The 115,343-nt window shown below is 28.6% G+C and carries 120 protein-coding genes and 2 other annotated features (2 of these 122 cut by a window edge); of the genes, 12 read left to right on the top strand and 108 right to left on the bottom strand.

Annotated elements, in window-relative coordinates:
* From spoIIIAF to dapF, 20 genes are all read right to left on the bottom strand, one after another.
* On the bottom strand, window positions 1–428 hold the 5' portion of the coding sequence (gene spoIIIAF / locus L3B98_RS06395) for a stage III sporulation protein AF (protein WP_238915998.1). The gene continues 172 nt to the left of window position 1, outside the view; the window shows 428 of its 600 coding nt (coding positions 1–428); the start codon lies at window positions 426–428; its stop codon lies beyond the left edge, outside the window.
* A 3-nt stretch (window positions 429–431) separates the two neighbouring features.
* The gene (spoIIIAE, locus tag L3B98_RS06390; RefSeq protein WP_238915997.1) at window positions 432–1,691 is read right to left on the bottom strand and encodes a stage III sporulation protein AE; all 1,260 of its coding nucleotides are present in this window, start codon (window positions 1,689–1,691) and stop codon (window positions 432–434) included.
* Window positions 1,692–1,700: 9 nt separating this feature from the next.
* Entirely contained in the window at window positions 1,701–2,084 is a 384-nt protein-coding gene (gene spoIIIAD / locus L3B98_RS06385; RefSeq protein ID WP_015392821.1) for a stage III sporulation protein AD, read from the bottom strand.
* An 11-nt stretch (window positions 2,085–2,095) separates the two neighbouring features.
* Window positions 2,096–2,293, bottom strand: coding sequence for a stage III sporulation protein AC (gene spoIIIAC / locus L3B98_RS06380; RefSeq protein WP_015392820.1), 198 nt, complete (start codon window positions 2,291–2,293; stop codon window positions 2,096–2,098).
* A gap of 15 nt (window positions 2,294–2,308) precedes the next feature.
* The gene (gene spoIIIAB / locus L3B98_RS06375; protein ID WP_238915996.1) at window positions 2,309–2,827 is read right to left on the bottom strand and encodes a stage III sporulation protein SpoIIIAB; all 519 of its coding nucleotides are present in this window, start codon (window positions 2,825–2,827) and stop codon (window positions 2,309–2,311) included.
* Window positions 2,815–3,765, bottom strand: a complete 951-nt coding sequence (gene spoIIIAA, locus L3B98_RS06370) for a stage III sporulation protein AA (RefSeq protein ID WP_042314685.1) — start codon at window positions 3,763–3,765, stop codon at window positions 2,815–2,817. The genes spoIIIAB and spoIIIAA overlap by 13 nt, the downstream gene beginning before the upstream one ends.
* A 140-nt stretch (window positions 3,766–3,905) precedes the next feature.
* Window positions 3,906–4,274 (bottom strand): CD1247 N-terminal domain-containing protein, encoded by a 369-nt coding sequence (locus tag L3B98_RS06365; protein WP_015392817.1) that lies wholly within the window; start codon window positions 4,272–4,274, stop codon window positions 3,906–3,908.
* A 176-nt stretch (window positions 4,275–4,450) separates the two neighbouring features.
* Window positions 4,451–5,008, bottom strand: coding sequence for an elongation factor P (gene efp, locus L3B98_RS06360; protein ID WP_015392816.1), 558 nt, complete (start codon window positions 5,006–5,008; stop codon window positions 4,451–4,453).
* Between the two features lie 167 nt (window positions 5,009–5,175).
* A complete protein-coding gene (locus L3B98_RS06355; protein ID WP_015392815.1) occupies window positions 5,176–5,547 on the bottom strand; it encodes a hypothetical protein in 372 nt (123 codons plus the stop codon).
* Complete coding sequence (locus L3B98_RS06350; protein ID WP_238915995.1) at window positions 5,540–5,953, bottom strand: hypothetical protein; 414 nt, start codon at window positions 5,951–5,953, stop codon at window positions 5,540–5,542. Before L3B98_RS06350 ends, L3B98_RS06355 begins: the two co-directional genes overlap by 8 nt.
* Window positions 5,904–6,569 carry a hypothetical protein gene (locus L3B98_RS06345; protein ID WP_238915994.1) on the bottom strand — a complete coding sequence of 222 codons (666 nt, stop codon included), beginning with the start codon at window positions 6,567–6,569 and terminating at the stop codon, window positions 5,904–5,906. Before L3B98_RS06345 ends, L3B98_RS06350 begins: the two co-directional genes overlap by 50 nt.
* A 378-nt stretch (window positions 6,570–6,947) precedes the next feature.
* On the bottom strand, window positions 6,948–7,373 hold the full coding sequence (locus L3B98_RS06340; RefSeq protein WP_077362826.1) for a hypothetical protein: 426 nt from the start codon (window positions 7,371–7,373) through the stop codon (window positions 6,948–6,950).
* Window positions 7,364–7,807 (bottom strand): hypothetical protein, encoded by a 444-nt coding sequence (locus L3B98_RS06335; RefSeq protein WP_238915993.1) that lies wholly within the window; start codon window positions 7,805–7,807, stop codon window positions 7,364–7,366. Before L3B98_RS06335 ends, L3B98_RS06340 begins: the two co-directional genes overlap by 10 nt.
* Window positions 7,797–8,225 (bottom strand): hypothetical protein, encoded by a 429-nt coding sequence (locus L3B98_RS06330; protein WP_015392810.1) that lies wholly within the window; start codon window positions 8,223–8,225, stop codon window positions 7,797–7,799. The genes L3B98_RS06335 and L3B98_RS06330 overlap by 11 nt, the downstream gene beginning before the upstream one ends.
* Window positions 8,222–8,668: a prepilin-type N-terminal cleavage/methylation domain-containing protein gene (locus L3B98_RS06325; protein ID WP_077362822.1), complete on the bottom strand. Its 447-nt coding sequence runs from the start codon at window positions 8,666–8,668 to the stop codon at window positions 8,222–8,224. The genes L3B98_RS06330 and L3B98_RS06325 overlap by 4 nt, the downstream gene beginning before the upstream one ends.
* Window positions 8,668–9,696 carry a type II secretion system F family protein gene (locus tag L3B98_RS06320; RefSeq protein WP_238915992.1) on the bottom strand — a complete coding sequence of 343 codons (1,029 nt, stop codon included), beginning with the start codon at window positions 9,694–9,696 and terminating at the stop codon, window positions 8,668–8,670. The genes L3B98_RS06325 and L3B98_RS06320 overlap by 1 nt, the downstream gene beginning before the upstream one ends.
* Entirely contained in the window at window positions 9,689–11,044 is a 1,356-nt protein-coding gene (locus tag L3B98_RS06315; RefSeq protein WP_238916166.1) for a GspE/PulE family protein, read from the bottom strand. Before L3B98_RS06315 ends, L3B98_RS06320 begins: the two co-directional genes overlap by 8 nt.
* A 282-nt stretch (window positions 11,045–11,326) precedes the next feature.
* Window positions 11,327–12,049, bottom strand: a complete 723-nt coding sequence (locus L3B98_RS06310; protein ID WP_077362813.1) for a ferric reductase-like transmembrane domain-containing protein — start codon at window positions 12,047–12,049, stop codon at window positions 11,327–11,329.
* 203 nt (window positions 12,050–12,252) lie between these two features.
* Window positions 12,253–13,263 (bottom strand): hypothetical protein, encoded by a 1,011-nt coding sequence (locus L3B98_RS06305; protein ID WP_238915991.1) that lies wholly within the window; start codon window positions 13,261–13,263, stop codon window positions 12,253–12,255.
* 24 nt (window positions 13,264–13,287) lie between these two features.
* Window positions 13,288–14,115, bottom strand: a complete 828-nt coding sequence (gene dapF / locus L3B98_RS06300) for a diaminopimelate epimerase (protein WP_238915990.1) — start codon at window positions 14,113–14,115, stop codon at window positions 13,288–13,290.
* A 261-nt stretch (window positions 14,116–14,376) separates the two neighbouring features.
* On the opposite strand from dapF, the gene L3B98_RS06295 reads away from it, so the two are divergent.
* Entirely contained in the window at window positions 14,377–16,110 is a 1,734-nt protein-coding gene (locus L3B98_RS06295) for an NFACT RNA binding domain-containing protein (RefSeq protein ID WP_015392729.1), read from the top strand.
* A 46-nt stretch (window positions 16,111–16,156) separates the two neighbouring features.
* Here the strand turns inward: L3B98_RS06295 and L3B98_RS06290 are convergent, their stop codons facing one another.
* From L3B98_RS06290 to L3B98_RS06275, 4 genes are all read right to left on the bottom strand, one after another.
* Entirely contained in the window at window positions 16,157–17,002 is an 846-nt protein-coding gene (locus tag L3B98_RS06290) for a MurR/RpiR family transcriptional regulator (RefSeq protein WP_015392728.1), read from the bottom strand.
* 257 nt (window positions 17,003–17,259) lie between these two features.
* Window positions 17,260–18,420: a class I SAM-dependent RNA methyltransferase gene (locus tag L3B98_RS06285; protein ID WP_077362807.1), complete on the bottom strand. Its 1,161-nt coding sequence runs from the start codon at window positions 18,418–18,420 to the stop codon at window positions 17,260–17,262.
* Window positions 18,421–18,437: 17 nt separating this feature from the next.
* Complete coding sequence (gene pyrR, locus L3B98_RS06280) at window positions 18,438–18,989, bottom strand: bifunctional pyr operon transcriptional regulator/uracil phosphoribosyltransferase PyrR (RefSeq protein ID WP_015392726.1); 552 nt, start codon at window positions 18,987–18,989, stop codon at window positions 18,438–18,440.
* Window positions 18,990–19,020: 31 nt separating this feature from the next.
* Window positions 19,021–19,932 carry an RluA family pseudouridine synthase gene (locus tag L3B98_RS06275; protein ID WP_238915989.1) on the bottom strand — a complete coding sequence of 304 codons (912 nt, stop codon included), beginning with the start codon at window positions 19,930–19,932 and terminating at the stop codon, window positions 19,021–19,023.
* A 325-nt stretch (window positions 19,933–20,257) separates the two neighbouring features.
* Between L3B98_RS06275 and L3B98_RS06270 the strand changes: the two genes are divergently transcribed.
* Both L3B98_RS06270 and L3B98_RS06265 read left to right on the top strand, forming a co-directional pair.
* Window positions 20,258–21,031, top strand: a complete 774-nt coding sequence (locus tag L3B98_RS06270; RefSeq protein ID WP_077362803.1) for a motility protein A — start codon at window positions 20,258–20,260, stop codon at window positions 21,029–21,031.
* Between the two features lie 13 nt (window positions 21,032–21,044).
* Entirely contained in the window at window positions 21,045–21,800 is a 756-nt protein-coding gene (locus L3B98_RS06265; RefSeq protein ID WP_238915988.1) for a flagellar motor protein MotB, read from the top strand.
* A gap of 146 nt (window positions 21,801–21,946) precedes the next feature.
* Here L3B98_RS06265 and L3B98_RS06260 read toward each other — a convergent pair whose 3' ends face one another.
* From L3B98_RS06260 to ytxC, 25 genes are all read right to left on the bottom strand, one after another.
* The gene (locus tag L3B98_RS06260) at window positions 21,947–22,582 is read right to left on the bottom strand and encodes a DivIVA domain-containing protein (protein ID WP_015392722.1); all 636 of its coding nucleotides are present in this window, start codon (window positions 22,580–22,582) and stop codon (window positions 21,947–21,949) included.
* A gap of 14 nt (window positions 22,583–22,596) precedes the next feature.
* Entirely contained in the window at window positions 22,597–23,361 is a 765-nt protein-coding gene (locus tag L3B98_RS06255; RefSeq protein ID WP_015392721.1) for a YlmH/Sll1252 family protein, read from the bottom strand.
* 8 nt (window positions 23,362–23,369) lie between these two features.
* Complete coding sequence (locus L3B98_RS06250) at window positions 23,370–23,621, bottom strand: YggT family protein (RefSeq protein WP_015392720.1); 252 nt, start codon at window positions 23,619–23,621, stop codon at window positions 23,370–23,372.
* A gap of 8 nt (window positions 23,622–23,629) precedes the next feature.
* A complete protein-coding gene (gene sepF / locus L3B98_RS06245; RefSeq protein ID WP_015392719.1) occupies window positions 23,630–24,082 on the bottom strand; it encodes a cell division protein SepF in 453 nt (150 codons plus the stop codon).
* Complete coding sequence (locus L3B98_RS06240) at window positions 24,075–24,755, bottom strand: YggS family pyridoxal phosphate-dependent enzyme (protein WP_015392718.1); 681 nt, start codon at window positions 24,753–24,755, stop codon at window positions 24,075–24,077. Before L3B98_RS06240 ends, sepF begins: the two co-directional genes overlap by 8 nt.
* Window positions 24,756–24,841: 86 nt before the next feature.
* Window positions 24,842–25,576, bottom strand: coding sequence for a DUF881 domain-containing protein (locus tag L3B98_RS06235; protein ID WP_077362797.1), 735 nt, complete (start codon window positions 25,574–25,576; stop codon window positions 24,842–24,844).
* A 12-nt stretch (window positions 25,577–25,588) separates the two neighbouring features.
* A complete protein-coding gene (locus L3B98_RS06230) occupies window positions 25,589–25,981 on the bottom strand; it encodes a small basic family protein (protein WP_015392716.1) in 393 nt (130 codons plus the stop codon).
* A 12-nt stretch (window positions 25,982–25,993) separates the two neighbouring features.
* Window positions 25,994–26,722, bottom strand: a complete 729-nt coding sequence (locus tag L3B98_RS06225; protein ID WP_015392715.1) for a DUF881 domain-containing protein — start codon at window positions 26,720–26,722, stop codon at window positions 25,994–25,996.
* Window positions 26,723–26,730: 8 nt separating this feature from the next.
* Window positions 26,731–27,525 (bottom strand): FtsQ-type POTRA domain-containing protein, encoded by a 795-nt coding sequence (locus tag L3B98_RS06220; RefSeq protein ID WP_015392714.1) that lies wholly within the window; start codon window positions 27,523–27,525, stop codon window positions 26,731–26,733.
* 229 nt (window positions 27,526–27,754) lie between these two features.
* Window positions 27,755–28,891 (bottom strand): stage V sporulation protein E, encoded by a 1,137-nt coding sequence (gene spoVE / locus L3B98_RS06215; protein ID WP_015392713.1) that lies wholly within the window; start codon window positions 28,889–28,891, stop codon window positions 27,755–27,757.
* 25 nt (window positions 28,892–28,916) lie between these two features.
* Window positions 28,917–29,897 (bottom strand): phospho-N-acetylmuramoyl-pentapeptide-transferase, encoded by a 981-nt coding sequence (gene mraY / locus L3B98_RS06210; protein ID WP_238915987.1) that lies wholly within the window; start codon window positions 29,895–29,897, stop codon window positions 28,917–28,919.
* Window positions 29,898–29,931: 34 nt separating this feature from the next.
* A complete protein-coding gene (murF, locus tag L3B98_RS06205; RefSeq protein ID WP_238915986.1) occupies window positions 29,932–31,296 on the bottom strand; it encodes a UDP-N-acetylmuramoyl-tripeptide--D-alanyl-D-alanine ligase in 1,365 nt (454 codons plus the stop codon).
* 161 nt (window positions 31,297–31,457) lie between these two features.
* The gene (locus L3B98_RS06200; RefSeq protein ID WP_238915985.1) at window positions 31,458–32,921 is read right to left on the bottom strand and encodes a UDP-N-acetylmuramoyl-L-alanyl-D-glutamate--2,6-diaminopimelate ligase; all 1,464 of its coding nucleotides are present in this window, start codon (window positions 32,919–32,921) and stop codon (window positions 31,458–31,460) included.
* A 151-nt stretch (window positions 32,922–33,072) separates the two neighbouring features.
* A complete protein-coding gene (locus tag L3B98_RS06195) occupies window positions 33,073–35,337 on the bottom strand; it encodes a stage V sporulation protein D (RefSeq protein WP_077362789.1) in 2,265 nt (754 codons plus the stop codon).
* Window positions 35,338–35,542: 205 nt separating this feature from the next.
* Window positions 35,543–37,807: a stage V sporulation protein D gene (locus L3B98_RS06190; RefSeq protein ID WP_238915984.1), complete on the bottom strand. Its 2,265-nt coding sequence runs from the start codon at window positions 37,805–37,807 to the stop codon at window positions 35,543–35,545.
* Window positions 37,808–37,893: 86 nt separating this feature from the next.
* Entirely contained in the window at window positions 37,894–38,403 is a 510-nt protein-coding gene (locus L3B98_RS06185; protein WP_238915983.1) for a cell division protein FtsL, read from the bottom strand.
* Window positions 38,404–38,431: 28 nt separating this feature from the next.
* On the bottom strand, window positions 38,432–39,364 hold the full coding sequence (gene rsmH / locus L3B98_RS06180; RefSeq protein WP_238915982.1) for a 16S rRNA (cytosine(1402)-N(4))-methyltransferase RsmH: 933 nt from the start codon (window positions 39,362–39,364) through the stop codon (window positions 38,432–38,434).
* A 12-nt stretch (window positions 39,365–39,376) separates the two neighbouring features.
* Window positions 39,377–39,805: a division/cell wall cluster transcriptional repressor MraZ gene (gene mraZ, locus L3B98_RS06175; protein ID WP_077362783.1), complete on the bottom strand. Its 429-nt coding sequence runs from the start codon at window positions 39,803–39,805 to the stop codon at window positions 39,377–39,379.
* A 222-nt stretch (window positions 39,806–40,027) separates the two neighbouring features.
* On the bottom strand, window positions 40,028–42,406 hold the full coding sequence (gene pheT, locus L3B98_RS06170; RefSeq protein ID WP_238915981.1) for a phenylalanine--tRNA ligase subunit beta: 2,379 nt from the start codon (window positions 42,404–42,406) through the stop codon (window positions 40,028–40,030).
* Window positions 42,407–42,624: 218 nt separating this feature from the next.
* Entirely contained in the window at window positions 42,625–43,644 is a 1,020-nt protein-coding gene (gene pheS / locus L3B98_RS06165; RefSeq protein ID WP_015392703.1) for a phenylalanine--tRNA ligase subunit alpha, read from the bottom strand.
* Between the two features lie 79 nt (window positions 43,645–43,723).
* Window positions 43,724–43,948, bottom strand: a binding site (T-box leader).
* 83 nt (window positions 43,949–44,031) lie between these two features.
* A complete protein-coding gene (locus L3B98_RS06160; protein WP_238915980.1) occupies window positions 44,032–44,817 on the bottom strand; it encodes an RNA methyltransferase in 786 nt (261 codons plus the stop codon).
* Between the two features lie 227 nt (window positions 44,818–45,044).
* On the bottom strand, window positions 45,045–45,404 hold the full coding sequence (gene rplT, locus L3B98_RS06155) for a 50S ribosomal protein L20 (RefSeq protein ID WP_015392701.1): 360 nt from the start codon (window positions 45,402–45,404) through the stop codon (window positions 45,045–45,047).
* 28 nt (window positions 45,405–45,432) lie between these two features.
* Window positions 45,433–45,630, bottom strand: coding sequence for a 50S ribosomal protein L35 (rpmI, locus tag L3B98_RS06150; protein WP_015392700.1), 198 nt, complete (start codon window positions 45,628–45,630; stop codon window positions 45,433–45,435).
* Between the two features lie 20 nt (window positions 45,631–45,650).
* Complete coding sequence (gene infC, locus L3B98_RS06145; protein ID WP_238915979.1) at window positions 45,651–46,172, bottom strand: translation initiation factor IF-3; 522 nt, start codon at window positions 46,170–46,172, stop codon at window positions 45,651–45,653.
* 15 nt (window positions 46,173–46,187) lie between these two features.
* Window positions 46,188–46,315 (bottom strand) — a sequence feature (ribosomal protein L20 leader region).
* A gap of 29 nt (window positions 46,316–46,344) precedes the next feature.
* On the bottom strand, window positions 46,345–47,244 hold the full coding sequence (gene ytxC, locus L3B98_RS06140; RefSeq protein WP_077362777.1) for a putative sporulation protein YtxC: 900 nt from the start codon (window positions 47,242–47,244) through the stop codon (window positions 46,345–46,347).
* 332 nt (window positions 47,245–47,576) lie between these two features.
* Between ytxC and L3B98_RS06135 the strand changes: the two genes are divergently transcribed.
* Window positions 47,577–48,281: a DUF6873 family GME fold protein gene (locus L3B98_RS06135; protein WP_015392697.1), complete on the top strand. Its 705-nt coding sequence runs from the start codon at window positions 47,577–47,579 to the stop codon at window positions 48,279–48,281.
* 112 nt (window positions 48,282–48,393) lie between these two features.
* On the opposite strand, the gene L3B98_RS06130 is transcribed toward L3B98_RS06135, so the two are convergent.
* A complete protein-coding gene (locus L3B98_RS06130) occupies window positions 48,394–48,555 on the bottom strand; it encodes a hypothetical protein (RefSeq protein ID WP_015392696.1) in 162 nt (53 codons plus the stop codon).
* A gap of 311 nt (window positions 48,556–48,866) precedes the next feature.
* Here L3B98_RS06130 and L3B98_RS06125 point away from each other — a divergent pair, with 311 nt between their 5' ends.
* On the top strand, window positions 48,867–50,423 hold the full coding sequence (locus tag L3B98_RS06125) for an ABC-F family ATP-binding cassette domain-containing protein (RefSeq protein WP_015392695.1): 1,557 nt from the start codon (window positions 48,867–48,869) through the stop codon (window positions 50,421–50,423).
* Between the two features lie 86 nt (window positions 50,424–50,509).
* Here L3B98_RS06125 and L3B98_RS06120 read toward each other — a convergent pair whose 3' ends face one another.
* Window positions 50,510–50,830 carry a helix-turn-helix domain-containing protein gene (locus L3B98_RS06120; protein WP_238915978.1) on the bottom strand — a complete coding sequence of 107 codons (321 nt, stop codon included), beginning with the start codon at window positions 50,828–50,830 and terminating at the stop codon, window positions 50,510–50,512.
* 125 nt (window positions 50,831–50,955) lie between these two features.
* On the opposite strand from L3B98_RS06120, the gene L3B98_RS06115 reads away from it, so the two are divergent.
* The 3 genes from L3B98_RS06115 to ilvA all read left to right on the top strand — a co-directional run bounded on the left by L3B98_RS06115 (window position 50,956) and on the right by ilvA (window position 54,210).
* Window positions 50,956–51,744, top strand: a complete 789-nt coding sequence (locus L3B98_RS06115; RefSeq protein ID WP_238915977.1) for an amidohydrolase family protein — start codon at window positions 50,956–50,958, stop codon at window positions 51,742–51,744.
* Between the two features lie 617 nt (window positions 51,745–52,361).
* On the top strand, window positions 52,362–52,784 hold the full coding sequence (locus tag L3B98_RS06110) for a YjdF family protein (protein WP_238915976.1): 423 nt from the start codon (window positions 52,362–52,364) through the stop codon (window positions 52,782–52,784).
* Between the two features lie 205 nt (window positions 52,785–52,989).
* Window positions 52,990–54,210 carry a threonine ammonia-lyase gene (ilvA, locus tag L3B98_RS06105; RefSeq protein ID WP_238915975.1) on the top strand — a complete coding sequence of 407 codons (1,221 nt, stop codon included), beginning with the start codon at window positions 52,990–52,992 and terminating at the stop codon, window positions 54,208–54,210.
* A 169-nt stretch (window positions 54,211–54,379) separates the two neighbouring features.
* Here ilvA and L3B98_RS06100 read toward each other — a convergent pair whose 3' ends face one another.
* From L3B98_RS06100 to L3B98_RS06080, 5 genes are all read right to left on the bottom strand, one after another.
* Entirely contained in the window at window positions 54,380–54,865 is a 486-nt protein-coding gene (locus tag L3B98_RS06100; RefSeq protein ID WP_238915974.1) for a cupin domain-containing protein, read from the bottom strand.
* Between the two features lie 23 nt (window positions 54,866–54,888).
* Window positions 54,889–55,554 (bottom strand): HAD family phosphatase, encoded by a 666-nt coding sequence (locus L3B98_RS06095; protein WP_238915973.1) that lies wholly within the window; start codon window positions 55,552–55,554, stop codon window positions 54,889–54,891.
* Between the two features lie 166 nt (window positions 55,555–55,720).
* Window positions 55,721–56,341: a DUF5105 domain-containing protein gene (locus L3B98_RS06090; RefSeq protein WP_015392686.1), complete on the bottom strand. Its 621-nt coding sequence runs from the start codon at window positions 56,339–56,341 to the stop codon at window positions 55,721–55,723.
* 339 nt (window positions 56,342–56,680) lie between these two features.
* Window positions 56,681–57,298 carry a uridine kinase gene (udk, locus tag L3B98_RS06085; protein WP_015392685.1) on the bottom strand — a complete coding sequence of 206 codons (618 nt, stop codon included), beginning with the start codon at window positions 57,296–57,298 and terminating at the stop codon, window positions 56,681–56,683.
* A 187-nt stretch (window positions 57,299–57,485) separates the two neighbouring features.
* Complete coding sequence (locus L3B98_RS06080; RefSeq protein ID WP_238915972.1) at window positions 57,486–58,295, bottom strand: hypothetical protein; 810 nt, start codon at window positions 58,293–58,295, stop codon at window positions 57,486–57,488.
* 213 nt (window positions 58,296–58,508) lie between these two features.
* Between L3B98_RS06080 and L3B98_RS06075 the strand changes: the two genes are divergently transcribed.
* Complete coding sequence (locus L3B98_RS06075) at window positions 58,509–58,664, top strand: hypothetical protein (protein ID WP_015392683.1); 156 nt, start codon at window positions 58,509–58,511, stop codon at window positions 58,662–58,664.
* A gap of 52 nt (window positions 58,665–58,716) precedes the next feature.
* On the opposite strand, the gene L3B98_RS06070 is transcribed toward L3B98_RS06075, so the two are convergent.
* The 10 genes from L3B98_RS06070 to L3B98_RS29080 all read right to left on the bottom strand — a co-directional run bounded on the left by L3B98_RS06070 (window position 58,717) and on the right by L3B98_RS29080 (window position 70,458).
* The gene (locus tag L3B98_RS06070) at window positions 58,717–58,872 is read right to left on the bottom strand and encodes a zinc-ribbon domain-containing protein (protein ID WP_238915971.1); all 156 of its coding nucleotides are present in this window, start codon (window positions 58,870–58,872) and stop codon (window positions 58,717–58,719) included.
* Between the two features lie 519 nt (window positions 58,873–59,391).
* On the bottom strand, window positions 59,392–60,687 hold the full coding sequence (locus L3B98_RS06065; protein ID WP_238915970.1) for a homoserine dehydrogenase: 1,296 nt from the start codon (window positions 60,685–60,687) through the stop codon (window positions 59,392–59,394).
* A gap of 277 nt (window positions 60,688–60,964) precedes the next feature.
* Window positions 60,965–62,032, bottom strand: a complete 1,068-nt coding sequence (locus L3B98_RS06060; RefSeq protein ID WP_015392680.1) for a glycoside hydrolase family 99-like domain-containing protein — start codon at window positions 62,030–62,032, stop codon at window positions 60,965–60,967.
* Window positions 62,033–62,054: 22 nt separating this feature from the next.
* Window positions 62,055–63,287 (bottom strand): DUF1972 domain-containing protein, encoded by a 1,233-nt coding sequence (locus tag L3B98_RS06055; RefSeq protein ID WP_238915969.1) that lies wholly within the window; start codon window positions 63,285–63,287, stop codon window positions 62,055–62,057.
* Window positions 63,284–64,366, bottom strand: a complete 1,083-nt coding sequence (locus tag L3B98_RS06050) for an acyltransferase (protein ID WP_238915968.1) — start codon at window positions 64,364–64,366, stop codon at window positions 63,284–63,286. Before L3B98_RS06050 ends, L3B98_RS06055 begins: the two co-directional genes overlap by 4 nt.
* 15 nt (window positions 64,367–64,381) lie before the next feature.
* Window positions 64,382–65,302, bottom strand: coding sequence for a glycosyltransferase family 2 protein (locus L3B98_RS06045; RefSeq protein ID WP_238915967.1), 921 nt, complete (start codon window positions 65,300–65,302; stop codon window positions 64,382–64,384).
* Between the two features lie 24 nt (window positions 65,303–65,326).
* Complete coding sequence (locus L3B98_RS06040) at window positions 65,327–66,427, bottom strand: glycosyltransferase (RefSeq protein WP_238915966.1); 1,101 nt, start codon at window positions 66,425–66,427, stop codon at window positions 65,327–65,329.
* Between the two features lie 10 nt (window positions 66,428–66,437).
* On the bottom strand, window positions 66,438–67,724 hold the full coding sequence (locus L3B98_RS06035) for an O-antigen ligase (RefSeq protein ID WP_238915965.1): 1,287 nt from the start codon (window positions 67,722–67,724) through the stop codon (window positions 66,438–66,440).
* A complete protein-coding gene (locus tag L3B98_RS06030; protein ID WP_238915964.1) occupies window positions 67,721–69,148 on the bottom strand; it encodes an oligosaccharide flippase family protein in 1,428 nt (475 codons plus the stop codon). Before L3B98_RS06030 ends, L3B98_RS06035 begins: the two co-directional genes overlap by 4 nt.
* A gap of 14 nt (window positions 69,149–69,162) precedes the next feature.
* Window positions 69,163–70,458, bottom strand: a complete 1,296-nt coding sequence (locus tag L3B98_RS29080) for a polysaccharide biosynthesis tyrosine autokinase (RefSeq protein ID WP_238915963.1) — start codon at window positions 70,456–70,458, stop codon at window positions 69,163–69,165.
* Window positions 70,459–70,607: 149 nt separating this feature from the next.
* On the opposite strand from L3B98_RS29080, the gene L3B98_RS06020 reads away from it, so the two are divergent.
* Entirely contained in the window at window positions 70,608–71,363 is a 756-nt protein-coding gene (locus tag L3B98_RS06020; RefSeq protein WP_015392672.1) for an SGNH/GDSL hydrolase family protein, read from the top strand.
* Window positions 71,364–71,465: 102 nt separating this feature from the next.
* Here the strand turns inward: L3B98_RS06020 and L3B98_RS06015 are convergent, their stop codons facing one another.
* The 35 genes from L3B98_RS06015 to L3B98_RS05845 all read right to left on the bottom strand — a co-directional run bounded on the left by L3B98_RS06015 (window position 71,466) and on the right by L3B98_RS05845 (window position 108,469).
* Window positions 71,466–72,164, bottom strand: coding sequence for a CpsD/CapB family tyrosine-protein kinase (locus tag L3B98_RS06015; protein WP_015392671.1), 699 nt, complete (start codon window positions 72,162–72,164; stop codon window positions 71,466–71,468).
* 15 nt (window positions 72,165–72,179) lie between these two features.
* Window positions 72,180–72,866 (bottom strand): GNVR domain-containing protein, encoded by a 687-nt coding sequence (locus L3B98_RS06010; RefSeq protein ID WP_077362741.1) that lies wholly within the window; start codon window positions 72,864–72,866, stop codon window positions 72,180–72,182.
* Between the two features lie 298 nt (window positions 72,867–73,164).
* Window positions 73,165–73,818, bottom strand: a complete 654-nt coding sequence (locus tag L3B98_RS06005) for a sugar transferase (RefSeq protein WP_015392669.1) — start codon at window positions 73,816–73,818, stop codon at window positions 73,165–73,167.
* A gap of 224 nt (window positions 73,819–74,042) precedes the next feature.
* A complete protein-coding gene (locus L3B98_RS06000; protein ID WP_238915962.1) occupies window positions 74,043–74,288 on the bottom strand; it encodes a hypothetical protein in 246 nt (81 codons plus the stop codon).
* 156 nt (window positions 74,289–74,444) lie between these two features.
* Complete coding sequence (gene rfbA, locus L3B98_RS05995) at window positions 74,445–75,320, bottom strand: glucose-1-phosphate thymidylyltransferase RfbA (RefSeq protein WP_238915961.1); 876 nt, start codon at window positions 75,318–75,320, stop codon at window positions 74,445–74,447.
* A 19-nt stretch (window positions 75,321–75,339) separates the two neighbouring features.
* Complete coding sequence (locus tag L3B98_RS05990; protein ID WP_238915960.1) at window positions 75,340–76,785, bottom strand: oligosaccharide flippase family protein; 1,446 nt, start codon at window positions 76,783–76,785, stop codon at window positions 75,340–75,342.
* A gap of 17 nt (window positions 76,786–76,802) precedes the next feature.
* Entirely contained in the window at window positions 76,803–77,810 is a 1,008-nt protein-coding gene (locus L3B98_RS05985) for a capsular polysaccharide synthesis protein (protein ID WP_238915959.1), read from the bottom strand.
* 57 nt (window positions 77,811–77,867) lie between these two features.
* Window positions 77,868–78,521: a CatB-related O-acetyltransferase gene (locus L3B98_RS29075; protein ID WP_238915958.1), complete on the bottom strand. Its 654-nt coding sequence runs from the start codon at window positions 78,519–78,521 to the stop codon at window positions 77,868–77,870.
* Window positions 78,522–78,625: 104 nt separating this feature from the next.
* On the bottom strand, window positions 78,626–79,954 hold the full coding sequence (locus L3B98_RS05975) for an O-antigen polymerase (protein ID WP_238915957.1): 1,329 nt from the start codon (window positions 79,952–79,954) through the stop codon (window positions 78,626–78,628).
* A gap of 49 nt (window positions 79,955–80,003) precedes the next feature.
* A complete protein-coding gene (locus L3B98_RS05970) occupies window positions 80,004–80,921 on the bottom strand; it encodes a glycosyltransferase (protein ID WP_015392663.1) in 918 nt (305 codons plus the stop codon).
* Between the two features lie 17 nt (window positions 80,922–80,938).
* Window positions 80,939–82,093 (bottom strand): glycosyltransferase, encoded by a 1,155-nt coding sequence (locus L3B98_RS05965; protein ID WP_238915956.1) that lies wholly within the window; start codon window positions 82,091–82,093, stop codon window positions 80,939–80,941.
* Window positions 82,094–82,191: 98 nt separating this feature from the next.
* Window positions 82,192–83,391 (bottom strand): Coenzyme F420 hydrogenase/dehydrogenase, beta subunit C-terminal domain, encoded by a 1,200-nt coding sequence (locus tag L3B98_RS05960; protein WP_238915955.1) that lies wholly within the window; start codon window positions 83,389–83,391, stop codon window positions 82,192–82,194.
* A 14-nt stretch (window positions 83,392–83,405) separates the two neighbouring features.
* Window positions 83,406–84,572 (bottom strand): polysaccharide pyruvyl transferase family protein, encoded by a 1,167-nt coding sequence (locus L3B98_RS05955; protein WP_238915954.1) that lies wholly within the window; start codon window positions 84,570–84,572, stop codon window positions 83,406–83,408.
* Between the two features lie 47 nt (window positions 84,573–84,619).
* The gene (locus L3B98_RS05950) at window positions 84,620–85,738 is read right to left on the bottom strand and encodes a glycosyltransferase family 4 protein (protein ID WP_238915953.1); all 1,119 of its coding nucleotides are present in this window, start codon (window positions 85,736–85,738) and stop codon (window positions 84,620–84,622) included.
* Between the two features lie 140 nt (window positions 85,739–85,878).
* A complete protein-coding gene (gene loaP, locus L3B98_RS05945; protein WP_077362715.1) occupies window positions 85,879–86,403 on the bottom strand; it encodes an antiterminator LoaP in 525 nt (174 codons plus the stop codon).
* A 314-nt stretch (window positions 86,404–86,717) separates the two neighbouring features.
* Window positions 86,718–87,410: a DUF554 domain-containing protein gene (locus L3B98_RS05940; protein WP_238915952.1), complete on the bottom strand. Its 693-nt coding sequence runs from the start codon at window positions 87,408–87,410 to the stop codon at window positions 86,718–86,720.
* 215 nt (window positions 87,411–87,625) lie between these two features.
* Entirely contained in the window at window positions 87,626–88,390 is a 765-nt protein-coding gene (locus L3B98_RS05935; protein ID WP_238915951.1) for a flagellin, read from the bottom strand.
* A 198-nt stretch (window positions 88,391–88,588) separates the two neighbouring features.
* Window positions 88,589–90,379: an aspartate--tRNA ligase gene (gene aspS / locus L3B98_RS05930; protein WP_015392655.1), complete on the bottom strand. Its 1,791-nt coding sequence runs from the start codon at window positions 90,377–90,379 to the stop codon at window positions 88,589–88,591.
* A gap of 281 nt (window positions 90,380–90,660) precedes the next feature.
* Complete coding sequence (gene hisS / locus L3B98_RS05925) at window positions 90,661–91,914, bottom strand: histidine--tRNA ligase (RefSeq protein ID WP_015392654.1); 1,254 nt, start codon at window positions 91,912–91,914, stop codon at window positions 90,661–90,663.
* An 85-nt stretch (window positions 91,915–91,999) separates the two neighbouring features.
* On the bottom strand, window positions 92,000–93,427 hold the full coding sequence (locus L3B98_RS05920; RefSeq protein ID WP_238915950.1) for a coproporphyrinogen III oxidase: 1,428 nt from the start codon (window positions 93,425–93,427) through the stop codon (window positions 92,000–92,002).
* Window positions 93,428–93,603: 176 nt separating this feature from the next.
* Window positions 93,604–94,200, bottom strand: a complete 597-nt coding sequence (locus L3B98_RS05915; RefSeq protein ID WP_077362707.1) for an MBL fold metallo-hydrolase — start codon at window positions 94,198–94,200, stop codon at window positions 93,604–93,606.
* 11 nt (window positions 94,201–94,211) lie between these two features.
* A complete protein-coding gene (gene dtd, locus L3B98_RS05910) occupies window positions 94,212–94,661 on the bottom strand; it encodes a D-aminoacyl-tRNA deacylase (protein ID WP_015392651.1) in 450 nt (149 codons plus the stop codon).
* A gap of 101 nt (window positions 94,662–94,762) precedes the next feature.
* Window positions 94,763–96,976: a bifunctional (p)ppGpp synthetase/guanosine-3',5'-bis(diphosphate) 3'-pyrophosphohydrolase gene (locus L3B98_RS05905; protein ID WP_238915949.1), complete on the bottom strand. Its 2,214-nt coding sequence runs from the start codon at window positions 96,974–96,976 to the stop codon at window positions 94,763–94,765.
* A 158-nt stretch (window positions 96,977–97,134) separates the two neighbouring features.
* Window positions 97,135–97,653 (bottom strand): adenine phosphoribosyltransferase, encoded by a 519-nt coding sequence (locus tag L3B98_RS05900; RefSeq protein ID WP_238915948.1) that lies wholly within the window; start codon window positions 97,651–97,653, stop codon window positions 97,135–97,137.
* 71 nt (window positions 97,654–97,724) lie between these two features.
* Complete coding sequence (locus tag L3B98_RS05895; protein WP_015392648.1) at window positions 97,725–98,600, bottom strand: DHH family phosphoesterase; 876 nt, start codon at window positions 98,598–98,600, stop codon at window positions 97,725–97,727.
* A 126-nt stretch (window positions 98,601–98,726) separates the two neighbouring features.
* Window positions 98,727–99,602: a protein translocase subunit SecF gene (gene secF / locus L3B98_RS05890; RefSeq protein WP_015392647.1), complete on the bottom strand. Its 876-nt coding sequence runs from the start codon at window positions 99,600–99,602 to the stop codon at window positions 98,727–98,729.
* Window positions 99,595–100,860, bottom strand: a complete 1,266-nt coding sequence (gene secD / locus L3B98_RS05885; RefSeq protein ID WP_015392646.1) for a protein translocase subunit SecD — start codon at window positions 100,858–100,860, stop codon at window positions 99,595–99,597. The genes secF and secD overlap by 8 nt, the downstream gene beginning before the upstream one ends.
* 337 nt (window positions 100,861–101,197) lie before the next feature.
* On the bottom strand, window positions 101,198–101,566 hold the full coding sequence (locus tag L3B98_RS05880; RefSeq protein ID WP_015392645.1) for a TIGR04086 family membrane protein: 369 nt from the start codon (window positions 101,564–101,566) through the stop codon (window positions 101,198–101,200).
* Window positions 101,567–101,619: 53 nt separating this feature from the next.
* Window positions 101,620–101,898: a preprotein translocase subunit YajC gene (yajC, locus tag L3B98_RS05875; protein WP_015392644.1), complete on the bottom strand. Its 279-nt coding sequence runs from the start codon at window positions 101,896–101,898 to the stop codon at window positions 101,620–101,622.
* A 167-nt stretch (window positions 101,899–102,065) separates the two neighbouring features.
* Window positions 102,066–103,205 (bottom strand): tRNA guanosine(34) transglycosylase Tgt, encoded by a 1,140-nt coding sequence (gene tgt / locus L3B98_RS05870; RefSeq protein ID WP_015392643.1) that lies wholly within the window; start codon window positions 103,203–103,205, stop codon window positions 102,066–102,068.
* Between the two features lie 165 nt (window positions 103,206–103,370).
* Window positions 103,371–104,396 carry a tRNA preQ1(34) S-adenosylmethionine ribosyltransferase-isomerase QueA gene (gene queA / locus L3B98_RS05865; RefSeq protein WP_077362701.1) on the bottom strand — a complete coding sequence of 342 codons (1,026 nt, stop codon included), beginning with the start codon at window positions 104,394–104,396 and terminating at the stop codon, window positions 103,371–103,373.
* A gap of 258 nt (window positions 104,397–104,654) precedes the next feature.
* Window positions 104,655–105,695 (bottom strand): Holliday junction branch migration DNA helicase RuvB, encoded by a 1,041-nt coding sequence (ruvB, locus tag L3B98_RS05860; protein ID WP_238915947.1) that lies wholly within the window; start codon window positions 105,693–105,695, stop codon window positions 104,655–104,657.
* 121 nt (window positions 105,696–105,816) lie between these two features.
* Window positions 105,817–106,413 (bottom strand): Holliday junction branch migration protein RuvA, encoded by a 597-nt coding sequence (gene ruvA, locus L3B98_RS05855; protein ID WP_015392640.1) that lies wholly within the window; start codon window positions 106,411–106,413, stop codon window positions 105,817–105,819.
* A 475-nt stretch (window positions 106,414–106,888) separates the two neighbouring features.
* Window positions 106,889–107,464, bottom strand: a complete 576-nt coding sequence (locus L3B98_RS05850) for a hypothetical protein (protein ID WP_015392639.1) — start codon at window positions 107,462–107,464, stop codon at window positions 106,889–106,891.
* A 135-nt stretch (window positions 107,465–107,599) separates the two neighbouring features.
* On the bottom strand, window positions 107,600–108,469 hold the full coding sequence (locus L3B98_RS05845; RefSeq protein WP_238915946.1) for a radical SAM protein: 870 nt from the start codon (window positions 108,467–108,469) through the stop codon (window positions 107,600–107,602).
* Between the two features lie 561 nt (window positions 108,470–109,030).
* On the opposite strand from L3B98_RS05845, the gene L3B98_RS05840 reads away from it, so the two are divergent.
* Both L3B98_RS05840 and L3B98_RS05835 read left to right on the top strand, forming a co-directional pair.
* On the top strand, window positions 109,031–109,858 hold the full coding sequence (locus L3B98_RS05840) for a pyridoxamine kinase (RefSeq protein WP_015392637.1): 828 nt from the start codon (window positions 109,031–109,033) through the stop codon (window positions 109,856–109,858).
* Between the two features lie 52 nt (window positions 109,859–109,910).
* Window positions 109,911–110,564: a TatD family nuclease-associated radical SAM protein gene (locus L3B98_RS05835; protein WP_077362697.1), complete on the top strand. Its 654-nt coding sequence runs from the start codon at window positions 109,911–109,913 to the stop codon at window positions 110,562–110,564.
* 109 nt (window positions 110,565–110,673) lie between these two features.
* On the opposite strand, the gene L3B98_RS05830 is transcribed toward L3B98_RS05835, so the two are convergent.
* From L3B98_RS05830 to L3B98_RS05800, 7 genes are all read right to left on the bottom strand, one after another.
* Window positions 110,674–111,033: an MmcQ/YjbR family DNA-binding protein gene (locus L3B98_RS05830; RefSeq protein WP_077362695.1), complete on the bottom strand. Its 360-nt coding sequence runs from the start codon at window positions 111,031–111,033 to the stop codon at window positions 110,674–110,676.
* 19 nt (window positions 111,034–111,052) lie between these two features.
* Window positions 111,053–111,550 (bottom strand): L,D-transpeptidase, encoded by a 498-nt coding sequence (locus L3B98_RS05825; RefSeq protein WP_238916165.1) that lies wholly within the window; start codon window positions 111,548–111,550, stop codon window positions 111,053–111,055.
* 147 nt (window positions 111,551–111,697) lie between these two features.
* On the bottom strand, window positions 111,698–112,312 hold the full coding sequence (locus L3B98_RS05820) for a DUF488 domain-containing protein (protein WP_238915945.1): 615 nt from the start codon (window positions 112,310–112,312) through the stop codon (window positions 111,698–111,700).
* A 43-nt stretch (window positions 112,313–112,355) separates the two neighbouring features.
* A complete protein-coding gene (locus tag L3B98_RS05815) occupies window positions 112,356–112,634 on the bottom strand; it encodes a hypothetical protein (RefSeq protein ID WP_015392632.1) in 279 nt (92 codons plus the stop codon).
* A gap of 64 nt (window positions 112,635–112,698) precedes the next feature.
* Complete coding sequence (locus L3B98_RS05810) at window positions 112,699–113,211, bottom strand: GNAT family N-acetyltransferase (protein WP_238915944.1); 513 nt, start codon at window positions 113,209–113,211, stop codon at window positions 112,699–112,701.
* Between the two features lie 186 nt (window positions 113,212–113,397).
* A complete protein-coding gene (locus tag L3B98_RS05805; RefSeq protein WP_238915943.1) occupies window positions 113,398–115,035 on the bottom strand; it encodes a hypothetical protein in 1,638 nt (545 codons plus the stop codon).
* Window positions 115,022–115,343, bottom strand: the 3' portion of a protein-coding gene (locus L3B98_RS05800) for an ABC transporter ATP-binding protein (protein ID WP_015392629.1). 410 nt of this gene lie beyond the right edge of the window; only the last 322 of its 732 coding nucleotides appear in the window; its start codon lies off the right edge, out of view; the stop codon is at window positions 115,022–115,024. Before L3B98_RS05800 ends, L3B98_RS05805 begins: the two co-directional genes overlap by 14 nt.

Raw genomic sequence — 115,343 nt, 5'->3', positions numbered from 1 at the left:
AGTTTTTTAATATTAATAGTTATATTATTAAAGTCAACATCACACTCCAGTTCACTTTTAAAAGTCATCTCCTTAAATTTATTTTTAAGCAAATCCTCACAATTTTTATTAAAATTCCTTATAAACAGTTCTTTCTTTGTATCTTCCTTTCCATTGTTCTTCAATGTACTCACATTATCTGATTTAAATTTATTTTGGTTATCAGAAAAAATCTCCTCATAGCTTTTAATGCTATTCACTATTTCCTTGTCCCCATTAGATAAAAACTTAACTATAGGGCTTAAAATTACAGCTATAAGGATTAATCCCAATACAAAATTTACATATTTCTTCATTTTATTGTTTGGTACCATTATCTCTACAGCACTAATAAATATTAGAACAGTTACAATTGTTATAACAATATTCTTTAAAACGTCTATAAACATAATTTATCCTCCAACAATAAACCTTCCTGAAGATGCTATGATACCAATTAAAATAAAAAACATTAATGTTACAGTTAAAATACAAGATATTATTAATACCATAGAGTTTCCAGCAGCTTCTATGGATTTTGTTAGCCTTGAGTCACTTATGGGCTCGACTAATGCTGCTGACAATTTATAAATTAGTGTAATCAGCATAAGCTTTACTATTGGATATAGTAAAATTAGAATTATTACAATTAACCCAATTGAGCTTATAGCATTTTTTATTATTAAAGAATATCCAGCAACAGAAGTAATTGCATCTGAAAATGCCTTTCCTACTATAGGAATAAAATTATCTACTGCAAATTTTGCTGTTTTAAGAGTTACAGCATCAATAGTACTAGATGTAATCCCCCTAATTGTCAATATTCCAATAAAAATAGTCACAATAATTCCTTGAAACCAAATAGTAATTTGCTTAAATAGTTTACATAGATTCGTTATTTTATGTTCATTTGAAATATTATTTGCAAATTCTAATACAAATACCATCAGTATCATTGGAATTATAATATTTGAATACACCTTTGGTATAAAAACAACTGCTCCAAGAACTATTGGATCCAAAGTAGTAGCAGCAGTAATTCCACCTGACAGAGAAATCATAGTTATTAGTACTGGTAAAAGTGCACTCATAAAATTTGATATGTCATTTATTACAGCCTTTGCAATTGAAATTGATATAATAAAGCTTCTTGATAAAACTATTATCATAAGTACATAACATGCGTAAAAAGCAATTTGTGAAATGCTTTCATCTGAAAATGCTTCTTGAAGATTTTTCAGCAATGAACATATTATTGCTATTGTCACTATTGATACCATAAGTTTTAATACTTCTTTAACTTCCTTAAAAACTAAACTAGTTACTGCATTAAACATAGTATCTAAAGAAATATTTCCCTTACCGTCTTTAATATAAGCTTTAATATATTCAGCAGGTTCTAGATTATTCATAAGTTCAACATCTGTCTTCATTTTACTTATATAATCATACAAATTATTTAATTTTTCTTTTGCATCACCATTTAATTCATTAATATTAGCTTCTTTGTCTATAGCTTTGGTATCTTTACTCTTGTCATCGGAGTTTACATTATATTCAGCCGCATAAGCCAAATTATTTTTTTCAAATGTATAGTTAGAAATGAAGCTTGCAACTATAGTAATTGCAATACTCATTATTACCAGCAAAGTAATCCTTTTTGTCATCTTCATAATACACACCTACAATATCTGCAATATGGAATTCAGTACAGCCATCAATATAGGAATTGCTAATACTAAAATCATTATTTTACCTGAAATATCTATCTGGGTTGCAAGACTATCTGCATTAGCATCTTTACATAAGGCACTAGTGAAGGAGGCAATATATGCTATTGCTAAAATTTTCAGCACAATTCCTATATACAACATATCAATATTGGCTTTATCAGCAACTTGTTTTAAAAAATCAATTATTTCTTTAAGTGGTTCAATCATTATTAGAAGTATAAGTGCTCCTGCCGTTAAAACAAGGAATGTATTTATTTCATTTTTAGATTGTTTAAATAACAGCGTGATAAATAATGTTATAAGCGCTATAGACGCAACTTTTATTATTAACATAATACTTACACCTACATAATAAACATTGTCTTAACTGTACTAAATAAATCCCCTATAATTGAAATTATCATCAGAAGAATTATTACAACACCTGCAATATTCGTGATAGCTGCTATTTCCCCCTTTCCACTGCTCGTTAATACCTTATCTAAAACCACTAACAGTATACCAGCCCCCCCTATTTTAAAAAGAATACTTATATCGTGCATTAGTCTTCCTCCAATCTATATAATAAATATAACTATCATTGCTCCTAGGCAAACTCCAAGATATCTATATAACTTAATATTTTTTTTAGCAATATCTTCTGCCTCTCTTAAATTCATTCTTATGCCTTCTACTGCTAAAGCAAATATCTTTTTCTGCCCCAAAACCCCTGAAGCCCCCAAAGATTTCAAGAAATCTGCCATTATTTCTTTGTCAGCTTCATTTAAGTAAAATTCATTTTCTAAGCCTTTAAATTCTTCTAAGGCTCCTTGATATACACTTTCTACATCTCCTTTAATCAATCTATCAGCAATAGCTTTAATTAAATTACTTAACGGATTGTTTATTTTACTGTAAATATTTTCTAAAGCTTCTGGCAAAGGAGTTGTCCCATAAACAATATCATTTTCTAGAATTGTTAATGCTTTTAATATCTCTCTTAACTGATCTTGTCTTTTTTTGAATGTATCTCCATATATAAAACCTATATATGTACTAATTAAGAATATTCCTATTGCAATGATTATTTTAAACAAATAGTTTCACCGCCTTTGAAACTATATATATTCTCAACTGTTCCAATGCCATTTCTATTACTTAAGATTATTGCTCTTTCTAAAATCTCATTTTCAAGTAAATCACTAAAAACTTTTCGTTTATATAAATCCTCAACAGTAAAGCCATGAATTGTCGTGATTATATTAACCCCAGAATTAAATGCCATCATAAGTGCTTCTGTATCACCTTTGGTTCCAATCTCATCACAAATTAATACTTCTGGTGAAAGGCTTCTAATTGCCATTATTAAACCTTCTCGCTTTAAACAATTATCTAAGACATCTGTTCTTAATCCTAAATTACTTTGTGGAATTCCAAGATGGCAAGCTGCTATCTCGCTCCTTTCATCCACTACAACCACTTTTTTACCACTAACTCCTAGTGAAAAAACTCCATTTGATATATTTCTAGCAATATCTCTTATTATTGTTGTCTTTCCACATTTAGGAGGTGAAATTATTATTGTATTATAAATCTTTATTTTTGAAGCAATGTATTTCATAATCTTATCTGAACATCCAATAACTTCTCTGCAAATTCTTATATTTAAGGAAGATATATTTCTTATAGTCTTTACTTCGCCTTTTTCCATAACGCATTCGCCTGCAATACCTATCCTATGCCCACCTTTTATTGTTATGAATCCCTGTCTTATTTCTTCCTCAAATGCATATAAAGAATAATTTGAAATCTTTTGCATTATACTTTTCATATCTTCTTTTGAGATAATATAGTTTATAAGATTTTCTCCAAACTTTGAATAAACTAAAATTGGTTTACCAACCTTTAGCCTAAGTTCATATACTTGCTCCTTGTTAATTCTCTCCTTAATAATCTCACTTATTTTAAGTGGAAATATTTCTATTATTTCCTCATCCCTCAATGTTCTCACTGCCTCCTCCTCTATCGTTCTCATATATAATTAATATTTATCATTCATCTGAAATATTACTAATTATCATAAAAATATGTAAAACAAAAAGGACCACCTAAAAAACACTTAGGGTGATCCTTTAAAATAAATATGTTATTCTATTGCCTTTTACTGAAATTTCATTACTTGCTTTTGATATTTTTATGACAATATGGACATGGAATTTCATCATTATTGCTTAGTGCAGATTGCTCAATAAAAATTGGTTTATTACAATGAATACAATTGATTTCTGTATACTCATCTTCCATATCATTTAATTCATCTATAGATACTTCTTCAAACAACTCATCTTGGATATTAGTTAAATCATCATCCATAAATTTAATATTTTCTTCGATAGCTTCTTGATTTATAGTTAACTCTTCAATTTTTTGGTTCATAGTTTCTAAAACAGCAAACACATTATCAAAGCATTCCTTATATTCCTTGCTTTCTATCTTAGATAAATTTTTTCTTAAGTTATCAATCTCATTTCTAAGCTCTTCCATATCATTTCACTTCCTTCTTTATTTATAATCAGTCTATATCGGTTCTAATTATCAATCTTCAATTATTAATTAATGAAGAAATCCTTTAGGAATTTCTCAAATTAAAATTCACAATGTTAATTTGAACTTATATAAATAAAGTTGCTAAGCGATATACTTAGCAACTTATGTTTGACTTAAACTCTTTCCATGTATTCGCCAGTTCTAGTATCTACTCTTATAACGTCACCTTCATTAACGAACATAGGAACATTTACTATTGCACCTGTTTCAAGTGTTGCTGGTTTAAGAGCATTAGTTGTTGTATTCCCTTTAACCCCTGGCTCTGATTCTGTAATTAGTAATTCAACAAAGTTTGGAGCTTCAACTGAGAAAGCATCCCCTTTAAAGAATTTAATTGTTGCAAACATGTTTTCTTTTAAGAACTTTATTGCATCTTCAACCTTTTCATAATTTAATGGAATTTGTTCATATGTTTCTTGATCCATAAAGTAATATAATTCACCATCTGAATAAAGATATTGCATTTCTTTTCTTTCAATTACAGCTTCTTGTAATTTTGTAGTTGGGTTAAAAGTTGTATCTGTAACTCCACCAGAAATTACATTTCTAAGCTTAGTTCTTACGAAAGCTGCTCCTTTTCCTGGTTTAACGTGTAAAAATTCTACTACTGTAAAAACTTGTCCTTCTAATTCAAAAGTTGTTCCTTTTCTTATATCTCCTGCTGTTATCATTAAAGATCCCTCCAAATTTATAATCTAATTACGATGTTACTTACCCTCAAACTTTAAGTTAAAATGCTTAATAGTTGACATAACACTCATATTTTATCAAAAGACAATAATAATTGCAATTATTTCTGTATACTTTACCATAATATTTTATATTTTTTTAATATTTTCTATATATTATCTTTTGAGCTCACCTTAACTATGATACTACTTTCCTCGGTATTTTTGTTAATACTATATTCATTTACATCAAATGCTTTTAATTTCTCTATTTGTTCTAACAATTCATTTTTGTCACCTATTATTTTTAGTTTAACGTACCATTTTCCATCAACTTCATTTGCAGACATAATATTATTAAAGTTTAATTGTTTTAACTCCCCATTAAGTTCTTTTAAAGTTATTTTATTTCTTTTCGGTTCCTTTTGAGAATTATTTTCTTGAATATATTTTCCTTTATCTCTCCAATTTATGCAACTAATCTGAACAAATACTAAGGCAATCATAATTATTATCATTATGTCTTTATGTAGTTTACTCATTTAGATGTACTCCTAATTTATATTTATCCTCACTTACACTATTTATATCAACTATTTTAATTAAAGGATTTATACTTAGTTCATTAATTTTATCAAAATTCTTAACCACTATTTCTCCTTTGCCATTAGTCACATGTATTTCTTCAATACGGTCATCAAAAATATTATTTAACCAAATATTAATATCTTTAAAATACACAGGATTTTTTCTTTTATTATCAACCTTTAGAACTTGTTCCTCATTTTCTCTATTCGCACTAATTCTGCTTGCAGTAGTTGGAAGCATAAGTAAATTTATTATTAAAAACATAACCAATATTCCAATTTCCCTTTTGCTTTGACTTAACTGTATTTCTTTATACACTTTTTCTGGAATAAAATTTTTGTTTTTCATATATTGTTTCATTTATTAAACTCCCTATATCAATTTCAATAATTTTAAAGTTATCATTTGCTGGTAAAATATCAATTGCACTTTTATCAACAAATATTTTTTTTCCATTAATATCATCATATATTTCATTTATTATGTTAGCTTTATTTTCTTTAACTTTACAATGATCAAATATACCAGCTTCAAAAGATATATAATAATAGTATTCATTAATTTTTATTAAGACCCTGCCGCTATTATTATTTGCCTTTAACTCTTTTCTCATAACTTCTTTAATTATCAATTGAATTGGTTTAACTTCGATCCTCTTAGCACCTTCTGCTAACCTTTCAATTCGTTTAGCTCCTCTAATATAGTATATTACTATTACATTATTTTTCTTTTCATAATCATATAATATATCTCCATTTTGAGGAAATTCCTTTTCTATTAAGGAATCAACAAACTTTGCTAATTGAAATTTTTTTGCATTATTATCAAACTTTTTTAAACAAAGCTCTTCCTCTAAAATAACTATTTTTATGTCCTTTTTAAGTACTCTTTGCACTTCATTTAATTTATCGAAACTATATTTTTCTTTATTATAAATAAAATTATTCCTATTAACAAAAATTATAGCTTTCTTCATTTCAAACTCCTATTTTCAATTTAAGTATATATATTCAAATTATCAATGTTCAATTGTCCTTTATTAATCAATTACAAAACCACTTCAGTCTTTATTAAATTTTGATGTAAAATCTGGACAAGCTGAAATGAAACAAGCCATAGAGGAAACTCGACTCACTTTCGTTCGCTGAGTAAGCGATTCACACCAAATCAGTTTTTTAAAGGAGGTTAACTCATGAATGAGTTAACTAAGTTCAAGAAAGCAAATCATAGATTTGGACTTTCACTTATCTGCTTAATAACCGTCATCAGCTCAATTTCACATGCTTGCTCCAGAAAAATGTATCGTATTTCTGGTATAGTGTTATGATTATAATTTTTCAATAATACATGTATATTATTTCTGTATGTCTTTAAATTCATAAGTTGGAATCAATACTATTTCTCCATTTTTAAAATTCCAATTTATTTCTCTTTCTCTATCAAACTCATTATCTTTATTTGCGGTTAAATACATTTTATTATCTTGAACAATAAATTTAAGATTACTTGACTTGTCGTTACTTTCTATTTCAAAATTCTGCATGAACATATTTTTATAATCATCCTCACTTTTTATGTTTTCATTGAGTTTCCTCATAAAGCCATATAGAATTTTTTCTTCACTTTCACTCATATCATATTTGTCTATGCTTGAATTATATAATGAACTTAGTTCATTATTGTTCCTCATGATCTTAAACATAAAGCCTGCAATTATACCCATTAGTGATAGTATCATTACAGAACTGATTAAAACTGAGCCTCTTCTTTTTAAAAGCATTTAATAAATTCCTTCCCATCCTTATCATGAATTATAAAATATATTAATTTTCCATTCTTTTTAATTTCCATATTATCTATATCATCAAGTACAGTTTTTATTGTCTCTACACTATTATTTCTCATATATTTTACATAGATCTTACCTTCATTTGATTTGATCACCTTATCTAAATTATCGTTAACATTATTGTTTGAAAACAAAACTGTATTATTATCAAGTACTAAAATTTCTCGATATCCATCGGATACTATACTATCTAAATTATTAAAAAAATTTTGGCAGTCATTATACTTAATTGATAAATTCATTGCATCAACATAAGATTTATACATTGATATAAACAAGCTGATTCCAGAAGCTAAAATCATAGTCGTTAAAAAAGTATATACTAAAGATTCAATAATCGTAAATCCAGTTTTTTTATACTTCATCCATCCACCAACTCTTAGTAAATTCTTTTTCAATCAATACATCATTATCATTTCTTTTAATCTCAGCTTTAATTTTTAATTTCAAACCAAATTTATCATCCTGAAGTTTACTAACTTCTATATCTGAACCTTTTTCTAGTTCTTTTATAGGCACTTCAATGAGTTTATTTGAAAAATCCTTGTCATATTTAAAACCAACTTCACCATTATCTAACATTGATAATATATCTTTCTTAGGAACATTAAACTTAAATTCTTTCATTAAATTGCAAACTGATCTTTCCACCTCTTCATGTAAAATTCTCTTCTTGGCTATATTATTACTTTGTATACAAGCACTTACAACAAAAGTCGTTGTTAGTGATAAAATCATAATTGAAGCCATTACTTCAATTAAAATACTGCCCTGTTTTTTCATATATAGCTCCTATCTTTTATATCAATTCTATCTATTCCAACGCCAATGGTTATATATCTTTTTTCACCATAGGCATCCTTAAGTTTTATTGTTGCACCTTGCTCTATTTTCCCATTTGGTTTTATAAAAATACTTATATCATCATTTATTATTTTAATTTCTTTAGGAAGAATTATAACTTTTTCAATATTATCAATTCCTTCTACAAAACGAATTTGATTCTTTTTTGCAACAGTTGTAATTTTCCCATATTTATTTTTATCACAGCAAACTGCCTTTCCATAAGAAAGTAAATTTTGTATTTCATAGACATATTCATCATATTTAATATTTCTTTGTATATTAAAATTTAATTTAGACAATGATGTTGTTATCCCAAATACAATTAATAAGATAAATATGCTAACTATCATTTCAATTAATGTAAATCCATCTCTTTTCATTACTTTATTCCACTTTGCAGCTTATCAAATAAAGGCAGCACAATTTCTAACATAAAAGATATTATAAATCCACTCATTAATAATATAAAAATAGGATTAATGCATTTAATATATTTCTTTACTTTCTCTTGAACTCTATTTTCTAAATGATTAGCTAGCTGTTTAAACCCTTCATCAATAGTTCCACCTTCTTCATGAATTTTAACTATTGCTAAAGTATATTGTGAAAATGCTTTAGTTTTTTCAAGGGATTCTGTTAGCGTTCTTCCATTTTTAATATTTTCATTTATTTCTTTTATTTTTTGTTTAAAATAAATAAAACTTATACTATCTTCGCAATACTCTAATACTACTGAAATATTTATTCCAGTGCTTGTTATAATTGAAAATAGTAATACTAACAAGTATTCAACAAATAATTTTACAGTATATATTTTAGTAAACATTCCTATATTAAATTTTTTAGTTGTATACCAAAACAAAATGACTCCAGACATGATCCAAGAAATTATTGTAATCATACCAACAACAGGGTGGCTTTTAAAATTATTGTTAAGCTCATATAAAAATTTGCAATTTGAAGGCAACTCTATATGCATAGAATTATAAATTTCACAAAAACTTGGAACTAATTGATTCAATAAAAATATTCCAAATATAATCATTGAAATAAAAATCATCATAGGATATGAACAAGCATCTCTAATTTCCTTTTTTACAAATATCGTTTTATCATAAAAGGTACCTAGTCCTCTTAAAACTTCATAAAGTTTACCCGTATCTTCACCAATTGAAATTACACCTATAAATAATTCAGGATATAATTCTTTATATAGACCAAAACTCTCTGATAGACTATTCCCTTGTCTTACATTAACTAAAATTCTCCCCAAGCTATTTTTATACAACTTGTTTTGAACAACATCCTCAACTAATTCCAATGCAGTTATTAGTGGTATTCCATTTTTATATATTTGAGCCAAACTATTAGCTATTAATGAAAGCTGAGCTTCGCTTCTTCTATTCATCTAACCGTTCACCTTCTATAAACTCTAAATAGTCATCATAAGCTATCTTTCCTGAAATTAATAACTGTTTTAAATCAAATTTCATGCTGCTATTAGATAAATAATCTGTATCTTCATATAATTCATTAATACTTTTTTTGTTCTTTTCTTGTAAATAATGCACTGCACTTACAATTTGTCTGCCAGAATATCCAGAATGATTACAAGCCTTACATCCACATTTTTTATAGATTGTTACTCCATTTATTAGTTTTCTATCATCTATTTCCTTGCACTTATTACATAAAATTTTTATTAATCTCTGAGAGATAATTCCGACAATAGCATCCCTTAATAAATATTGTTTAATACCCATATTTTCTAACCTAATATAAACCTCTTTTGCCGACTTGCAATGTATCGTAGTAAACACTTTATGACCAGTTATAGAGGCACGAACCGCCATATTAGCCGTCTCCTCATCCCTAATTTCACCTATCATAATCACATCAGGATCTTGTCGTAATATGCTTCTAAGTCCATTTGAAAAATCTATATTAAGCTTTTTATTTAAACTCATTTGATTAATATTAGGAAGCAAAATTTCAACAGGATCTTCTAGAGTGGTAATATTTAATGATTTTGAGTCTAATTCCTTTAATATTGTGTAGAGAGTAGAACTTTTTCCTGAACCAGTTGGGCCACAGGCTAAAATTAATCCATTCTTAATTGATATTATTTTTCTAATAAGCTTAACATTATCTTCAGTGAAGCCTAAATCTTCAAGTTTATAGGCAAAATTATCACAATACAAGATTCTTATAACTATTTTCTCTCCATATACTACTGGTATTGAAGATATTCTCAAGTCGTATTTCAAATTGTTATAAGTTACAACTATCTTTCCATCCTGAGGCTTTCGCTTTTCAGTTATATCCATATTGGCTTTTACCTTTATTTTAGATGCCAGCACAGCATATTCTTTATGCTCAATTTTATGAACCAACACTAAAGTTCCATTAATTCTATAACGTACAAAAACGCAATTTTTTTGAGGCTCCAAATGTATATCACTAGCCTTATCTTTTATTGCATTCCATATTAATACATCTTCTAAATCTTTATCCTCTTCACCAAAAATAATATCTTTTAAACTTTCATAATTATTTTCTTCAATTTCTTTAATGATAATATTTTTGTTATATATAAATTTTAAATATTCCTGTGCTTCTTCTGTTTTTCTATAAGCTAAAACTATAACTTCACTTATATTCTCTTTTATAGGTATAATCTTATACTTTTCACAGATTTCCTTTTTTAAGTTCCTTGCAGTTTTTAAGTCAACATCATCAATTCTATATTCTTTGATATGTCCTTCACCTCACTAAATGCAAATTTACAATCTTATCCAAATTCTAGACCAAATTTTGATGACTTATACACTGCTTTAGAATATTTTTTAATAACACTTGCTCAAAGAAAAAAATCAAGATTATTAGAATTCATCTTGATTTTTTATTGCACAAAGATACATATTCACTTTTTACTATTATACTATTTATTTACTTAATTATAACATATACTCCCTTAACAGTGCTTAAAACAACAAAATACCATAAATTCATTTCTAAAATTTATGGTACTTCAATATTTAAGCTAAGTCACTATTTGCAGATAATTTAATAGCTTTTATTTGTGCAGTGTTTTTACTTTTTAATAACCTTAAAGTCATGTAACTTCCGAAGATTATTGTATATGTACTCAATCTTAACCAATCTAATTCTTTTTCATTTAACAATACTAATAAAATATGTACATAGGCCAATATATAAAATAAATATGCCCATCTCTGCAGCTTCTTCCAACGCATTCCTTTCATTTTATATCTTATCTTTTTTATAGATGTTATAAATAAAGGTATCATTATTATAAAGCCTATAATTCCAACTGCTATATAACTAAAATACAATAAAGGAAATGAACCTTCACTCATAATCTTTGGAAGTTTTAGTATGAGAAAACGAGCAAAATATATTATTCCATGAGGTAACAACATAATTGATCCCAAAATAGCTAGTTCTGCTCTTATGCTCAATAATTTTTTGGTTATTGACCATCTTGTATTTAACGCTCCTGCATACATTACTAGAATAAAAAATGATATTGATATAAAACCTCTCATTGAGGCTTTTTCAAGAGTAAGAAGAATTCCATCAAGTTTAGCATTTGAGGTTATTCTCAGAATTTCATAGATAGCTGTCGTTATCGAGATAACTGCTGCAATAGAATAGAAAATATAATTGCTTTTTCTAATGGCTCCCGTGTAAAAAAGTGCTAAGAATGTTACTAAAATAAATGTTACAATAAAAATCATCTTTGTACTCCTTAAAAATATAATTGATATTGATTATCACTCACAATTATATTTTATCAACTAAGTTTCGTCAAGAGTTATTATTATTTGGTTAGTAATAAAGAAACTTAAATTAATTCTGAATACAAAAAAGAAACACTCAAGTATATATCAATAAAACATTGATATTTACTTGAGTGCTTAGTTATTTAGGATTAACTATTTTAATTTATATATTCTAAAAAAACATAATCCGTTGAATTTTTAGATATAGCACTTATACTCCCATCTTTCGTATAAGTATAAACTTGTTCCTGTGCCGTCTCTCCCCCGTTAGAGCCAACAAATAAGACATTTCCATTTTCATCTATTCTTAGTCCTTTTTCAATTTTGACTCTAGTTGGAAAATCATAAACTAATCTCTTTACAGTATTATTCTTTATCTCATACAAAGAATTTATATTATTTGAACCTTTTCCAGTAAAATAATAAGTATCATCTTTTTTAACTATATCCGATAAATCATCTATTCCATCAGATAAAAACTTAACTTCCTTTGTCTTTTTATCTATCATAAGCAACTGCCTTTTATTTTCCAAAGTTAATTGTAAAAACACAACATTATTATCTGTTCCTTTTAAAAAGGCTAAATAGCCTTCTTTTATTTTATACAATAGTTCTTCTTTGTCATCTTTAATATTATAGGTAAATAATCCATTAACTCCGTCATCACTAACTCCATAATATACTAAAGTATCACTATCATACCAATCCGATAATACACCAGATATTGAAACTTTTGATTTAATTTCTATAGGTTTATATCCATCAGTACTAAATACTTTTAATTTTAAACCATTATCATCAATAAAATAAGAAATGTATTCTCCACCTTTAGATAACTCAAGGTTACTATAATTTAAATCTTTAATTTCAACTTTTTGATTTCCATGAACAATATAATTTTTTCCACCTTCTGAGCTAACATAAATGGAGCTATTTTTGTCATATGTTGATACAGTATAATTACTTTTCATTTGCTCGTACTTTCCATTTATATAATTATACAGTTTATAACTACCTTCTTCATTTTTTAATACAGCCCCCATATTTAACTTAATATCCTCTGCTACATTAATAGACTCTTCTTTTTTGGGAGATGAGCATCCAAATGCAAACAGAGGCAGTACAATCAAAACTAACACCCCTAAAAACACTCTTCTTAATAATTTCATTTCTTATTCCCTCATTAATTATTTCTATATCGTAATCTTTCCCTGAAATACAACTTCAGCTGGACCTTTCATATGTACATCGTCACCTAAAACTTCTATAACTAGTTCTCCACCTGGTGCTTTCACAAAAATTTCTTCAATATTATCTACAAGACCAAATTTCTTAGCTACAACTACAGATGCACTACAACCAGTACCACAAGCAAGGGTAGCTCCAGCACCTCTTTCCCATGTATCTACTCTTATATGCGTCTTATCAATTATTTTAACAAAGTTTATATTACTACCTTCTTTAAACATAGGTAATTTTTCTAATTTCGAACCATCAGCTATAACATCATATTCCTCATTTTCCTGAAAAATAATCGTATGAGGAACACCCATTAATACTGTTGTCATCTTATAAGTTTTGCCATCTACAGTAATTTCTTTTCCAATAAGATTTTCCATATTAACTAAAGGTATATCCTCTCCTGCATAAGATGGTTTTCCCATATATACACGTACATATTTAACTTTATCTTTTTCTAAAATTATTTCAATTTCCTTTACTCCATCACCAGTTTCTACTGAGAATTTCAAGTCTTTAACTATTTTATGCTCATATACATATTTTCCAAAACATCTTATTGCGTTACCACACATGCTTGCCCTTGAACCATCAGCATTTATTATAACCATTTTAGCATTAGCTAAATCTGATTTTCTTACAATTACAAGTCCATCTGCACCAATTCCAAAATGTCTATCGCAAACTTTTTTTGCAAGTTCACATTCCTCTTGAATTTCATTATTAAAATCTTCAATAAATACAAAGTCATTTCCTATTCCCTGCATTTTATAAAAATCCATTTCTATTCCCCCAATCAATTGTTTTTCTAATTTATATAAAATAAAATTAATTAACTTTTTTGTTTATACATTAATAATATCACAATTTTAAATTATAACTTATTTCTTATAATTTCTGTATACCTTTTTTAATATTTTTTCTTAAATTTTTCTTATATTTTGCTATTTTTAAGATTGATACCATGATTTTTGCTAAAATTTGATAATCCTTAAGCATTAATGTTATACTATTCTTAGTTACAAAAGAAAGGATGACATAAGATGGCACTAGATGGTATATACTTATATAGTTTAATTAATGATTTAAAGAACTCCATTGTGAATTCAAAAATAGATAAAATAAACCAACCTGAAAAAGATGAAATAATTTTAACTTTAAGAAAAGATCGTAAAAATTTGAAACTTTTGATTTCTGCGTCTTCTAGATTTGCGAGGATTCATTTAACAAATACAGTTAAGGAAAATCCGATAAAAGCACCTATGTATTTAATGGTTCTTAGAAAATATATTTTAGGTGGCAGAATCACAAATCTTATTCAAAAAGATTCTGATAGAATTATAATCATGGAAATTGAAAATAGAGATGAACTTGGATTTGATAGTATTTATTCCCTTATTATCGAAATTATGGGACGTCACTCCAATATAACTTTAGTTAGAAATAGAGATAACAAAGTAATGGAATCTATAAAACACATTACTGCTGATATAAATAGTTATAGAGTATTATATCCAGGTGTTAATTTTGTATATCCTCCAAGCTCTAACAAACTTAATCCATTTTCAACTACCTACGAAGAATTAAATTCTTACGTAGTAAATAATTCTATCCCTTTTGATGATAATTTTTATTCTAACTGTTTTACAGGAATTAGTAAACTACTATCTAAGGATTTATATTATAACCTTATAAAAAGTAATACTACTCCTGCTACTAATGAAATCTATGAAGATTTCAAAAACTTTATTGATAATTTAGATAATAATATTTCATATAACATATATTCGAATAGTTTAGGAATAGTTAAAGACTTTTATTCACTTAAATTAAATTCTTTAGGAAGTGATTTCTTACTCAAGTCTTATGATGACCCAAATACTTTAATGGAAGATTTTTTTGTAAGCAAAGATAAACAAGATAGACTTCAAAATAAATCTACTGATTTACAAAAACTTATTCATACAAATATTGAAAGATGCAATAAGAAATCTAAGATCCTAAATGAAACGCTCATTGAATGCTCTGAAAAAGAAAGTTTAAAAATCAAAGGAGATCTCTTAACTTCTTATATATATACTATAAAAAAAGGTGATGAAGAATGTACTTTACTTAATTTTTATAACGAAGAGGAAGAAGAGTATATGAAAATAGCGCTAGATAAGACAAAAACTCCTTCTGAAAATGTTCAGCGTTATTATAAAAAGTATAATAAACTTAAAACCTCTGAAGAATACGCAAAAGCTCAACTTGAGAAAAACTTACAGGAAATAGCTTATTTAAATTCTGTGCTTACAAACATTCTAAATGCTGAAAGTTATAGTGAAATTGATGAGATAAAAAATGAATTAGTCGAAACAGGATATATTCGCTTTAGAAAAAATAATAAAAATGCAAAACAAGCAAAAACTTCAAAACCTCATCATTTTGTTTCAAGTGATGGAATTGATATCTATGTAGGAAAGAACAACTTACAAAATGATTATTTGAGTTTAAAATTTGCAAATAAAAATCATCTTTGGCTTCATGCAAAAGACATCCCTGGTTCACATGTTATCGTATGTGCCTTTGATGTACCTGATAGCACTTTAGAGGAAGCTGCTATAATTGCTGGTTATTATAGTAAAGGTAAAGATTCAGCAAAATTACCTATTGATTATACAAAAGTTAAGGAATTAAAAAAGCCTAATGGCGCAAAACCTGGTATGGTTATTTATCATACAAATTGGACCTTATTTATTAACCCAAGTGATTTTAATAATAAGTTTAAAGTTTAATAAAGAGAAGTATCAACTTCCGTTTATGTAAGTTGATACTTCTTTTTTAAATGAATAAATCAAATTTTCTCCAGGCTTCTTCTAGCAATTCTACATTGCTAGTAAAACAATCTTTTCTTTCCTTCTCAATAGATGTAATTAATGCGTTAATTAAACTTATTGGTGCTGCAAAAGATTCAATTTCAGTAGAACCTTTACTCATTGCAGTTAATGTAACATCTGAATAAGGAACAAGTGGAGACAACATATTATCAGTAATTGCTATGGTAGCAACTCCCCTGCTTTTTAAATGAGCAACTATCTCAACTGTACTTCTGGCATACTTCTCAAAACTGATTCCTATAATAACTTCTTCTCCACTAAAGCCATTTATTTGTTTAGGTATTTGTTCAATATTTTCTATTAAATTAACACTATTAAACATAAAATCTAAATAATATTTTAAAAATGATCCAAGCACTGACGCACTTCTCCTCGCAACTATGTATATTTTTTTAGCATTTAATAGTAAGTTTACTGCCTTTTTCAACTCATATAAATCTAACTCTTCCATAGTCAATTTGATATTATTTAAATCTTCTTCAAATATATCATAAACTTCTTTTTCATCATCAGAATTTTCATTTGAATCATTTTTTAAACGCTCATTTTTTGATACTTGCTGCTGCATAGATTGTTGAGTATCCTTTAGAAATTCAGGATATCCTTTATATCCTAGAAAGATTACAAATCTCGTAACAGTTGCAATACTAACTCCAGATAGCTTAGCTAATTTTTCTACAGTTAAAAAAGGTGTGCTGTTTGGATTTGATAAAATATATTTTGCTATTTTTTCTTGAGCTCTACTCATATTTGGTATTTTCTCTGCCATCCTTTGATATACCTCTGCCATTATTTGAACTCCTTCCTTAATATTTATTTTAATAAAATATACATCTCTATAAAATCTTCTTGATTATAATTAGATGCGCAAAAAAGGCACTAACAACTTCTTATTGTTAGCGCCTTTGCTACCATATTTTACTTACACTAATTTTATCACTGGTATAAAATTTTGTAAATATATTTACACTACTTCCTATACAAACTAATATAAATAACTTTTTAACCCCATCAGCTTAATTTAATTAACTATTTATCGAGTTAATTTTAATTTATTAACTTATTGATTAAAATATCACCTTGATTTTTAATTTTAATATTATCAAAATATTGATAATAATAACATTTTATTTTACCATTATATAGTTTTCTGTTCTTAGTAGACTTTACTCCAACTACTTTTTCAAAAGGCTCAAAAGATGTTAATATATTAAAATCCCAATCTTCTAATCTCTTTTTCATATTTCCCATATGTTTATAAAGCGTGTTTAACATTTCTGTTTCTCCGATTCTTTCCCCATATGGTGGGTTAGAAATTATAAAACCATACTTTTTAGAAGTTGAAAAATCCATAAAATTTCGTTTTTGAAATTCAATGTATTTATCTACTCCTGCCTTTTGGGCATTTTCCATAGCAACTTTAATAACTCTATAATCTATATCATAGCCAATTAGTTTTATATCATTCTTCTTCTCAGACTTCCTAGCACCATCTCTTACTATATTAAATTCATTTCCACTCATAGATGGCCAAGTTTCACATACAAAACTTCTATTTACTCCTGGTGCAATATTTTGAGCTATCATAGCAGCTTCTATCAATATTGTTCCTGAACCACAAAATGGGTCAATAAGTGAAAAATTTTCATTCCATCTAGAAATTAAAATCATAGATGCTGCTAAAGTTTCTTTTAGTGGAGCAATACCAGCAAGTTCTCTATAACCTCTTTTGTGTAAACCTGGTCCTGTTGTATCTATAGTCAAAGTTACTATATCTTTCAAAATTGCAACTTCAATTTTATAAACTGGTCCACTTTCACTAAAGGTCTCAATCCCATAGCTTTCACTCATGCTTTTTATTATAGCTTTTTTTACAATAGATTGGCAGTCTGGAACACTATGTAAAGTTGATTTAATACTTTTACCAACTACATGCATAACACCATCTATTGGAATTAACTTGCTCCAATCGACTTTTTTAGTTCCTTGAAATAATTCTTCAAAAGACTTAGCTTCAAACTCCGCCATTTTTATAAGTACTCTATCTGCTGTTCTCAAATGAATATTGCAAATTGCTATATCCATTTCATCACCTTCAAAAGTAACTTTTCCATTTTCAATTTTTAAATCTTCATAGCCTAGTGCTTTTAGTTCTTTTGCTGTTATACTTTCTATTCCAAAAGTACTGGTTGCAATTAAATCATACATTATATCATGTTCTCCCTTTATTCTTCATTACTATTTGAATCATATATTTTTACGTGATCTTCACCATCAATTTCGTTCAATGAAACTGCTATAATTTCATTTTTTGAAGTTGGTATATTTTTACCTACATAATCTGCCCTAATAGGTAATTCTTTATGACCTCTATCTATAAGCACTGCTAATTGAATTCCCATTGGTCTGCTTACATCCATAATAGCATCTATTGCCGCTCTAGCTGTTCTACAGGTATATAAAACATCATCAACTATAACAATTTTCTTATCTTTTATTTCAAGGCCTAAATTTAAATCATGGGCCTCTACCTTATCAGTAACAACACTTAAATCATCTCTATATAACGTTATGTCTACTGAGCCTACTGGAACTTCCTTACCTTCAATTCCTTTTATATAACTTGCAATTCTCTCAGCAAGAGGATACCCTCTAGTTTTAATTCCAAGTAAAACTAAGTCTTCCACTCCTTTATTTCTTTCAATTATTTCATGCGATATTCTTATTAATGTTCTATTTATTGCTTTATCATCTAATAGAATTGCTTTAAACTTCATGTTACCCCTCCATTAATACAATGTATTATTTCTATTCTTTTCTTAATTTATCTAATATAGTTCTAAAATACTCTGGCAACTCTGTTGTGAATTCAACATATTCATTCTTTGTTGGATGAATGAAGCCCAATGTTTTAGCATGTAACATTTGCCCATTAATTTTAAATTTTTGTTTTTTGAAACCATAAAGAGGATCTCCGACTAATGGAAAGCCAATAGATGCCATGTGCACTCTAATTTGATGAGTTCTTCCTGTTTCTAGTACACACTTAATTAATGAGAATCCATTATATCTTTCCAAAACTTCATAATGAGTCACTGCCCTTTTTCCACCTTCAACTATTCCCATCTTTAATCTATCTTTTTTATTTCTTGCAAGTGGCTTATCAATAATACCTTTATCGTTTTTTATTCTTCCTTCAACTAAAGCATAGTATTCTCTTTTCATAGAATGATCTTTTAATTGTTCTGAAAGTTTATTATGCGCTTTATCATTTTTAGCTACTACTAAAACTCCAGAAGTATCTTTGTCAATTCTGTGAACTATACCTGGTCTAATAATTCCATTAATACTAGATAAATCTGTGCAATGATAAAGTAGTGCATTTACTAATGTTCCATTGTAATTTCCTGGTGCTGGATGGACAACCATCCCTTGTTCTTTATTTACTACTACTATATCTGCATCTTCATATAAAATATTTAAAGGTATATCTTCAGCCTCTACATTCAAGACTTCAGGTTCACTAAATGTAACTTCAATTTTATCAAAAGTTTTTAACTTATAGTTGCTTTTAGGAATTTTACCATTTACTTCAATTCCATCTTTTTCAATGAGTCCTTGAATAAAAGATCTTGATTTATCAACAAAAATTTCTGATAAATACTTATCAATCCTTGCCCCTTTGTCACTTTCGTCGACTACAAAAACATGCTTTTCCATAAATCAATAATCCTTTCTTTTTAGACATAATCAAAAAATAATAGACAAGCCTCTTAGTCTATTATTTAGTAATTGATTGTTATCATATTCTCTCAACATTATAATATATTAACTTTCACTTTACAATTGAAACTTATAGATATATTGCTTAAAAATGATATTTTAGGGCATTTTACAACGTTTTTATAATGTGCTATGATTATTCTATATAATACATATTTTAATAAAAACTCGTAATTTATTACATAATCCTTATTTATTTTAGATTTAATTTAGGATTATTAAATAATTTTATGAACTTACACATTATAAGGGGGATTGAATTGTGGACATTGGTACATTAATAAGTATTTTTTTTGCTTTTTTTTGTATAATAGTAGGGTTTATTATTGAGGGAGGTAGTCCATTAGCTTTAATGCAACCAACAGCTGCATTAATAGTTATTGGGGGAACTATAGGTGCTGTGGGTATTTCATTTCCATCTAAAACACTAAAAAAAATTCCTACAGTATTATCAATAGCTTTTAAAAAGAAAGAAAGTAATAACGAAACTCTTATTAATTATTTTAAGGAAGTATCATTAAAAACTAGGAAATTTGGTCTTTTAAGTTTAGATTCAGAGCTAACTTCTGATTTAGATCCATTTGTTAAAAAAGGCCTTCAAATGGTGGTAGACGGTGTAGATCCTGAATCAGTAAAAAATATATTAAATACTAAACTGGAACAAATTTTGGATAGACATGATAATTACATTGAAGTTTTTACTTCTGCCGGCGGCTATGCTCCTACCATGGGAATAGTTGGAACGATCACTAGTTTAGTTATTATTCTCAGCCAATTAAATAATGTTAGTACAATGGGTGGAAAAATCGCCCTTGCTTTTATTGCAACATTATATGGACTTGCTACTGCAAATCTTTTTTGGCTTCCTATTGCTAGTAAGTTGAAAGAATTAAACAAAGAAGAATGCAACGAAAAGCAAATGATTATAGAAGCAGTATTACTTATCCAAGAAGGAGTAAATCCTAATACTTTAATAAGTAAATTATCAAGTTACCTTACTGCAGATGAAGCTAAACAATTTGAAGAAGAATATTAAGAGGTAATAGAATATGATTAAGAGAAGAAGAATGAGAAAAGAGAAAGACAATACAGATAGATGGATGCTTTCTTACTTGGATTTTATTACCTTAATGATGATCTTTTTTCTAATGATGTATGCGATTTCTAATGTAGATAATAAGAAAGTTGAAACACTAGCTAATTCTTTAAAGATAGGCTTTAATAGCGGAAACGGTAAAAACGTAATAGCTGTTACTGATAATACAAACTCACCTGATTCCACTGACGAATCAGTGGATGAAAGTTATTCTTCTACTGAAAGTGAGAAATTAACAGATATTAAAAGAAAAGTTGACGAACTTGTTAATAATTCTGAATTAAAAGGTGGAGTTACTACTTCAATTCAAGAAAGAGGTCTTGTAATTAGTTTTAATGATAATCTATTTTTCAATAGCGGTGAAGCAACTATTAAGCCTGATTTTCAAGGTAAGCTAATATCTATATCAAAAGTTCTAAATGGAATCGACAACTATATTCATGTAGAAGGACATACTGATAACGTCGCTATCAATACGACTTACTTTCATTCAAACTGGCAGCTTTCATCTATAAGAGCTGCAAACGTAGTAGAATTCTTAATTTCACAAGGGAATGTAAAACCCGAAAGACTCTCTTCAATAGGATATGGTGAATATAGGCCTGTTAAGTCCAATTCAACTGAAGAAGGTAAAGCTGCAAATAGAAGGGTTGATATAGTAATAATTAATAGTAAATTTAATAGTTCTGAATCTTCAACTTCAAGATAAAAAAATAAGTAAGTTAGTAAATTTCTCCAATTAACTAACTTACTTATTATATATATATGTTACGAATATAATTGCTAAAAATATAAATACTATCAAATTAAATCAATATTCATTAATCATTGAGTATTGACAATTTCAATATGTAATTATTCCTGAACGAAAAAGCTTTTAATTTCATTTAATTCATCGCTTAAGGAAGTACTTTCCTTAATTTCTTCCTCTTTATCAGTAACATCTAAACTCTCATTAGCTGTGCTAATTTCTTTTTCAATTATTTCTTCTTGAATATCTTCTTCTTCTTCAATTGGCTCTGACACATTATAATTTTTAATAAATTCTTTTTCTAAATCATCAAAAGTTTGTAATTGAGTGTTCACGAAATTTCTATATTTTGCTCTAAATTTAATAAATTCCTGCTTAACCTTTTCATACTCATCATTGATTTGTACAACATCATTATGAGCTTTATCAGTAACCTTTTGTGCTGTTTCATTAGCATTTTTAAGTAATAACTCTGCTTCCTTTTGAGCAGAATTTTTAGCCTGCTCAGCAGCGTTTTGAGCAAGTAATAAAGTATTTTGTATAGTGCTTTCAATTTTTGAATAATGATCAATTTTTTCATTTAGGTTTGCAAGCTTTTCTTTTAAGTTTGCATTTTCCTTGTAAAGTTCTTCATAATTCTCTACTACTTGATCTAAAAAGTCATCAACTTCATCTGCATTATAGCCTCTTAAACCCTTTTTAAATTCCTTATTATTTATGTCCATAGGAGTTAATTTCATGCTGTTCACCTCAATTATGTATATTTTTTTATAATAAGTTTTACTTTCCCACTTTTACTATTACCAACACAATCACCTAAAATAAATTTTCCAAAACCTCTTATAGTGATTCTATCTTCGCTCTTTAATTCTTGACTTTTATCTTTAATTTTAGCATAATTTAGAAGTACTTGACCTTGTTCAATCATACCTTGAGCCTTAGTTCTTGATGCATTTGTAATTTTGGAAACAATTCCATCAGCTCTTAAAGAAGAAACTAATACTAACTCTTCTTTAAAAGAAAACTTAGGTATAAAATCTAAATTATCAATTATTTTCACATTACATTTAACTTTAGCAATTCTTTCTAAGTTAAATATTATAAATTCCTCAACCTCTTCATGTACTGGTAAATAACAAGCATTTTCGGATACCAAAAGGTCCCCAATTTTATTTCTTTCTATTCCAAGAGATAAAATTCCACCTAAATAATCTCTGTGTGTAAGGCTTGTAAACTTCGAAGTATTTTCAATCTTTAACAATTTCATAGGAAATGGACTTTCATCCGAATTATTAAAAGAAACCATTCTTCTTTCTGCTTCTTGAAAAAGCCCATTACTCTCAACTTTAAAGTAGTTACTCTGCAAATTTTCTTCAAACCATTTCCATACATTAGGTGTATAAAAACTTCTACCAAATACAGTTATATTTTTTTCTTTTGATAATGTATATTTTTCATATAAATTTAAAGCTTCATCTTTATACTCATCTGTAAAATATTTTAGTATTCTATTTTTCATAAATTTTATTATATCATCCCTCTAAATATTCCTATTATTCCCAATGCAACCATAGGCGAAAAATCTATTGGTAAGCCCGGAATTAATCTGTCTTGTAATCTTCTAATTGGTTCTAAAACAGGACTAATAAAATCACGAATAGTTCTAACAATTTTATTTCCTTGGATTTGTGGAATCCACGAAGATATAAAATCTACAATTACAGCTAATTCTAACAATCTTAATAATATGTCAAGAACTACATAAATACTATATATCATGCCGCCTCCTATTTTGACCAGTTAAACAACGCCTTTGAACTTAATTCATTCTTTAATTCATTTGTCACTTCAACATTTGAAGGTGAAAGAAGATATACTCCCTTTTCAATTTGTTGTAGTTCTCCGCCTAAAGCATAACATGATCCACTTATAAAATCTAATAACCTTTGTGCTATTTTAAGTTCTAATACTGTAGTATTAACTAAAACTATTCTTCTATTTTTAAGAGCTTCACAAATTTCAGTAGCTTCTTCATAATCTACAGGTTTAGTTATTGTAACCTTTGTAGCTGATGATGTATGGATATTTACAACCTTACTATTCTTTTTATTGGTTATAACTGGTTCAATTTCATCTTCATCCTTTAACGCATCTTCAAATTCTTCTTCTTCAAAATCTTCATATTCTTCATAATCCTCAAACCCTAATAAAGATTTTACTTTTGACAAAACATTACTCATTATTTACGCCTCCCAAATTATAATTTCTTTCTCCAAATATTCCTGTACCTATTCTAACTAAGTTAGAACCTTCTTCGATTGCTGTCACATAATCATGAGTCATTCCCATAGATAATATGTTCATCTGTATATTTTTATATTCATTTTTCTTAAGCCCATCAAAGATTTCCTTTGTCTTTTTGAAATATCTTCTATTGCTTTCCTCATCTCCTACCGGAATTATAACCATTATACCTTTAACAGATACATTTGTACATTTTTCAATTTCTAGAATAAATTTTTCTAAATCTTCTTCTAAAATTCCACTTTTACTTGTTTCTCTTCCAATATTTATTTGAATTAAAGTATTTGCAATTTTATTAGCTTTCTTGAAATTCTTTTCTATTTCATGTAATAAATTAATACTATCCAAGGAATGTATTAAATAAACCTTATCAACTAAATACTTCACTTTATTAGTTTGAAGATGCCCTATAAGATGCCATCTTACATCATCATGAAAGCTTTCAAATTTTGTAGTAAGTTCTTGAACTTTATTTTCACCAAAATCTCTTATTCCAGCTTTATAAGCTTCTTCTAAATCTTCCAAAGGTTTTGTCTTTGAAACAGCTAAAAGCAATACTTCTTCGGGAATTTTAGCTTTAAGTTTTTCAATGTTTTGAATAATACCCATAATGTAACACCAAAATATCCTTTCTTTGCCTCACTTGTTTATATTCTATACAAATTCATAATTTCCTTCAATTATTTTAATTAATTTTACTTTTTACTTTGTTCTTCTTTCATATGGTTAACATTTATATTAGCTGTTGTAGGTGGCATAACAATTTTATCAACTACTTGAATGTCTACATAGAGCTTTCTAAACATCAATTGTTTTACATGACTTCCGTCTTCAAGCAATGCTGCTTTCAACTTTTCTGGATCACCAATTGCATATATATTAAAGGGTGCATACTCCATAGTTCCATCTTCAAACTGCAAAAATGCCCAACTACAAATTACTCCTGACCACGGAACAACTCTATGTTTATTTACACTGATTGCTTGTGCACCTGCAACTCTCAATTCATTTAAAACCAAAGCCATATCATTATCATGGAAAAGCTTATTATTTATTTGATCTGTATTTTCTTCACGTGCATTAGTTATTCCATCATTTATTTTTAATATAATTCCAGGTCCCTCAGTTTTATTTGCACCAACAAACATTCCATAATCTTTAATTTGAGCTTTCATATCCTCTAAAATTTTATCATTTTTAGTATCATTCTGTGCATAATTTCTTATTTTATCTCGCTTCTCACCATTATCTTCTTTTAAATTTCCAATTTGCCTATACAATGTTGCTCTTTCTTCAACAGCATTTTGGAATTCTGCTGAATTTAACTGAGTAAAAGATTGATTTCCTTTCAAATGATAATTCATAGATATTAATATCCCAATTATAATGGTTGCAATGAAAACAAAGAAAAAGCCTTTATTATTTTTCATTACATCACCCCATTACTTCACATCATTTTCTTCATTTTCTATTAAATTTTTCTTACCCTTACTTTTTTTCCAAGTTTTAAAATTCTCTAATAATAATCTTCTTATAATTGCAAAATTATCAAATATTCTTCCACCAAATACTATTACCGCTGCCATATATATCGGAATCCCAAGCTTATCTCCAAGATATGCAAGTCCTGCTGCCAGTAATGCATTTCCAAAAAAACCTGATATAAAGATATCTGCCTGAAAGTTTTTTGACAGATTTCCTCTTATAGCACCAAATACAGTGTCTAAACATGCAAGTATTGCCACTGACATATATGGGGATAGTTTATCTGATATGTTAACATCTAATACAAATCCAAGTATAATTCCTATTAATAAACCTATAATTGCTATCAAATTAACTCTCTCCTATTCTTTAACTGATTTTAAAAAGTCATTTTTTAATGATTGTGTTGATTTTCCTATAAATATATCATCATTTGCTTTGACTTCATTATTATAATTGGGAAGAGAACCATATTCCAAAGAACCAGGAAATGAAATTCCAACATTAAGTCTCGCTTTATCTCCAATTGCTTTTATTACCACCTTATCCTTTGGATAAACCTTCCCTGATGAACCTATAGCTATTCCATTCCCAGCTGTTTTAATTCCTGTTTGAGAAGTTACTCTAATATCATTTATTGATATAGCCTCTGCACCAGAATACCAAAGCAAATTTACAACATGAACTAACTCATCTTCTCCTAGATTTCCACTAGCATCATTTTGATTTGCTCCAAAAATAGAACTCTTAGGACTTATTGTTAGTACAACTCCAGGTCCTTTTACGTCAACTATTCCTAACTGCATTCTTGCGTCATCAAGTTGATTTTTTACATCCTTACCCAAATCTCCATTCTTAGCCGCAGTCTCTTCAATTTGCTTAAGCTCATCTGATAATTTAGAATTAGTTGCAGTTAATTCTTCCTTTTCCTTCTTTAAAGACTCAATTTCTGAAATTATATCACTTTTATTATAATTATTAATATTTGACTCAATATTCTTATTTGACAAGACTTTAAATTGATATGCCAATAAAAACCCTAGTAGTCCACAAACGATTGCTATAAACACTTGCGATTTAGATATTTTCATTTCTTATCTTACCTTTCTTTTTTATATACGGGCGCTCCATTAAAACCTACATCTACATAACCCTTTTTTATTCCAATATCCTTATCTTGAATAATATGCATTAACTTATTCATCTTATCTGGTATATTTTCATCATTTCCTAATTTTCCTTCTACTTCACCAATAGACACTTTTATATTCATAAAATCACTTAAATCAATAGTATCTACATTATAATTTGTTGGATTTTTCTTAACTATTTGATAAAAGACATCCAATACTTTAAGAATCCTTGCATCGTCCAAGGTCTTATTCCCAAGTTCTACTTTTTTCAATTCAACTCCCTGAAGCTTAACCAAATTTCTATTTTCAACATTATCGGTCTTTTCAAGCAAGTTAGTTTGACCATCTAAAACATACTTATATCCATCACTTTCTGTATAAAATACTCCTTGTTTTTCCATTATCTTTATGTTAACTTGTTTTGGATATGTTTTAGTAATTTCTACACTTTCAACATAAGGATTTTTTTTCGCTTCATTTATAATATTGTTTTTATTTATAAAAAATATATTCTGACCAATAATATTTTCTGTTTTTTCTTTAACATCTTCACCACTCATAATAGGATTCCCTAAAATGGCTACCTTTTTTACTAAAAAAAAGTCAGACTTAGTTGCAAAAACTACTACACCTATAGTTATTATTATTGTCGATAATATTATTCTTTTTATTAACTTTCTTTTTTGTGATTTTATAATAAATTTCTTTGTCTTAGGTAACTTCTTTGTTTTAGGTAAATTTCTTTTCTTTGAATTAATCATACTCATCCCTATTTCTATATATCCTTTATTATAATAATATAATTTTTATTCTGTATATTAATAAATTTCTCTTCAATTAATTGATAATAAATATCTATATAAATTTATATTTATTATATAATGATACCACGTTAATTAAAGAATTTCATCTAAATTAAAATGCTATTTCCATATTCTCAAAAAAAACAGGGTAAAGAATTAATTATCTAATTCTTTACTCTGTACATATTTATACTTTTCTAATTTCTTCTTTTCCTTCAATTTGCCGTGATATATTTAGAAGAACTCCAACTGCAGCCATATTGATCACCAGAGCCGAACCTCCATAACTAATAAATGGTAAAGGAACGCCTGTAACAGGCATCGATCCAGTTACAACTGCTATATTGATAAGTGATTGAACAGCAATAACTGAAGTTATTCCTACTGCAAGAAGTGTACCATACGTATCCCTTGCTTTCATGGCTACATTTATTCCTCTCCAAATAAATATTACGAATAAGGTTATTATGCATATACATCCAATAAGACCTAGTTCTTCACCAATTATTGAGAAAATAAAATCATTATGTGGTTCTGGCATATATAAAGTTTTTTGTCTTGATTGGCCAAGACCAAGTCCCGTTATACCTCCAGCTCCAAGTGCATAAAAGGATTGTATTAATTGATATCCATTTCCGGCAGCATCATTCCAAGGATTTATAAAGTTCAATAATCGAGCTCTTCTATAATCTGCAGACATTGCAAAAAATGCTGCTGCTGCTACTAAAACTGGAGCTACTATTCCAAATAAATGTTTTAATTTTCCCCCAGCAGCAAATAACACAATAAAGGTAACAATCATAATAACTGATGCAATACTTAAATTCTTCTGAGATAATACCAATGCAGCATAAAATCCTGAAACTGTTAAATATGGAACTATTCCAGTTGTAAATTTTTTAACACCTTCACCTTTGAGTTCTAAGCTCATTGCTAAAAAAATTACCACAACATATTTAGCAATTTCTGAAGGCTGTAAACTAAATCCACCAATCTTAATCCATCTCTGCGCTCCTTTAGTATCAGCAAATAAGAACACAGCTAATAACAAAGGTACACATCCTATCATTATTGGTACTGTGTATTTTTTTATTTTATGGTAGTCAAAACTCATAGCAACGGCCATTGCAATAACTCCAACAACTGCTGAAATAAGCTGTTTTTTCAGATAAGCCATACTATCATGGTCTATATACATTGCATAGTAAGAACTAGCTGAATATACCATAACTATTCCTATTGTTAACAGTAATGCCACTGAATAAAATATACCATAATCTATTTCACCCATCTTAATTTTTCTTTTTGGCCTAATGACCTTCATACATAAATCCTCCAAACTTACTTAACTAAAGCGCTATAAAACCAATTACACATAAAATTGTAGTTATACATGAAAATACGGTTACTATTTTAACTTCACTCCACCCAACTTGTTCAAAGTGATGGTGTATTGGAGACATTTTAAATACTCTCTTACCAGTTAATTTAAAAGAAGTAACTTGAATGATAACAGATAATGTTTCAATCAAATAAATACCTCCAACTATTATAACAAACAACTCCATTCTAAGCATTAAGGCCATAGTCCCTATAACCCCTCCTAGAGCTAAAGAACCTGTATCACCCATAAAAATCTTTGCCGGAAAAGCATTAAATTTCAGGAACCCAAGTAATGCTCCAATTAATGCTAATGCAAAAACTGACACTTCATAATTTCCTGTTCTAAATCCAACAATAGCAAAATATGTTAATACAATTATTGTAACTGATGTTGCAAGTCCATCAATACCATCTGTCAAATTGACTGCATTTGTTACTGCTGCATAATAAATAACTATAAATGGTATATATAATATTCCTAAATTGAATTTAATATTATGCCCTAAAAATGGGAATAATATATCAGTTCCAACATTTACATATCCATACCATGCTAAAGCTAATGAAAATAAAATTAATAATATCATCTTTTGTGCTGCTCTTAATCCTAAGTTATCTTTGTGAATTATTTTTAATATATCATCTAAAAATCCAATAAATCCAAATGCTAGAAATGAATATAATAGTATCATTTCTTTGCTTGTTAGATTTTGTCCCATAATTAACATAGTTGCAGCCGTTGAAATAAAAAATATAAGACCACCCATTGTTGGAGTTCCAGATTTTTTTTGATGGCTCTTAGGTCCATCCTTTCTAATATTTTGACCAAACTTCAATTTGTGAAGTACTGGTATAAATATCGGTCCAAGTATCATCGAAAATATAAATCCCATTATTAATGGTGCTAAAATTTTAAAATTCATTATAAAGTTCATAGTGTCCCCCATCCTGTGCTGCCTAAGGCAAGTCACCTCCTTAGTTTTATTTCATTTTCTCTATATACTTAATTATTTCCTCAAATTTTCCACTTCTTGATGCCTTTATTAAAATAGTATCATTTACTTCTATTAACTCAACTAATTTTTCCATAAGTTCCTGTTTTGTTTCAAAGACCATTGTGGCATCTCCAAAACCAGCCTTATAACAATCCTTAAACTCTCCTGTTGTTAATAAAATATCAACCTTTTCTTTTGCATAGTTTCCAATTTCAGTATGAGCTTTCTTAGCATAATCACCTAATTCCCCCATTGTTCCCAGTACTGCCAATTTTCTTGTTCCAGAGGAATTTTTAAGAACCTCAATCGCTGCTTTCATTGAATCAGGGCTGGCATTATATGAGTCATTAATTATTGTGAAATTATTTTTTTGTATAAACTCAAGTCTCATAGAAGTTGCATTAAAATTTTCTAATCCTTTTTCCATTTCCTCAAATGTTAATCCAAAATCTCTTGCAATTTGTATCCCTATAAGTGCATTAAGTACATTATGTTCTCCAATCATATTTAAATTGAATCTATGACTTTCCTTTTCCATAGTCACTACATCAAAAGAAGTACTTTTATCAGTTAATTCAATGTTTTTAGCATACATATTGTACTTTTCATCATATCCAACTTTTTGTAAATTAAATTTATCGCATCTATTTAAAGTCTGTAACATATCATTTTCACAATTTACTATTAATGAATTTTGCTCAGCAAAAAAGTCTGTTATACACATCTTCTCTTTAAGTATATTTTCCCTAGTCTTCAAATATTCTATATGTGACACTCCAATATTTGTAATTGCTGCAACATCAGGAAGTGCAATACTTGCTAAACGGTTTATTTCACCAAAATTACTAGTTCCCATTTCAAGTACAGCTATATCATAATCTTTTGAAAGCTGAAAAATCATGAGAGGTAAACCAATTTCATTATTAAAATTCCCTTGTGTTTTAAACACCTTATATTTTCCACTCAAAAATGCAGCCACTAAATCTTTAGTGGAAGTTTTACCTGTTGAACCCGTTATTCCAACAACTTTTATTCCAAGTTTTTTTCTATAAAATCTTGCTAAATCTCCTAAAGCAGTTTTTGTATCCTTAACTTTAATTATCGTACCTTTATTATTTAATTCTTCTTCTCGAAATTTAACTTCATCTATTATAATTATAGATGCTCCTTTTTCAATAGCCTTAATTACATAATCATTTCCATTAAAGTTTTCACCTTTTAATGCTATAAATAAATTATCTTTTTCAATTTTTCTTGTGTCTGTAGAAATAACATTAAAGTTTCCTTCATTATTATTGTATAATACTTTTCCCTCTACAGCTTTTATTATTTCTGCTAAATTTAAATCCAAGTTCATCCACCCCTTTTAGTCAATTAACAGTTTACAATTTACAGTTGAGAAAGTGTTTGCAGTTTACAGTTGTCTTTACAATTTTTTACAGTTATCAATTTTTAGTTTGTTTATATAAAAAATTATTCTATATTCTAAGTAAACTTAGCTTTTACTATTAATCATGACTTGTTAACTGAATCAAGTATTTCCTTTACAACTTCTCTTTCATCAAAATGTATTGTTTCATCTTTTAATATTTGATAAGTTTCATGTCCCTTACCTGCAATTACAATAACATCATCTTTATCAGCTATTGTAATGGCTTTTTTTATTGCTTCTTTTCGATTTTCAATTATTATATAATTTTCTTTATTAACCCCTGCTTTAATATCCTTAATTATCTCTGCTGGTTCCTCACTTCTTGGATTATCTGAAGTTATAATTGAAATATCTGCTATATCAGTAGATATTTTTCCCATTTGAGGTCTTTTAACCTTATCTCTATCTCCACCACATCCAAAAACAGATATTAATTTTCCTTTAGTAAAAGCCTTAGCCGTTTTTAATATATTTTCAAGGCCATCAGGAGTATGTGCATAATCTATAATTATTTCATATGGAAGATTATATTCCTTTGCTACTCTTTCACATCTTCCTAAAACAACAACACTTTCAATTCCATCTTTTATTGCAACCTCTGGTATATCTAACTTATAGCATGCTATAATAGCTCCTAAAGCATTATAAATGTTATATTCACCAGGTATATTTAAAATAAATTGTTCTTCTTTCTTAAGTTTAAGCTTAAACTTAATTTCTCTACTTCCCATTTCTTCATCAAAAGCTTTAAAATCAGAATTACTATTTGCCGAAAAGGTATAGACTTCTTTTGCTTTTAAATTTTCTAAATCTTCAATTACTTGTCTTCCGTAATTATCGTCAATATTAACAATTTTTATTCCAGCTCTTTCAAACAATTTAAATTTTGCCTTATAATAATTTTCAAAGGTTTTATGAAAATCCAAATGATCTCTAGTTAAATTGGTAAATATCCCAACTTCAAATTTAACTCCATACACTCTATCTAATTCTAAAGAATGTGAAGAAACTTCCATAACGCAATATTCTACACCTCTATTTACCATGTCTGAAAATAGTTCTTGTAATTCCAGTGATTCAGGAGTTGTTCTTTCAGTATGGATTTTTTCACTTCCTATATAATTTGCAATAGTTCCAATTAAACCAACTTTTTTATTGTTTGCCTCTAAAATATTCTTTATCATAAAAGCAGTAGTAGTTTTACCATTAGTTCCTGTTATTCCAATGATTTTCATTTTACTGCTAGGATTATCATAATAATTTGCTCCTAATAATGCTAAAGCTTTTCTTGTATCTTCACATTTAATAATTGTGACTTCTTTGTTTTCTATGTCCACTTTATCTTGGACTACAATCACCTTTGCTCCATTTTCTAAAGCTTTATTAATATAATTATGCCCATCGGTTGCATATCCTTTAACGCACACAAAAACATCAAGCTGATTAATTTTTCTACTATCATAGTTTATTTTATTGATCTCTACATCAATTTCACCTTGAATCAGTTCATAATCTATTCCCACTAAAATACTTTTAAAATTCATATTGAATCTCTCCCAACTAAATTTATCTTATTATTACTGTCATAATTTTACTCATGGCAAAAATGTAGAATTTTTTTCCAAAACCAATACTAAAAATATAGCATGCGAGCATTCTCACATGCTAATGCTTTATCACTTATCTAATTTCGATTTAATCCTTATAATCTGCATTTAAAACCAACTTAACTGTTGTGCCTTTAGTTATATTTTCACCTTCTGAAATATCTTGAGATAATACTGATCCATTGCCTTCAAAATTTGGTGTTATTCCAAGTCCCTTCAATAAAGCAGCAGCATCATCCTTTGAATATCCCCTAACATTTGGCATTACAACATTATTATTATAAGTCGCATCACCACTAGTGTAAAGATTTATTTTAGTATCTTCCTTAACAGTATTTCCAGGATATGGACTCATACTTACTATTTTATCGCCATTACCATCAAGATTGAAGTTTAATTTTGCATCTTTTAGCACTTTTTTAGCATCTTCCAATTTCATATTTCTTACTTCGGGTATTACAACATCTTTAGTGATTTTCTCACCTTTTTCATCAGTAAATTTTGTGTTTAAGTAATTAAAGATATCTAAAAATAATGGTTTTGCATAAGGAACTGCAACTTGGGCTGCATAATATTCACCATTACTTGGTTCATCCACAGTTATCATTATAGTGACTTTAGGATCATTTGCTGGAGCCATTCCAACAAAGGAAGATATGTATTTACCTTCTCCATATTTACCGTCAACTACTTTTTCAGCTGTTCCAGTCTTTCCACCTACATGATACCCTTCAATAAAGGTTCCTGCCCCTGATCCTCCAGTTACAACTGCTTCAAGATAACTTCTAAGTTCTGCTGTCTTTTCCGAACTTGCAACTGTTGAAGTCTTAGGTTTAAAGGTTTCATCTACAATACTAACATTATTTTCATCCCCATGAGTAACTTCCTTCATTATATGGGGCTGAATTAAGGTTCCTCCATTCGCAATGGCATTAAATGCAGCCATATATTGAACTGAGTTTACTGTATTAGTTTGTCCAAACGATATTGTTGCAAGATCTGCCTCAGACATCTTATTAACTGGTTTAACAATACCAGGAGCTTCACCAGGTAAATCAACGCCACTAACTTTACCAAATCCAAATTTATCAATAGTTTCAAACAATTTTTCTTTTCCTAGCATTTTACCTAACATTACATACCCTACATTAGATGAATTTTGTAAAATTTGAAGTAAATTTTGAGTTCCAAGGCCCTCTTCAGCGTCCTTTACTGTAATTCCACCTACTGATATTGATCCATTATCTGCAAATTTCGTATCTTTATTAACTACATTATTTTCTAAACCAGATATAGTAGTAAATACTTTAAATATTGAACCAGGCTCAAAAGTATCATTTACCAATCTATTTCGCCACATCTTTTGTACTTTTTCACCATTATCTTTGCCATCAAATTTTTCTGCTCCTTCAAATGGCTTATTGGGATCAAAATCCGGTTTATCAACCATAGCTAAGATTTCTCCTGTTTTAGGATCCATAACTAATACAGATACAGCCTTAGCCTTGTTATTTATATAAGCCTGTTCTGCTGCCTTTTCAGCAAAGCTTTGAATATTTTCATCTATAGTTAGCTTTACATCTTTACCATTTACAGGTGCTGTAAACTGTGAAATGTCATATGGCAAATCAGTACTGTTTTTATCCACTTCTGCAATCCTCATTCCAGGAATTCCAGATAAATATGAATTATATTGGAGTTCCACTCCTGATAATCCTTTGCCATCAGTATTGGTAGTTCCCAATACATTTGCTAAAAAATTATTATTTGGATAATATCTCTTAGTATCTGTAGTAACTAAAATACCATTTATATTAAGAGCCTTAACTTTATCTGCTGTATCTTTTTCTATTCTTCTAGCAACTGTCGCAAAGGTTGCATCCTCGCCACTTGGAAGCTTAGTCTCTAAAATTTCTTTTATTTTTGAAGCATCCATATCTAACGCCTTTGCAATTACTGGTGCAATATCACTTGTTTTTATACCTTCTTTTCCTGCTGGAATTGGGATTCCCACACTATTTCTTTGTTCCTTTTCCTTGAGCGATAAATTATCAGGCCCTTCTTTTAAATAATCCCTTATTGATTTTAAATCAAAATCGACCCTATAAACATTAATTGATACTGCAAGCTCTTTACCATTTCTATCAAGAATTTGTCCCCTTTTTGCATCTATTTTCATCTCACTAGTCCACTGTTCTTCAGCCATTGTTGCATAATCAGCCCTCTTTACTATCATTATATAAGAAAGTCTAATTACCAATACTACAAAAATAAATGTTAACATTAAAGCTGCAATAGTAATCCTTTTGCGCATCATTAGCTTATCTCTACGTTTATAATTATTATTTTTCAATTTTCTCTTCCCTCACGTATCTCATTTTTAACTTTTTACTAATCTACCCTTAGATTTTTCAACATTAATATTATCCCTAAAAAATATAGCATGTGAATATTCCCACATGCTAGTTATTAATATTTCGTCAATTCAAACTTCAATTATTTCATCAAAACAAATATTTCAGCTTTAGTAAGCTTAAAATTTTCTTATTAGTTCCTGTCTAGTCTTTATAATCGGAACTTAAGATTAATTTAACAGTGCTTCCTTTGCTTATAACTTCCCCTTGGGAAATATCTTGTTCCGAAACTGCTCCATCACCTTCAAAAGTAGCTACGATTCCAATATTTTTTAATAAAGCAGAAGCATCTTCCTTTGAATATCCTCTAACATCTGGCATTACAACATTATTATTATAAGTCCCTTCACTATTTGTGTAAAGATTTATTTTTGACCCTTCTTTTACAGAATAGCCTGGATATGGTGTTATACCTGTAATGTTTTCTCCATCCCCTTCAATATTAAAGTCTAGCTTAGCATCTTTTAATACTTTTTTTGCATCAGCGACTTTCATATTTCTAACTTCAGGTATTGTTACATCCCTAGTGATCTGTCCTAAATTTTCATCTGAAAATTTACTATTTAGATAATTAAAAATATCTGAAAATAATGTTTTTGCTGGTGGCACTGCTACTTGAGCTGCATAATATGCCCCATTTTTAGTTGGTTCATCAATAGTTACCATGATTGTAACTTTAGGATCATCTACAGGAGCCATCCCAACAAATGAAGATATATATTTACCATCTCCATATACACCATTTACTACTTTTTGTGCTGTTCCTGTTTTACCACCAATATGATATCCTTCTATAAAAGTTCCTGTGCCAGATCCACCTGTAACAACTCGTTCAAGGTAAGATCTAAGCTCTGCAGTCTTTTCTTTACTTGCTACAGTTGTGGTTTTAGGTTTAAAGGAATCATCCACTATACTTGCATTATTGTCGTCATTATGTGTTATTTCCTTCATTACATGAGGCTGAATTAATGTCCCCCCATTTGCAACAGCATTAAAAGCAGTCATATATTGAACTGAATTAACAGTGTTTGTTTGTCCAAAAGCAATTGTTGCAAGATCTGCCTCTGAGATTTTATTAACTGCCTTCACGATTCCCTTAGCTTCACCTGGTAAATCAATTCCACTTGCTTGTCCAAATCCAAATTTATTAATGTATTCACATAACTTATCTTTACCAATCATCGCACCTAATTTCATAAAACCTACATTACATGAATTTTGAATTATATCTGGAAACTTTTGTGCTCCATGTCCGCCAGCTTTCCAACACTTTGGATTAATTCCTCCTACTGATAATGATCCATTACATTGGAAATCCGTATCTTTATTAACTACATTTTCCTCTAAACCAGTAATGGCTGTAATTACTTTAAATATTGATCCAGGTTCAAATGTATCATTAACCAATCGATTTCTCCACATTTTTTGTAATTTTTCTCCACTATTTGCTCCATCAAATTTGTCTGCACCTTGATATGGATTGTTAGGATCAAAATCAGGCTTATTAACCATTGCTAATACTTCTCCTGTCTTAGGATCCATAACTAATATAGATACAGCTTTAGCTTCAGTATCTTCAAATGCTTGCTGTGCTGCTTTTTCAGCAAATTTTTGGATATTTTCATCAATTGTAAGAGTTATATCTTTACCATTTACAGGTGAAGTAAACTGAGAGATTGTATATGGATAATCCATATTATTTTTAGTAAGTTCTGCTACTTTCATACCAGGAATTCCTGCTAAATATGAATTATATTGAAGTTCTATACCAGTTAATCCTTTATTATCTGTATTAGTACTTCCCAATACGTGTGCTAAAAAATTTCCATTTGGATAATATCTCTTTGTATCAGGAGAAACAATTACACCACTAATATTTAGTTCCTTCACTTTATCAGCTATATCTTTTTCTACTCTTCTTTTTACTATTGCGGCTCCAGCAGGTTCTCCATTTTTAAGTTTCGTTTCAAGTTTATCTTTTATTACTGAAACCTCTACATCTAATGCTTTTGCTATTACAGGTGCAATATCATCGTTCTTTAACGCTTCATTTCCTGTTGGCACAGGAATCCCCACACTTTTCATATGTTCAAGTTCCTTGGCTGGTATTTCTTTTAAGGATCTTTTTAAATAATTTCTGATAGATGTCAAATCAAAATCCACTCTATAAACATTAGCAGAAACTGCGAGTTCTTTACCATTTCTATCTAATATTCGTCCTCTTCTTGCGTCAATCTTAACTTCACTTGTCCATTGTTCTTCTGCTCTTGCTGCATAATCTGACCTTTTAACTATCATTATATATGAAAGTCTAAGAATCAGTATGGAAAACACAAAAGTCAAAGCAAAAGCAACTAAGCTCATCCTCTGTCGCATTTTTGACCTATCTTTATAATTTTCCCTTCTCAATACCCATTTCCCCCATGGACCTTACTTTTATTAAATTATATCTATCCCTAATAATTTTGATTAATTATTTATGCTATAAATTCACACTATTTTATAAGATTTATTAGTTTTGAAAATATGCTATTCTCTTTAGTATTTTGACTGACACCATTTGATTCAATACCTGCAAAATAATTATCTGAGAAATCAACTTTAACTATTTCTTCTTTTTTAGGTACATACATACCCAAATTACCTTCAGCTTTTCTTTCAATGTTATTTAACGAAGAAAATTTTAGTATACCTACATTCAATGCATCATTTTTTTCTTGAGCCTGCTTAATTTGATTATTCATATCACTAACTCTTTTTTGCATTGAATAAACTTTATTATCTCCTGAAATTGTTGCAACCCCTAAAGCAAATATTACTACAGCTACTGTCACCAAGTATTTTCTATCGTTTTTTCTTTGATTTCTTAATAATGCTTCTTTCTTTACTCTTCTTTTAATCTGTTTATATTTTTCATCCGGCTTACGTACTCTTCTTTTTCTTTCTGGTGCTAATACTGTATTCCCCTTAATATAATCATATTCTCTTCTCGCCAATTTATTCACATCCCTATCATTTATAACATAATATTAATTATAATTTTTCAATAATTCTAAGCTTAGCACTTCTACTTCTTGGATTTTCTTCAATTTCTTTATCAGTTGGAGCAATTCCTTTTTTTGAAATCGTCTTAACCGTTGGCACTTTTCCACAAATACAAACTGGAAATTCTTTAGGGCAATTACAAGGATTCTCTAATTCTCTGAATTTTAATTTTACAATTCTATCTTCTAATGAATGAAACGTAATAATTGCCATTCTTCCACCTTTATTTAATTTATTAACCCCATCTTCAATTGTTTTATTTAATATCTTAAGTTCAGAATTAACCTCAATCCTAATAGCTTGAAAAGTTCTTTTCGCTGGATGTGGTCCATCTCTTCTCATCTTTGCTGGAATTGCAGCCTTAATTATATCTACTAATTCTAAAGTTGTTTCTATAGGCTTTTCAGCTCTTCTGTTCACTATAAAATTTGCTATTCTTTTAGCAAACCTTTCTTCTCCATAATCTTTAATAATCTTAGACAATTCTTCTTCACTATATTTATTCACAATATCATATGCCGAAAAATCATTATCTCTATTCATCCTCATGTCTAAAGGAGCATCCTGCATATAACTAAAGCCTCTAGAAGCTTCATCCAGTTGATATGATGAGACCCCAAGGTCCATAAGAATTCCATCTACTCCTTCTAAATCTAGTTCATTTAAAATATTATCTATATTAGAAAAATTATCGTGAACAAATTTTACATTGCTATAATCTTTTAATCTTTCTTTAGCTGCAGCTAAAGCATCTTTATCTTGATCTATTCCAATAAGCATTCCATCCTTTGATAGATGCTTTACTATATGAGAAGAATGTCCTGCTCCACCTAATGTACCGTCAACATAAATTCCATTAGCTTTTATGTTCAGTGCATCAATACATTCATTTAATAATACCGAAACATGTTTAAATTCCATACTAAAAACTCCTTATATTCCTAAATCATTCATTTTTTCTGCTATTGAGTCAAAATCAAGATTTGACTCATTATACTCGCTCCACTTTTCTTTGCTCCATATTTCTACCCTAGATAATACCCCAATACTTACTATGTCCTTTTCTATTCCTGCATATTCCTTTAAATTTTGTGGAATTAGCCCTCTTCCTTGCTTATCTAACTCAACCTCACAAGCCCCAGAAAAGAAGAACCTTACAAAAGACCTTGCATCCTTGTTTGTTAAAGGCAAAGTTTTTAGCTTGTTTTCTAATATTTCCCATTCTTGAAGTGGATATGCATACAAACATCCATCAAGACCTTTGGTAATAACAAATTTATTTCCAAGGCCCTCTCTAAGCTTGGCCGGAACAATTATTCTATTTTTAGGATCTAACGCATGTTGGTACTCTCCTATAAACATCATTCTCAGCTCCCACTTAAAAAATTAATTCTATACTCTATTTTAACCCACTTCGCTCCACTTTCAACCACTTTATGTATATTTATTCTATATAAATGTGATTTTTCCTTCTTTTAAGCTTATATTTTTTTCATTTTTAGAAATTTTTCTTAAAAATGCTCAAAAAAATCAGGTGAATATTTGTTAAAGAACAAATATTCACCTGATTTAGGTTAAAAATTATTAATCTCTTAATGTAGCTCCAAGTTTATATTCTAAAGATTTCAATATTTTCTCATGTACCTTATTAACATCTTTATCGGTTAAAGTTTTATTTTCATCTCTATACCAAATTGCATAAGCAATACTCTTCTTGCCTTCTGGAATTTGCTTTCCTTTATATATATCAAACAATTCTACTTTTTCAACTAAGTTTCCACCGGCTCTTTTTATTGTATCATCAATTTCTTGAACTAAAAGACTGTCATCAACAAGTAACGCAATATCTCTTGTTACTGCAGGGAACTTTGGAAGTGCTTTGTATTTTTTATCCATATCTGAACTTTCATATAAAACATCTAAATCTAATTCAGCCACATAACATGGTACATCAATACCATAATTTTCTGATACATCTAAATGTACTTCTCCAATAGTTCCAGCATTTGTTCTTCCAATAACAATCTTTGCTGTCTTTCCTGGATGATAACTTACATTTTCACTTTCTCTTTCATATTTAACATTTTTAATTCCAAGGCCATCAGTTATATTTTCTACAACACCCTTAAGATCTAAATAATCACATTCTCCATACATACCTATAGTTAATATATTTTTTTCAGTAGGGAGTTTAGTTTCCTCTTCATTTGGAATATATACTTTACCCATTTCAAATAATCTAACATAAGGATTATTTCTTGAGTAATTTCTTCCTAGAGATTCCATCATTGAAGGAAGTGTTGTGGTTCTCATTACACTATAATCCTCTCCTAATGGATTCTTTATTTTAACTACATTTCTAAGCACGCTATCTTCTGGTAAATTGATTTTATCAAACACCTTTGGAGATACAAATGAGTAACTGATAGATTGATTTAATCCACTTCCTGTAGCAAGCATTACTACTCTGTTATCTAGCAAGCCCTTTCTATATCTAGGTTCTCTTTCTGTAGAAACCTTAAAAATTGTTGTAGGAATTTTTTCATATCCATAGATTCTTGCTATTTCTTCAGCTATATCTTCTCTAATTGCAATATCAACTCTAAAGGTTGGTGCTTTTACGACTAAATTATCACCATTAATTTCTGTAAATAAATCAACGCTGTCCAAATATCTCTTCATTTCTTCTTTAGAAATTTCTGTTCCAAGGAAGCCGTTTACCCAATTTGAATCAACAGTTACTGTTGACACTTCTTTTTTGTTATTGTAAACATCAATTGTTCCTTCCATAACTTCACCAGCATTTAATTCACAAATCAAACTGCAGGCTCTGTTTAATGCAACTTCTGCTAAGTTTGGATCAATATCCTTTTCAAATCTTCCTGAAGCTTCTGTTCTTAAATTTAATTTCTTCGAATTTACTCTTATGTTAGTTCCATCAAAGTTTGCACATTCAAAAACAACTTCAATTGTATCTTCTTTTATTTCTGAGTTTAATCCCCCCATTATTCCAGCAAGACCTATAGTGTTATCACCATCTTTAATACAAAGCATAGAATCATCTAGCTGTCTTTCTACTTCATCTAATGTAGTGAATTTTTCACCTGCTTTTGCTCTTTCTATAACTATTTTATTAGTAGTAATTTCTCTTCTATCAAAAGCATGCATTGGTTCACCAATCTCAAGCATAACAAAGTTTGTTATATCAACTATGTTGTTTATTGGTCTTACACCTGCTTCAAGAAGTCTTTCCTGCATCCAGCCTGGGGAAGGCTCTACTTTAACATTTTTAATTCCTCTTGCCATATATCTGTTACAAAGAGAATCTTTAACTTCAACATTCAATTCTTCATTTATGTTTTTTGAATTCTTAACTTCATATTCTAAACTTGGCATTTTATAAGTTGTTCTAAGAGCTGCAGCTGTTTCCCTTGCCATTCCAACCATGCTTAAGCAATCAGGTCTATTTGAAGTAATTTCAAAATCTAAAATAGCTTTATTTAGGCCTAAAATTTCTTTAATATCCACTCCAAGCTTAGTATCTGTAGGTAAAATCATTAAACCATGTACTGGTTTATCCCCTGCTGTTCCTAATTCTTCTTCTGAACAAAACATACCATTAGATGCTACTCCTCTAAGTTTACCTTTCTTTATCTTTGTCCCATCGGCAAGGGTTGATCCATGAAGAGCAACTGGTACAACATCTTGCTCCTTCATATTTGTAGCTGCTGTAACTATTTGAATTTCTTCACTGCCTATATCAACTTGACATATACTTAATTTATCTGCATCAGGATGTTTTTCAATTTTAGTGATTCTTCCAGTAACTACATTTTGAATTACATCCCCTTGAACAATAAGTTCCTCTAGTTGTGATCCAGTTAAAGTTAATTTATCTCCTAATTCCTTAGGACTAACATTTATATCAACATAATCTTTAAGCCAATTATATGGTACTTTCATTTTGTCTCCTCCTCTTGATTATTGGGTATATGGATTATTGAATTTCTCTCAAAATATCTACACCCAGTATTACAATCTTCAATGTTCAATTATCAATGGTCAGTACTTTATTATGAATTTTCAATGTTTAATTAATGTTTATTTCCTTTGAAGATCTTTAAATTTTGACCAATTATTTTTTCAAACATATCATAATAGTATTAATTTCAAATAATTTCTTAGAATTGGTTTAAGAATCTCATATCACTTTCATATAGTAATCTTATATCATCTATTCCATACTTTAACATTACCATTCTATCTACTCCAAAGCCAAAAGCAAATCCACTATATACTTCTGGATCAAGGCCACAATTTCTTAGTACATTTGGATGAACCATTCCACAGCCTAAAAGTTCTATCCAACCACTACCTTTACATACTCTACATCCTTCACCACCACAAACGAAGCATGTTGCATCCATTTCTGCTGATGGTTCTGTGAATGGGAAGTGGTGCGGTCTGAATTTAGTTTGAACTTTATCACCAAACATCTTTTTAGCGAATAATTCTAAAGTTCCTTTTAAATCAGCAAAAGTGACACCTTTATCTATAACTAAACCTTCCATTTGATAAAATATAGGTGAATGAGTAGCATCTACAGAATCTGATCTATATACTTTACCTGGTGATATCATTTTTATTGGAGGCTTTTGATTTTCCATAGTTCTAATTTGAACTGGTGAAGTTTGTGTTCTAAGGACTATATTATCATTAATATATAACGTATCTTGTTCACTTCTTGCTGGATGATTCTTAGGAATATTTAAGGCTTCAAAGTTATAATGATCATATTCAACTTCTGGTCCATCTTCAATTGTGAAGCCCATTGAAACAAAGATTTCTTCCATGCTTTGTAAGGTTAAATCTAAAGGATGTCTTTTTCCTATAACTTTCTTTCTTCCTGGAAGTGAAATATCTATATTTTCACCTGCAAGTTTTTCTGCTTTTTCTTTACTTTTTATATCAGATAATACACTTTCTAATTTCTCCTCAACAGCTGCTTTAGCTTCGTTAACCAATTTTCCTACCATTGGTCTTTCTTCTGGAGAAACACTCCCCATACCTCTTAATATTGTAGTAAGTTCTCCTTTTTTTCCTAAGAACTTTACTCTAATTTCTTCTAATTCACTGCTGTTTTTAACAGCTTCGATTTGATTTAATGCAAGTTCTTGTAATTCTTTAAGTTTTTCTTTCATAATCGTTTCTCCTTTCAATGCTGCAAATTTCAAATATTAATTTCACAGGCTTTTCTGCATAAAAAAATCGTCCCCCTAAAAAAGGGACGAAATATCCGCGTTACCACCCTAATTGGAACTCAAAATGCAAGTACCCAACTTAATTTAATTAACGACCTTTTTTGCCGCTAGCTACTACTGCAATTTTCACAGCTAGAACTCCTGAGCGAACTTCAATATTATATTATTTAAGAAGGCTTACAGTCCATGACCCTCTCTCCCTTAAAACTTTTCTAATATTTACTTTCTCATTCACAGTTTTAAATATCCAATTAATACAATTCATTATACAAATAAATTTATAAAATATCAATATATTTTTCAAAATTTATGCATAAATTCATTATTTTATTTAGGTTGATTTTGTCTTACTTTTTCATACATAATAACAGAGGCAGCTATTGCCACATTTAAAGATTCAGCATTGCCTGGCATTGGTATCTTAACTTTAGTAGCAGCCATATCCAGAACTTCTGAACTAACTCCATTTCCTTCATTTCCAACAGTTAAAAGAACCTTTCCTCTTAAATCCGCTTGAAAAAAGTTTTTATCTGTATCTAAGGATGTAACTACTAAATTGAATCCTTTTTCCTTTAATTCGTTTACCAAAGAGAAATTCTCGTCATCATAATGAATAGGAATATAAAATATAGATCCCATTGTAGATCTGATTGTTTTTTCATTATATATGTCCACGGTTCCTTTTGTTAGTATAATACCCTGCACTCCTGCTGCATGCGCTGTTCTTATTATAGTCCCAAGATTCCCTGGATCCTGCAGCTTATCACAAAGTAAATAAAAATCTCCATCAGAATTTAATATTCTAGCATTCATATTTATAACTGCAAGTATTCCTTGAGGATTTTCTGTTGAAATAAGCTCTTTAAACAAATTTGCTGCTATTTTATAAATTTTAATCTCTTCATTAATATATTCGCCTAAAAATTCATCAATTTTATTTACTGCATCTTCTGCTACAATCAAATAATCTACATGAACTTTTGCTTTAAATGCTTCTTGAACCAATCTAAAACCTTCAATTATGTACTTGCTGGTTTTATTTCTGTTTTTTCTTTCTTTAAGCTTCTTTGTATTTTTAAACAAACTATTTTCTTTACTTTCAATAAATATCAAAGCACTACACCTCAAAATCACAAGAATATTTTAATTTATGCAAGAATAACAGTAACTTCTTGCCAATTTGTAACTCTAATTTGACATAAGCAGTGAACCCAAATCTATGATTTGGCGTGAATCGTGTGCTTAGCGAACGAATGCGAGTCGAGTTTCCTCTAATCATTCTAACTCTTGTTTATATTTGTATATAAAAATAAAATGCGGTCTAAACCGCATTTTATGTATTAAGCATTTAATTGTTTTTTAGCAACTTCCACTAATTCAGCAAATGCTTTTGGATCGTTTATAGCTATTTCAGATAACATCTTTCTGTTGATGTCGATTCCAGCTAATTTGATTCCGTTCATAAATTTAGAATATGATAAGTTGTTTATTCTTGTTGCAGCATTAATTCTTGCAATCCATAAACTTCTGTAATCTCTCTTCTTATTCTTTCTACCAACGTAAGAATTTCTTAACGCTCTGATTACTGATTCATTAGCAGTTTTAAATAACTTACTCTTTCCACCGTAGTATCCCTTTGCAAGTTTTAAAACTTTTTTATGATTTTTACGAGAATTCTTTGCTCTCTTTACTCTTGCCATTACTTAAACCTCCTGCACTACCTCTATATTATAGGTATGGTAATAATTTCTTCATTACTTTTTCTTGTGACTTTGAAACATATCCAGCTTTTCTAAGATTTCTCTTAGTCTTTGAACTCTTCTTAGTTAAGATATGACTCTTAAACGCTTTAGCTCTCTTAAGCTTTCCTGTACCTGTCTTTCTGAATCTTTTTGCTGCACCTCTATGACTTTTCATTTTTGGCATGATTAAATCCTCCTCTCAAGTTATGCCTTTTTAGGCCCTAAAACCATTGTCATGCTTCTGCCTTCTCTTTTTGGTCTTTTTTCTACTAGGCAGACATCTTCTAATTTAGAAGCAAAGTTATCAAGAATCTTTTGTCCTACATGACCAAGTTCCATCTCTCTACCTCTAAATCTAACAGTGATTTTAACTTTATCTCCATCTAATAGGAACTTTCTAGCATTCTTTGCTTTTATGTCAATATCATGTTCCTCAATAGTTAGACTTACTCTTACTTCTTTAATACTAACAATTTTTTGCTTTTTCTTAGCTTCTTTTTCTTTCTTTGATTGCTCATAAATGTACTTACCAAAGTCCATAATCTTACAAACTGGTGGTTTTGCACTAGGAGAAATCATTACTAAGTCAAGCTCTTTTTCTTCAGCAAGTCTTCTTGCTTCAGCTGCTGTGATGACACCTAGTTGTTCACCCTCGCTGCCTATTACTCTAAGTTCTTTTTCTCTAATTTCTTCATTCATTGGAAAATCTTTATTAATATTTTTCACCTCCGAAAAATTATATGCATAATAAAAAGACGGCCTTCTAGCCGTCTCAAAATTATCAATACATATTGCACAGATATCCATAAACCATACTAGTAGTACTTATAACACTGCATGGTGAGAAACGGCTGTTTCTTCTTAACAAAGATGAGTATATCACCATTAATTATCCATGTCAATATTTTTTTAGTATTATTTTTTCACCTTTATATTCCTCACTACTTTTATAAAAAGCAACCTTGCTTTCAAACACCTTTTCAATCGTATCCAAAAATTCCTTATTGTCACAATTTTCTTTTCCATATATATTTATATTCTTAGGCGCATTTGTTATTAGTCCACTAATTAATATATCTTCCATATTTAAATCTGTACTGCTTCCCTCTATTTTTATATCACTTATAAAATTGTAATATAAATTTCTACCTTCCCTATCTCTAACTATATAATTATTATTTTCATCTATTACTATATTAATTTCTTCAATTTTGCATTCTTGTATTTCTACAAAATATTTTAACAGTTTTATGAATTCTTTATATTCTTTTTCTGCTATATAGCTTTCTACTACATTATCAATTATTTTTTCTATATAGATTCTAAGCTTTCTCATTCTAAAAGTTATAAAACCATCTATATTTATTTCTTGTTTTTCACTTATACAATCTCTAATTTTTTCAATCATTTCATTTATATTATTTAAACAATATATAGAATTTTCACCTTCTGTTTTTTCTTCGCACTTCAGTATTTTTAATATTTTATCTTCCACTTCAAATATTTCACTTTGCTTTAAGAAAAAAAAGTTGTCTGTTAAAAATTCCAGCATTTCTTTTTTTCTATAATTATCAATAACTATTCTATATAAAATATTACTAACATATAAGTTAATAATTTCTTTTATTTTCTCATTATAACAGTTATCTTCACATATTATCTTAATTATATGGATTTTCCCTTCAATACTTTCAACAAATCCAATTAAGATATTCTTTTTCTTAAGTAATTCTCTTAGCTCTTGCAAGTCATTAGAAAAGCTCAAGTCATCACTATAAGCTAATTTTAAAATAAGCATGGATTTCACTCCCTTCTTAATATTAGTATGTATTAAAAATTTATTGGTATGCAAAATTTATACTTAAATTTTAATTTTAAAATTGACATGTTAAATTATTCAGTTCACAATATATTTTGAGAAGTTTGTAGGTTAATAATTATTAATTATCCATTGTCAATTTATTGCAAACCAATTTTAGAATTTCTTAAATCCTTATGCATAATTCTGGCTTGAATATCTGCATATTATCAATAGGATTCTTTTAAACTTAAGGATTTCAAACGAAAATCAACTTTCAATAATCATTGAGTGTTTAACATTAATACTTGCTTACTATAAAGGAGAATAATATGCATTGCTTTGTCGATTATAGAATTACAAATGAAGAATTAAACAACCTTTTAAAATTAAATATGAACCCAATCCTAGTTCCAAAATGCAATTCTGTATATGAAGCTATAAATGGACACCCTGATATTCAATTAAATATCCTAAAAAACAATTCCTCAAACAAAGTTATTATTCAAAAAGATATTTCTCAAAATTTCAAGAATATTTTGATTGACAATGACATAGATTTTATTGTTTCTATAAATTCATTGTCCTATACATATCCTAATGACATTATTTTAAATTCTTTAATTTTAGAAAATCACTTTATTCACAATTTAAAATTTACAGATAAAAATCTTTTAGCTTCTCAATTAACTAAAATCAAAATCAATGTATCTCAAGGATATACAAAATGCTCTGTTCTCCCTGTCAGAGATAAGGCATTAATAACAAGTGATAAAGGAATTTTTAAAGCCTTACAAGAATATGATTTTGATATTCTCTTACTTCCTCCCGGAGATATATCACTACCTTCACTAAACTACGGTTTTATAGGCGGGGTTGGCGGAATGATTTCTTTAAACAGAATGGCCTTCTTTGGTGATTTAGATTGCTACAGCTGGGGAGATGAGATAAAAAAATTTCTTTACAAATATGACATCTCACCTATTGCACTTAGAAAAGGTAAATTAATAGATAGAGGTAGTTTACTTACCTTATAACCATTTCCACTATATAATATGATTTCTATATTTTTCTGTTACTTTTATGCGCAGCAATAGTTGAAAAAAGATAGTAATAATGCCTTTCAAAACATTTACTATCTTTTTATCTTTATCTGATAATCTTTTTTATCTCATTACTTATTTCCCCTGTTTTCTCCTTCATAATATCTCTAAAGGATCTTATTTCATCTCCCATATCTACCATTAGTATTTTCATTTCACCTTTCATCTTTTCTGCTTTCTCCTTTATTCCTTTAATTAGTTCTTCCATTATTTTTTCTCCTCTCGTAAAATATTTATTATTCCAAAACTTTATTAAAAATTTTATGCTATAAGTTTGCCCCAAAATAGGAATATTATTTATAAAAATTTTATTTTTCGAGTCTTTTACAATATAAAACTATAATATTTTTATCTTATTAAAATTTATTTTGACATAGTAGCTTTGTATCATTTAAACTATTAGCAGTGTGTAATTTTCAGTTATAAAGAAAGTTAGTTAAATTGGAATTTATAATTGATCATTTTTACTAGTAATTAAAAATTAATAATTAATCATAACTTTATTCAAGGAGGATATTAATGAGTATACTTACTGTAAAAAATATGAACCACGGATTTGGTGATAGAGCTATTTTCGAAGAAGTTTCATTTAGATTATTAAAGGGAGAACATGTTGGTCTTATTGGTGCTAATGGTGAAGGTAAATCAACATTTATGAATATAGTAACTGGAAAGCTTATGCCTGATGAAGGCGATGTTATTTGGTCTAATAATGTTAGAGTTGGTTATATGGATCAACATGCAGCCTTAGAAAAAGGTCAAAGCATACGAGATGCATTAAGAGACGCCTTTAAATATCTTTTTGATTTAGAAACTGAAATGAATACTTTATATGAAAAGATGGGCGATTGTACTGAAGATGAATTAACTAAAATGCTTGATAGAACAGCCGTAATTCAAGATATGTTAGACCATAATGGTTTTTATGTAATTGATCCAAAGGTTGAAGAAGTTGCAAAAGGACTTGGACTTCTAGATTTAGGTTTAGATAGAGATGTAGATGATTTATCTGGAGGACAAAGAACTAAAATCCTTCTAGGTAAGTTATTACTACAATCCCCAGATATATTACTTTTAGATGAGCCTACTAACTACCTTGATGAGGAACATGTAGAATGGCTTAAAAGATATCTTCAATCATATGAAAATGCCTTTATTTTAATTTCACATGATATTCCTTTTTTAAATTCAGTAGTAAATTTAATATATCATGTAGATGAAAGAAAACTTACAAGATATGTTGGAGATTATGATGAGTTTCAAAGAATATATGCAATAAATAAAGAAAAATTAGAAGCTGCCTTTGAAAAGCAACAAAAAGAAATAGCTAGACTTGAAGATTTTGTTGCTAGAAATAAGGCAAATGTTGCTACAGCTAATATGGCAAAATCTAGACAAAAGAAGCTTGATAAAATGGACATAATTGAACTTTCAAAGGAAAAACCAAAGCCAGAATTTGTTTTCAAAACTGCTAGGGCTTCTGGAAAAGCTATATTCGAAACTAAAGATTTAGTTATCGGCTATGACTCTCCTCTTACAAAACCTCTTAATTTATATATGGAAAGAGGACAAAAAATAGCTTTAGTTGGAGCTAATGGTCTTGGTAAATCAACTTTACTTAAAAGCTTACTTGGACAAATAAAACCAATAAGCGGAGAAGTTCATCTTGGAGATTATCAATACATAGGTTACTTTGAACAAGAAGATAGAGGAAATAATACAAATACATGTATAGAAGAGGTATGGCAGGAATTCCCTGGATATACTCAATATCAAATAAGAGCTGCTCTTGCAAAATGCGGCCTTACAACAAAACAGCTTGAATCGCAAATAAGAGTTTTATCTGGTGGAGAAGCTGCAAAAGTTAGACTTTGCAAAATCATTAATAACGAAACAAATATATTAATCTTAGACGAACCTACTAACCACTTAGATGTCGATGCAAAAGATGAATTAAAAAGAGCCCTTAAAGAATATAAAGGAACAATCCTATTAGTTTCACATGAACCTGAATTTTATAGGGATATAATCACTGAAACTTGGAATTGTGAAGATTGGACAACAAAAATTGTGTAAAACACGATGTATTGTATAAAATCATAATTATAACTATAAAAAGACATTAGTAATAACAATAGATATTATTAATGTCTTTTTCACGTTTATATATTTTCCTTCCCCCACTTACACATATCTCTAACAATAGGAATAAGACTTTGACCCTTTTGTGCTAAAGAATATTCAACTTTTGGAGGAATTTGAGGATATTCTTTTCTTAATATTATATTTTCATTTTCTAATTCTTTTAATTGGGAGCTTAACATCTTATGGGTAATTCCTTCAATATTCTTCTTTAATTCCCCATACCTTAAAGTTCCACTACATGCAAGTAAATAAATAATTTTCAACTTCCATTTTCCACTTACTATAGATAAAGTATATTCAAAAGGTTCTTTATTACTGACATAACACAGCTTTTCCATTTCTGACACTCTCCTTTATGATAGTATAGCACAAAAAAGTGCATACTTTCACAAAATTACAACTTCTGTATAATGTACTTATAAGGCCTTATGATAATACAATTATATAAAAAGGAATGATATAAATGATTATAGATGGACATTCGCATGTAATCTTGCCAGCTGAAAAACATATCCAAATAATGAACAAAGCTGGAGTCAATAAAACAATACTTTTTTCTACTTCAGTACATCCTGAAAATGCTAAAGATCTTAAAGAATTAAAAATAGAAATGAAAAAGTTAAATGATGTTGTGGGAGGAAAAAGCCCTTCATTAATATACACTAAACGTAAATCTATAGAGGAACTTATGACTGTTATTAAAAGCTACCCAGACAGATATATTGGCTTTGGAAATGTCCCCTTAGGAGTGAACGAAAATGAAACTAACTTATTTATTGGAGAAAATATAGCAAACAACAAACTTGCAGGCATAGGCGAATTTACTCCTGCAAGCGGACAAGTAAAATTATTAGACATCATTTTTAAAGCTTCCATGAACTTCGGAAGATTACCAATTTGGATACATGGCTTCAATCCTCTAGTTTTGCAGGATATAAAAAATATAGCGGCATTATGCAAGGCTTATCCTGATATACCTGTAATACTCGGACACTTAGGCGGAAGTAACTGGATGACAGCAATAGAACTTGCAAAGGAAATTCCAAATTTATATCTAGATACATCCGCATATTTCTCCACCCTTGTTTTAAAAATTGTTATAAATGATATCCCCCAAAAATGCATCTTTGGTGTGGACATGCCTTATGGGGATTTACAGTTATCATTAGATGCAGTAAGAAAAGTATGTAAAGATTCATATGTTGAAGATGCTGTTTTAGGTAACAATGTAGCAAAATTATTAAAGCTTTAACTTTTAATTTACGCTGCTAAAAATTTGTCCTTGACTACTATTAGTCAAGGCTATTTTTCTATACTAACACTATAATTATAACTAGAAATAAAAGTACATTGTGCTTCTCCTAAGTATATAGATATCCAAATGAATAATCAAACTTATAAATGGAATATACATGCATTATTGAGAAATTATAATCGTAACACTACACTAGAAATTAGATACATATTTGTGCAAGCGGCATATGAAATTAAGCTGTGATGGTTATTAGCAGAAGGTTGTTCCACTTTCTGCTTGTCATAAATTCATTTTAGGAACATGCAGAAATGGGTGCAACCTTCCACTTAGAACCCATCCAGCGAAAATTTCATTAGTCCGCTGTAATAAATATGTGTTTAATTTCGGTAAATTCCTCATATGTCTAATTCTTGCTTTTGATATCTATATATAAAAAGCAATTTTTAAGTTTCAATTTTATTTTCACTAATGCTATTCTTTGTTATAATTATTTATAAGAGATAAAAACACAGTTTCTGTTGGTAGTCAGAACCTATAATTAAATATAGCAGTAACCTGCCCTCCTGGGGTTGTCCATTCTCTGTGAATTTTATACAAACAGGAGGAATTTAACTATGATTTCACAAATCAAATTAACCGTTCTTTTTCAAGAACCTTTTTGGATTGGCATCTTTGAAATTAATGAAGCTAATGAATACAAAGTATGCAAGATTACTTTTGGAGCGGAGCCAAAGGATGAACAAACTTATGAATTTATATTAAAAAGGTTTTACTCATTAAACTTTAGCCATCCAATAATATCAGTTAACAACAGTTTTACTGAAAAAAGACAAAATCCCAAAAGACTGCAACGAAGCATTCAAAAAGAAACTTCTACAAAAGGAATTAGTACTAAAGCTCAAATAGCTATGCAATTACAACATGAAAAATGTAAAATTGAACACAAGAAAAAATCCAAAGATCAAAGAGAACAGGAGGAACAAAGACAATTTGATTTAAAAAGAAAGAAAAAACTAAAAAAACATAAAGGTCATTAGTTAACTTTGGGCGGTAAATAATTTTCATTAAAAATTATTTACTGCCCTTTTATTAAATCTTATAGTTCTAGTTAACTTTCGGTATATTTTCCTTTATCAAATTTCAGCATTAACAAAAAGAGTCTCTTGACATAAAATACTGACATGTTATCATAAAAATATTGAGATAAAATAGTTATCTTTAACTAAAAGGGGGCAATATAAAATGATGACATTAGATAAGTTTGAAGAAGCATATGAAGTTGTACAAAAAGTAATCCTAAAAACAAAACTAGTTTATAGCGATTATTATTCAGATATAACAAAGAATAAAATTTACTTCAAACCTGAAAACATGCAAAAGACAGGTGCTTATAAAATAAGAGGTGCTTACTATAAAATAAGTACTCTTAGCGAAAAAGACAGAAACAAAGGCCTTATCACAGCTTCTGCTGGGAATCATGCTCAAGGGGTTGCATATGCTGCTAAAGAGTATAACACTAAAGCTGTAATAGTTATGCCAACCACAACACCTCTTATGAAAGTAAATCGTACTAAAGCATACGGAGCAGAAGTAATTTTACATGGGGATGTTTATGATGAAGCTTGCAATTATGCTTTAGAGCTTGCTGAAAAAGAAGGCTATACCTTTATTCATCCTTTTGATGATTTAGATGTTGCTACTGGACAAGGGTCTATTGCAATGGAAATTATCAAAGAACTTCCAACGGTAGATATTATTTTAGTGCCAATTGGTGGTGGTGGATTAGCTTGTGGAGTTTCAACTTTAGCAAAGCTTCTTAACCCAAATATAAAAGTAATAGGAGTTGAACCTGCCGGAGCAAACTGTATGCAAGCTTCTATAAAGGCTGGAGAAGTCGTTACTTTGCCTTTAGTAAATACTATAGCAGATGGTACAGCTGTAAAAACTCCTGGTTCTAAAATCTTTCCTTTTATAAAAGAAAATCTTGATGATATCATTACTATTGAAGATCACGAGTTAATTGGAGCTTTTCTTGATATGTTAGAAAATCATAAAATGCTTGCAGAAAATTCAGGCTTATTAACAGTTGCTGCACTTAAACATTTAAATGTACAAGACAAAAAAGTTGTTTCTATAATAAGTGGTGGAAATATGGATGTAATAACTTTTGCATCTTTAGTCCAACATGGACTAATTGAGAGAGAGCGTATTTGCAGTGTTTCAGTATTACTTCCAGATAAGCCAGGAGAATTAACAAATGTATCAAAAGTAATAGCAGAAGCTCAAGGAAATATAATAAAGCTTGATCATAATCAATTTGTAAGCATAAATAGAAATAATGCTGTTGAACTAGATATTACAATGGAAACTTTTGGCCACGATCATAAAGAAGCTATCATTAAAGCCCTTATTGATAACGGCTATGATCCTAAAGTAATCCAACCTAAAATGATATATCAATAAAATCGCAGGTATATTAAAAATGCGTTTCAAAATGAATTGAAGCGCATTTTTAATATTTATAATTATGTAAGTTCTAATTACAATTATGCATCGTTATTTATGAAATCCTAAAATGATTTCAGGACTAATTACAATTAATAATCGAACATTGACAATTAGAACATATAATCTATCTTGTTAATTTTAAAATAATTTCTTTAAATATTGGATATTTATCTAATAAATAATTTCTTTCAAATAACTCAAAATCCTTAAATTCAAATCCTGGTGCAACCATACACCCCACTAAAGCATAGCCACTATTATTCATTGCAGAACCAAATATATATCCTTTTGGAACTAATACTTGAGGTTTTTCCCCATTTTCAATATCTAGTCCAAGCTGTTCTATTATAAGCTCTCCTTCTGGATTAATCATATAAATAGTCAAAGAGGAACCAGCATGATAATACCACATTTCATCAGATTTTAATCTATGAAAATTTGAAACTTCACCATCTCTAAGTAAAAAATATATAGTAGTCCAAAGCTTTCGTGGTTCGTTTATATTTTCAACGGACACATTATCTTCTGAATCATAAACCTCTTTATAAAATCCACCTTCTTGATGCGGGATCATGTCTAATTGTTTTACGAAATAATCTGCTGTATACATCTAAATTCTCCTTATCTCAAAACTCAATTTTTTCCAACTTCATCTAAGTATTCCTTCACTTCAAAGAGACTTTTGCAAACTTTAAAGGCTAAAGCTTTTGTTTCAATTTCTAATTGTTTCATGTCAGGAACATGTATTCCAATCATTTCAGCAGCATGAGCAGCCGTTATTCCAGCATCAGAATCTTCAATTACAATACATTTTTCAGCTTTAACTCCAAGACCTTTTGCAGCCTTTAAAAAAATTTCAGGATTTGGCTTAGAATTTTCAACCTCATCACCGCAAACCACAAAATCAACTTTAGCTTTAACTTTAGCCTCTTCTAACAATTGAAGTGCTCGCTCTCTTCTAGTAGAAGTAGCAACTGCTATCTTATAGCCATTTTCCTTTAAATAGTCCATTAATTCATGTACTCCTGGCTTTACTATTACACCGTCTCTATCAGTAACTTCATATGCTAAGTCTGCTTTCTTTCTATAAATTGTTTCAAATGGAAAATCGTCACCATATTCCTTTTTCATTATATCTTCTATCCCAGCATAATTTCTTCCTATTACCTTTAAATAAAACTTTTCATCAATTTCGTAATTATATTCCTTAAAAACTTCTTGAAAACACTTAAAAGAAATTCTTTCAGAATCTATTATCACTCCATCCATATCAAAAATTATTCCTTGAATCTTGTTCATCTTTACTTTCTCCTCTTCGTAAAAATATTGCTTTCTTATCTATATTAACATTTTATTTTAAACTTTCCAACTTTTCACCTTGTCTATCCATTTTTTTATAACAAAACAAAAAAGTCCTAAAGTAATACACAAAATTACTTTAGGACACACATTATAGTTCTATTTATTATCCTGCCATTACTGTTGTCATAATATTTTTTACATCATCTTCACTTGGCACCCAAAGATTACCTTCTTTTGTTAGTGATATTGTAACAGACTTAGGTTGATCTTTTACTGTTCCTGCTGCAATTGCTTCACCAATAATCTTAAATGCTTCTTGATAAATTTCTTTTTCTGACATAGATGGATTTGCTAAAACCTTTTCCATAATTTTGCTTTGTCCATCTTTAACAATCTTCTCCATATCAAAAGGTTTTATTTTTACAGTAACTGTTGCTTTATTACCTTCAGAAGAAACTGGTGTTACTTCATAAGTTAATGTAGAAAGTCCCTTTAATATATTGCTTTTCAAAGTAGCCTTAACATCATCTGTTAATATACTGCTGTCCATTCCTGAAGCTTTAAAACTTTCATCAATAGCTGTATCTTCTTCTTTCTTAAAGTCAGTATAATCTTTTTCCTTTATACCGATTTTGTCCATATTAGTCTTATCATCCTTTAAAACTACATCTAAGAAAATTTTAGTAGTGTCTTCAGGTGATACTTTTGGACCACAAGAAACTAATACCATTACAGCCATTAAAGAAACTAAAACGACTGAAAAAACTTTTTTAAAATTTTTCATTTTATTTACCCCCTAAATAATTTTAACCTCTATAATTTTAACTTACATTCTAGATTATGGCAAATCACATTTCCTTATTTTTCATAAATAATCTTGTATTTGCTGAGAAATTCACTGTTTTTTAACCATTTTCATGCATTTTAGAATTTTAGTGCTAAATATAGACATTATTGATAGATATTTTTTTCTACTTTGCTGTATATTTTTAAATTTAACAATAATATTTTTCGTAAAAAATCAAATTACGAATCACAAAAGGCCTGCTGCGTATAAACACAACAGGCCTTAATATATTCACAAGACTTTATTTTAACAAGCTTGCCCATATGTACAAATCAATTAATATTTAATAAAATTTTTTATTCTCTCTAAAAGCATTTCTAACGCTACGGTATTTTCTCCACCTTCTGGAATTATTATGTCTGCTCTCCTTTTACTTGGATCAACAAATTCTTCATGCATTGGTTTAACAGTACTTAAATACTGATTTATAACAGAGTCTAGATCTCTTCCTCTTTCTTGAACATCTCTTAATAGCCTTCTTATTATACGTACATCTCCATCTGTATCAACAAAAACCTTTATGTCCATTAAATCACAAAGCTCCTTGTTTTCAAAAATTAATATTCCTTCAACAATAATAACCTTTGCAGGTTTAACCTCAATAGTTTCATTCATTCTTGTATGTTCAACAAATGAATAAACAGGATGATGTATCACTTTATTTTCCTTTAATTTTTTTAACTGTTCAATTAAAAGGTCAGTATCAAAAGAGTCAGGATGATCATAATTTAGCTTTTTTCTTTCTTCAAACGGAATACCTTCATTTGACTTATAATAATAATCATGACAAAGAATCACAATTTCATCATTAAAAACTTCCTTAATATTTTGAGCCAAAGTAGTTTTTCCAGACCCGCTTCCTCCAGCGATACCTATTACCATTACGTCTTGCATATCTTCCTCCATCTTAACTTAATACATAATAATATATATTAATAACATAAATTTAAAACAAACTCTATTTACTTGCCTATTAGATTTTATTATAAAACAAAAAAAAACACAACTCCTATTTAGTATTAAAACCCTCAAGGCTTCAATAAATAACAAGAGTTGATTTAATTTATTTTAAATCAATTTATCATAATGCATTTTTTTCAAAGATTGGTGAGCTTTTTTTATATAAGTACACAGTGAGATTTTTATTTTCTTTATTAGTATCTTTCAGCACAATTGCATTTTCTTTATTGTAACAATTACTATCTTCATTATCAAAAAAATCTATCGCTTTACTTACCATCTTTATTTGACCATCTTCTTTTTCATAAAATACAGGTAATTGATTATTTAATTCATTGCATGTATTATATGATCTCCTACTTATAAATAGAGTTTTCTTATGATTTTGCATATTTTTTATTCTCTCAGATAAAAATGTATTACTTTTATCTGATATATTCAAATTGTCTTCATAACGTTCTTTTTCCTTAATGTTAATGTTTTTTAATACACTATCTATCTTATTTATAAAAGAATCATATTTTCTTAACATATCTACTAATTCTGTATATTCATTAACATCCTCCCCATATTTAGTCCTAAAATCATAAAGCATATCCTCAACTTTTTCTCTATCATATATTCCTTTAAAAGCCAAATCCTTAGCTAAAATTTTCACTACATTATTTATACTATTATATTTAATATACTGTAACATTTTTATAATGTAAAATATAGCCAATGTACAGCATGGTATTGAAATTATAGGAAAATTAATTAGCAAGGCTCCAAGGAATATTAAAAGCATGAAATTTCTATTTGCGTCTTTATACACCTCAATACCTTTTAACAACTCTGGGTTATAGGAAAAAATCTTTTCTATCATCAATATTTCATTTTTCTTATTTATTCTTCTGTCACTTTTTATGCTCTTTCTATTATGCCCCCTCACGCTAACAACCTCCTTATGTTGCATTCTTTTCCTTAATTTTACAATACACAATAAATAATATCAAGCATAATAATTCCATATTTTTCTATTTTTTTCTCATTAATTCTTTATCATATTGTATATTTCCCATCAAAGGTTAATATAAAAATGAATATTTTTAGTTCAAAAAGCAAAAAACTATTATATAAATTTATTTTAAAGGAGATTAGTATTATGACAAAAGATAGCCAACCAGATAACAAACAAGCAAGAATGGAGAAATGTAATTATCAAACTCCAATAACTGAAGAAAATAACAATCACAATCCAAATAGAAAGAAACATTCAGTCAAACGAGAAGGCTTTAGAAGTGATCATATTAATTATTAAAATATAAAAAAGCTATAAGAATAAATCTTATAGCTTAATCTTCAAACAGAAACTATCTTCTGTTGTTTTGTTGCTTTCTAGCTCTTCTACAATCTCCACATCTTACTGGTTCATTTTCGAAACCTTTTTCTTTGTAGAATTCTTGTTCTCCAACTGTGAATATAAATTCTTTTCCACAATCTTTACATACTAATGTTTTATCTTCCATTTTCAATTCCTCCAATTTTAAGACTTAGTTAAATAATCTTTCTCTTATGGAGAAATTTTAAAATAAATAAATCTTGTATAAATTATGTCCTTCTCAGAACTATTTCATTATAACACATGCCAATTTAAATTACAATATCTATTTTTGCTAAACTGATACATTATAAACATAAAAAACCACTGTATTTTGAAGCTATCCAAATACAGTGATCCATATATTATTAAAAGGTAATATTTCAACAATAATATAGTATTAATATGTGGAAACTATATTATATAAATGATCAATTTTGCCATGGCAAGGCAAAATTGATCATTTAGAAATACACCTTTTGGGGGCTTAATAGGAATTCCAACATTCGTATAAAACAAAAAAAGAGATAATGCGGCCATACTTTGAGACCCCGTTATCTCTTATCTAAATCTATTCTAACAAATTTTTCATCAAAACTCAATATTTACTCTTAATATTTTTTATTTTCACTTTTGATGATAGTGTTTGTTCTATTTACTACTCAAATTATTTAAAATCCTCAATTCTTATTATATTATCTATATTACGAACTGATTTTAAATCTTTAATTTCTTTTACTGCACTTTCAATCTTATTTTCAAAAGTTTTATGGGTAACTAATACAATAGTTACTTGCCCATCCTCTTCGTCACCTTTTTGAATTACTGAACGTATACTTACATTGTGCTTTCCAAGAATTGCAGTTATTTCTCCTAACACACCAGATTCATCTAATACTGTTGCTCTAATATAATACTTGCTTTTGATATTACCTAACTCTAAAATTTCTCTTTTCCATAAGTTATTCTTAACTACTGGATTAGGGTTTTCTGTTTCAACATTACTTCTTACTATCGATACAATATCACTTACTACAGCACTACCTGTTGGGAGATCACCTGCACCTCTTCCATAAAACATTAAATCTCCAACAGCATTACCTCTTATAAATACAGCATTATATGAATCATAAACATTTGAAAGTGGGTGTTTTTTAGGAATCATTGTTGGATGAACTCTAAGTTCTACCTTTCCTTCAACTTCCTTTGCAATAGCAAGTAGTTTGATTCCCATCTTAAATTCTTTTGCATACTTCATATCTACAGCTTTAATATTAGTAATACCTTCTCTATATACATTATTTACATCAATTTTTGATCCAAAGGCTAATGATGCAAGTATTGCTAATTTATATTGAGCATCATATCCTTCAATATCTGATGTTGGGTCTGCTTCTGCATAACCCTTGTCTTGTGCTTCCTTTAATACATCATCGAAATCAGCACCTTCAAGTTCCATTTTACTTAAAATATAATTTGTTGTACCATTTACAATTCCATAAAGTGTTTCTATTTTATTAGCAGTTAAGCTTTCATCAATTCCTTTAATAATCGGAATTCCTCCTGCCACACTAGCCTCATAATTAAACATTATCCCTTTATCATCTGCTTTTTCAAAAAGTTCATCTCCACCAGTTGCAAGCAGCATTTTATTTGCAGTTACGATATGCTTTTTCTTATCCATACATTTAAGCATATATTCTCTAGCAGGCTCCATTCCCCCCATAACTTCAACAACAATTTTAATACTTTCATCATTTAAAATTTCGTCAAAATTTGTGGTTACAAGTTCATTTGGAATCTCTACACCTCTTGGTTTATTTTTATCTCTTACAAGAACTTTTACAACCTCAACTTCATATCCGCATCTTTTCATGATTTCTTCTTTATTAGAATTCAAAATCATCCAAACACCACGACCAACATTCCCCAATCCTAGTAGTGCTATTTTAACTTTTTTCATTTTGTGCCCCCCTTTGTTATATCTATTGTTAACAATAGTATACCTATTTATTATAATTCCTATATTAATTTTTGGCTATATTTTTTTATTTAATACACTATAATTTAAACAATAAATCACCATTTCTTATGTGCTCCATGGAAAAACCATAATATAACAAGTACTATTAAACAATATATTAATATAAATTTTGCCATTTTCTCTCCCAACTTTCTTACATTGTTTTTGTTTACTCCAGTCCCTCACATTAGTATAATTTAAAATTCCACTACTGTTTTCATCCTATAACTTTCCTAATAGCTTCTAAATATTTATATTTATACTTTTTATCTGGTTCTAAAAAAGTCCCTTCTCCCCACTCATTCCAGGCATTAATAAAAAGATACTCATTATTAACCTGCTTACTGAGATTATACTGAATACTAAAATATTTTCTAAATTTAGCTGGATTGGCTCCTGTTACAATCATTGCTCTTCTTCCCCATCTTGGACTATTATCCCAATCCACAAATCCCCCTAAATAGGTTGTCTTTTTATATGATCTATTTTTATTAATTATTCTATTCCATATCAATGAATATGAAATTTTATCATATACACTGATACCATTTTTGTTAAGTTTCTTTATAATAAATCTTATTCCTTGTTTCCACAATGGTAAATGATATCTTATGGTGTGCATTGGTTCCATTTCTAACTGAGCACTAGAATTATTTAAACAAAAAGCTTTTTGATGTCCTGTTAAAGTTTCGATTATATAAATACCATTAAAACCGTATTGAGTAAGTCTTTTTTCCCAATATTCTACCATCTCATAACATTTTTTAATATGACAAGCCCTATATAATATAAAAATAGGTTTATTATCTTTTTTAATATACCTTACATCCTTAAAAAATGGCAATAGATATTGAAGATGTTTTTCCCACTCTTCTTCTTCTCCATATTCTTGTGACATTAATATTTCTTTATCTCTACCATCCCAATTTCTCGTCCACGGTTCATTAGCCCATGATATACAAAAGGGGAATTCAATATTCTTGTTGTTCAACATATTCTCCATAGGTTTTTGTAATAGCTTTTTCCCTGAAAACCAATAATGATAATAGCAAAAGCCATAAATCCCATATTTCTCAGCTAAATTACATTGCCATTCTTGCATCTTTTTATCTAATAAGCAATAATATCTATTATTCAATGGTTCTTTGGGTTGATTATGGCCTTTGTATAGTGGTTTAGCTTTTTTAGTATTTGTCCATTCTGTAAATCCATTTCCCCACCACTTATTATTCTCCTCTATACAATGAAATTGTGGTAGATAGAATGCTATTATTTTAGGATTCATTACACCTACTCCTTATATTCTTTTAGAAATGCGTATTTTTTAGTTCTATATTTCTAAATCTCAAATTATTTTCAACAACATCATAACTATTTGTCTCTAACGAATATTCTAAAAATAGTGTTTCATATTTTTCTACAATCTGCTTCCAGGTATAATTCTCCTCAATAATTCTTTTTGCCTTAATTGACATATTTTCTAAATATGCTTTATCAACATTTTCTAAATTATTTATAATACTAACTAAATTCCCTGGCTCTTTATTAAAATATATCCCTGCATCCTTTGCTACTTCTTTATTAAAGCTTACATCCAATAATATGTTTAATTTTGTTGTGGCTAAAGCTTCTAATAGTGAAGGATTAGTCCCGCCAACTTCATGCCCATGTAAATATCCATATGCATTAATTCTAATTTTTCTCAATAATTTATCATTGTATAAAGTTCCAACAAATTTAACCCTTGTATCTCTTTCAAAATTTGTATTTCTGCATAACTTTTTATAAAATGTGTTGTATTTTATATCGCTTATCATAACAAGGCTTTTATTGGTACAAGATTTCATAAACTCTGATATTATAATATTATAGTTATTTTCAGGTACAAATCTTCCTACTACTAAATAATATTCATTACTTTTTATCTGCATTTTTTCATACCAACCATTTAAATCCTTATCAATACATTTTTTTTCAAAATTAACTTTAGCTCCATATGCAATGTACATTGTTTTAGGATTGTTTTTTTTATACTCAGCTTTTATATAATTCTCAATATTTTTTGAATCACATATTAACAAATCTGCCTGTTTAACCATAAGCTTTTCAGATAATTTCCAATACTTTCTCGTAAAATATCCCCATTTCTTTCTTTTCCACTCTTGCCCATCAGGGTTTACAAAGAGCTTTATACCTAATTTTCTAATTCTCCATTTATAAAATCCAATAAAAGGACCGATTCTACATGCCAATATATATATTATTGGTTCTTTTATATTGTTATTTTTTATATAGTTAATAAAATTATCTAGTGCCTTTATATCATAATATATTGCTTTTGCAGCTCCTATATTGGGAACCTTAATTTTGAAACATTTTGCACCATTATGTAGAGGTAATAGATAATTGTCATTTATACAAGCTACATTATAATGTATAAATTCATTTTCCCTATATTCAGTAAGTTTTTCTACAAAAGTTTCAAAGCCACCATATCTTGCTGGAATCCCCTTTGATCCCAAGATAAACACTTCTCTCATTCCCAAGTCTCCCCTTTTACTTTTTTAACATACCTACAACAATACAAAATAACTTCATCCCATCTAATAATTTTCCTTATAATTTCTAGTACTAAACTCCAAATTAAGCTAAAAGCAATTACACTAATTATCATAAAAAATATATTATTCATGCTATAAATTAAATCATATAAATAGTAGTATGAAATAAACATATGAAGATAGTATATGTCACTAGATTTTTTACCTAAAAAACATATTATTTTTTTACCAATAACTATGTTTTGATAAAAAATATATATACTCAAAACAATAATAAAGGCCAAAAAGTAATCAAATTTTATTCCTATAAAACTTTGAGGATCCATATTTTGCTTTACAATTAACGAAATAATTAATATGAATATTAATATAAGTTTTTTTGCACCTTTCCTTTTACTAATAATATATTCATATATTTTTATAAATATATTATTCATTGCAATATATATTCCTAAAACAAAAGGAAAGCCCCAAGAAATAATTGTAACTATTTTAATATGTTGAAATTGAACTATATCAAGGCAAGAAATAATAAAAAATAACACAACAAATTTAGTTTTATATTTCTCTATAAGTATTTTGATAAACGGAAATAATAAGTAAAATACCAGTATTACTGACATAAACCACCAAGCACCGTTAAGTCCTTGATAGCCAATAAAATATTGTAACCCGGATAAGTTTAAAATAATTAATATTACTTCTTTTAAACCACTACCAACTAAATTTGAATATTCTTCTCTAAAAAACACTAAAGATATTATAATTGATGTAATTACTATAAATGTATAATTCAAATATAATTTTAATAATCTTTCAAAATAAAAATGCTTTATCTCCAATTTACCCTTTAAGGTTTTAGCTAATCCAAACCCACTAAGTAATAAAAATATACTTACACAAACTTTTCCTATTGCTGCTATTCTTTGTGATAACGTAACTTGTCCAATATATATTCCATAGCCCGGCGAATTCCAATATAAGTGATGTATAACCATTAATATTATAGCAATTCCTTTGCAATAATTCGTATGTTCAACAGTAAAATCCTTATTCATAGCTTTGATCTCTCTTCACTTTTTAGATTTCTTTTTTGAAGGGATATATATAAAGGGATATTTATCATCAATAAGATTAAATAGTCCATGAAAATAATATTTTATGATTTTTCCCCCTTGCTTTTTTGTTATTATATTAAATAAAGTTTCCATGATTAGATATATATAAAATAATATCAATATGATAAAAGAAGCATTTCGCTTTTCAAATAATATTTTATTTCTATTTAGAAGATATTCACTTAATTCATTTATTGTATTTATAGTGACTGAACCTTTATGAAAAATTTGTGCTGGAGTAAAGCATATTATGTCATATCCAAATTTTTTAGCTTTATAACACCATTCAGTTTCTTCATAAAACAAAAAATATTCTTCAGGTATTAATCCAATTTCTTCTATTACTTTTCTCCTAATTACAATACAAGCCCCTCCAACATAATCACATTTAATTATTTCTTCTTCTAATTCTCCAATATCTTTATTATAATTTATACACGACATATCACCTTGCAATAAATTAATAACTGCTCCTGAAGATTGAACTTTTTTAGGATTAGAATGCTCTAATAAAACTGGTCCAACTATTCCACATTTCAAGTTATATTCCATATAATTAACTAATTTTATCAAAAAATCAGCTTTAACAATTGTGTCATTATTTAATATACATATATAATCTGCATTATTATTTAAAGCATAATTAATACCTATATTATTCCCAGCTCCATATCCTAAATTACTGCTATTTTCAATATACTTATATTTACTAGAATACTTTTCTTTTAAAATAATGTTTGAATTATCAGTGGATTTATTATCAATAATTACAATTTTATAATTATGGTAATTCAGAGCTTCTAAACTCTTGATACATTCAATAGTATCCTTATAATTATTGTAATTTAATACGATGATATATACTGTTTTTTCCATTAAATCTATCCCATCATTACTCAATTACTCATTAATAAATTCTATAAATTCTTTTCCACGTATTTCCCAAGAATTCTTCAAGGCATATTCTCGTCTCGACGTATCTATAGTTTTTTCTGATAAGGCTTTATTCAATTTTTCTAAAAACTCTTCCTTGCTGGAATATAAATAAATTAAATCCTTAAAGTGCTCTGTCTCTTTATACTTAACTGCTACAACTGGTTTGTTCATTGCTAGATATTCATAAACTTTAACTGGGTTAACACATTCTATTAGCTTGTTTAATTTAAAAGGGATTATAGCTACATCTAATTCTTTTAATATAGCCGGAATTTCTCTATAATCCTTTGTACCTGTTAAATGGATATTTTTAAATTTTCTAGTCTCCTCATATATTGGGCACTCCTTAAGTATAGGTCCAATAATATAAAAATTTACCTCAGGTCTATTAGAGCCAGCAAACTTTATTAACTCTATATCAACCCAATTACCAACCGTTCCTATATAACCAACCTTTTGTTTGTTATTATTAAAAACAATATTTGTTCTATTAACAAACAAATTAAAATTATTAATATCAACTCCATTATTAATCACTTTAATCTTTTTAGCTTCTGCTTTATATTCATAAATTAAATTTTTCTTAATTTGTTCACTAGATACAACTACTTTTTCAGCTATACTAAGTACCTTTTCTTCCATTACTCCTAAATCTTCTGAATACTTATTATTCTTAAACAGTTCCTTATAATTATCCATACAATCATATATTATTCTATTTTCTTTAATTATATTTTCAGTTAAACATTTTATTTGGTTAGGATATGTCACTATAACAAATGAGTATTTCTTTTTTAATATACTTTTAATTCTTCTTTTTATAATTATATTGTTAATCTTTTCAATCATTCTAGATTTTGATTCAAAGGGAAATCTTGTTTGTCTAAGCACATTAACATTAGCTGCACCATAAGATTGCTGCTGACACCTTCCAACTCTACTCCACGCCTGCTTACAAAAATAATCTACTTCATAATTTAATTTACTCATAGCTTCACATAGGTGTTGTGGTCTTTGCTTTATCCAATACCAATCTGCTAAGGATATATATAATATGCTTTTCATTAACTTACTCCTAACTAAAATTATTCAACTTTGTAAATTTTCCGTTACAGCTAATATATGAATATTCAAAAATAGCTAAAGCCACTGGCAAACTCATTATTCTTTCCATATCAGTTATAATCAAAGTAAATATATTTACTAAAATGAATGCAGCAATTCCAACTAACTCAAGGAAATCCTCTAGTTTATTATTTTTTCTTATATAAAGAAGAATTCTTAGTAATTTGACTATAAAAAAACCAAACCATATGCTTCCTGCAATCCCTAAAGTTGCGGTTAATCCAACTATTCCTACATCAGAAACAAATAAATATCCTTGCTTTCCATGCAATATATAGGATCTTTCCAAATTATGAACTTCTATTCCATCACCTTCATTTAATAGTCCAACAGGGCTAATTGGATTATCCTCAATTTTCTTTAAATAATAATCTAACCCTTCCTGCCTTGCATACACACTTCCTGTTGAACTGTCCAAGTTAAATTCTTTAATGAAGCTTTTAGTGAAATCTAGATTATAGATAACCAGCATCAATATTGTTAGTAATATGATTAAGGCTATTTGTTTAAGATTCCCTTTTCTTTTAACTAAGAGTATTGTTGTCATTGAGACTAAAATACTTAAAGTAAGCATTCTAGTTTGGCAAACTAAAATCAAGTAAATTAATCCCAAAATAATATTATAAAAATGTAATATTTTATTATTCCTTTTTTCTAACTTTAATAATTCAGCCCAGGACAAAATAATAGAAAAACTGATTATTAATGCAGGCTGTATAAGCCTGATTCTATCATTCCTCATAAGGAATCTGTTTCCTGAAAGTTCCTCCAATCTTAAAAAGATAATCCCAAAATTTTCATAAATAATAGCTTGAACAATAAACAAAAATGATAATACACTAGAAAATAAAACAATAATCTTAATAAGTTTTTTGTATTTTATCTCACTTTCTAAAAAATACCCAAGAACATAATATAATAAAGGTATAAGAAAAAAGTAACTTGCTTTAAATACTTCAGTAAAGTCTTGATCATATTTAACACAGCTAATGAAAACTTGAATTATATATATAATGAAAAATGAAATTACCTCTATATTAAAGACTCTTTTTTTAATTTTGAATTTTAATTCATGTAGAAATGCAAAAATCACACCAATTATTACAAATAGTAAAATTAACATCTTATTATTATAGGTATTAAATGTATTTAATATCGATGGTAAAGAAACTACATAAAAAAATTTAACTTCTAGCAATGCGATAAATATAAGTATATAAACCACTATATTTTTCATTTAAAAATTTTTATTACTCCTTCTAAAATTTGCTTTTGAGTTTCATCTTTACTTAAAAACATTATAGAAATATAAACTATACTCCCTATAAGTATTTGAATTAAAATAGATATTATTTTATTACTAATTAATATACCTATTGGAATGATTATAACGAACATAGTTATAGAACCTAAAAAGTATTTAATTACTTTTCTCAGCATCTTAACAATTGGAAGCTGTTTTCTTACCAATACTAATTGAATTATTATGCCAACAAATTCTGCTACCACTACTGCTACTACTGCTCCAGCTGCATCTAATTTCCCTATTAGAATAATATTAATGGCAAAATCCACAATTGCTGAAACAACTATTGCAACAGAATACTTGTTTTCCTGCTTTGTTCCTACTAAATACTGAATCCCGATAACATTTGCCAAACTTACAGCAATTACTATTACTGAACTGAATGACGTTAACTTAGCAACATATGAATAGTTTTCTCCAAATATCAATGGAATCAAATTATTTGAAGTTGCCATTAAACCAAAAGCTATAGGACTAGCTACATAGGCTATAATTTCAAATTCCTTTTCTATTACAAGTTTTATATCATCAATTTTTCCATTACCGCTCATATTAGAAATACGCGAAATAAATACAACTCCCAATGAAGTTATTAAAGCTAAAATTATACGAATTATCTTTTGAGAATAGTCATAAAAACTAACTTGATCCATAGTTGATAATAATCCAACCAGTACTCTATCCAATGAAGCATATACTTGAATAAATATTTGAGGAATGAAAAGTATAACAAGATGCTTTAGGTTTCTCTTTATTGTCAGTATGCTAATCTTTATTTTTCTAATCCTTTGAGGAATACTAAACCACATTATCAAAGATACTGAAACATTAATAAAAACATTCAGTGATATATATATTAATAAATCCTTAGAGCTCTTTACTAATAAAAATATACTAATTACTCCAATTACCTTAACTATAGTGTTTCTCAATGAAATTTTCTTAAACTCTTCAAGTCCCATAAACAGCCATGATATATCTATCATAATTGATAATATGTTTACTCCTTGAATAATATATATAATTTCATTTTCACTAACATAAATCAATACAATAAAATAATAAATAATTAATGTAGTAAAACTTCCTAAAAGTTGAATTAAAAGCAATGCCCAAAAAGTTTCTCTTAACTTTGTTTCATCATCTCTAACATAAGCAATTTCCCTATTCCCATATAATGCTATTCCTAATGTTCCAAAAAACATAAAGTAATTTACTATTGAAACAGTGTAAGAATTTATTCCTAAATCCAATGGGCTAAATATTCTGGTTACATAAGGCAAGGTTATAAAAGGAGTCATTAAAATTAAAATTTGATATAGTGTGTTGTAAATATAATTTTCTACTATCTTCATATTAAGTATCCTCATTAATTAAGTACTGTACCTATTACTTTAGCACCAACCTTATCAAGTATTTTCTTAGAGTCTATCACTTCTTCAATCCTTGTTTTATCTTCTTTAACTACAAAAATATTTCCATCTACTTTACTTGATAAAAGATGAGTATCTGTAAAGTTTTGAATTGCTGCAGTATCTATAATAACCAGGTCATAATTGCTTTTTAAATGTTCTAAAACTTCATCTATTTTATTAGATTCTAATATTTCAGATGAATTAATTAGAACCTTTCCCCAGGGTAAAACAGATATGTTATTACAATATTCTCTTATAACATTTTCCACCTTCTCTCTTCCTACAAATACATCTGAAAGCCCTTGCATATTTGATATATTAAATATTTTATGCAAAGTTGGATTTCTTAAATTACAATCAACTATTATCACATTTTTGCTAACTTCAGAAAAAGCTAATGCAATATTACTTGCCACAGTAGATTTTCCAGTATTACTATCAGGACTTATTATCGAAATTATACTAAATGCTTCTTTATCAAAGGAATAACTTATATTATTTCTAAGTTGTCTATAAGCTTCTGCTTGTACCGAATTAGGATTATTTTCAAAAGTCAAAACTCTGTACCTACTTCCTCTCCCATTATTTTTTTGTGCTGGTATACAGCCAATTACAGGTACAGAAATTGCTTTTTCTAACTGTCCTTTATTACTTATTCTTGTATTAAAGTTTTCAAGCAAAATAACAAATAATATTCCTAACATAACGCCTAATACAGATCCTATTCCAATATTTGTTGCTTCATTAGGACTTTTCTTCCACTTTGGCAATTTCACACTTTCAATAATTTTTGCATTACTATACGGATTTATTTTTTTAGATTCTTTAACAAATTCAGTACATATACTCTCTAAAATTTTTTCGGTAAAATATTTATCCCTTCCCCTAAGCTTTACTTCTAATATTTGAGTTTCTACATTAGGAATAACTGATAACTCCTTAAGTATATCTTCCGAATTTATATCAAAATTATTTTCTCTAATGATTTTATCTATAAAATCATTAGTTTGTATTAATTCTGAATATGTTTTTATCAAATTTTTATTTATTTGAGATTCGTCATTATTATCATTATTACTTTTATTTTCTTGTCTCATAAATATTTTAGTATTTGCCTCATATGTAGGAGAAATTATATAAAAGCTTAAAATTACTGCCATTATTGTAACAGTAAGAGCAGTTATAATGATAATTTCCCACCTCTTTTTTAATACGCTTAATATTTCTTTTATACTTGAACTTTCTCCCACTCTTCTACGCTCCTTTGTAATTATTATGACTCTGACGTATTACTCAACACTTACTTCTTAACATTTTCTGTTATCACTTTATTTTTATTAAAATATTGTTATATTTATGACTATTAAAAACATATATTTTTCTAGGAGGTGATATAAATTTGAAAAAAAAAGTACTTTCTATATGCTTGGCATTTTTACTTCTGATAGTGTTATTAATTTCTTTAATTTTAGGTATTTCAAAAAGCAATATTATGAATGCACACGATAAAAGTGATTACGATAATTGGCTAAACAATAAAACATCCTTTGAGGTTAAAAATAATTTAATCCTATATAAAAAGTTAAAAAACAGACAAAATATTAACATTCTTCTTCTGGGAGATGATTTAGCCCTTAGCAAAGGAAAATCAGATGCTCATCCTGGTTGGAGTAATTTATTAGTATCTTATATTGAAGCTTCTTTTAAAAACAAAGTATATCTAGAGTCCTTAGCACAATCAGGAGATACAATCCTCGAAGGTGAAAAAATAGTAACTTCAAATCCAAACTTAGAAAACTTTGATTTAATAATAATTTGCTTTGGAAAAAATGACTCTACTAATAAAATCCCATTATCAACTTTTCAAAAAAATTATTCTGACCTAATAGAAGCTTTGAAAAGCAAAAATCCAGCTTGCACAATACTTACCATAATTCCTAGCACGTTACCTGAAAGTAGTGATTATAGACATGAAATAGAAAACTTGAATTCTGATTATAATTTGAAATGCATTGATATGTTGGATCAATTTAAAACTTCTAAGGTAGAAATGGCCACACTATCTACAAATGATTTTCCAAATGATAATGGCTATAATTTATATGCTGTATCAATAAACGATGCCATAATAAAAGAAGTTTCTAATCTTAAATAAAATCACTTTAAAATTGATACTTGAAATATTTTCCTTAAAAAGCAAAAGGCTGGTGCAAATTGGTATTCACAATTTTACATCAGCCACTTTTAATACTTATATTTAAATTTTTTTCTGCCAAGTTTCAGATTTTGTTATGTTTTTAGTTTCATTTGTCTCATAGTAATAATAATCTTTCTTTTTGTCACTACTCATTTTATTTATAACTATTCCAATAATACTAGCTCCAACTTTATCCAAAAGATTTTTCCCTTCTTTAACTGCTTCAATTTTTGTTTTTCCCTCTTCTACTACAAGTATCACCCCATCTGCTTTAGCTGCTAAAATTTGACCATCTGTGAAAGCCCCTAAAGGCGGACTATCTATTATCATAACATCATATTTCATTTTGATACCTTCTAGCAAATTATTCATTGCTACTGAATTAATCATCTCAGCTGAATTTGGAGGTATTTTCCCACTAGTTAAAATATGAAAATTAGAGTTATATTTTTGGATTGCATTTTCTAACGTTTTATTTCCTATTAATACATCTGAAAGTCCAATTAAATTTGACACTCCAAATTTCGTATGCATAGAAGGTTTTTTCAAATCACAGTCAATAACAATTACTTTCTTCTCATTCTGTGAAAATGACAATCCAAGATTCCCAACTATCGTTGATTTTCCTTCATTTGGATTTACACTTGTAACTACTATGCTCTTAATTTCTTTATCAATCGAAGAATATTGAATATTAGTTCTTAAAGTCCTATAAGCTTCTGCTTCAATTGAATTTGGTTTAGCTTCAACTATTAACATTTCCTAATTCTCCTTTTAATTGTTTTCTTCACAAGGTATCATACCTATTACTGGAAGTCCCATTACATTTTCAGTTTGTTCTTTTGTTTTTACGGTATCATCAACATATTCTTTGATCAATGCTAATGAAGCTCCAACCATGAACCCAATAATAAATGCTATTGCTACATTCAAGGCTTTTTGTGGACTTATTGGTTTTTCTGGTAATTCCGCACTTTCTATAACCTTAACATTTCCATTTTGTATAATTGTTTTACTTTCTAACATAAATTCATCTATTATGGAAACTAATACTTCTCTTGCTAATACTTTATCCTTATTTTCATAACTAACTTGTAAAATCTGAGTATCAGTCATAGGAGTGACTTTTAAATTATCAATAACTTCATCAGCTGATATGTTTAAATTGTTTTTATTAATTGAATCTTCAATCAAATCCTTAGTTTTCATTAACTCAGAATATGTTTTCAATAATTTTTGATACATTTGGACATCACTATTATCGTATTTTGAGCTAATATTTTCTTCTTTGCCTATAAAAACTTTAGAATTCACCTGAAAAATTGGCGTAATCAAAAAGAAATTTACCAATGCAGTGATTATAGTAGTAATTGATGCCACTGCAATAACTAATTTCCATTTTCTTTTTAATATTTCAAGTATATCTTGAAGTCTTAATTCTATTTCTGTGATATCATTCATTAAATATGCCTCCAGCTTTATTTGTTATATATTAAATATATTTACATATTTAATATTTTAGAAGAGTATTAAGACATGCATTAAATTATATTCTTTAAGCTCATCCACAAAAATGAGCTGTACACTAATATTTAGTGAAACAGCTCCATCTAAAGTTTGATTATGATTATTTCTTTTTAAAAAGCTCTTTTATTTTTTGTTGTAAACTAAATTGATATAGTATTTATTAATTAAATCTACCTTACAGAACTATTATTTTGCTTCTTGCCAATGCGTTATTAATAAATAAATTTCAAGTCTAGCTAGCATGTTCATCACCAAACAACACAAAAAATGTTCTTATTACTAGCTTAATATCTAATAATGTTCCTCTTTCTTTCACATATTTTATATCAAGTTTCATCCAATCTTCAAATTGAATATCATTCCTTCCTGATATTTGCCAATAACAAGTTAACCCTGGCTTAACTTTTAGTCTTTCTAACATCCATGGTGAAAACTTTTCAACTTCTTTTGGTAAGGATGGTCTTGGCCCAACTAAACTCATATCACCTTTTAATATGTTTAATAGTTGAGGCAATTCATCTATGCTTGTACGTCTTATAAATTTACCTATCCTAGTTACCCTTGGGTCATTTTTAATTTTAAACATTGGACCATTCATTTCATTTTGCTTCAATAGTTTTTCTTTATATTTCTCTGCATCTACTATCATTGATCGGAATTTGTACATTTTAAACTTTCTCCCATTTACTCCAATCCTCTCTTGAGAAAAAATAACTGGTCCTTTGGATTCTATTTTTATTGCAATTGCAACTATAATTAATATGGGAAATAATATTATAAGTCCGCATATCGATGAAATTATATCTATTAATCTTTTTGTGAATTCATAAAATTTTTTCTGATTTTGATTTACAAACTCTCCTGTTTTCATATTTAATTCCTGCATTAATTTCCTCCATAAATTAATTGATAAAATATATATTGGCATGTTAGCCTATATAAAATCAATAACATTAAAATATATTTGTATCTTTACGATTTTATGATTTTAATTTAATTAAGCATCTAAATACAACTCCTTTGAATCTACATTTAGATACTTTCCTATTTTTATAATTGCAGTAACTACTCTAAAATAATATAAAAATTTTACAATTTAGAACTACTACTTTATCTTGTGCCTATTTTATAATTTTTTTCTTTATCAATTAAAAGGGCAGTTCCTCCAACAGCTCCTATTACTCCTAAGAATGCTCCACTAAATTGCAAATATTCATGTGCATTTGTTTTATTCTTAAACAACCATAATACTATATTTTTTATAAAATCAGCCTGAATCGCTACAATAGGCATAATTAAGATAATCAAAGAATATATAATTAACCTGGAAATCAACTTGCTTTTTGTTGGCATCATTGCTCTCCCTTCTAATGCATTACAATGATAATATATGATGATATCTTAATTATGTGCATAATTAACCAAGTAATTTTTTTGATATTGAATATAATGCATTTAACTTTCTATTCTCCAATTAATAATCTTCAATTATCAAGTAGACAAAAAATCACTTCATAATTTCTTTTCTTCAACTATATCCATTAGGTATTTACCATATCCTGTTTTTATTAATGGTTTAGTGAGTTCGATTACTTGTTCTGAAGTTATCCAGCCTTGTCTATAAGCTATTTCTTCAAGGCAAGCTATATAAGTCCCCTGAGTACTTTGGACTGCTTCAACAAAGTTTGCTGCTTGAAGCATAGAGGTATGAGTTCCTGTATCAAGCCAAGCCATTCCTCTCCCAAGTAATTTTACCTTTAAGGTGCCTTCCTTCATATAACATCTGTTTAAATCAGTTATTTCAAGTTCTCCTCTTTGGGATGGCTTTAGTTTCTTAGCCTTTTTAACTACTGAATTATCGTAAAAATAAAGCCCAGGTACAGCATATTTTGACTTTGGTTTATCTGGCTTTTCTTCTAAAGAAATTACTTTACCAGTATCATCAAACTCAACAACACCAAAGGACTTTGGATTTTTAACATAATAGCCAAATATATAAGCTCCACATTCTAAGCTCGCAGCTTTTTTCAAATGCTCTGAAAAACTCTGACCATAGAAAATATTATCTCCAAGAACCATTGCAACCTTATCATTATTAATAAATTCTTCCCCTATTATAAATGCTTCTGCAAGACCATTTGGCTTCTCTTGCACTGCATATTTAATACTTAGTCCTAATTCTCGTCCATCTTTAAATAATTCTTTAAAATTGTTTATATCTCTTGGCGTTGATATAATTAATATCTCTCTTATTCCTGCAAGTATTAAAACCGACATAGGATAATAAATCATTGGTTTATCATATATTGGCAACATTTGTTTTGACATTGCTTTGGTTACTGGGTATAGACGAGTGCCCGAACCACCTGCTAAAATAATTCCTTTCATGAATTTCTACTCCTTTTATTTATATTAGGCTACTAACTTCTTTTTGTTCACTCCATATAGTGGTTTTTAGTGTTGATAGTTTCCCAATAATATCCTTCTTCTTTATCAATATATATATTACATAGAAAATTATATAGATTATAAATCCAATTACACAACTAGAAAACCAAGCTAAAGTAATAAATGCTATTGACATAATAGATTCTATTACCATATCTTTTCCTACACTTATCCCCATCATCTTGCTAATATATAATTCAGCAATTATACATCTAAATGCAATAAGAGCTACAATCAAAAACACCAATAAATTCAAATTATTAAAGAAAAGTACAATAGCACTTGTTAATATTAAACTAGCAACTACTGATAATACGTTAATATATAACATAGCTGCCTCTTTTCTTAAGGTTTTCAAATAAGTATTTATTAATAAAGCCATATGACTTTCATAAATGCACATAGGAAACAATATAGCCATATAAATCAAGCTATCAGCATAATTAGGCAGCCACATTGACATAATAACTTTTAAAGGATAATATGACGCTAACACAAGCAAAAGTACGCTCATTAGCAATGTACGTAATGCAGTATACATACTTGGAAGTTTATCTCTAGGCATCCTTCTAAGAATTGGATACATAACAACTCCTATTGCATTAATAAACGACACCAGCAAATTTGAAATACTCAAGGTCAATGATAGCTTTCCAAATACAGAGATATCCCATTTACGTTCGATTCCAATTCTAACAATTCCGATTATTAATGAACTAGCTATATTAGCAAGCATTAATTTTATTCCAGCATTAATATTCCTTTTAACTTCAGCCATAGTACATGCTAGCGGAGCAAATGTTCCCCATATTACTTCTTTGCAGCGTTTAAAGCATAAAATTAATACTATAAATTTACTTATAATATCAATTATTAGTAAAATTTCAAAACTACGAATGCCCAAAAATAGTGCCGCCATAGTTATTACAATATATATATATTGATTTAATCGTGTATACTTAGCAAATTCTCTGATACGATTTGTTGCTTGTAAAATTAGTAAGACAAAAGATTTTACTATTGTTACAAATCCACATAATATAGTCATATATGCTACATACTGTTTGTTAGAATCTTTAATTAAAAACATAGCTGCTATGAATAACAGCAAGGATAAAAATACTTGGAATATAGTTAATAACCAAAATTGAGAAACAAAAGTTTTCTTCTCAAGCTCCTCGTATTTATATCCCCCAAATCTTAAATAAATTCCATCACACCATCCGAAAGCAAAGAATCCAACATATGATATATAAAGCGTATACAGCTGCCAGTAGCCATATTCTTTAACTCCCAAAAATTTAGGAACAATAAGAGTAATTAATGCAGATATTATCATTCCTATTCCATTAGCAGTTACAATATAAATTATATTTTTTATAATTTCTTTAACTCGGTTATTCATTTATATTTCCTCAGAAATTAATTATATTTAAAATTTCTATTATAATCGTCTAACATCTGGTTAGAATTATTCATTAAATATCCATAAAAGGTTAATTTCCCATTTCTTATACTTGGGAATTTTATTCTATATGTTAACTTATATATTTTTGACTTTCTGAGCATATCCTCGTATATTTCACTTGAGTACTCTTTATCTAAAATAGTCTGCAAGTCAAAAACTTTAATATTGTTTTTTGGTACATCTTCAATCATTTGATGTATAATTGGTATATTCTCATATCCCAATGCAATTATGCAATCAATTAGTAAATAGCAAATCATCATATTCTCATTTTTTAAATATTCAAAAAATATATCACGAAAATATTTAAATGCCATATTTCCTTTGTTTACAGCTAAGAAAAAACCAGTCCACAAACCTTTGCAAACATGATAATCACTATTTGTTTCATGTCTAATAGTATAAAAACTATAATTGCATAGCTCATCACTAATATTATTAGTTAAATATAATGTTGCATCCATCCAAATGCCACCGTGTTTATATAATAATGCTAACCGTAAGACATCTGAAAAAAGAGTAATAGTAAAATATTTTTTGTTAAACTTCTCTATAATATACTCTGGCAAATCAACATATTTACTATAATTATTTTTTGTAAGAATGATCACTGGATGGGACCCAGAATATTTTTTAATTCTTTCAATGCACATTTTTACTACTTTAGGCGCATCTTCTATACCTTGCCACCAAAAAACCCAAATAGGAGCATCTTCTTTAATATTGCATTCTAACTGTGAAAATTCATTATTTTTATATTTTTCGATTATATATCCATACTTTTTGCTCAACCACTTTTTTATATTTTCATATTTATAAAATTCTAGTTTCTTACCAAATTCACTTTTCCCTCGAAGTATAAAACTTCGTATAAAATCTATAAAGGCTATTTTAATCCCAAAGTATCTTGCTAGTAACAAATCTTGCTTTAAGACTAAAAAAATTTTTTTTATTTTTTTCATACAAAACTCCTTTTGATATACTAAGTTCTATTAAGATCTACATTTAACTGCCTAACCTTATGATTTTCTTTTAAAATATTCTACTAATTCATCAACATTTTCTTCTGTTATATTTTTATAAAGATATTCTATATCCTCAATTGATATATTCATTTCACTCAAATTAATAGACATTATTTTATTAATTATTGTACTTGAGAATCTGTATTTTATTACTTTTGCAGGATTACCACCAACAATTGCATATGGTGGTACATCATGAACAACAACACTTCCAGCAGCAACAATTGCACCCTTTCCAATATGCACCCCTGATAGAATAAGAGCTTTATCTCCAATCCAAACCTCATCATCTATTATAAGTGGACCTTTAGTTAATGCTTCAAATAAATAATTAAACTTTCTTACCTTATATGGATACATTGTTATACATTTATAGTTATGCTCTCCTCCCAATAAAAAATCAGAATAACCAGATATAGAACAATTAGAACCTATGCACAAATATTCATTAATATTTCCTGATGAGTGAATATTAATTTGTCCATATGTATTCTTACCAATTATGACATGTCCATTCTTAATTAAATTAATATACATAGGATTGCTTATTATTCCTAATCTTGTATAATTGTGTTTATTAATTTTTCTCCAATATCTCCGTATATAAAATTTATCTATTGCATATTTTATTTTTCTAAATAAACTCACTTATATTAGCCCCTTATAAATTAATTTTAAACTTCCTATTTACAGCCTTTACTCTATCGACCAAACTATAGTTTTTCACTTTTATTCTTGTTATACTATAATATCTACCATTTGATTTTCACATTACTCATGATATGGTATACAACATATAATAAAATTACTGTTGTGATACAATTTAAAGAAATAAAATTTTTAAAAAAGATATCATCTATTGGCATCATAAAAAGATGATATGTTAAATATGAGTATAATAAAATATAGAAATCTGATTTATGGCTTTTATTAAAAGTCCTAATCTTGTTATAATATATATGGTAAAATGCTGAGCATATCATTTGTAAACCACAGACTCCTACTATTCCAAAATCGTGATAATATCTTCGAAAAGCACCATAAACATTTCCTATACTAATTCCATTTGATAATCTAAACTCCAAGTTTGAATTATTAGGATAAAATGATGCTATATCCATAAAACCTAATTTATCCAAGGTATTATATATACCAACAAAGGATTCTTGTCCCACTAATTTCGAAGGTAGTATTGGATCTTTTATATATAAATCAAATAATTGAATTGATCCTCCTGCATAGGCTGAAATATAATCAACAATAGAATCAGTAGTATTAAAAATTCTTATTAAATTTTTTAGAAAATAAAAGCCAAATAGCAAAACTATAAGTATTAAAATTCCATCTTTTATATATTTAGAATTAATATATCCCTTCCAATTTCGCTTTCTCATTACAGTTATATAGCTTGCTACAAATGCTGTTGAAAATAACCATAAAATTGTTCCTCTGCCTCCGCCTAATACTGTTTGAATCATTGTCAATAATATAAATATTATTAAATATCCATCCCTCTTGAAATCTCTTTTAATTATTGAGTTATAAATAAAAATATATATAGAAACAAAGCCTAAAGCAGTACATAATTTAACAAATTCTGTTAGCAAGGTTGGAATCCCCTCAGCTAATGAATTATATGCAACATAACCTCTATAGTAACTCATCATTCCTAAATATCCCAAGTCATTTCCTGCCAAAAGAGAAATCCTATATACTTCTTTAAAATAAAAAAAAGTTGTGCCAATATCTATTACTAAAAAAATAAACATTATCTTTTTATCCAAATAATATAGCTTTAACTCATTATTATAGTTCTTATTTATTTTTTTTCTTAAACTTATCTTACAAGCATAATTAATAATAATTCCAGTGATTATAAAACTGAGTAATCCTAGAAAAAGTATCATGTAAGTTTTAAATTGATAATCAATTCCCCAATTATCAATATTATAAGTAGCAAAAGTAATACAAATAATAAACATTATACAAACTATTACTGATGGCGAAATAATATCTCTATCAAAAACCCTATATGATAACACTAAAAATAATATCATTGTAAAAAGTAAAATATATATCATAACTAATTCCTCAATTTAAATTATTAGTATTTTATAATAAATCCTTCTTCTAATTCTTCTGTAAAATATAATATAAATCAGTAAGCCAAAATCTAATTCTTGCATAATACTTAATATTTAATAATAGCTTTATCGCTGAGAATAGATTGTTTGAAATTAGAGCATTGTATCTTTTTTCATAAACTTCTTTTTGCTTTCGTATAAATTTTTTTTTATTATCATTGAAATTATTTTTTGATGTTAAATAGCTAAGCATTCTTTTGGCTATTACAATTTCATTTTTTATATTAACAAGCCTATAATCTAACTGTTTATTACCTCTGTTAGAAGCAGTTAAGCCATGCCTTCTATATTTAATTGTGTTTCTATTAATTAAATAGGAACTGCTATTTAAATTTGCAAGTCCCCATAACAAGCAATCATGTGGATATTTATTAAACCATATTTTATAATAATCCTTTAATAAATTCTTCCGTATGCAAAAGGAGCAACCAGGTCTCACAGGTTTAATCCAACGGCTGCTAAAAGGAATTTTTACTAAAGATTTTATTCCAATTCTTTCATAGTTTACTTTATTGGATTTTTCGTCCATATAGAATGGAATAACATTCGAAGCTAATAAATCTATTTCTAAATGCCTATTCATTACTTCAGACATAATTTGTATTTTATCCTTTAACCATATATCATCTTGATCTGCTAAAAAAATCAAATCTCCTGTTGCTAATTTTAATGCTCTACTAAAATTAGCTGAATAACCTAAGTTAAAAGAATTTTCATATACCTTCCATCCAATTAAGTCATTCTTTTTAATAAAATCCTCTATTATTGTAATTGTTAAATCCTCGGATTTATCATCACATATGATTACTTCATCAGGTAATACAGTCTGGTTAATTATTGACTCTAATTGTTCAATTATAAATTTTTCACCATTATAAGTTGCCATTACAACAGAAATTTTCATACTTATAATTATTCTCCTTATTTTCTTTTAATGAACTCTAAATAAAAATCATTTCGCTTTTTATCTAATATTTCTTTTTTATATTCTTTTGCTTTTTCAAAACTTCTAACAACTTCTTGTCTCTGAAGATTCTTGTCAATTATCTTATTAATCGTCTTAACAATATCGTTGACATTCCCCTTTTTAAAAAGTAATTCTTTATTTGCAAGTTCCTTATTACCACCTACATTAGAACATATTATAGGGCACGCTCTACTCATAGCTTCAACTAAAGCCCTACAAAGCCCTTCTTGAAAACTTGGTTGAATATATATATCTATTGAATCTAACCATTCAAAAACCTCATCATGAGGCTTACCTCCCAATATTTTCACACAGTCTAAAACTTTATACTTATTAGCTATATTTTGAAGATATGTTTTATCTCCTACTCCAATTAATTGATACTCTATATTATCAATACCCATTTTTTTTAATTTTGCTAAAGCACGGATAACATATTCTTGTCCCTTCCACTTCACATTTAAAAATGCAGCAGTTCCAATTATAATTTTTGTTTTCTCATTCTCAATTCTATTAAGCCTATCTTCTAAAACTTGTTCATTAACATAAGTTAACTCAACATCTGAGCAGCCAAGAGTTCTTCCCTTACAAGGATATCTCTTTTGAAGAACTTCATTTGTTACATAAATTGCATAAGGAGCTTGACCAACATAATGCTTAACACACATTTCAGAATAAAAAGCAACAAGCTTTCCTTTTATGCTATGATACCAATTGGCATGAAAGGCAATCCCAGTTACTTCTACCAAATATGGTTTATTATATTTCTTAGCTATCTTTATAGCTTGAATACAATAATAATTTGATGCTGATCTAACAATGACATAATCACATTGCTCAATAGAATTCTCAATTATACTCTTTACTTTTCGCCTAATCCCAAAATTGAAGTAATTTTTCACAGGTGCATATATTTCTGGCATTGGAATACACTCGACTCTATCTTTATCTAATTTATTAAATTTGTTAATTGCATAGTCCTTATCATAAATTTTAGCTTCTTTTCGCAATAACACTTGCAAATCATCACAAAATACACGATATCTATCCCATATTTTATTATTAAAATTTCCATCGGTATATAAGTTTCCAGAAGCATCTTCCTTCAATTTTGTTCCACCATGTATAAACATCAATTTCATATATATTACGTACTACTTCTATATAGCACAAATTCTCCTTCCTATTATTTATTTAATTATTCCACCTATTTTTTTAGAATAATTGAATAAAGATTTTTTACAAACTTGTATATTCTCAATTTATATAAAGCAATTCTTATAAATCTTTTAATTTTAACTTTTATCGTATTGGGAAAGTACTTTTTAAATAGTTTTTCCGCATCCAGTATATTTAAATCTGCCATAAACTCATCCCTCTTTGGATTTTGCTTAGATGGTTCAAAAATCTCCTTAACTCCATTAACAATTTCATCTGAATTCAATTCAACATACTTTATTTCTTCTTTTATCTTGTCAAATAGCTCTCTTCCTTTACTCGTATGAACTAACATTCTCGTAGTCCCCTTATCATCATCCATTTTTTTCGAGAAATTACGAACAGAAAAGCAATCCCAAATAGTAAAATCACTTACCCTATATCTTTTCCTAAAACTGCATTCATAACATGACGGTCGATTGCAGATTCCTGAAAAAAAAGCTCTGAGCCAAGGGTCAGATTCAATTCCACGGTGATAACTTACATTATTCTTTGCAGTACAGATATTCATTGTAGAATATTTATAACCAAAGTATTTATCCCTAAATCGAACATTTATTATATCAGTGCCTAAGCATTTATTCTGAAGCTCTATATATTTCTCAAATGCAAGGGGTGATGGAACTGCACGGCATACCACATCAACTGTAATGAGCTTTTTATAGTCCTCCTTTAAAAAAAGCTTCAACCCTTCAATCTGACATGGAGTGCCACTGAAGCATACCGTTCTGCCTTTATTTAAAAATTCTTTAACCTGCTTAAAAGTCGATTCACCAACAAAACTTTGAACATATTTACTATTTCTATATTTCTGTAATTCTAGTTCACTTTCAACATAAGTATGATTTGCTAAAAATTTATCATCCATCACTACTCCAAAGACCACACCACCACTTTGGATTATATATCTAGCAATTGCAGAAAAGGCTCCACCTGCAGTGCTCTCTCTACGAATGTTTTCATCTTTAATTTGTACAATATATCCATCTTGCTTAAAAGGTACCTCTGCTCTTACATTTATTTCAGGACAAACACTTTCACAAAGGTTACAACTTATGCATTCATCTTGGCATATATCAGGATATAGAAATCCTTCTTCATCTCTTTTCATCTTTATACAAATTTTAGGACATATATTAGCACAAGCATTACAGCCACAGCATTTTGATTTATCAGTTATTGTTATCATTAATTATCCACCATTTATATTCCTAACGCCTCTCTAAGATATTTTTTTGACTCTTCTCTAAAACTATTTAGTTTTTTATGAACTGTTTCATAATCAATTTTCATATGAATACAATGCTCCACATCATCATTTGGAGAAAGCATTCTTTCTTCCAATCCCAACAAATTAAATAATGAGTCTAATCTAGAATTTGTAGAGCCTTTTCTATTGGCTTTAAAGCGTTTAAAAGTAAAAAATTTCTTTTTGTTTAATATTGAAAAAACTGATCCATGAAAAGAATCGGTACAAACATACTCTGCATTTCTTATTAAGTTAATAAAATCACCAGGTGTTATATGATATGGAGCCTCATCCACAAGAGCTTCATCGTATCTTATAAATTCATCAATATGCAGTAGTGCAACAATCTTATAACCTGTTACAATTTTTAGCTTATTTACAAATTTACGCTGCTCTCTATTGTTACCAATAAAATAACAGAAAATATAGGGTTTTTTTATTAGTCTTTCTATAGGTTGAATATCCATCCATTCATCTGCTGTGAAAAGAAGTGTAGGGTCACATACAATTTTTGCATCAATCCCTGTGATTTCTTTAATAAGTTTTTTACCTGACAGCTCTCTAACAGATAAATAATTAATCCGTGTTAAGAATGATTTTGCTAAATTCTGAAATTTTTCTTCTAAATGTGCTACTCCGAAGCTTGTAGCATATGAAATCTTTTTTATTTCATAGGGAACCCAATTCAAAGTATAGTAATCTGCTGAAATATTCGATGGTAACCATAATTGATCACTTCCAACAATTACAGAAGAGTAACTGCTAACTGCATTTTTTAATTGGTTAAAAGACGCATACTCCCTTGAAATATGAAACAAAGGCAAAAATTTTTCAAATGCAGCACTTCTTTTCTTCATTTTATCTTTAAATCCATATAAATTAATAATTTTGTAAATACTATGTTTAATAAAACTCCATTTATTTCTTACAGTATCAATATCTAAAACTTTACTAGCAAAATATTTCATCTTCCTGTATTTAATTTCTTTATCTAATCCCTTTATACAAATTGTTTCATTTTCAACTCCAAAGTTATCTAATATTTTCTGAGTTGCATATGCTTGAAGCATACTTCCATAATTTTTCATAAAGTAACAGGATACAATTGCTACTTTTTTCACGCATATTCCTCCCAATTTAAAAGCTGAAATCTATAAGAAAAAAATCTTTATTTATTATTAAATAATGTTTCAAGTTCTGAAACCACTCTCTTTATATTAAATCTTTCATTCACAAGCCTAAAACTATTATTTATCATTAAATTAACCAACTCTTTATCTTCATATATCTCTTTACTTGCTCGTGCAATAGCCTCAATATCATCCATTTTTACAAGAAGTCCATTTACCCTATCTGTAATTAAATCTGAAATTGCATCAACGTTCGTTGCAATAATCGGCTTTTTTGCAAGCATATATTCAGCTAGCACTAAACCAAAACCTTCCCATCTGGATAAGAGCATTGCTTGATCAAAAAGTCGTATATATTCCATAGGCTCATTAACCCATCCAGTAACTAATACTGACTTTTGTAAATCCATTTTTCTTATCAGATCTTCAATTTCATTTTTCATCTCTCCATCTCCAACCATCAAAAAAAAAGCCTTTGGAATATATTTCTTTATAATTCCTGCAGCTTTAATAAATGTGTCAGGAGCTTTCTGTTTTGAAAGACGTCCTACTGTTCCTATAATATATGCATCATTTTGTATTCCTAAATCAGCCCTTGTTAGCGAATAAATATCTTTCTTCCTTATATATTCATCAATATCAGTTCCATTATAAATAACTCTAATTTTATCAGGGCGACATATTTTATTTTCAATTGCCGTTTTTTTCTCATAATCTGAAATTGCAATAATCATGTTGCATAATCGTGAGAGCAATCTCTCAGTCCATCGATATATAGCTTTTTTCTTAGGATCACAATCCATATTAAAGGACCATCCATGTGGATTATAAATGCTATTATTTTTGATACCTATATTTGCGATTCTTCCTATTGCCCCACCTTTACTAGAATGCATGTACACAATATTAGGTTTATATTTTTTAATAATACTTCTAACATATATTATTGCCTTAACATCAGATACAATATTTATTGGCCTAATCATATTTATACATTCAAAAGCATTAACCAATCCATTATAGTTTTCCTCTTTGTAATCATTTGAACATACAAGAATATTTTCATATTTTGAAGAATCCATATTTTTCAATAACATTAATATATACCGTTCAACCCCTCCAGCTGATTGAACTATATGCATAATTCTTTTTTTCATTAATAATAGTCCTCTCCAATCTGTAAGATAAATAATGTCTCTAGGCATAGCTTCGCCCATTCACATAACTCTAGCTATGCTACAAAAACAAACTATAACCTCTTAATCTTTCTATGGGGCCGAAACACCCAAATTATAATTCAGATTTTTTCAACTAGCTCAATACCAAGTTCCACTACTCTTACTTCATTCATGAAATTGATATTTACCTTTGCTCTGCATTTTCTAAAATTAAATTTTACAATTTGCCCTTCTAATCCTAATAAAGGTCCTGAAATTATTCTAATAATATCCTTATCCCTATATAATTCAGAAATTCCTATGTTAATATCATTATTACTTAAAAACATACTTAATATATTTAATTCCTCTTCAGAAACTGTTAAAATTTCATCTTCACTCCTTAGCAATCTAATTATTCCAGGAGCATTTTTTAGTTTATAGTACATATCAATATTCATTGAGGTTTTTATAAAAATATACCCTGGAAATAATTTTCGCCTAACATAATGCCATTTTCCATTTTTTCTTTCCTTAAGTTCTCTTGTTGGTATAATGAATTTATACTTATCGCCAATTTCTTTTTCAAGAATTCCTTTTACTTTTTCTTCTTGATTTGTATTTACAAATAAAACATACCAAGCTTCATCCTTTTTGAAATACAATTACGATCACCTCATTATATTGATAAATCTGTTTTCTAATTTTATCTAAATAAATGTATAATATGTCCCTTTACATTTTTATCTCTGACTTCACAAACTCTTTATTCTGTTTTCTCCAAATAGTACGTTAACTTTGTATTAGTCACCTGCTACTAATAATATTACTTATTCCACAAATTTATTACAGAAATTAATTAACTTGCTCCTATAAACTTATTAAGTAAACATTATCATCAACCTATATCGAATAAAAAAATAGAGTAAGTATTTTGATTTTATTAAATACTTACTCTATTTTAAATTTTTATTTCTTGTTAAAATAAGGTATAGATTATCGGAATAAATATCGCTGGAAGTAAATTAGCTACCTTAATTTTAGTTACTCCAAGCATATTAAATGCAAGTCCTACAATTAAAAGGCTTCCAACCGCAGACATATTGCTGATTACACCATCTGTAAGTACTGTGGAAAGACAACCTGCAAGTAGTGTTATACTTCCTTGATAAATTAAAATTGCAACTGAAGACAGCATTACTCCTATTCCAAGAGAGGATGTAAATATTATTGCAGACACTCCATCTAGTATTGATTTTGCAAAAAGAGTTGTATGATTCCCCTGGAGGCCACTTTCAAGTGAGCCAACTACTGCCATAGCTCCTACACAAAATAATAAACTTGATGTAACAAAACCTTCTGATATAGAAATCTTTTCTTTCTCTTTATTCTTTTTGTTTCCATTTATTTTATTTTCAATCATATCTCCCAAATCATTAAGTCTCTTATCTAAATCAATTATTTCTCCAATAAGGGCTCCTAATGCTATACAAATTATGATTTCTAAAGTATCCTTACCTTTTAGAGCACCTGATATTCCTATATAAAGTACACATAAAGCCAAACCATTCATTATGGTTGAACTTATCTTTTCAGTTAGTCGTCCTTTTACTATTAATCCCGCTAAACAGCCACCTATTATTGCTAATGCATTTACTATTGTTCCTAACATTTTTATCCCCCATTTTTATGTTTATACATTGAATTTAATTATAGCATATATCTTATAATCTTCAATTTTATTATTAATAAATATTTCATTCTTTTATAAGCCTACTTATCACGATCCTTTCAAATTATTTAAATTCCATGATTCACATAAAAAAAAAAGACCTTCTTACTAAAATGTAAGAAAAGCCTTAGATATCAATATAAAATTTATTTTCTCTATACTTTTGCTAATAAAGAGAACTGCTGAATATTGGCCTGTGATGCCATATAATTATATTGATTTAATGCACTTTGAGTACTAAAGTCAGTTGATGATTTTGCATAATCAGTATCAGTTATTTTGCTCATTGAAGCCATAAGATTATGATTAGTAATATCATTACTATCAATTACTTTATCTAATATGTTACTAGTGGTTCCAAAATTGTTTCTAGCCGATGTTACCTTAGCTATAGCCTTATCAATAGCATCAATACTAAAGTTTTTAGTAACATCATAATCAGCAATTCCTAATGTTTCTAGTGAAGTGTCAACCATTTTCATTGACATTCCATTTCCTTTAGAATTTATAGCTAAATTTATGTCTGAATTATTATCTAACATTTTAATTGTATTAAATTCAGTTCCTTTAACTTGATCTGTAATTGATGCCTTTTCTTGATCAATTTCTTTTTGCATCATTGCTCTATCTTGATCAGAATATATACCATTTCCTGCTTTAACTGATAACTCTCTAATTCTTTGAAGACTGTCTTCTATTCCACTTAGTCCACCTTCTGCTACATTACTTGCATTTTGAGCATCTGCTGCATTTTCGTTAGCTTGTGAATATCCATTTGATTGTGACAACATCTTTTGAGAAATTGAAAGACCTGCTGCATCATCTGCTGCTGAGTTAATTTTACTACCTGATGACATTTTTATCATAGCCATTTGTAATTTTTGCATACTAGCATAATTATTCATACTTGAAATTACCATTTAATCACCTCCAATAACATTTCTTATATTATATACCCACATTATAACATATTAAAACAAAATAATACATACATTTTTAGTTACTATGCTCATATATGTTAACTAACAAAATATTTTTCAACCTTTTTAATTTAAATTTTAATCAAAAAAATAACTATGCTTAATAATTAATTAAACATAGTTATTTAAAATTAATTTTTATTTATCATTTTCTTTAGGAAGTATTCCAATTCCAAGTTCAGTCAATTGCTTTTCGTCAGCAATATTTGGTGCTTCACTTAAATAGCAATATGCATTTTGGTTTTTAGGGAATACAATAACATCTTTGATATTTTCTGTTCCAGCTAAGAACATTATCATTCTATCCAATCCAAATGCCAAGCCTCCATGTGGTGGTGGTCCAAACTTAAATGCTTGTAACAAGAATCCAAACCTTTCCCATGCCTGTTCTTCTGTAAAGCCTAATGCTTTAAACATTCTTTCTTGAAGAGCCATTTCATGAATTCTTATAGATCCTCCACCTAATTCTTCACCATTTAATACTAAATCATAAGCTTTAGATCTCACAATACCTGGATTTGATTCAATAAATTCTAAATCTTCATCCATTGGTGCAGTAAATGGGTGGTGACAAGCTGTATATCTTTCTTCTTCTTCACTGTATTCAAATAATGGGAATTCAGTGATCCAAGTAAAGTTAAATTCCTTTTTATCTTTAATTAATTCAAATTGTTTAGCAAGTTCTAATCTTAATGCACCTAAACTTTGGAATACAACTGAATTCTTATCTGCTACTATTAAAATAGCATCTCCATTTTCAGCCTTCATAGTTTTTGCAATAGCATTAGTCACATCATCAGTTAAGAATTTAGCTATTGATGATTTAACACCGTCTTCCTTAAGTTGAATCCATGCTAGACCTTTTGCCTTATAGGTTTTAACAAATTCGCCTAATTTATCTAAAGGCTTTCTTCCTAGATCAGCTCCACCCTTTAAGCATAATGCTCTAACAGATCCTCCAGCTTCTATTGCAGATTTAAACACAACAAAATCTAAATCTTTAACGTCTTCTGTAATATCAGTTATTTCCATTCCAAATCTTAAATCTGGTTTATCTGAACCGTATTTTTCCATAGCATCTTTAAATGTCATTCTCTTAATAGGAAGCTGGACATCTACACCTGCTACCTTTTTAAATACATGAGCAATTAATCCTTCATTTACAGCCATTATGTCTTCTTGTTCAACAAAGCTTAATTCCATATCAACTTGAGTAAATTCAGGTTGTCTATTAGCTCTTAAATCTTCATCTCTAAAACATTTAGCAATTTGATAATATCTGTCGAAACCAGATACCATTAATAACTGCTTAAATATTTGTGGAGATTGTGGAAGTGCATAGAACATTCCTGGATAGTTTCTTGAAGGGACTAAATAGTCTCTAGCTCCTTCTGGAGTACTCTTAGTTAAAATTGGAGTTTCCACATCTAAGAAGTTATGTTCTTCTAAGTAATCTCTAATAGCTTTAGTAGTTTTACTTCTGATTTCAAAAATCTTTTGCATATCAGGTCTTCTTAAATCTAAATATCTATATTTTAATCTGATATTTTCAGCAGCATCTAAATCTTCTTTAATATATATTGGTGGAGTTTCAGATTCAGAAAGAATCTTTATAGCTTCGCATTTTAATTCAACATAACCAGTTGGCATGTTTTCATTAACACTTTCTCTTTTTACAACTTCACCTGTTACAGCTATACAGTATTCAGATCTTACTGCTTTTGCTTTTTCAAAAGCTTCAGCATTTATTTCCTCTCCGAAAACTACTTGCATTATACCTGTTTTATCTCTTAAATCAATAAATTCAAGTGCTCCAAGCTTTCTATTTCTTTGAACCCATCCCATTAAAGTAATCTTTTTACCAACATGTTCTTCTCTAGGTTCACCACACATCATTGTACGCTTTAATCCATTTAAAGATTCACCCATTACTAAACCTCCATTTATGTCAGTTAACAGTTAACAATTTACAGTTTACAGTTAACAATTTTTGATGAAATCCCTTTGGGATTTCTTTATTTATATATTATAAATTGGCATGCGATTGCCTTAGTATGGCTTTAATCATCAATTGTCAATTCATTTTAAATTTTAATGCAACATAAAAATTAATTAGTAATTAACTAATACCTAACTTTTATATGCCTTAATAATTGTAATCGAAAAACATACTTTTTTCAATATTTTACTAAAAATTGTTCTAATTCATCTTATCTAACTACTTTAGCTATTTCCTCCAAATTATCTAATGAAACTTCAAAAATTTCACCATCACTCATTCTCTTTAAATTAATCTTTTTGTTAGTTAATTCATCTTCACCTAAAATAGTAGTATATGCTGCACCTAATTTATTAGCATATTTCATTTCAGCTTTAATGCTTCTTCCCATATGATTTATTTCACATTTAACTCCTAGACCTCTTAAGTCATTAGCAAGCTTAAAGGCAAACTTCCCTTCTGCCTCTCCTCTTGCACCTATATATAAATCAAATAGTGTTTCCTTAGGTATTTCAATTTTTTCTTTTTCTAAAGTCATAATTAATCTTTCGATTCCCATTCCAAAACCAACTGCAGGCATGTCTGGACCGCCAAGCTCTTCTATAAGCTTATCATACCTTCCTCCTCCACACACAGTAAAATCAGAAGTTAAAATTTCAAAAATAGTTTTTGTATAATAATCTAAACCTCTTACTATACCTGGATCTATTGTATATGGAAGTCCTAAAATATCAAGATATTCCTTAACTTTTCCAAAGTGATCACCACATTCTTCACATACATAATCTAAAATTATCGGTGCATTTTTAGTAATTTCGTGACATTTCTTTTCCTTACAGTCTAAAATTCTCATAGGATTTTTTTCAAATCTGCTCTTACAAGTATCACAAAGACCATCGTAATTTTCTTGTAGGAACTTCTTTAAGGCTTCATTATACTTAGGTCTACATTCTGGACATCCTAAATTATTTATATTTAAGCTTAAACTCTTTAAACCTAATTTCTTCAACGTATCCATTGCTACTGCTATAACTTCTGCATCCATTGAAGGTGCATTGGAACCAAAAACTTCAATTCCACATTGATGAAATTGTCTAAGTCTTCCCTTTTGAACATTTTCATATCTAAAAGCTGGTGTTACATAATATAACTTTGTAGGTTGAGCTTCGTTAAATAATCTATTTTCAACAAAAGCTCTAACAGCTGAAGCAGTTCCTTCTGGTTTCAATGTTATACTTCTATCACCTTTATCATTAAAAGTGTACATTTCCTTTTGTACTATATCAGTTGTATCACCAACGCTTCTTAAAAATAATTCTGTATGTTCAAACATTGGAGTTCTAATTTCCCTAATTCCATATGTTTTAGCAACATTTCTAAATACGCCTTCTATGTATTGCCACTTATAGGCATCTTCAGGAAGCATATCCTTCGTACCTTTTGGTGCTTGCATTTCAATTGCCATTTGTTTTTTCCTCCTCAAATATTACTAATTAGTGCAAATAAACATACTATATATAAATGTTCATTAGTCAATTGATAATTAAACATTAATTATATAATGTATCAAGTAACATCTTCTTCTTTTTAATCATTTCATCAATTCTTGATATATATTCATGAAGATCCTTTAGATTAGGGAATCTTTCTAGTCTATCTTCCTCTAAAAATATTACTTTACTTACTGCAGCAGCCCCTAATGCAATTACTGTTTGTCTTTCTTCAATCATTTGAATATTATAAATGCATTCCTTGCCTTCTTTAGCATACCCCAAATTCTCCATATTTCCAACCATATTTTTTTGTCTATACATATAATATGGTGAAATACCTAAGTTTTCTGCTAAATTTCTGCTTTCTTCATACATTTTTATAATTTCTTCCTGAGGTGTGATTTCTATTCCTTTTTTCAATATAAATTCTTCATACATTCGAGATCCTCTTTTTAAGGCTAAACCATGAACAGTAATACTATCAGGTTTTAGCTTAATAAGTTCATTTTTAGTATGTAGAACCTCTTTATGAGTTTCTCCTGGAAGGCCTATAATAATATCCATGTTTATATCATTAAAGCCAAGCTCTCTAGCCAATTTGAATTTTTCTTTTATATCTTCTGATGAATGAGTTCGTCCTATTAAGTTTAAAGTATCATCATTCATAGTCTGAGGGTTAATACTAATTCTATCAACTTTAGATTCCTTCATGGTTTTAAGCTTTTCCCTTGTTAAGGTATCTGGTCTTCCACATTCAACTGTAAATTCTTTAACCTTGTTATCCTTAATAAGATTATTATAGATTTCCTTCATAATAGCTGCAAATTCTTCATCATTTACTGCTGTTGGAGTTCCTCCTCCAAAATACACTGATTCAACATTAAGATTTTTTTCTTTAATATACTCACTCATGCCTTGTATTTCTTTTATTAAGGCTTCTATATATGGCTTAACCATCTTTTTATATATACCAATTGGATTGGAGGTAAAAGAGCAGTATAAGCATTTGGTTGGGCAAAAAGCCATTCCTACATAAACAGCTATATTATTTTTATCCTTATTAACTATTCGCTCTTCAGCTTTTGCAACTTTTATACATAACTTAGCCTTATCTGCATGAGCAACATACTTTTTCTTAAATATTTCAATTACTTCTTCCTCTGAATGGCCTTCATTAAGAAGTTTCAATGCTATTTTAGATGGCCTAATTCCAATTAAAATACCCCAAGGATATATATCATTAGTTAAATCTCTCAAACACAGAAAAAGAAATCTTCTAAGAGAATTTTTAATATCTTCTCCTAAAGATTCTTCTTTATAGTAATCCTTATATTTAAACTTTAAAGTCTCTTCATCAATATAAACATTATAATCTGCTTCTTCTTTTTCAACAAAACTAATTTCCCTCATTGAAAAATATACATTAAATAATTGATATACTTCATATCTATATTTTAAATTATTTAAATTAATTTTAACTTCCATTATTGCTCCTTAAAACTGTGACAATTTATCAAAACTAAAGCTATTAACAGCATATTCATATATATTGCAATTATCAATATTCAATGAATGTTAATTTCCTTCGAAAAGTGTTAAATGTTGAACATTTTTTGAAATGCATATATTATAAAAATGCTGCTACTCAACTAAAATTCCATTTATAAAAAAGGATTATTCCTTTTTTCATAACCTATATTAGATGTTGGACCATGCCCTGGAAAAACTTTAATACCATCACCAAGTGGCAGTAATTTTTCCTTTATATTTTTTATTAACTGCATTCCATTTCCACCAGGGAAATCACTCCTACCTACTGAACCTTGAAAAAGAGTATCTCCTGTAAAAATATTATCATCAATTAAGAAACATATTCCTCCTGGAGTGTGTCCTGGAGTTTCTATTACTTTAATTTCATGCTTTCCTAAAGTTAATGTATCGCCTTCACTTAAGTATCCTGATGCCTTTGGTAATGTTCCAAATACAAAATCATCTTTTTGCATCAAATCTTCATCTGCTTTGTTAATATAAAATGGAACTTTTAAATTATTTACTAATTCTATTACTCCATCTACATGATCTAAATGTCCATGGGTTAAAAGTATGAATTTAGGTTTTCCTTCTAATAAATTTATTTCATTAATTATAGAATTTGCATGCCCTCCTGGATCTATAATTCCAAGTTCTTTCGTATCTTCATCCATTACCAAGTAACAGTTTTCTTCATACATGCCTGCTAAAATTGTTTTTATAATCAATTCTATCACTCCTAAAAATTTCTTTTACTGTCTAATAAAATAGTCACAGGGCCATCATTATTAATTTCAACCTTCATCTCGGCTCCAAATTCACCACATTCAACCTTTAATCCTGAAGTTCTAAGGAGTTCTAAAAATTCCTCATAAAGCTTATTAGCTTCTTCTCCTCCTAGGGCTTCCATGAAATTAGGCCTTCTACCTTTTCTACAATCTCCATACAAAGTAAATTGTGAGATTACAAGTATTTCACCTTTCACATCTAATAAGGATAAGTTCATTTTATCATTTTCATCTTGAAACACTCTCAAATTAATAACTTTATCTTTTATATATTTTAAATCTTCTAAGGTATCATCTTTTGAAATTCCAATTAGAACATTGAATCCCATTTCTATTTTACCAATTATATTTCCATCAACTGAAACACTAGATGAGGTTACTCTTTGCACTACTGCTCTCATGTCGTCTCACCTTTCCTATATTTTAACACTTCTAAATAAATTAATTCAATAATAATTACATGTACAAAATACATATAGTATAATTTCAATATTTATAAATATTAACTATTGACCCTATAAACATCTGTTACGCCTTTTAATCTCTTTAATCTCTTCATTAAATCTTTTAAATTATCTACAGATGTGATTTTTAATTTAACATTAATTATAGCATAGCCTTGCTTAGCTAAATTAGCATTTACAGCACTTAATTGTAACTTAAGTTCAGTTATAACACTCATTATATCAGCAAGTAATCCATCTCTATCCTCTGCCTGAACTTCAATCTCTGCAACATAGGAATTGCCTTGTGATGTTCCCCAGTTAACTTCAACAACCCTCTCAGCATCAGTGTCTATTAAGTTTTGTAAATTACTGCAATCTTTTCTATGTACCGATACTCCTCTTCCTTTAGTTATATATCCCAAAATATCATCACCAGGGACTGGACTACAACACTTCGCAAATCTAATCATTAGATTGCTTTCCCCTTTTACTGTTATACCATAACTATTTGTTTCAGGTCTTCTTGTAGCTTTAGCAATTTGCTCCTCAATACTTTTATTAAGGATTTCCTTATTTTCTTTTTCTTTAGCTGCTTTATCTACACCTACACCATTATCTTCTTTAAGCCTTACAATAAGTGTTGAAACAGAAAAGCCACCAATACCAATTAATGCATATAAATCTTCCATTGAATGTATATTATATCTCTTTATGAGCTTTTCATAAAATTCACCTTTAGCAATGTCTGCATAATGAACACTTTGCTTTTTCAATTCTTTTTCTAGAAGTTCTTTTCCTTTTAATATATTTTCCTCTTTTTTTGCTTTCTTAAACCAAAGTTTTATTTTACTCTTCGATTGATTACTCTTAGCTATATTCAGCCAATCCATATTGGGACCTTTTGCATTAGGAGATGTTAATATTTCAACAATTTCTCCAGTTTTAAGAGTATATTCAAGAGGTACTATTTTACCATTCACCTTTGCTCCTACACACTTATTTCCTACATCAGTATGTATTCTATACGCAAAATCAATAGGGGTTGCATCTCTACACAAATTAATAACTACGCCTTTAGGAGTAAATACAAATACTTCATCTGAAAATAAATCTATTTTAAAACCTTCAATAAACTCTTCCGCATCAGAAGTTTCTTTTTGCCATTCTAACATATCTCTAAGCCATACAAGTTTTTTCTCAAAGTCTTTTTGTTTATCTTCACCTTTACTTGTATCGCCTTCTTTATATTTCCAATGAGCTGCAATACCATATTCAGCAGTTTTATGCATTTCAAAAGTTCTAATTTGAATTTCAAAGGTTTTTCCTTGAGGGCCAATAACTGTAGTATGTAAAGATTGATACATATTTGGTTTAGGCATGGCAATATAATCCTTGAATCTTCCTGGAATTGGTCTATATATTGTATGTACTATTCCAAGAACTCCATAGCAATCCTTAACTGAATTCACTAATATTCTTATAGCTGTTAAATCGAAAATCTGCTCAATACTTTTATTTTTATTAACCATTTTTTTATAAATACTATAAAAATGCTTTGGTCTTCCATCAATATCCGATTCTATTCCAGCTGCTTGAAGTTTTGCATATAAATCATCAACAATATCCTTTATATATGTTTCTCTTTCAACTCTTTTTTCAGCAATACTATCAACTAATTCATAATATTCTTTTTCATGCAAATATCTAAAACATAAATCTTCAAGTTCCCATTTAATTTTAGACATACCCAGTCTATGTGCAAGTGGTGCATAAATATCTAAAGTTTCCTTTGCTTTATTTTTTTGTTTTTTCTCTGGCATAAATTTAAGGGTTCTCATATTATGTAATCTATCTGCCAATTTAATAATTATTACCCTTATGTCTTTAGCCATAGCAAGAAGCATTTTCCTAACATTATCTGCTTGCTGCTCCTCTTTTGTCTTATATTCCATTTCTCCCAATCTTGTAAGTTTGGTGACCCCCTCAATTAAATTGCCAATCTCTTCATTAAATAACTTTACAGTTTCTTCATATGAAAACTCTGTATCTTCAATTACATCATGCAAAAGTCCTGCAACAATTGTGTTCGTGTCCATCCCTAATTCAGCTAAAATTTCCGCTACTGCTATAGGATGAATTATATAAGGTTCACCTGACTGCCTTTTTTGTTCCTTATGAGCATCTTCTGCAAAATAGTATGCCTTTTTTACCATATCAATATCAACATTATTACAATTATTATTGATTTTTTCCAATAATTTATCAATCATAAGGATTGCTCTCCTTCTATAATTTTATTAAAATGTAAATTCAAAGGCTGGTTCAATAACCAGCCTAACTTTTTAATAATTATATATTATTTTAGAATTATTTTCAATAAGACATTAAAAATAAATGGAATACCTTCCAACCTAAAAATCACAAATTGTTAGATATCATATTGCACTAATGATAAGACATCATAATTCTTTAATTTATCTCTTCCATTTAATTCTGTCAATTCAATAGCAAAATCTAATGAAACAACTTCACCACCAGCTTGTTCAACTAATTTAGCAACACCTTCAACAGTTCCTCCTGTTGCTAATAAATCATCAACAATAGCTACTCTTTGTCCAGGTTTTATTGCATCTTTATGAATTTGTAATTGATCTTCACCATACTCTAAATCATAATTAATTGATATAGTTTCACCAGGTAATTTGCCTGGCTTTCTTATTGGTATAAAACCTATTCCTAAAACATATGCTACAGGTACACCAAAAATAAAGCCTCTTGCTTCTGGCCCTACAATTAAATCAATTTGTTTATCTTTTAAATGTTCAGCTATTTGATTTATTGCCTCTCTTAAAGCTTCTCCATCACTAATTAAAGTTGTTATATCCTTAAAGCTAATTCCTTTCTTGGGAAAATCTTCAATAATTCTTATCTTTTCTCTTAAATCCATTTTTAATTCCTCCAACTATTATTTAAGTTAAAATTTATGATTTAGTAATGTAAATAAAATAAATATATATTTTAATTTGAAATACATTTTAACGATGTAGTCTTCTTTAACGTTGATAAATATTTAACTATTTGATCCGCTCTATCTTTATCATTAGTAGTTAATAATTCCAATACTATTCGAGCATTATCCATTATCCCTACAGCTCCTATAGGTGGAATCAATAATTCTATTATTTTATTTATACCATCATCATTAAATTCTTTTATATTGTTAAATTCAATAATTGATCTCAATCCATTATTGTTTGTATTAATTAAAAACTTATTTCCTTCTTTAATTAATACCCCATTTTCACCTTTAGCTGATACTTTTGCCCATTGTATTCCAATAAGAATTAAATCCAAATATTTATTTATGCTCTTCATATTATAATAAATTGCAATAGCTTGCATAAGTTTAAATGCTAATCCGCTTATGGACAAATTCTTATACCTATATTGGCATCCCTTTTGACTTGGATTTATGTAAATGTAATCATTAACAAGGTCACTTTCCTCATTCTCTAAAACAATTAAATCTATTCCTAAATCTTTACACAAATCTACTTCTTCTTTAGATTTTAATCCTATACCTAAAGTAATTAAAAGTTCAGCTCCTAAAAAATCCACATTATTTTTAATATCCACTGAATTTATTACAGCATCACTTTCTTGTCTGTCATATATTAGATACTCTACATCAGCATTTAAATACTTTAAAACAAGAATTAAAGATGAAACTGCACAAATCCCATCAACATTATATGTACCATAGACTACAATCTTTTGTCTATTATTTATTGCTAAAGCTAATCTTTCTATTGCTTTATTCATATTTTTAAGAATAAATGGGTTATATCCGCTAATATAATTTGGACAATATATACTTTCCCAGAACTTACGCATGGCCTATTCCTCCATAAAATTAGAAAACACCTTTATTATAAATGATTATAATAAATTTTACAATCGTTTTGTTGACAAATAAAAAACCTCCAAACTATTCTGGAGGTTTTCTATTATTTCCAGTCACTAAACACTTTGTAATTTTTTCTTTCCGCCTCTAACTTTATCCTTTAAGTATACCCAAATTGGTGAAGCAATACATATTGATGAATATGCACCACTAATAATACCTATTATTAAAGGAATAGTAAAGGTTCTAACAGATGGGACCAACACATTCATAGCTAATATTGTAACTACAGTTGCTAAGGATGTGTATAATGATCTTTTTATTGTTTCAGTTAAACTTACATCTGCAACTTCAATTGGCTTAGCTCTTCTCATAATTTTAGTGTTTTCTCTAATTCTATCAAAAATAACTATAGTATCACACATAGAATACCCTACAATTGTTAGTATTGCCGCAACAAATGGAGTATTTACTGGAATGTAAAATATAGTGTAAACAGAAAGAGTAACTAATATATCATGAATTGTAGCAGCAATTGCTGCTACACCAAATTTAAATTCAAATCTAATAGCTATATAAACAAGCATTACTGCAAAAGCACCAAGTAAAGCTAAAATCGAGTTTTGAGTCAACTCTTTACCAACTGATTGCCCAATTTCATCTTGTGAAACTAATGCTTTATCATCTAATTGATATTTATTCTTTAAATCTCCCATAATTGAAGCTAATTTAGTACTATCAAGATCCGCTGACTTAATTTCATATTGATTATCATTTAATGTATTTGTGCTAGCATCTGGAGCATAGCCTCTAACAATAGAATCAACATCTTCTTTATTTATACTTTCGTTTAATTGTATCTTTATATCTGAACCACCTTTAAAGTCTATTCCAAAGTTTAATCCTCTAAAAGCTAGAAACCCTAACCCAATAACAATAATTATAAAGGAAATTGAAAACCATATTTTTGTCTTTTCCATAATTTTAAGCATGTTTTTCATCCTCCTTTTTTAATTTCACTCCAAAATGAGATACTTTGCTTATGAATCCCATGTCAACAGCTAAGTTAACAAGTATTTTTGTTACTAATAAACCAGTAAATAAACTTATAATTATACCTATCATCAATGTAATAGCAAAGCCCTTTACTGTTCCTGATCCTATAAAGTATAAGATAAGTGCTGCAAGTAAAGTTGTAACATTTGAGTCAACAATTGAAGATAATGCATGTTCTCCACCTTTTTTAACAGCTGCTTTAACAGAATAGCCCTTTAGTAGCTCTTCCTTAGTTCTTTCAAAAGTCAATATATTAGCATCAACAGCTACACCAATAGTCAGTAAGAAAGCTGCTATACCAGGAAGTGTTAATGTAACACCTACTTCTACAAATACTAAAAGTGTAAGTACTATATATAAGGTTAAAGCAATATCTGCCATTAAACCTTGACGTCTATAATTAATTAGCATAAATAAGAATACTAATCCAACTCCTATAACTCCTGCTTTAATTGAATTAGGAAATGCTGTTGCTCCAAGTTCAGCTCCAACATTGCTGACTGTAACCGCTTTTACTGGAAGTGGAAGAGCACCTGAATTAATTAAGCCTGCTTGAGATTTAGCTTCTTCTAATGTATACTTTCCAGTTATTGATGCTTTACCATCATTTATTTGTACTTGAACTCTTGGATTTGAAATCTGTTCATCATCAAGATAAATCCCAATATTTTGTCCTATATACTTTCCTGTTGCATCCGCAAACTTTTTAGTACCTTCATCATTTAATTCTAATCCAATTTCATAACCACCTTGTTGTTGGTTAAGTTGTGCTGTTGCCTTTTTAACATCTTTACCTGTTAAAATTTCATCTCCATTTGGTCCTTTAAATACCAAATTACCAGATTTACTTAAACTCTGAACTATATCATTAGAATTAGACATTCCAGGAACATCAACTCTTATTCTTTTTTCACCTTCTGTTGTAACAACAGTTTCAGCTACTCCAAGTTTATTTACTCTCAAAGAAATGTGCTGCTTAGCACTTTCTAATTCTTCCTTAGTTACTTTATCTTGTTGAATTTCCATCAACACAGAAACTCCACCTTGTAAATCAAGTCCTCTAGTTATTACTTTATCAAAAGATTTAACTTGCCATCCGCCAACGACAAAGCCCTTAAATCCTGCAAAAGCTAAAAATAATATTACGACAACAATTGCTATAAATCCTGCCGAACTTTTGCCTTTCTTTTTCATCTTAATCCCCCTCTGTAAATTATGTCTTTTCTTATTAGTATTTTATTTCTCTAATTTAGTAAAATTTTGAATTGTAAATCCATTAATTTTCTATACATTATGTAAAATACCAAAATACTTAAAATTAAGAATCACAGTTCTTACAAAAAGAATCCATCAATTCTTAATTTTAAATATTGTTATAATTCATATGTTGCACATTGTTCATTATAGCATACTATAATATCTTAGCAAAGTTTTTTATTGATCCATTATAATAGGAAGAAGATTAATAATAAACTTAAATTATCTTTACATATGTATAACTTTTTCTAATCTTAGCAAAATACAAAAGAGCTTATAGATTTATTCCAAGCATTCCAGCTAGAGTTCCTACTGCTAAAGCAATAATAAGTTTAACAAAATCAAAAAGATTAAAAACTAGTTCACCGCTAAAACAGCTGGTCAATATGAATAAGACTAGGTAATATCCAATTGCAACTCCAAACCCTACAAGCCAGCCCTTTGACTCATTTTTTTTAGCACCTATAACTGCTCCTAAGCTTAAACTACATAAAGATATGATCACATAGATAGCATTGAATATTCCTTTACTGAATGAAAGCTTTGTCATCAACACCGACAAGACGGCTACACCAATAAAGCTAAGAATTACAGTTCCTATAGTACCTTTTGCTACAGATTTTAAATATTTTGCATTTTCCATTTAAATAACACCTCCTAACACTTCATTTTATGAAGCATTAGTCGGTATTATGATTATTCAGCTTTCATTTTATAAGCTATTCCACTTTTTTCAAATTTAATTCTAGTTTTAGCTGGACTTGTTTCAAGGGTAATAGTATTTTCATCCATATGTGTTATTTTCCCTATAATTCCACCTCTTGTAACAACTTCATCATTAACTTTCAATTCTTGAAGCATACCTTGATATTTCTTCTTCCTCTTTTTTTCTGGTAATACAAGTAAAAAATAAAATATTACTATTATCGGTACGAAAAGTGCTAATTGATAAAGAATTGCAGACATATTCTCCATATTAATCCTCCATATTTTTTCTATTTTTTTCTATTCCACGATATGTAGTTTACATTTTCTTGTGATTAATGTCAATATTCACTAGCGCTAACTAATCAATATATCATCTTAATACTAAGATTATTTTGTAATAATTTACAAAAATATTTATTTTTTTAATATATATCCTATGCTTTTCCTTGCCATTCAATTAGTTTCTTTTCCTTAAACTCTTTGAAATATCCTCCATCAATTGCTGTTCTTATATCTGCCATTAATTTATTGTAAAAATACAAATTATGTAACACGCATAATCTCATTGCCAACATTTCTTTTGCTTTAAACAAATGTCTTATATAAGCTCTTGTATAGTTTTTACATGTAGGACACTGACACCCTTCATCAATTGGTCTTGTATCAAGTTCATATTTCGCATTCATTAAATTCAACTTGCCTTCACCACAAAATACATTCCCATGTCTTCCATTTCTCGCTGGAAGTACACAATCAAAGAAATCTACGCCTCTTTCAACTGCTTCTAAAATATTGTTTGGTGTACCAACCCCCATTAAATATATCGGCTTATCTTCTGGTAAATGAGGGACAACAGCATCTATTACTCTATACATTTCTTCATGAGTTTCACCAACGGCTAAACCTCCAATGGCATATCCATCTAAATCTAACTTAACAATTTCTTGGGCATGCTTAATTCGAATATCTTCATAAACCCCACCTTGGTTAATTCCAAATAGCATCTGCTCTTTATTAATAGTATCTGGCTGTGAATTCAATCTATCCATTTCATCTTTACATCTTTCAAGCCATCTAGTAGTTCTAGCTACAGATCTTTCAACATACTCCCTTGGAGCTGGATTTTCAATACATTCATCAAATGCCATTGCTATAGTTGAAGCTAAATTGCTTTGAATTTGCATCGATTCTTCTGGTCCCATAAATATCTTTTTTCCATCAATATGAGAGTTAAAATATACTCCCTCTTCTTTTATTTTTCTCATTTTTGCTAATGAAAATACTTGGAAACCACCTGAATCTGTAAGGATAGGTCTATCCCAATTCATAAATTCATGTAATCCTCCAAGTGCTTTTACAACCTTATCTCCTGGTCTTAAATGAAGATGATAAGTATTAGAAAGCTCAACCTGGCATCCAATTTCTTTTAAATCCATACTTGAAACTGCACCTTTTATAGCAGCTAATGTACCTACATTCATAAATACTGGTGTTTGAATAGTTCCATGTGGAGTTTCAAATTGTCCTCTTCTTGCTTTTCCATCTTTTTTTAATAACGTGTATCTTTTACTCACAAGCGTCACCTCTTAAATATAATTTTGTATTTTTATAAACGCTTGATTAATGTCACCTCATCAGCGTAATTAATTTAGTTCACAGTTTATGCCCTTTAGGGTACCCTGTGGGCACTTTACAGTCATGAGTTCTAGTAAATCCATTTAACTCAAAACTCTTAACTCCTAATTGATAAACATTGCATCTCCAAAAGAAAAGAATCTATACCTTTCATTTACTGCTTCTTTATAAGCATTCATAACATTATCTTTTCCAGCCAATGTAGAAACAAGCATTATCAAGGTTGATTCTGGCAAATGAAAATTTGTTATTAGTTTATCTACAACTTTAAATTTATATCCTGGATATATAAAAATATTAGTCCATCCACTTTGTTCTTTTACAAAACCATTTTCATCACCAATAGTTTCTAAGGTTCTTGTAGAAGTAGTTCCAACAGAAATTACTGCATTGCCTCTTTTTTTAGTTTTATTTATAATATCTGCGGTTTCCTTTGATAGCATATAAAATTCAGAATGCATTTCATGATCTTCTATAGTGTCAACCTTAACAGGCCTAAAAGTTCCAAGACCAACATGTAATGTTAGGTAAACTACATTAACACCCTTAGCTTTTATTTCTTCTAATAATTCTTTTGTAAAATGTAACCCTGCTGTTGGCGCAGCTGCTGATCCATTTTCTTTTGAATAAACCGTTTGATATCTTTCTCTATCATCTAATCTTTCGTGAATATATGGCGGTAATGGCATTTCTCCAAGTGAATCTAATACTTCTTCAAATATTCCATCGTAATAAAATTCCACTATTCTGTTTCCATTATCTTTAACTTCAATTACTTCGGCTTTTAATTTCCCTTCACCAAAAGTAAATCTTCTTCCAACTCTTGCTGACTTCCCTGGCTTTGCTAAACATTCCCACTGATCTTTTTCAACTCTTTTAAGCAGCAAAAACTCTATCTTTCCGCCTGTTTCTTCTTTTTCTCCTATTAATCTTGCCGGCATTACCCTTGTATTATTTAATACCAAAGTATCACCTTCATTTAAATATCCAATAATATCTCGAAATTTTTTGTGATTAATCTCTCCTGTCTTTTTATTTAAAACCATCAACCTTGAAGAATCTCTTTCCTCTAAAGGATGTTGAGCTATCAACTCTTCTGGTAAATAAAAATCAAAGTCTTTTACGTTCATTTTTCTTTATTCTCCTAACTAACTATAAGCTTTAAGTAAATATATATAAGAATAAAATGAATTAAATAAATTAAATTCTTATATTCTTGGTTGCAGAAAAGTTCCGTATTGTGGCATAGCCACTCTTTTCATAGGTGTAAATTCTTAAATTCTGGGTATTTTATTCCTACCTTACCTAATTATGAACTATATTAAGTTCCGATGTTGCAGCATAGCTGCTCTTTTTATATGTGTATATTAATCTTATTATTTAAATATTTAGCCTTCAAAAAAGCTTCCTTGCTTACCATTACTATCCTTTTTCTTTGGATTATATACTCTGCCCAAATGTTTGTAAGCTTTTTCACTTGCAATCCTTCCTCTAGGTGTTCTTATGATAAATCCCTTTTGAAGCAGGTATGGTTCATAAACATCTTCTATAGTTCCTAATTCTTCCCCTATAAAATAAGACAGTGTTTCTATCCCAACAGGGCCTCCATTAAAATTATCTATAATAGCTTCCAATATTTTATTGTCAACTTTATCAAACCCTTGATTATCTACTTCAAGTAATTCTAAAGCTCCTTGCGCTTCTTTTAATGAAACTAATCTGCTTCCTTTTACTTCTGCATAATCTCTGACCCTTTTTAATAATCTATTGGCAATTCTTGGTGTCCCTCTTGATCTTTTTGCAACTTCAAGAGCCCCTTCTTCAGTGATTTGGCAACCAAAAACAGTGGCACTTCTAATTACTATTTCTTTAAGTTCTTCATCTGTGTAATATTCCATAGCGCATAATACACCAAATCTATCCCTTAGTGGTGATGTAAGCATTCCAATTCTAGTTGTTGCTCCTATAAGCGTAAATTTAGGAAGATCTATTCTTATAGATTTTGCTGCTGCACCTTTTCCTATAACTATGTCCAAAGCATAATCTTCCATAGCAGGGTAGAGTATTTCTTCAACCGTTCTATTTAATCTGTGAATTTCATCAATAAATAACACATCATAATCCTTCAAAGTAGTTAAGATAGCTGCTAAATCTCCTGCTCTTTCAATTGCAGGTCCAGAGGTTATTTTCAAATCGCCTCCCATTTCTTTAGCAATTATATTTGCTAAAGTTGTTTTTCCAAGACCTGGTGGACCATATAATAAAGCATGGTCTAAAGCTTCTTTTCTATTTTGAGCTGCTTTAATAAATATATCTAATCTTTCTTTAACCTTCTCCTGCCCTATGTATTCACTTATCTTCTGAGGTCTTAGACTAAGCTCTGAATTGAAATCTTCCTGTAACTCAGACGAATTAACTATTCTTTCCAAAAAACCTCCCCCTTTTCCTAAGAAAATCTTTAAAATTAATTTATGTAAATAATATTCAAACCTAAATGTACATCAAGCGCCACCATCTACTTCACAACTGTTAACTGTGAATTATTAACTTTTAGCTGACCAAAACCTTCAAAGCACTTTTAATAATGTTTTCAACACTATCTTCTTTGTTAACTTTCTTAAGAGCTGTGTCAGCTTCCTTTTCGCTATATCCCAATGCTAGCAATGCACTTAATGCTTCAGATATTATCATAATATTTTCATTTCCTTGAATGTCTATACTCTCAACGCTATCTAATAATTCATCAGGCTTTAACTTATCCTTTAGTTCTAAGATAATCCTTGCTGCTGTCTTTTTACCTATTCCAATTCCTCTGCAAATATGTTTTTCATCACCAGTCATTATTGCATATTTTAAGTTGTTTACTCTACTAATTGATAATAGTGATAACGCCGCTTTTGGACCAACCCCGCTAACTGTAAGCAGCAACTTAAACATTTCTAATTCATCCTTTGAATCAAAACCATAAAGCCCAAGAAAATCTTCCCTGACGATCTGCTCTAAATAAAGCATAACTTCCTCTCCTGACTTCGGTAAAGAAGACATAGTTGCACCAGATGTAAATATTTTATAACCAATTCCACTATTCTCTACTATTATATAATCTTTATTTATTCCTACATATTTTCCTTTAATATATTCGTACATCTTTCTTCCTCCAAACTATGTCAGCTAGTATGAATTATAAATCATAAAAAAATCGTAGGCGACTGTGGAGCCGGAGATTTTTTTACGCATTTGCCTTTTCGAACGTATGTGAGAAAAATCTGCACATTAGAAATGACAGCTATGCTGCATATGAGAACATCTTATGCAGGCGAATATGATTTATTTTTTATTTTTTTCTTATACACAGCTCATTAAAATAGCCTTTTTCATATATTATCCACAGATTTTACTGCATAATAAATTCCTAAAGAATAAAAAACATTTATAAAAATAAGGTCTGTAAAGAAAATTTACACATTATTAAAACCTAACATATACTTTATCATTTTAAGCTAAATCTTTCAATAACGTAATTTTTATATTTCTTTAAATAAAAATAAGGTATGAGAGTAATTAATTACTCTCATACCTCATTATAAAACATATATCATTAAATACTAAGTTCAAATTAATATTAAGATAAAAACTCAGACAAATTTTCTTCTGCATCATCTTTTGTATTATATTCAAGTTCAAAATTCTCAATTTTGTTCTTATCAATATCATTTAAACTTTCAATTTTCTTACTATTAGTATATACGTCATTGCTGTTTTCAATTAATAATGTACCATTTTCATTAGTCTTATATATAGCTAAGTATCCATCCTTTTCACCAATATAATATTTATTAGGCTTTACAGATTTTGAACTATCCTTTTTATATGTCATTTCTCCATTTTCTTGGACCTCTAAAACATATCCTTTGTTTTTTAATTCCTTTGATAATTCTGCTTCAGTCAAGTTAGAATCCAAATTAAGTTCTTTCTTTAACTCAGCTAATGTTAATACCTTCTCCTTCTTTTCTCCTGAAACCAAACAAATTTTCAAATTATCACTTAATTCTTGACTTTTATCTGTTTCACTGGCTCTAACAGAATTATTCTGTGTATTTTTATTTGTTATATATTTATTTGAAAAATAATACGTTATCGAAAATATAAGTGCTAAAATTATTACCATCCATACAAATAGTTTCTTTTTATTTATCATATTCTTCACTCCTTTATCCATGGAGTATAGCCACTTTTTTTAATTAATATACAAATAAAATTATATCTTGGCATTTCTTTTTATATTCAAACAAAACTCTATAATCTACATAAGGCTATATCAATCAGATCATTCTTATCGTATTCTATTTATAAATCCACATTTTCTACATAACTCTTCAACAGCTTTACGATTTGAAAATCCATTATATATTTCTTCAGCCCTTTTAGAATTCAAAATACCCTCTAATGGCTCTTCAAAAATATTTCCAAGTGTAATACTACCTTCACTATCAAGGCAACAAGGCACAACAGTTCCATCAACAAGTATTCCTATTTGATCTCTAAGTCCATAGCAAAAAGCCCTTTCTCCTATTTCTTCTGCCTTTAAAGACGGCCACTTGAATTTTTCACCCATACTCAAATATAAATTCTTTTTCAGTTTATAACTGTTCTTCTCTATTAAAATTTTTTTCAAATCTTCTTCTAGATTAAACTTATTTTCTAACAATTTAAATATATCTATGTTTAAATCATTGCTAGCTTTGTACCTTGTATCTAAATTCCATAACCTCAAAGAGCATATTATATTCGTATTTGCTGTTGCATCATTAACGAAATTAAGAACATTTTCTATATATTCCTCAAATGTAATTTTTTCTTCATTTGCTTCAAAACTATGCAATGAAACGTTAACCTGTCTTAAAGCTGGAGATTTCAATAATATTTCACTCACATTATTTATTAATGTGCCATTAGTAGTAATATTCACCTTTAATTTATTCTCATCACTTATTCTTAAAAATTGTTCTAAATTACTATTCAAGAAGGGCTCACCCATCAAATGAAAATATACATGATCTGTATATGGCTTGATATTCTTAATAATATGTTCAAAGCTACTTTCTCCCATAAATTTCAATTCTCGAGATGTTTTAGGGCAGAAATTACAGCTTAAGTTACATATGTTTGTTATTTCTATATAAACCTTTTTAAATCTTTTCATTAATTTTTACTCCATCTTATTAGTTACTTTAAAAATAAGAATACACTATTTACAAAAAGTAATCAAATTCTTCGAAACTCCCCTTATATTATTTTCATTTCAAAATTTAATATATATTAAAAGAGATATGATCAAACTCATATCTCTTTTAAAATGTAAGAAGCAAGTGCAATTAAGCACTTGCTTCTCCTTAGCCACTGATTTTTACGTTGTCCGCCAACTGGGTACGACCGTCTGTCGTACATTGCCTCCGGGATTTTTCCGTTGCCCGTCACCAACCACATACCTCGTAGGATATGCTCTTCTGCCGGATTGAAGTGTCAGTACACTAAGATAAATCTAAACCTTTATCTTGATATAATTATAACTTATTACTAAAACAAAATCAACAATATTTTTGAATTTTCTGATTATTTTTTATTGTATTTATTTATAATTATTGTAACTTATATAACTATGAACTTCACTATTAATCCATAAATTGTAAAAATAGTATGGGTACATTTTATTTATTACAAAAATTAACTTATAATAATGTGATTAGAAAAAAGGAGGATTATTATGAATTTAGAAAAACAAAAAAAAATTGCAGTCATTAATGATATAACAGGCTTTGGTCGCTGTTCTGTAGCAGTTGCTTTACCTATTATTTCAGCAATGAAAATTCAATGCTGTCCATTACCAACTGCAATCTTATCTGCACATACTGGCTTTTCTAGTTTTTTCTTTGATGATTATACTCCTCATATGAGAGAATATATGAATAATTGGAATGATCTAAATATAAATTTCGATGGAATTTGTACTGGATTTCTAGGTTCAAAAGAACAAATTGATCTTGTAATTGATTTTATTAAAATCTTTAAAAATAAGGATACTATTGTTATTGTTGATCCTGTTATGGGTGACTATGGTAAAATCTATTTAACTTACACTAAAGAAATGTGTGATGAGATGAAACGCCTAATAAAATACGCTGACTTAATCACACCTAATCTTACGGAAGCATGTAAACTTCTTGATATACCTTATCCAACTAAGAGTTTATCACTTAATGAATTAGAAGACATAGCAAAATGTCTCTGTGATAGTGGCCCAAGCAAAGTTGTTATTACTGGTCTTCAATATGATGGTATAATACAAAATTTCATATACGAGATTGGAAAACCACACAAAATTATTAATGTTGAAAAAATTGGTGAGGATCGTTCTGGTACTGGTGATATATTTACTTCTATTGTAGCTTCAAGTATAGTAAAAGGAAAAGATCTAGTTTATTCAGTAGAAAAAGCAACTGAATTTATAAGTAAATCAATTGAATATACTATAAAACAAAACATTCCTGAAACTCATGGAATTTGTTTTGAAGAATTCTTAACCGAATTGTAAATAACTATTTAAAATTAAAGAATATTATTTTTAAGGAATGAGGAAATGTCTTATGGTTATCTTATATACAGCAAAAAAAGGTGTTTATATCAATCTAAATGATATTTCAGAAGAAGAAAAAATTTCAGGTGACTTGAAAGTATATGTTAACTTAACTAACAAATGCTCCTGCGCCTGCACTTTCTGCTTGAGAAATACTAAAGAAATGAAAGAAAGTAATAGTTTATGGCTTGAAAGAGAACCAACTTACGATGAAATCATATCAGAATTTAAAAAATACGATATAGCTAAATTTAAAGAAATCATATTTTGTGGCTTTGGTGAACCTACAATGGCTCTTGATACATTAATCAAAGTAGCAGAATATATAAAAAATAAATCTGCTAATACACCTATACGTCTTAATTCTAATGGTCTTGGTGATTTAGTTTACGAAAAAGAAATTGCTCCTTTATTTAAAGGATTAATTGATACAATATCTATAAGCTTAAATTCTTCTAATGCTGAAGAATTTCTAAAGCTAACACGAAATAAATACGGCCTTTCCTCTTATGATTCTATGATAAGATTTACTATAAGCTGCAAATCTTATATTCCAAATGTTATTATGACAGTTGTGGATTGCATAGGAGAAAAAGAAATTGCAGCTTGCCAAGCTATTTGTGATAAAATTGGTGTTCATTTAAGAGTTCGCCCATTTGAATAAAAGCAATTGTGACTATCTTACTTCAGAAAGAATATTAATATTATTAAAATTAGAAAACTCAATTTCTAAGCTTTAGATCTTAGAAATCGAGTTTTTATTACATTAATGATTATCTTTCTAAAATTTCTTTTTGAATTTTTTTACTTAGTGAATTTAAGATTAAACTATATGACATATCTGTCATTTGTTTTACAACCTCATCAGGAACTTTTCCTCCAATGTATATGGAATTCCAGTGTTCCTTATTCATATGATATCCTGGAATTATATCCTCATACTCATCCCTCAAGAATCTTCCGAAACTTGGGTCACATTTTATTGTAATTATTGGTGTGCCCTCTTTATCTCCTCCAAGCATCACAAAAATTTTTCCTCTTACCATATATCTAGTTGCATTCCATTCTTCTTTAAAATCTTTTTCAACACCTTTTTTATCAAGGCAATATTCATCAATCCATTCATATCTCATAATAGTATTCCTCTCTTTACTAATTAATTACCACCTTTGTTCCCCTTGGTATATTATCATAAATCCACTTAGCATTTTCTTTAGCAAGCCTTATACATCCATCAGATAATCTCATTCCAAGTCTTCCATCTCTAACAGAGCCATCTAAATTATATATAATTGAGTGAAATAAATAATTCCCTTTAAATTGTGTATAATACCAACACTTATAACCTTTCTCAACTCCAAAATATAAGCCTTTTATTCCAACTGTAAAAACACCATTAGGCGTTGGAGTAGATGGTTTTCCTATAGTACAAATATAACTATTAATTAAATTCCAATTATTTTTGCTTCCTTTAAAAATATTCACCTGAAACTGTTTTTTATTTACCCAAATTAGATAATTAGTATCACTTTCATAATTACTTATAACACTTGAATTCTTTAAAATTGCTTCTTTACTTTCAGCTCTAGTGCCTTCCAATTTACATTTTCTATTTCTAAAAAATTTAGATAAAATCTTCACTATTTTCATTCCTAAAATCATTATTAATAAAACAATATATGTTCTTTTATCTAAATTTGAGCTTATAAATATCAAGTAGAATATTTATTATAAAATATTCTTGTTAAACTAATTGCAAACCTGACATCATAACCCTCTTAAAATTTATTATAAAAATCATTGTAAATGCTCAACTCTATATCCAATTTCTTTATTTGCTAGTCTATATCCTTGTTTAACCATTTCCACTTCATTCAAAGAGACTCCAAGCAAATTATTTATTGTAATTTGGTTCCTATTACTAAAAAATTTATTTAAAAGATTCTCTTCTATCATTTTTTGAGTGGCCACTGTATAATCATCTAAAATATGTTTAACATTAAAACCTTCATTACTTAGCGCCCTTCCAACCAATATGCTTCTGTGACATCTTATCGGATCCTGCATAGCCCCTAGTAATGCTATTCTATAACCTTTTTCACACCCCTTCTTCAATCTTTCTATTCCATTTAAGAATTCTATTTCAGTAATTACTTTTTCAAAATCCGAATATCCTTCTTTATTATATGATCTTTTATTTTCTCTATTTGCTGCAAATTCCTTTGCCATATATATATATATAAAACCTGCTTCCTTTAAAGTTCCAGCTATTGTTTCTTTATTGTATTGAATATTATATTTTGAATAAGGAATTCCACGAATATCTACAACACAATTAATATTATAATGTTTTAACATATGAATTAACTTTTCAACTGCGTAATTTGAATGTCCAATTGTGTATATCTCCATCTTTTCTCCTATTCATAATTTAAATATTATTTATTATTCTACATTATTTTATAAAGATACTTATAAATATTATTATAACTATCACTGCTATTATTATAAATGAATAAATTTTAAATCCAAAATTAACTGCCTTTGTCGCTTTATTTCCATATAATTTATGCATTGGCAGAGAAGCATAGTTCCCATTTTTATCAAACAAAATAGAAGTATATCCATCTGTTGCTATAAAGCCATCTTCTGTAGTACTTATCGAAAGACTATCTATATTCATCTTTCCTTTTCTGCAACGCTCAATTATAATTTCCTTGATGTTATCTTCCATATAATTCGCCTCCAACTTATTTAAATTTATCCCCCTTCTCTTCTTACCTAAACTTTTATGATCTTTATTTGATCTCTATCCAATACCTTTGAACTATTTCTTCATCTTCCATTACTTCATTTTCTAAAATGCCGCCATTTGCTATAATCGTTTTAGCTGAACCAACATTATTTTTATCGCAAGTAATTAAAACTTTGTCTATTCCAATCTGTTTAGCAATTGGTAAGGCTAAAGATAACATTAAAGATGCATATCCTTTTTTACGCTCGGTTGGCCGAATACCATAACCGATATGACCACCATAATTAAATAAATAATCATTTAGTCTCATTCTTATATTGATAGCACCTATAATCTTTCCACTTTCATCTACAGAAAAATATGTAACCGCTGGAACCCAATGCTTTGGACAAGTTTCCTTGTTTTCTATTTCATAGGTATATTCCAACCATTTTTCATAACTCATATCAAACAGTCTTGCTGAAGATGGTATTATTTCTTCATTATAATCCTGCCATTCATTAACAAATTTATAGTATTCCTTCTCCATTTCTTTATTAGCTTTTATTAATTTCATGTTAAATTCCCCTACTTCGCTTATATTAATATAAAGGTGATATATTTACAATATAATACACTTTCCATTTACTTTATTATACATAAATATATATAATTTGTATAACAAAATATACACTGTTACTTAATAATATTTGATAAAAAAATCCTTGCTTATTTCTTCAATAAACAAGGATTCAAGAAAGTATTATTTATCATTTAAATATACCTTATAAACAAGCTTAATCAGAATTTTATATAAGATAAAACTTCCAATAAGAGCTAAGCTCATGCAAATTCCAAATATTACAATATAGTTCTGTATAAGAATATTTAGCACTACAAGAATTGCTGATATGACAAATATAATAAACATAATTAAAAGAGGCATGTAATTTTTCTTAAACATTGCTTTTTCATTTTCCCATTCTAATTTTGGCGATTTAAAATCAATAAATATTCCAAATAGTGATATTACCAATATTGCCGCTACAGATACTAAAAATCCTAAAATAAATAATAATGGGCTTACTCCAATTATAACAAGTGCTATAGCTACAATTATTGAACCGGCCCCATTTATACATACTGAAGAAATTATCTTTGAATATAATTGAGTTTTATAGGAAACAGGGATGTATTTAGATACTAAAATATCTCTTCCTTCCCTTGATAGTGCTGTAGCACTAGCTCCTCCTGTCATTACAGACATTGATGCTAAAACAAATGCACCCACAATAACAAATCCATAGATACTTGTGCCTTGGCTTAACATATTTCTTATTTCACTTATATTACTTCGTGATAGCATTGCAACTCCAAGTATTGCAGGCATGTAAAATATCATAGCTATACAATTAATAAAGTATGTCGGAGTTCTAAACATTATTTTAATATCTTTTATTACTAAAGCTTTCAACGGAGAATTTATCTGAATAAACTTTTTAACTTTCCCATTTTCTAAAATATTTTCTTTTTTACTATAAGATTCTGATATTCCTATTATTCCTTTTAAATATAACTTTCCGCCAATATATGAATATATAACAAATATAATTATGCTTAAAATTAAACCTAGAAGTATGTATATTAATCCCCTAGTTTCATTATTATAAAGCAATCCATATGAAGAAAATTTATTAGTAATAAAAATTCCTGTCATCATGTCCATCATACTATTATGACCTTCTGAAAATTTCAAAAGTGCCTGTTCCTGAGACATATTACCTTTTGAACCAGAATTTAAATAATTAAAAATAACAATTAAAATTAAAGTTGCACATCCTGTGAACATCCTAAATCCATCTTTATGTTTTGACAAACTCGTAAATCTCATAAGAATCATACAAATAATTGAAGCTAGAACCATAGGTAATACAGGAGTTATAATTAGTACAATTATAACGTACAAATAATAAAATATATTTGCTTTAGATACCACCCCAAAAGCTACTAAAGGAAGTATCAACATTGCAGTATAAATATACATATTTATTAATACTGCTGCAAATTTACCAATTACTAACTCACTACTTTTTATAGGAAGTGGCAATAAAACTTCTATATCATCTGAAAAATAAAATACATTCATTATTGTATATATTCCAAAGAAAAAACAAACAGTTGCTCCTGCAGAAATTATAAGCGATAACAACATACCTTCCTGACCAACAGCATGAAATTCTTCATAACCAAGCCCAACCATCATCGTAAATGGCATTGATATCATGCTTACTCCGAAAATCATTAATGCTACTAGAAATGCTGATTTTTTTTTGCTACTTCCAAACATTTCACCAAGGGCATTTTTTATGAAATATTTTGTTACAACACTAAGCCTGTTCATCTTCAGTCATCTCCAAGAACATTTCTTCTAAGGATTCATTTTCCTTGAATTTATCGTGCATATTTTCTAAAGTTCCATTGAATATTAATTGCCCCTTATTTATTATTGCTACTTTATCACAAATTTTTTCTGCAACTTCTAGTACATGAGTTGAAAAAATCACAGTGTTTCCTGCATCAGCATGTTCTCTCATCATTTCTTTTAATGTGAATGCAGCTTTTGGATCTAAACCAGTCATTGGTTCATCCAAAATCCACACCTTTGGATTATGTATCATAACTCCAATTAATACAATTTTTTGCCTCATT

Origin of the sequence: Clostridium sp. YIM B02555, from assembly GCF_022320955.1 — a bacterium.
Classification (GTDB): domain Bacteria; phylum Bacillota; class Clostridia; order Clostridiales; family Clostridiaceae; genus Clostridium; species Clostridium saccharoperbutylacetonicum.
Note: the sequence above shows the minus strand (reverse complement) of the source record. Positions and strands in the feature narration are given on the sequence as shown.

Bases quoted from the DNA above. Each gene is read 5' to 3' on its own strand.
- spoIIIAE (WP_238915997.1), bottom strand. From the start codon at position 1,691: ATGAAGATGACAAAAAGGATTACTTTGCTGGTAATAATGAGTATTGCA.
- spoIIIAD (WP_015392821.1), bottom strand. From the start codon at position 2,084: ATGTTAATAATAAAAGTTGCGTCTATAGCGCTTATAACATTATTTATC.
- spoIIIAC (WP_015392820.1), bottom strand. From the start codon at position 2,293: ATGCACGATATAAGTATTCTTTTTAAAATAGGGGGGGCTGGTATACTG.
- spoIIIAA (WP_042314685.1), bottom strand. From the start codon at position 3,765: ATGAGAACGATAGAGGAGGAGGCAGTGAGAACATTGAGGGATGAGGAA.
- L3B98_RS06365 (WP_015392817.1), bottom strand. From the start codon at position 4,274: ATGGAAGAGCTTAGAAATGAGATTGATAACTTAAGAAAAAATTTATCT.
- efp (WP_015392816.1), bottom strand. From the start codon at position 5,008: ATGATAACAGCAGGAGATATAAGAAAAGGAACAACTTTTGAATTAGAA.
- L3B98_RS06355 (WP_015392815.1), bottom strand. From the start codon at position 5,547: ATGAGTAAACTACATAAAGACATAATGATAATAATTATGATTGCCTTA.
- L3B98_RS06350 (WP_238915995.1), bottom strand. From the start codon at position 5,953: ATGAAACAATATATGAAAAACAAAAATTTTATTCCAGAAAAAGTGTAT.
- L3B98_RS06345 (WP_238915994.1), bottom strand. From the start codon at position 6,569: ATGAAGAAAGCTATAATTTTTGTTAATAGGAATAATTTTATTTATAAT.
- L3B98_RS06340 (WP_077362826.1), bottom strand. From the start codon at position 7,373: ATGCTTTTAAAAAGAAGAGGCTCAGTTTTAATCAGTTCTGTAATGATA.
- L3B98_RS06335 (WP_238915993.1), bottom strand. From the start codon at position 7,807: ATGAAGTATAAAAAAACTGGATTTACGATTATTGAATCTTTAGTATAT.
- L3B98_RS06330 (WP_015392810.1), bottom strand. From the start codon at position 8,225: ATGAAAAAACAGGGCAGTATTTTAATTGAAGTAATGGCTTCAATTATG.
- L3B98_RS06325 (WP_077362822.1), bottom strand. From the start codon at position 8,668: ATGAAAAGAGATGGATTTACATTAATTGAAATGATAGTTAGCATATTT.
- L3B98_RS06320 (WP_238915992.1), bottom strand. From the start codon at position 9,696: ATGAATAGAAGAAGCGAAGCTCAGCTTTCATTAATAGCTAATAGTTTG.
- L3B98_RS06310 (WP_077362813.1), bottom strand. From the start codon at position 12,049: ATGATTTTTATTGTAACATTTATTTTAGTAACATTCTTAGCACTTTTT.
- L3B98_RS06305 (WP_238915991.1), bottom strand. From the start codon at position 13,263: ATGAAATTATTAAGAAGAGTGTTTTTAGGGGTGTTAGTTTTGATTGTA.
- dapF (WP_238915990.1), bottom strand. From the start codon at position 14,115: ATGGATTTTTATAAAATGCAGGGAATAGGAAATGACTTTGTATTTATT.
- L3B98_RS06295 (WP_015392729.1), top strand. From the start codon at position 14,377: ATGGCACTAGATGGTATATACTTATATAGTTTAATTAATGATTTAAAG.
- L3B98_RS06290 (WP_015392728.1), bottom strand. From the start codon at position 17,002: ATGGCAGAGGTATATCAAAGGATGGCAGAGAAAATACCAAATATGAGT.
- L3B98_RS06285 (WP_077362807.1), bottom strand. From the start codon at position 18,420: ATGTATGATTTAATTGCAACCAGTACTTTTGGAATAGAAAGTATAACA.
- pyrR (WP_015392726.1), bottom strand. From the start codon at position 18,989: ATGAAGTTTAAAGCAATTCTATTAGATGATAAAGCAATAAATAGAACA.
- L3B98_RS06275 (WP_238915989.1), bottom strand. From the start codon at position 19,932: ATGGAAAAGCATGTTTTTGTAGTCGACGAAAGTGACAAAGGGGCAAGG.
- L3B98_RS06265 (WP_238915988.1), top strand. From the start codon at position 21,045: ATGATTAAGAGAAGAAGAATGAGAAAAGAGAAAGACAATACAGATAGA.
- L3B98_RS06260 (WP_015392722.1), bottom strand. From the start codon at position 22,582: ATGAAATTAACTCCTATGGACATAAATAATAAGGAATTTAAAAAGGGT.
- L3B98_RS06255 (WP_015392721.1), bottom strand. From the start codon at position 23,361: ATGAAAAATAGAATACTAAAATATTTTACAGATGAGTATAAAGATGAA.
- L3B98_RS06250 (WP_015392720.1), bottom strand. From the start codon at position 23,621: ATGATATATAGTATTTATGTAGTTCTTGACATATTATTAAGATTGTTA.
- sepF (WP_015392719.1), bottom strand. From the start codon at position 24,082: ATGAGTAATGTTTTGTCAAAAGTAAAATCTTTATTAGGGTTTGAGGAT.
- L3B98_RS06240 (WP_015392718.1), bottom strand. From the start codon at position 24,755: ATGGGTATTATTCAAAACATTGAAAAACTTAAAGCTAAAATTCCCGAA.
- L3B98_RS06235 (WP_077362797.1), bottom strand. From the start codon at position 25,576: ATGAAAAATAATAAAGGCTTTTTCTTTGTTTTCATTGCAACCATTATA.
- L3B98_RS06225 (WP_015392715.1), bottom strand. From the start codon at position 26,722: ATGAAAATATCTAAATCGCAAGTGTTTATAGCAATCGTTTGTGGACTA.
- L3B98_RS06220 (WP_015392714.1), bottom strand. From the start codon at position 27,525: ATGATTAATTCAAAGAAAAGAAATTTACCTAAAACAAAGAAGTTACCT.
- spoVE (WP_015392713.1), bottom strand. From the start codon at position 28,891: ATGAAGGTCATTAGGCCAAAAAGAAAAATTAAGATGGGTGAAATAGAT.
- mraY (WP_238915987.1), bottom strand. From the start codon at position 29,897: ATGGGGGACACTATGAACTTTATAATGAATTTTAAAATTTTAGCACCA.
- L3B98_RS06200 (WP_238915985.1), bottom strand. From the start codon at position 32,921: ATGAATTTTAAAAGTATTTTAGTGGGAATAGATTATGAACTGATTCAA.
- rsmH (WP_238915982.1), bottom strand. From the start codon at position 39,364: ATGGAATTTAAACATGTTTCGGTATTATTAAATGAATGTATTGATGCA.
- mraZ (WP_077362783.1), bottom strand. From the start codon at position 39,805: ATGTTTATAGGAGAGTACCAACATGCGTTAGATCCTAAAAATAGAATA.
- pheT (WP_238915981.1), bottom strand. From the start codon at position 42,406: ATGAAAGTACCATATAATTGGCTTAAAGATTATGTTGATATAAATGTT.
- pheS (WP_015392703.1), bottom strand. From the start codon at position 43,644: ATGAAAGAAAAACTTAAAGAATTACAAGAACTTGCATTAAATCAAATC.
- rplT (WP_015392701.1), bottom strand. From the start codon at position 45,404: ATGGCAAGAGTAAAGAGAGCAAAGAATTCTCGTAAAAATCATAAAAAA.
- rpmI (WP_015392700.1), bottom strand. From the start codon at position 45,630: ATGCCAAAAATGAAAAGTCATAGAGGTGCAGCAAAAAGATTCAGAAAG.
- ytxC (WP_077362777.1), bottom strand. From the start codon at position 47,244: ATGCTTATTTTAAAATTAGCTTATAGTGATGACTTGAGCTTTTCTAAT.
- L3B98_RS06135 (WP_015392697.1), top strand. From the start codon at position 47,577: ATGCATTGCTTTGTCGATTATAGAATTACAAATGAAGAATTAAACAAC.
- L3B98_RS06130 (WP_015392696.1), bottom strand. From the start codon at position 48,555: ATGGAAGAACTAATTAAAGGAATAAAGGAGAAAGCAGAAAAGATGAAA.
- L3B98_RS06125 (WP_015392695.1), top strand. From the start codon at position 48,867: ATGAGTATACTTACTGTAAAAAATATGAACCACGGATTTGGTGATAGA.
- L3B98_RS06120 (WP_238915978.1), bottom strand. From the start codon at position 50,830: ATGGAAAAGCTGTGTTATGTCAGTAATAAAGAACCTTTTGAATATACT.
- L3B98_RS06115 (WP_238915977.1), top strand. From the start codon at position 50,956: ATGATTATAGATGGACATTCGCATGTAATCTTGCCAGCTGAAAAACAT.
- L3B98_RS06110 (WP_238915976.1), top strand. From the start codon at position 52,362: ATGATTTCACAAATCAAATTAACCGTTCTTTTTCAAGAACCTTTTTGG.
- ilvA (WP_238915975.1), top strand. From the start codon at position 52,990: ATGATGACATTAGATAAGTTTGAAGAAGCATATGAAGTTGTACAAAAA.
- L3B98_RS06100 (WP_238915974.1), bottom strand. From the start codon at position 54,865: ATGTATACAGCAGATTATTTCGTAAAACAATTAGACATGATCCCGCAT.
- L3B98_RS06095 (WP_238915973.1), bottom strand. From the start codon at position 55,554: ATGAACAAGATTCAAGGAATAATTTTTGATATGGATGGAGTGATAATA.
- L3B98_RS06090 (WP_015392686.1), bottom strand. From the start codon at position 56,341: ATGAAAAATTTTAAAAAAGTTTTTTCAGTCGTTTTAGTTTCTTTAATG.
- udk (WP_015392685.1), bottom strand. From the start codon at position 57,298: ATGCAAGACGTAATGGTAATAGGTATCGCTGGAGGAAGCGGGTCTGGA.
- L3B98_RS06075 (WP_015392683.1), top strand. From the start codon at position 58,509: ATGACAAAAGATAGCCAACCAGATAACAAACAAGCAAGAATGGAGAAA.
- L3B98_RS06070 (WP_238915971.1), bottom strand. From the start codon at position 58,872: ATGGAAGATAAAACATTAGTATGTAAAGATTGTGGAAAAGAATTTATA.
- L3B98_RS06065 (WP_238915970.1), bottom strand. From the start codon at position 60,687: ATGAAAAAAGTTAAAATAGCACTACTAGGATTGGGGAATGTTGGTCGT.
- L3B98_RS06060 (WP_015392680.1), bottom strand. From the start codon at position 62,032: ATGAATCCTAAAATAATAGCATTCTATCTACCACAATTTCATTGTATA.
- L3B98_RS06055 (WP_238915969.1), bottom strand. From the start codon at position 63,287: ATGAGAGAAGTGTTTATCTTGGGATCAAAGGGGATTCCAGCAAGATAT.
- L3B98_RS06050 (WP_238915968.1), bottom strand. From the start codon at position 64,366: ATGAATAAGGATTTTACTGTTGAACATACGAATTATTGCAAAGGAATT.
- L3B98_RS06045 (WP_238915967.1), bottom strand. From the start codon at position 65,302: ATGGAAAAAACAGTATATATCATCGTATTAAATTACAATAATTATAAG.
- L3B98_RS06040 (WP_238915966.1), bottom strand. From the start codon at position 66,427: ATGAAAAGCATATTATATATATCCTTAGCAGATTGGTATTGGATAAAG.
- L3B98_RS06035 (WP_238915965.1), bottom strand. From the start codon at position 67,724: ATGAAAAATATAGTGGTTTATATACTTATATTTATCGCATTGCTAGAA.
- L3B98_RS06030 (WP_238915964.1), bottom strand. From the start codon at position 69,148: ATGAAGATAGTAGAAAATTATATTTACAACACACTATATCAAATTTTA.
- L3B98_RS06015 (WP_015392671.1), bottom strand. From the start codon at position 72,164: ATGTTAATAGTTGAAGCTAAACCAAATTCAATTGAAGCAGAAGCTTAT.
- L3B98_RS06010 (WP_077362741.1), bottom strand. From the start codon at position 72,866: ATGAATGATATCACAGAAATAGAATTAAGACTTCAAGATATACTTGAA.
- L3B98_RS06005 (WP_015392669.1), bottom strand. From the start codon at position 73,818: ATGCAGGAATTAAATATGAAAACAGGAGAGTTTGTAAATCAAAATCAG.
- L3B98_RS06000 (WP_238915962.1), bottom strand. From the start codon at position 74,288: ATGATGCCAACAAAAAGCAAGTTGATTTCCAGGTTAATTATATATTCT.
- rfbA (WP_238915961.1), bottom strand. From the start codon at position 75,320: ATGAAAGGAATTATTTTAGCAGGTGGTTCGGGCACTCGTCTATACCCA.
- L3B98_RS05990 (WP_238915960.1), bottom strand. From the start codon at position 76,785: ATGAATAACCGAGTTAAAGAAATTATAAAAAATATAATTTATATTGTA.
- L3B98_RS05985 (WP_238915959.1), bottom strand. From the start codon at position 77,810: ATGAAAAAAATAAAAAAAATTTTTTTAGTCTTAAAGCAAGATTTGTTA.
- L3B98_RS05975 (WP_238915957.1), bottom strand. From the start codon at position 79,954: ATGATATATATTTTACTTTTTACAATGATATTATTTTTAGTGTTATCA.
- L3B98_RS05970 (WP_015392663.1), bottom strand. From the start codon at position 80,921: ATGAAAATTTCTGTTGTAATGGCAACTTATAATGGTGAAAAATTTATA.
- L3B98_RS05960 (WP_238915955.1), bottom strand. From the start codon at position 83,391: ATGATAACAATAACTGATAAATCAAAATGCTGTGGCTGTAATGCTTGT.
- L3B98_RS05950 (WP_238915953.1), bottom strand. From the start codon at position 85,738: ATGAAAAAAAGAATTATGCATATAGTTCAATCAGCTGGAGGGGTTGAA.
- L3B98_RS05940 (WP_238915952.1), bottom strand. From the start codon at position 87,410: ATGTTAGGAACAATAGTAAATGCATTAGCAATAATAGGTGGCTGTTTA.
- L3B98_RS05935 (WP_238915951.1), bottom strand. From the start codon at position 88,390: ATGGTAATTTCAAGTATGAATAATTATGCTAGTATGCAAAAATTACAA.
- aspS (WP_015392655.1), bottom strand. From the start codon at position 90,379: ATGGGTGAATCTTTAAATGGATTAAAGCGTACAATGATGTGTGGTGAA.
- hisS (WP_015392654.1), bottom strand. From the start codon at position 91,914: ATGGCAATTGAAATGCAAGCACCAAAAGGTACGAAGGATATGCTTCCT.
- L3B98_RS05920 (WP_238915950.1), bottom strand. From the start codon at position 93,427: ATGGAAGTTAAAATTAATTTAAATAATTTAAAATATAGATATGAAGTA.
- dtd (WP_015392651.1), bottom strand. From the start codon at position 94,661: ATGAGAGCAGTAGTGCAAAGAGTAACCTCATCTAGTGTTTCAGTTGAT.
- L3B98_RS05905 (WP_238915949.1), bottom strand. From the start codon at position 96,976: ATGATTGATAAATTATTGGAAAAAATCAATAATAATTGTAATAATGTT.
- L3B98_RS05900 (WP_238915948.1), bottom strand. From the start codon at position 97,653: ATGGATTTAAGAGAAAAGATAAGAATTATTGAAGATTTTCCCAAGAAA.
- L3B98_RS05895 (WP_015392648.1), bottom strand. From the start codon at position 98,600: ATGCGTAAGTTCTGGGAAAGTATATATTGTCCAAATTATATTAGCGGA.
- secF (WP_015392647.1), bottom strand. From the start codon at position 99,602: ATGCTTAAAATTATGGAAAAGACAAAAATATGGTTTTCAATTTCCTTT.
- secD (WP_015392646.1), bottom strand. From the start codon at position 100,860: ATGAAAAAGAAAGGCAAAAGTTCGGCAGGATTTATAGCAATTGTTGTC.
- L3B98_RS05880 (WP_015392645.1), bottom strand. From the start codon at position 101,566: ATGGAAAATGCAAAATATTTAAAATCTGTAGCAAAAGGTACTATAGGA.
- yajC (WP_015392644.1), bottom strand. From the start codon at position 101,898: ATGGAGAATATGTCTGCAATTCTTTATCAATTAGCACTTTTCGTACCG.
- queA (WP_077362701.1), bottom strand. From the start codon at position 104,396: ATGAACGTAAAAGACTTTGATTTTTATTTACCAGAAGAGTTGATAGCT.
- ruvA (WP_015392640.1), bottom strand. From the start codon at position 106,413: ATGTACGAATATATTAAAGGAAAATATGTAGGAATAAATAAAGATTAT.
- L3B98_RS05850 (WP_015392639.1), bottom strand. From the start codon at position 107,464: ATGATAAATAAAAAGAAACTATTTGTATGGATGGTAATAATTTTAGCA.
- L3B98_RS05845 (WP_238915946.1), bottom strand. From the start codon at position 108,469: ATGAAAAGATTTAAAAAGGTTTATATAGAAATAACAAACATATGTAAC.
- L3B98_RS05840 (WP_015392637.1), top strand. From the start codon at position 109,031: ATGAATTTAGAAAAACAAAAAAAAATTGCAGTCATTAATGATATAACA.
- L3B98_RS05835 (WP_077362697.1), top strand. From the start codon at position 109,911: ATGGTTATCTTATATACAGCAAAAAAAGGTGTTTATATCAATCTAAAT.
- L3B98_RS05830 (WP_077362695.1), bottom strand. From the start codon at position 111,033: ATGAGATATGAATGGATTGATGAATATTGCCTTGATAAAAAAGGTGTT.
- L3B98_RS05825 (WP_238916165.1), bottom strand. From the start codon at position 111,550: ATGAAAATAGTGAAGATTTTATCTAAATTTTTTAGAAATAGAAAATGT.
- L3B98_RS05820 (WP_238915945.1), bottom strand. From the start codon at position 112,312: ATGGAGATATACACAATTGGACATTCAAATTACGCAGTTGAAAAGTTA.
- L3B98_RS05815 (WP_015392632.1), bottom strand. From the start codon at position 112,634: ATGGAAGATAACATCAAGGAAATTATAATTGAGCGTTGCAGAAAAGGA.
- L3B98_RS05810 (WP_238915944.1), bottom strand. From the start codon at position 113,211: ATGAAATTAATAAAAGCTAATAAAGAAATGGAGAAGGAATACTATAAA.
- L3B98_RS05805 (WP_238915943.1), bottom strand. From the start codon at position 115,035: ATGAACAGGCTTAGTGTTGTAACAAAATATTTCATAAAAAATGCCCTT.